Origin of the sequence: Bacillus sp. FJAT-49711 (assembly GCF_018343715.1) — a bacterium.
Classification (GTDB): Bacteria; Bacillota; Bacilli; order Bacillales; family Bacillaceae_C; genus Lederbergia.
The window spans coordinates 634,386-749,728 of the sequence record NZ_JAGYPL010000001.1 but is presented as its reverse complement, the minus strand read 5'-3'; the positions used below and the strand labels follow the sequence as shown (position 1 = coordinate 749,728).

Here is a 115,343-nt window from a genome sequence, read left to right as displayed (position 1 = left end):
GTAGGCTTTACGCCTGAGCGCGAAATAGGGAATGATTTATTAAGGGTTGAAGGGCTTACTAAAACGATTGACGGAGTAAAAGTGCTGGATAATATAAGCTTTATCATGAATAAAAATGATAAAATTGCACTTGTAGGAAGAAATGAAATAGCCAAAACGACATTGTTAAGAATATTATCAGGAGAATTAGAACCAGATGCTGGTAATTTTAAATGGGGAGTCACAACATCCCAGGCTTATTTTCCGAAAGATAACTCCGAATTCTTTGATGGCTGCAATTTAAACCTGGTGGATTGGTTAAGACAGTTCTCACCTCAAGATGATAGTGAAAGTTTCTTGCGTGGATTCTTGGGAAGAATGTTATTTTCTGGTGAAGAAGTTTTGAAAAAAGCTTCTGTTCTTTCAGGTGGAGAAAAAGTAAGATGCATGCTATCAAAAATGATGTTAAGTGGTTCCAATGTACTTCTATTGGATGAGCCAACGAACCACCTTGACTTAGAATCCATTACGGCACTCAATAATGGTCTAATAAATTTTAAAGGATCTGTTATTTTTGCGTCCCATGACCATCAATTTATACAAACGATTGCCAATCGCATTATCGATTTAACTCCGAAAGGAATCATCGATAAGCAAATGACGTATGATGAATATCTCGAGAATGAGCAGCTTCAAAAACAGACAGAAGAAATGTACGCATAATAAGCAACAAATACCCGGATGTTATGTGAATTCCGGGTATTTGTTATCCTTTCATCAATAAATGCTCTGTTTTTAAAATAATTTTTTCTACTTTTTCGGCATTCCTCTTATACATTTGTTTTGCCTCTTCTGAATCGGTTTGCAGAGAAAAAGATTCTAAATCGGCTTGGCATTTTTTTAATGCACTTAAAAGACTTTGCTTTGGCATAGGTTCGGGAATTTGAATTTTGTCATCATAAATATCAACGGTTAGTTGACCATAAGAATCAATTTGCCCTACAAATACATTGTCAATCGCCACATTTAATTTTTCAAGCTCCAATTCTAGCCATGCCCTAGTTAAACCACTTGCGGCCAAACCTGCATCCATTATTTCTCCTTCTAAAATAACGGTTTGAGGTACTTTTTCGGGTGCGACATCGAGTTGTAAATCGGCAGGTGTGATCGGCTGTTTTTCTTTTTTAAGCATTATATTCAAATCACCATTTGCTTCGAGCACTGCAAATTCTACGTCTGCAACTTGAAATGCATTTTTCTTCCTTAATAATTGCATTAGCTCATCTACCGAGTACTGTTCTTTCTTTAAATTCTCTTCTTGTATTTTTCCATCTTTAATTACAACAGTTGAAGTACCTTCAATAAAGCTTCTTGCCTTTTTACTTTTAATTCCAATAAGTCCAGCAATTAAAGGAATAGCCGTCCAAACGAGTAAACTATAAATTCCATTCATAAAATTACTTTCAAGCCCGGTTGAAATTTCTGCCGCAATGCTACCAATTGTTATACCTGCTACATATTCAAAAAATGAGAGGTTTGACAACTGCTTTTTCCCAAGCAATTTCGCCAGTAAAAAAAGCACAATCACTAAGAAGGTTGATCTTAATATTATTTCGAGCCAACTTGGGACATCCATTCTACTCCCCCCTCATGAATTTCTATACTGCAGTTCTTCCGCTTTCATGTATTCAACTCTCTGCCGCAGATCATGAATTACATCATCAATCTCTATCATGCATTCATGAAAAACTGCACTTGCCCTTTGGTCTGCCGTCATTTGAGCTAAGCGACTGAATTCAGATTGTATGGCCTTTGTACTCGCCAAGGTTGCTTTTACATTTGTAAATACAGTCATAAGGAATTCCTCCAAGAGTTTAAAGGAGCAGAGTGATGCATTCATCACTCTGTTCAGTTAGCGATTTTTCACTGATTATATTGCGGTTCTTCTTGCATAATTTCTTGCATACGAGGATTTAAGGTGTCAATAACAGCTTGTGTTTGTTGGGCACACATTTTATACAGTTGTTTCGCTTGTTGGTTATCCGTATCTAGAGCGAATCCTTCTAAACTGGCCTGAGCTGTTTTAAGACCTGTAATTGTTTGTTGTACTTTATTAATGACTGTCAATGAATTACCCTCCCTATAATTGTTCTATAGAACGTTTCTATTTTATGATTTATGTACATGCAATATTAGATGAAAAAAATACCTATCGTTTTTGATAGGTATTTTCACAAATTATTCTAATCGAATATATCGATAAATATGGCTCACGATCACTTTTAATAAAGCATAAGCAGGAACTGCCAGTATTAATCCAAGTAGTCCGCCAAATTGACCGGCAACTAACAAGACAAAAATAATCGTAAGTGGATGCATATTCAACGCTTTTCCCATAACAAACGGCGAAACAAGATTACTTTCAAATTGTTGAACAACAACCGCAACGATTACGACCAACAATGCTTGTAAAGGAGATGTAAATAGTCCGACTATAACAGCTGGTAATGTACCAATCCATGGCCCTACAAATGGAATAACATTCGTTGCCATTGCTAGAACTCCAAGTATAAGAGCATAATCCAGACCTATAATTAAATATCCAATAAAAGCAAGAGTACCAACGCAAACACTTACGATGAGCTGACCTTGAATGTATGAGCTTAATGCCCCATCCATTTCCTCTAATATTTCATCAGCTTCTTTTTGATGCCTTTTCGGCAATATTTTCTCTAAAAACTTCGGTGCATGTTTCCCATCTTTTAACATGAAAAATAAAACAAATGGCACTAAAGCAAATATCATAACCATGTTAGCAATAAAGCCTACAGTACCTGCAATTTTTGAACCAAATCCTTGCAAGATCATACTTGCGTTTTGTTCGAACTGTTTTGTAAATTTCTCTATTGAAAAGTAGTCGCTTTGATGGATTTGCAAAAACCATTCTTTTTCTGTAAGCGATGTAGCCCAAAGCTGTATGTTATGGGCATATGCAGGAATATTTTCAATTAAAAGGTTAAATTGAGTTTGTAATTCTGGCCCAATTAATAGCACTACCCCTGCTCCAAGTCCTGCAATAGCAATAAACATGATAATGATTGATAATGTTCTGGGAATTTTTTTTGAAAGAAAATTAACCGCAGGCCGCAATATGTAATATAATACTCCCGCTAATAAGACGGGCGGAAATAACGTTTTAATAATAATAACAAGCGGGGTGAATATAAAGCTAATTTTTGTTCCAAGTAAAATGATTAAAAAAATCATAATAATGGCAATGCCCAATTTAAACCATTTTTCTTTAAGCATATTTCTCCTCATTTCTCTCTTTTTCCAAGGCTCTGTCCTGATATTATCGCATTTTTCCTATGAAATTCCAATGGTTTCTATTTTTATCATAGCGTATATTAAACAGGTCCGATATAATTAGTGTGTCGAAATAATTTATTAGGAGGATTAACATGGAAGCTACCGAAAAACGATTATCGCGTTTTGAAGTTCCTGAACATCTTACGTGGGATTTGCGGGACCTTTTTCAGACTGAAGCCGAATGGGAAAATGAATTAAAAGCTGTTCAGGAAAGTCTACCTAGCATTACTTCATTTAAAGGACATTTAGGAGAAAGTTCAAACAAATTACTTGAATGTTTAAATGAAATGGAAGCTTTGCAAAAAAGAATTATCCGTGTTTCCACTTACTCAAGTTTGCGCCAATCAGCTGATGGAACTGACCCTGTTAACCAAGGGAACTCATCTAAAGTTGCTAGTATGCTCTCCAAAGTAAATGCGGATTTATCTTTTATTCAATCTGAAATATTGGACTTGCCTGATGGTACAGTTGATACATATTTAAGTGAAAATAAAGATTTAAAAAAGTATTCTAAATACTTATCGGATATACTTGAAAAAAAACCATATAAACTTTCTCCTGATACAGAAAAAGCTTTAGCATCACTGGGAGAAGTATTAGATGCCCCCTATACAATATATCAATTCAGTAAGTCTTCTGATATGCAGTTTGATTCGATTCACGATGAAAATGGAAAAGAGCTGCCAATGTCATTCGCTTTATTTGAGGATCGCTATGAACTCGTTCCGGATACAGATTTGCGAAGAAAAGCTTATGATTCTTTTGTTAATACATTAAAACAATATAAAAACACATTTGGTGCAAACTATGCTACTGAAGTAAAAAAACAAGTTTCAATGTCGCGTCTACGCAATTATGAATCAGTAACACATATGCTGCTTGCGCCACAACAAGTTTCATTAGAGATGTATCATAATCAATTAGATATTATACAAAAAGAACTTGCTCCGCATATGCGCAGATTTGCAAAGCTGAAAAAAGAAGTATTGAATTTGGATTCTATGAAATTTTGTGATTTAAAAGCACCACTTGATCCGGAATTCAATCCTAGTACAACATATGAAGAGGCTTCAGAAACGATATTATCTGCATTATCTATAATGGGTGAGGAATACAGTGAAGCCATGAAGAAAGCACTTACTGAACGATGGGTGGATTTAGCAGATAATATTGGTAAATCTACAGGTGCTTTCTGCTCAAGTCCATACGGAGTCCATCCATATATTTTAATGACATGGACTGATACAATGAGAGGTGCCTTTATTTTAGCTCATGAGCTTGGCCACGCAGGCCATTTTTATATGGCGGGACGCAATCAAGACTTAATCAATACGCGCCCTTCCATGTATTGTATCGAAGCCCCATCTACGATTAATGAGCTAATTCTTGGAGAGCATATATTATCTAAAGCCGATGATCCACGTATGAAACGTTGGGTTATACTGCAATTGCTTGGAACATATTACCATAACTTTGTCACACATCTGTTGGAAGCTGAATTCCAACGTAGAGTCTATTCATTAGCAGAAAGCGGAACTCCTCTTACTGCAAGTGTTTTATGTGAACAAAAAGGAAATGTATTAAAAGAATTCTGGGGAGATACGGTCGAAATCGATGAAGGTGCTAGTCTTACATGGATGAGACAGCCACATTATTATATGGGATTGTATCCTTACACTTATTCAGCAGGATTAACAGTTGCAACCGCTGCAGCCGAAATGATTAAGGAAGAAGGCCAACCAGCCGTTGATCGCTGGCTTGATCTGTTAAAAGCAGGTGGAACATTAAAGCCTCTTGATCTTATTAAAATATCTGGGGTTGATATGTCTAAACCAGATGCAATTAAAAAAGCAGTAGCGTATGTCGGATCATTAATTGATGAACTAGAAAAAAGCTATAAATAAGAACAAAAGTACAAATGCTTCTCATTGCTCTACTAACTTCATGGATTTCGAGTACAAACTGATGTAAATTGATTTTAGAGAGCATGATAGAAAGTTTGTATGAGGATAGTCGTTGGAGAAAACTTTTCAAAAAACGTTTCCCCATTTTACTTTCTCAACCATATATAAAACCCGATATCCAATCCTGGATATCGGGTTTAGTTTTATATTAGTTAATAGCCATTTCTTCCTGTAAAAGGCTAAGTCTTTCTTTCACTTCTTCTTCCGTAAGGCCATGTTCTTTTATATACATATTTCTTGGATGAACACGACATTCTTCTGTGCAGCTGCGCAAATATTTATGCTCATTTTCTTCTGAGCAAAGAAATTGTCGATTACATTCTGGGTTAGCGCAGTTGACATATCGCTCACATGGAGTACCATCAAAATATTCACGACCAACAACAGTATGTTCTTTTTGATTGACAGGAACAGCTATCCTCTCATCAAATACATAGCATTGTCCATCCCATAGTTCACCTTGGACTTCAGGATCTTTTCCGTACGTCACAATCCCGCCATGCAGCTGTGATACATCTTCAAATCCTTCTTTTAATAGCCAACCAGAGAACTTTTCACAACGGATGCCGCCTGTGCAATATGTTAATATTTTCTTGCCTTCAAATTGTTGCTTATTTTCTCTTACCCAATCAGGCAGATCACGGAATGTTTCGATGTCTGGGCGAATAGCTCCTCGGAAATGACCTAAATCAAATTCATAATCATTACGAGCATCTAAAACGACCGTATTTTCATCTTTCATAGCCTCATAAAATTCCTTAGGGCTTAAATATTTCCCTGTGATTTGATGTGGATTAATATCATCTTCTAAGCGGAGTGTCACAAGTTCGGCACGAGGCCTAACATGCATTTTTTTGAAAGCATGATTATCTGCTTCATCAATTTTAAAAACCATTGTTTCAAAGCGTGGATCATTATTCATTTCATTCATATACGTTTCCGTTTGATCCCAAGTACCTGAAACCGTTCCATTAATTCCTTCAGTTGCTACTAAAATACGTCCTTTTAAACCGAGTTCTTTACAAAAAGCTAAATGACTTTTTGCGAATTCCTCTGGATCTTCGATATGGACATACTGATAGTACAGCAATACCCTAAATTTTTCGTTTTCTGACATGACAAAATACCACCTATCAACTTATATTTGCAAGATATAAACGTGTTTAGGAGGATATAGTTTCGGATCTACCGAAGATATACACTTTATTCTTACACCAAGGTATTTTACAGTCTATATATAAAAAAATCAAGACTGAACTTACTTCCAGTAAATTTCCGAGATTAAATATTTTTCTACTGAAAAATATTTGAGTTATAATAATATTATATAAATATTAGTAGTGTTTAGCTCAGTATAATGAATAGCAAATTTCTTCTCTTTTTCCCCACGATATTTTAAAGGACCAGAAGTTTGTAAAGCTAAGAGCTCGCGCTTTTCTAGAAAGGATGAGGATATGAACGATGCTGAACAATTTGTAAGGACAATAAAACATAAAAAACTACCTAGGAAAATACTTTTCTTTCGAGCCCTCTTCGTAACAATCGGCGCTGCATTAATGGCAGTTGCTCTCGAATTATTCCTCGTACCCAACCATATATTGGACGGGGGAATCACAGGAATATCCATCATTATAGCCCATTTTACAGGTTGGCGTTTAGGAATTATTATCTTTGCACTCAATCTTCCATTTATTTATATTGGCTACAAACAAATTGGAAAAACATTCGCTATGACGACTTTATACGGAATTTTCATATTATCTGTTACATCCATACTTCTTCACAATATGATTGTCGTAACGGAAGACCTATTATTAGATACTGTTTTCGGCGGTATTATTCTCGGGATGGGTGTTGGTATCGTCATTCGCTACGGAGGATCATTAGACGGAACTGAAGTGCTGTCAATTTTACTAAATAATAAACTCCCTTTCTCAGTCGGTGAAATCATTATGTTTTTTAATTTCTTTATTTTTACTACCGCAGGTTTTGTTTTTAGTTGGGAAAGAGCAATGTATTCTATTATTACTTATTTTATCGCTTTTAAAGTGATAGACATTGTCGTAGAAGGATTGGATGAATCGAAATCTGCCTGGATCATTACGGACAAAGCAGAGGAAGTTGGCGATGCCATCTTAGCAAGACTTGGGCGTGGTGTTACTTATTTAAAAGGAGAAGGTGCATACACGGGTGATGATAAAAAAGTCATTTTTTGTGTGCTCACGAGACTGGAAGAAGCAAAATTAAAATCAATAATAGAGGAACTCGACAACAGCGCATTTCTCGCGATTGCCAATATTTCAGAGGTGCGTGGGGGAAGATTTAAGAAAAAGCATATACATTAAATACAAGGCTATCCATTTTATAGCTTAGACTGTAGTACTCAAAGTAAACATCACCAGAACTTAATACAACATCAGACTTCGAAAGGTTATGTTGGAAAGACTGATGATTTTCATCATACAAAAGAAATATACTCTCGCTGAAAAGAGTCCATAAAACAGTCTTTGCGGATGCAAAAGAAAAGCATAGTATGCGCTAGACAACTCTAAGGGGCATTAAAGAAGTTCTCTATGCAGTGGATGCTTACTTTTTGTGTCATGAACATAAAAAAATTAGCAAGTTGAACTTGCAACTATCTTGAGTAAGACTCAATCTATTTGATTGGAGCGCCTTTCCCCTACACTTCCATTTAAAAATGAAAAGACACCGAGATGTGGAACTCTCGATGGCTTTTATCGACAATCTGAGCTGTCGATTAGGCAGCTCTTTGATTAAGAATTTAATTCTCTAACCTTTTTATCACTTGGCAATAACCATGTTAATACCCCAATGATTGGCAGGAAACTACATATGATCATAACAAATTTTATACTAAATATATCTGCAAGAGTCCCAAAAAATACTGCACCGACAGCCCCCATTCCGAAAGCGAATCCTACAATCAGACCGGATACCATTCCGATTTTTTTTGGAACAAGTTCCTGAGCGTAGACGACTGTTACGCTAAAGCTGGATGTAATGATAAAACCGATAAGGAAGAATAATGGGATAACCCAACCAAGTGATACGTATGGCAGAATTAATGTAAGTGGAGCAGCTCCCGCCATCGAAATAAAGATGATATTTCTCATCCCGAATCGATCCGCAAGCGGCCCCCCCAAAAAAGTCCCAAGTACACCGGCAAACATGAAAATAAATACGTATAATTGTGCTTCTTTAATCGTAAGTCCATAGTCCTTTATTAAATAAAATTGATAAAAGTTGCCGATGCCAGCAGAATACCATGAACGGGCTATAACTAAGAAGACGAGCAATCCTATAGCCGCTTTTATTTTCGGATGAATAGGTGTTCCATTTGTTCCTTTTTTTTGTTTAGTAGGCATAAATGCCTCAGTTTTAAGCTGTGATTTATACCAGTTAGACACTACTAATAGAAGTAAAATTCCCATTACAGCCACTAAAGTGAATCCAAGTGCTCCTTTTTGACCGAAGCGTACAAAAATAAAAGCGGTAAATATAGGTGCTAGCGATTGTCCAAAATTTCCTCCTACCTGGTAAATAGATTGTGCCAATCCCCTTCTTGTTCCAGCAGCCATGTATGAAACCCTGGAACCTTCTGGATGAAACACAGCCGATCCAAGACCGATAAAAAATACCGATGCTAAAATTACATAGAAATTTGGAGATAGTCCAAATCCAATGAGACCGACCATACTTAAGAACATTCCGAAAGGTAAGAGAAATGGCGAAGGTTTTCTATCTGCAAAATAACCTAAAACTGGCTGCATAACAGAAGAAGTCATATTCAAAACAAATGCAATCCACCCAATTTGTGCATAAGATAAATTCAATGTTTTCTCAAAAATCGGATTCATAGCAGGTACAACAGATTGAATAGCATCATTAAAAAGATGACCACCGCTTATTGCGAATAAAATCCCGTAAACGGTCGCCATTTGCTGCGTTGCTTTTGGTGCTTTTATTGCTTTCGCTGTACTCATATATACATCTCTCTTTCTAGTAAAAAACAAAAATGGTATGTATGTAATTATACAATACCATTCTAGTAATAACACTCACAATTATTTAATTTGTTCGTAAATAAGCTAAGCATATCGTCAATAATAACATCATGAAAATAGCGATTGTATCATTTCGGCGCCAGTTTAGCCTCCGAAATGAGGATCTTTTCTCACCTGATCGGTATCCTCGAACTTCCATCGCATTTGCCATATCCTCTGCTCGATTTAATGAACTGACAAATAGTGGGATAAATATCGGGATAAGTGTTTTCATTTGTTGAATTAAACTCCCTTCCCCGAACTCAGTTCCTCTCGCCCTTTGCGCATCCATCACTTTTTGAGTCTCATCAAGAAGATTTGGGATAAACCGCAATGATATAGATAACATTAATGACAATTCATCGACAGGAATTTTTAAATACCGTAATGGGCTTAGCAAACGATTAATTCCATCAGTTAGATCTATAGGTTTCGTAGTTAATGTTATGACAGTCGAAATGAAAATAATCATAACAAAACGGCAAAATATATAAAAACCATTTATTAATCCAAATTGTGAGATGGTGATAATTCCATATTCTACATAAATTTCTCCGCCGGCAGTAAACAATATTTGTAAAAAGACAGTAAATAAAATGAGCCAAATTAGTGGTTTAAGTCCTCGAAAATAGATTCTTACGTGTACGCCAGATAGATGCATGACTAAAAATGTAAATAACCATAAAAACACATATGTTTGCCAATTATTCGCCAGAAATAATATGGTAATGAAATAAAATCCGGCAATGAGTTTAGCTCTTGGGTCAAGATGATGCAATAAGGAATCACCTGGAAAGTAGCGGCCTAAAATCAATTTATTCATACGACATCAGCCTCGATTAATGCATCAGCTAGTTCATCAACGGATAAACAAATATAAGGGAAATTCACTCCAATTTCATCCTCAATTTTAAGCTGTAGTCTTCTCGCATCAGGAACATCGAGAGAATATCGATTCAATAATTCATTATTAGAGAATACTTTCCGTGTTTCATCATGAACAACTATTTTCCCTTTTTCCATTATAATAATATCATCAGTATAAAGTGCTACATCGTCCATATCATGCGTTACTAAAACGATTGTCAATCCGTGATTTTGATTCCAATTTTTAAGCAGAGTTAAAATTTCTTTTTTTCCATGTGGATCCAAACCGGCTCCAGGTTCATCCAAAATGAGTATGTCTGGCTTCATGGCTAATACTCCAGCTAATGCGACACGTCTCTTTTGTCCACCAGAAATGGAAAATGGCGATTTAGTTAATATATCAACTTCTAGACCTACCATTTTTATAACGTTTCTCGCAATCTCTTTCGCTTGGTTTTTGGAGACTCCAAAATTTGTTGGACCGAAACATATATCTTTTTCGACAGTTTCTGCAAATAACTGTGATTCGGGAAACTGAAAAACCATTCCTACTTTTTTACGTATTCCTTTTAGGTCTTTTTTATTTATATTCCGATCAATGATCATATTTCCAACTAACACTCTTCCTTCATGCGGAATGAGCAAACCGTTCATTGCCTTTAATAAACTTGATTTCCCCGCGCCAGTATGTCCAACGACGGCTGTAAAAGAACCTGATTTTATTTTCATATTAATAGCGTGAAGAACGAGCGGACTTCGAATCGGCCCTATTTGAAAATCTGCTGATACATCGTTAAATACTATTTCCATAAAAATTTCACCATCTCTTCTTCCGTCATATAATGGTCAGGCACTTTTCTCCCTCTATTTATTAACTTTTGTCTTAGTTGCTCCGTTATTGGCATTTCCACTTCAATATGATTGTTGGAAAACACTTCTTTCGGAGAACCATTGCATACGACTCTTCCTTCTTTCATTACAATTATTCGATCAGCTGCAGCTGCTTCATTCATGTCATGTGTAATCGATACGATGGAAATATCTTCATTTGTTTTTAAATGTCGTAAAATGGAAATAAGCTCACGCCTGCTTCTTGGATCTAACATGACAAGTGCTTCATCTAATAGAAGTACATCCGGCCTTAAAGCCAGAATTCCTGCAATTGCAACCCGCTGCTTTTGTCCGCCAGACAAATGTGAAGGATCATGTAAACGAAAACTAGACATGTCAACAGCTTCCAATGCATCTTCTACTCTTTTTTTCATTTCTTCATATGATAGATTCATATTTTCCAAAGCAAAAGCGACATCATCTTGTACGGAAGTTCCAATAAATTGATTTTCTGGATTTTGAAATACGAGCCCAATTCGACGCCTTGCATCCCATTTTGAGAATTCTTTCATTTCTATCCCTGCGATATGGATACGCCCTTTTTCGGGTGTTAATAAACCGACTAGGATTTTTGCTAATGTTGATTTTCCAGAACCATTATGACCAATAATGGCAACCCACTCTCCCCGGTTGACAGAAAATGTTACATTATTTAATATTTCTGTTTCTTGTCTCATATCATATCGGAATGTAATATTTTCCACTTCCAAAATAGGTTCTGACATCTTCCTGCCCTCCTGCGTCTAGTCGAGCTCTCCCATCCGAAACTCACTATTTGTTAATTCAAACTCTTTTTTTATCCCTGATGTCGCATAGATTTTTTTATCCGTACTGATAAAGATGGCTTCTACACCCTTTATTTCTTCGATAAACTTCATCCCATCTTTAATGCCTTTTGAAAAAACAACTGTTGAAAGTGCGTCACCATCTATCGATTGATCAGATATGATGGAAACACCTGCAACATCATTATTAAACGGATAGCCATCTTTCGGGTTAAGTAAATGATGGTACTTAATTCCATCCACTTCTATAAACCGCTCATAAATACCGGATGTCACGATTGATTTATTTGATTCTGATACTTTCCCTACTATTTCCCCTCTTGGAGAAAAAGGATCCTGAATCCCAACAGTCCAATCCTTTCCAGTAGGGTTTTTTCCCATAACATAAATATTTCCTCCTAAATCAACTATCGCAGTTCCGACATCATGTTCTTTAAGAACTTTCACAACTTCATCTGTAATAAAACCTTTTGCAATAGCACCTAAATCCAGCTGCATTCCTTTTTCTTTTAAAAAGATGGTTTGATCTTCCTTATTCAATTCAATTTCTTTATAACTTATTAATGGCAAAGTCGATTCAATTTCTTCCTTGTCTGGTTTCTTAGCATCTGGAAAACCAATATGCCAAAGAGAGGTTAACGGTCCAACCGAAATATCAAATGATCCATTCGCTTTTTCACTATATTTTTTTCCAGCTTCAATCAGCTTAAATATATCCTCTGATACACTCACCGCTTTAATACCAGCATTTTTGTTTATGTCATCAATCTCAGATCCTTGCTCATTAACTGTAATTTGATCAGCTAATCTTTTAATACGTTTGAATACTGGATCTAGAGTTGCTTTTTTTCCATCATCATAAATCCTTACAGTCACTACTGTCCCCATTAAAAACTCTGTTTCTTTATATGGGCTAGTTAATACACTTGATTTTTTCGTTTGCCCACAGCTAGCTAAGATCATAATAACGAGTAGACAAATGACGTATATTTTTTTATTAACCATTATCTATCAACCTTTCAGAAAAGGACATGGGGTTGCCCGATCACTAATTGGGTAGGCCCTGAATTTGCAGATGCCTGGCTCAACATGTCGGACAACCCCTTTTTAAAATTAAGTTAAGCAAGCTTTGGATCTTTATTGATACCCTTCAAAAGAAAGTTTCCGTCCAGCTTCAAAGGCTAGCCGTTTTTGATCATTTACTCACTATAAACATAGTTATCTATTTCAATTTTAGATGTATCGCCTTTTTGGGCGGCATTTATTAACTGAGCGGCATACAATTTGAATGTATGGCTAGAGTGTGTAGCACCTGTCACTACATCCACTTCAGCTGGATTTTGCTTTTCCACTAGCGCGTTATTCAAGGCAGGTATATAATCTTGTGGACCAGTTCCTGACTTTTCTGTCATTTTTTCTTGATAGCCTTCGTCATTCGTTTTTAATTCCCCGTCTTTATTTAAATAGTTATAATCGGATTCGATTATTTTGCCATCTTTAACTGTCATGTTTATAAAGGTTTTCCATCCTGTAGATCCAATATTTTTCTCGGCTAATGAATATTCGCCATCCTTTAATGACGCTTTCGTATCAATTTCAATTGTAGCTGTATCACCTATTTGTGCAGCTTGAATCAATTGCTGTGCATAATTTAAGAAGGTTTCAGAAGAATGAGTTGCTCCTGTCACAACGTCTACCTTTTGTGCATCTTGACTTTTTACTAATGCATCATTCAGTTGTGGAATGAATTCCTTTGGACCCACACCCGTTTTTTCAGACATGCTCTTTTGGTATCCTTCATCTTCTGATTTTAGATTTCCCTTTTCATCTTCATAGTTATAGCTCGATTCACTTATCTTGCCATCCTTCACAACAATTCCCATTGATGCTTTCCAACCATGATCGTCAAAATCCTTTTCTTTTAACGTGTACTCTCCATCTTGCATTTCCGCACCAGCAACCACCTTAACTACCGGTTCTCCATTGGATGAACTCTTGCTTCCCTCATCTTTCTTTACTGTTGCGCTAGAAGTTCCACAAGCTCCCAATAATAATGTTACTGATGCGACCACTGTTATTAGCTTTGGCATCTTTTTCATTTTTTGTCCCACCCTTTTTATTTTTATAATGTGAATTATTTCACATTTATCTGTAAATATTTGTGAAACGTTTCACATTATTTCGCCTTTAGTTTAACATTTCGTTTTCGATCTGTCTATTCTTTTTAAGAGGTTGTGAAAAAAAGAATTTTTATCATTTTTAATAAAAACCATAGACAGTTATAAAGAATCATTGTAAACTAAAGACAAATGTTCAACACTTCACAAACTATTGAGAATGCATTTGCTCATTAGTTCACAATTTTTATAGTAGTGAGTTTCGCCATTATTCCCAGTCTCCACTTGCGCATGCTCACTATTTCACAAGTAGTGTTGACATAATATAAAGGGGGCGCATGTAAATGGCCAAAAAAGATATCGTAATCATTGGTGCTGGGTATGCCGGGGTTCATGCGGCGAAAAAACTTGCAAAAAAATTTAAGAAGGATGAATCAGTTTCGATTACTCTCATTGATCGTCATTCCTACCATACAATGATGACCGAGCTGCATGAGGTTGCGGCACACCGTGTTGAACCGGATGCAATTCAATTTGATTTGCGAAGATTATTCAATCGTACAAAAGTTAAATTAGTGACAGATAATGTGACTCAAGTTAATTATGAAACAAATTGTGTAGCAACCGAGCATGGAACGTATCATTTTGACTACCTTATACTAGGCATGGGCGGTGAACCAAATGATTTTGGCACTCCTGGTGTCGCTGATCACGCCTTCACCCTCTGGTCTTGGGAAGATGCTATTAAACTGCGAGAACATATTGAAAAAACGGTACGTAAAGCAGCTTCCATTCATAATGATGCAATCCGTCGAGCCATGTTAACTTTTACAGTATGCGGATCTGGCTTTACTGGAATTGAAATGATCGGTGAATTGCTAGAATGGAAGACTCGTTTAGCGAAAGATTATAAAGTAGATGAAAATGATATAACCTTATATGTGGTTGAAGCAGCACCAACAATCTTGAACATGCTTGATCGAAAAGGTGCTGATAAAGCTGAAGCATATTTAGTTAAAAATGGAGTAAAGGTTTTGAAAAGCTCCCCTATCGTTGAAGTAAAAGCCGATTCTGTTTTATTAGATTCAGGAGATGTTATAAAAACTCATACATTAATTTGGACAGCGGGTGTTCAAGCTAATTCCGATACAAAGGATTATGGAATGTCTGCTGGTCGTGCAGGAAGATTAAAAGTCAATCAATATATGGAAGCTGAAGGATTAGAAAATGTATATGTTGTTGGAGACTTAGCCTATTTTGAAGAAGAACCTGGCAAGCCAACTCCTCAAATAGTAGAAGCGGCCGAACAAACAGCCGGGACTGCTGCCAACAGTATTATTGCTGAAATTACTGGCGGAGAAAAACGAGCTTATAAAGGAAAATACCATGGTGTAATGGTATCCATCGGCGCAAGATACGGGGTAGCCAATTTAAGTGGCATCCATTTAAGCGGCTGGTTTGCTAATTTCATGAAACATATGGTGAATCTATATTACTTCTTCGGAATAAGAAGCGGATATTATATGTTCCAATATATCATGCATGAATTTTTTCATACGAAAGATAAACGGAATATTTTTAGAAATACTTCCACTCGATACGGAAATGTTTTGTGGAGCTTCCCTCTCCGTTTAATGGTTGGCGGATTTTGGATTGCTGAAGCGGGTGCCAAAATTTGGGGTCATGAAAGATGGAAAGAAGCAACTGCTAGTTTCTCTACATTACCAAAGCTTTTCAAAGGTATTGGTGAAGATTCTTGGTTAACAGGCAATACGGTTACTATGCCATTCGACTGGCTGCAAACAGCAACAACTGGAGCAAGTGAAGCAGCATCTGGCGATTGGGCTACTCCAATTTTAAGCCATATGCCGGGTTGGTTTGAGTGGATTATGAAAATTATGCTTCCAACTCCTGAAGTAGCAATCTTTATGCAAAAGATGATGGTGTTTATCGAATTGGCGATCGGCCTAGCTATTCTTTTTGGATTATTTACTTGGTTAGCAAGTTTTATGAGTACGGGATTCCTTATTATGTTTACGTTTAGTGCAATGCTGGGATGGGATAAAATTTGGGCACTCCCTGCTTCCATCGCATTATTAAATGGATCTGGCCGAACTTTAGGGTTAGATTATTGGGTAATCCCCTATTTACAAAAAAGATTAGGCAGCTGGTGGTACGGAAACGTTAGGGGCTTTTATAAAGACCTCTAAATGTAATTCATATTAGTTTCTGTAAAATGTTGGTGCATGGTTGATTTCCGATACAGTTGTTCGCTTTTCGGAAAGTGTCCGCCTGAAGCCGAAATTAACAGTGCATGTTGAATGTAGATTAAAAAGTTAACGATCTTCCTATTAATAAATAGTAGGGAGAGATAAAAGTGGCACAAGAAAACCTTGTGCCATCTAACTCGGAAATTCCGAGAGTCTGTATAATGGCAAGGAGGAACTAGGCATGAGAGATTTTTTTCGGATGATGAAAAAATGGGATTTAATCATGATTATCCTTCTTATTCTATTTTCCTTTTTACCATTTTCAATTTTTAGCTATCAACAAGCAAATAAAATGGAAGCCAGTTCTCGGTATATTGCTGTTATTACAGTCAATAAAGAAATTGTAAAAGAAATTGAGCTTTCTAGTCATACAGGAACACAAATTTTTGAAATTGCTGATCATGATTCTGATGTTAATGTGATTGAAGTAAAAAATGATCACATTCGAATTAAAAGCGCAAATTGCTCAGATCAAATTTGCGTTAGAACAAGAGCTATTTCAAAACCAGGACAAACAATTGTATGTTTGCCACATAAATTGGTGATTGAAATTAAAGCTATTGATCCTCAACACGAACCTTCAGAAGAAATGATAATTAGTTCGTAACAAAATGGGAGGCAATAACGATGACAAAAAATCAACGAATTGTTTATATAGCGTTATTAGCTTCCCAAGCTGTTATCATCAGTCTGCTTGAAAGGGCCATTCCCTTCCCTTTCGCATTTGCCCCAGGTGCCAAATTAGGGCTGGCCAATATTATTACTTGTATGGCGTTATACACATTGTCGGCGAAAGATGCAGGAAAGGTCGTCTTTACACGTCTCGTTTTATCAACCTTGCTCGGTGGAACCATTTCCACCTTTATGTATTCGGCATCTGGAGCTATTTTAAGTTTTTTCGGAATGTGGTCAGTAAAAAAACTCGGTCCAAAACGAATTAGCATTATCGGGGTTAGTGTAACGGGAGCCATCCTGCATAACGTCGGGCAACTCGTGATTGCGAGTTGGATTGCACAAACTTGGACTGTTCTTCTTTACTTACCTATTTTATCCTTTATCGGGATCTTATCTGGGATTGCCATTGGTGTTTTCGCTAATTACTTACTAACACATATTGAAAAATTACATTATTACCACTATTTACAAGAATCTAATTCAGAAAAAATCTCATTATAAAAGTGGTCAATAAAATCCTTTAATTGTTTATGTAAAAAAACGGTCTTGCTCTCTTCATTCGGAATAGGAATCCAACTAATTACAGCCTTTACATTCGTTAGACTATTTAGTAAGAAAAGATCCTTCTCATCTCGAATTAAAACGGCTTTTGGATAACAAGATTTTTTATATCCTTCAACGAGTATGAGGTCGAGACTAAAATGATGATAAACATTAATAATATCATTAAGCCCCCATTCATTATTCGTTGCTTCTATAAGTAAAGTACCTTCCCCTTCGACACTTGAAATATCCGCTCCCGCAAGACTATGTCGATTCGAATCTTTATCAGAATTAGGACAAAATGGTGTCCCGCCATGTCCATGGTGCTTAATTGTCCCAATTTGCAAGCCCTTGGCTTTGCCTGATTTTATTAATTCTTCCATCAACGTCGTTTTTCCGCTATTTTGGTATCCTACGATTTGGAAAACTTTGCTTCCACCCACGGCATTTCACTTCCTTGTTGATCATCAAGCAATAATAGTTCTACTTGATCTCCTTTCATGTAACCCCTTGTTCCTCCCGGTAATATCATTAAACAATCTGCCCATGCTAAAGATGTAACAACCCCTGATTTATCTAAACCTACTGGCTCAACAAAAATAGCACTGTTCTCATATACTATCTTACCTCGAACAAATCTACTGAACGGGTTAGGTTTAGGAAAATCTTTTTTTAATGTACCAGTGATTGTGCGCAAAAATGGTTTTTCTGAATGAAGCCAATAACGAATATAAGGACGAACAAATAATTCGAATCCGATATAACATGCAGATGGATTTCCTGAGAGACCAAACAATAACTTACCCTCTTTTTCTGCGCAGCTCGTTACACTTCCTGGTCGCATTGCGATCTTATTAAATAATTGATTCGCTTCAAGTCGTCGATAGATTTCTGGTAAATAATCATAGTCCCCTACTGAAACTCCACCGGTCGTAATCAAAATATCACATTCTTCTAAAGCTTGTTTAATTGTTTCGTACAGTTTGTCCAAGTTATCTGAGATTGAACCATACCGTTTATACTGGGCACCTGCACGTAAAATTTGGGATTCTATCATATATCCATTACTGTTGCGAATTTTACCAGGAACTAGCTCCTCTTCCGGATTTAATAGTTCACTCCCAGTTGCAATAATCCCAATTAGAGGGCGACTGGATACCTTCACTTTACTATAACCAAATGTTGCTAGCAAAGCCTTAATACCCGGATTAATAGCTACCCCTTTATCGATAAGCGAATGTCCTTTTTTCGTGTCCTCACCTTGGAAAGAAATATTATCTCCTTTATTTAGGGAGCGTTTGATTGTTATACTTTGTTCTTCTTCCTGCACCAGCTCTAACATCATGACACAATCTGCACCTTTTGGGATTTGAGCACCAGTCATAATTCTTACAGCTTCCATATGCCCGATATGGTGATGGCTTACCTGCCCTGCTCCAATTTCATCCATTACTTGAAAAGTAAGTGGAGTATCTCTAGATGCATCTTTTGTATCATTGGATCTTAGAGCAAAGCCATCGTAAGGAGAGCGATCAAATGGCGGGACATCATGATCGGCAATTAGAGGTTCAGCTAGAAATCTACCATCACAATCATCCAATGAAATAAATTCAACCCCACCGTTTTTTTTGTACTTCATTACATATTCAATTGCATCTTTTACCCATATCGGTTTTCTCCGTTCAACCATTGTTCATTACCTCCGATATACGACATTTTTTTCATTGTACCATCTTCAATTTTATATCACTAATTAAGAGTTTAGCTAGAAGTGACAATCAACGTTCAATATTATAAAATATACGTATTGTTTTTGAAGGGATGGGGATTGATGAAAAAGGCGCATCTCCTTATAATTTTAGTAATATTAATAGCTCTATTTTTGCCAAATAAGCAAGTATTTGCGGATACAGTGCCTAATCCTGTCGGTGATATATATGTTCAAGATTTTGCAAATATATTAACCTCGACTCAAAAGAAAGAATTAATAAAACTCGGTACATATTTGGACAAGGAGTCCGAAGCGCAATTGGCAATATTAACCGTTCACTCTCTTGAAAGCATTCCAGTCGAAGAGTATGCTGCAAATGCTTATGATGAGTATGAATTAGGGAGAAATGATGAGAATAACGGGGTCCTTTTACTATTTGCGTTAAATGACCGTAAAATTTATATTGAAGTCGGATCCGCTCTAAAGAAAAAGCTGACTGATAAAAATCTCGGGAAAATATTGGACACTCATGCACTGCCGTATTTAGAAAAAAGCGAACTAGCGCAAGCAATAACGAATACGTATAAAAAACTTTTTAATGAGGTCGCTGATGAATATGGCATCAATAAGCAAGTAAAAACCGAAAGCTTCGAATATGGGTATAATGATGGAAGTGGGATCTTATCTCTTATTATCTTTATTTTTGTGGTTCTTGGCATCATTTATTTAGATTATCGTTTTTTAGGAAGCGCAGTTACTTTGACCATTTTAAGGTTGGTTGCTGTGATAGTCCGTAAAATTCTGAAACGCAAGCGCAGAAGGCGTTCGCGTGTGTAAGAGTATAAGGCTAAGGCTGTCTTTAGACAGCCTTTGTCATACAACAGGCTCCAGTTCCCACTTATTCAAAAGCAAATTTTCAGCCTCAAAATATTCGTGTGCAACGGCCAACAAAATATGGTTAAGAAGGAATAGCAACACGTCATTGCACCTTAGCTTACCTTCTTATTTTCCGCTTTTCCTTATAGAATTGACTTTAATAGCAACTTTTTTAGCAACGGAAGCAATAAGTCGGGTAATTCTGCCACTGTTGGAGCAACCAGGCTATAAGGACCGTAAATATTTTGAAATACTTTTCTTTGCTCATCCCCTACTCCATTTTGTGAAAGGAAGATATTGAATACCTCAATCCCTCTTTTGCGAGCTTCAACAACGGCAGCATGTGTGTCAACAATACCATTTTGATTATAATTGAATGCAGCGGGCTCCCCATCAGAAAATACAATTAAAAATTTCTGTTTCTCAATTCTTTTTAATAATCGCTCACACATAATTCTGATCGCAAATCCATCACGATTATCTTCCTCCGCTTCTAGTTCCATAATTTCGGGACCCGTTTTAGCGATTAAAGATGTGGTAAAATCAATGACTCTTTTAAAATAATTAGGTTGTCTATTTGAGGAAGCTTCATTTGCGTCCTCCCAAAATCCAGTAACTTCATGAGGAACTCTTACTGATTTCAGGGCTTCATGAAAAAGAATAATGCCTTTTTTTGTTTCCTTCATTTTATCTTCCATCGATGCAGAACAATCGACGAGTAAACTGAATACCGCATCTATTTCCTTAGACTCTTCATTTTTTTTATAAAAAAGACGTGGTTGTTCTTCTGTAAAAAATCTAATTAGTTTTCTATTTAGTTTTCCGAATTGTAAATCAGAACGCGGCATTGTTTTTTTATGTTCCAATGTAAGATCAATCGATTTCTTCAATCTTTTTTGATAAATCTGTGCATTATTTTTTAATTGTACGTATTCAGATATATGTTCGGGCGAAAGTGACACCTTTGTTAAAAAAATTGCTTCAGCATGATTATTTTCTATTCCGTATGGCGTATTTCTTCCACCCTGTATAGTGTCATTATTATCTAAAATTTCTAAATCTGAAAAATCCTTGTTTGTCGTTTTTTTAGCAGACCCTTGAACAATGGCTAATGCTTGGTCTCCCGCCTCCCCTTCTCGTGCATCATTTGTTAACATGTCCGTTTTTGTTCCTTGGTTCAAATCAAATTGGAGGAATGAATCTCCAGGTGTTTTCGTTTCGCGGTGCCATGTTTTAAACTCTTCGTCAAAAACTTCTTCATTACCGCTACTTTTTTCATCTATTTTATCATCATTAATAAGCGGATCTTTTCTTAGCAAATCATTATAATGTATGTCTTGTGTTTCAAGCGGATTAATATAAAGATGGAAATAATCATTTATCATATCACGATTAATTTTCTTTTCTACCATCTTTACTATGGATTGACAAATTTTCGCTATTTCAATTGTAGAAGAAGCATCATATAAACGTTCAACCTTGCTTCTCAATATTGGCATAAAAGGATCTATATTTTCACTAACAGACGGGAGATGGAAAAATGGCGTATCACTATTCATCATTAAATAGATCATGTTAAAAATAGCATCGAGAAAAAGACTTCTTTCTTTGTTTACTTTTAATTGACTTTCAAAATAATGAAAGTAAATATCACGTCTAATACGAAATTCCGCCGTCATTCCTGGACGATTTTTTTTACAAAGCTCTTCTATTCTTAAATCTTCAGTTAGAGAAAAAAGCTGTTTGGCAAAACGTGGAATATTTGTAGTTTCAGACCAATTTCCGTACTGTATAACGATTCGATCATTAGTAAAATACATATTCCCTAATGCTCTTAAAAACACATCGCTTTTCAAGCCAGCTCTCATAATCATTTCGGGACGATGATTCCAGAAATGACTGACATATACTTTCTTTTCAGCCTTACTAATATATGAATGGACTTGGTACTCTGTATTGTATTCTTGATCTTTTAATAGAGTTTTTGTCAAATCAGCCAATTCCATCAATAGTAAAGAATCAATTTTTTCGTCATTAAAATTAATGAATCGATACATGTTCACAAAGGTCACCTTCTATACAAATAGGGTTTTCGCTATATTCATAATAGCCGCCTTTTCCCTCTCCTCTTCAAGCTTATCTGCTATTCCCCTCTGAATGGCTCGTAAAGGCGGCAAATACACTGCTAAATCACATGTATCAATTAACGCTCGAATAGATGCGGCTTCTTCTGGAATTTGTCCATTTCTGACTTGGGTGATTAAATCCTCAGATAAAATGACGAATTTATCAATATTTGCTTCATCTTTTAGAATACTTTCATTAACTAGTACTTCCTTTAAAACCTCTCCTTGAACGTACGGTACCTCGATGACAACAAAACGATTTTTTAACGCTTCGTTAAGTGGAACTGTGCCGATATACCCTTCATTTATAGCCGCAATGACTCCAAAATGTTCTTTTGCCCGGACAACCATTCCAGTAAATGGATTAAATACCATTCGCCGATAATCCAATACACTGTTTAATATTGGCAACGTTTCGGGTTTAGCCATGTTAATTTCATCAATATATAATAATTGACCTGTGTTCATCGCCTTTATAACAGGTCCAGGTATGAAATCTATCGTATTTTTTCCTTCCTTTTGTCCGATTGTTTTAAAGCCAAGTAAGGCCTCGGCATCCATATCAACTGAACAATTAATACTTTGCATTGGCTGTTTTAAAATATTCGAAAGCGTTTCTGCAAGTTTTGTTTTTCCAGATCCAGTTGGTCCCTTTAATAACACATTTTTCCCTAAGGATAATGCTATTAGAGCATCCGTTAACAAATTCTCATCTGCAGCCATAAATCCGCCTTTGAAAATATTTTGTTCATCGGGATTTAAAAAGAATAAACGTCTATTTTCAATTAATTGTTCAATGTCTTTCGGTATGTTTAGTAAATTCATAATGGTGATTCCTTTCTTTTTCTGTTAAATCTACAATATAAAAAAGCCTGCATATCAGCAAGCTTTTCACATTCAAAAAAACACAATCCAATTAGCCTAGGCTTCTAGCTCCAGTATTTCTAATATGTTCACTCTTTTGATAATAGTATAAACCTCTTCCCAATTTCATAATATTATCATCAGTCTTTTTAATTGTGTTCATAAAAGTTGTCATGTTAGCAATTCTAAATCCAGTTCTTTCTTCAATTTGTTTCTGAAGAACCGAGCCCCTAATTGGTGCATCTTGCTCTTTTAAAATCATGATAGCAGATTCTCTCATTTTAGTTGTTTTACTTCTTCTAGAAGGCCTGCCTTTTCTAGTTTTGGGAGCATTTTCAATGGTGTTGGAAGGCGCTTCTATTAATTTGCTATGAGAATCTATGTAATGAATTTTTTCATCGGATGTCGTTTCTGACTCAGACATAGAATCTAACTCTCTAAGTCTATTAAATATCGCTTCTCTTTCTGTTTGCAGTTTGGAAAGTAATTGCTCCTCAGCTTCTTTCATCTGTTCTAATCTCATTTTTAGTGCTATTCTTTCATTAAACATTTTTTCGCCCCCTAACTAATAAATAAACTTTCTAAATAGCAAGTATATTTATAATTATAGTTTACTGTAGTGTAAATAGTAAAGAGTATAAAAAAACAATTTTCATCGTTAATACGTATGAATTTGTCGAGTTTTAAACTAAAACATAAAATAGTGTTTATAATTGTCAGAAAGTATTAGTTGTTTCTGTAATAAAAGAGAAATACAATAGAATTTGAACGTCAGTCAATCTAGAATCTCTCACAAAATTTATTAATTTTAGGAGGTATTCATTGAGGGAATTGACAGTAAAATTTCTTACAAAGAACGGAAAGATCATTAATTAATGTTGATATTGCAAAAAAGGCCACTTGAACTATAAAAAAAGGAATAATAGAGGAGAAAAAATTGTTGACTGGGGTCAAAAAACGAGCGGATCTGTTAAAGCTGCCCTTCCATATGAGGACGATGTGATTTTAAAAAATTATGCCCTTATCAATTCGTGATGTAGCCAACGCACACTACATCGCCAAATGTCATCGTGCAGGGACAATGTGAACTATCATCGATGGACACCCATAAAAATAATTAGGCCTTGGACGGGATTAGGATCGTATGAACTTAATAATTATTTTGAATGAGTGTCTTTTAGCTTTCGTCACTAGCGGTTTAGAAGAAATACAGTTAATAAATTAATTGTATTTCTTCTTTTTTTTAGTTATCGCTTTCTTTTTTTAAAAATAAATAGTACAATAATTTTTATATAGAGAATAATCCAATTTCACGAGGAGGTTTTTTACTGGCATGAAAATCATGAGTAACGAACTGCTAGTTGCTGCCTATCGAGACGCGAAAAAGAATGAGCACGAGAGTGAATGGATAAAATTATTAAAATCGGAATTGAGAAAACGTGGACTAAAACCATAATAGATTTATAGTAATTCTCTATTAAACTTGAAAATTACGTGTAGGCGTGCCTTTAATGGGCACGCTTTTTTACTGCTCTTCAATTCGTGGTGATGCCGGGTTGCAGTATGGTTCCTGTGATTTTGTAGATTCAGCCAATTTTGTTAAGTAATAACACTCCTCCCTAAACATGTGATCTGCCATTAATGCCGGGAACGTTCCAAGTACTTGTTCTGAAATCTCGAGTTCTAAAATTTCATTTAGAAATATTTGAAATGCTTCAATTTCCAATTTTGCCTCATTGTTTAATCGGGAAAGAGCGGGAAATTGATAAATATGAGTCCGTAAGTATCCGGCGAATTCAACCGCTTTTAAATAAAGATGCTCAAAATCTTTATTAAAAACAGCACTTTCGTACTTAAGCTTTTTTTCTGTGCCATCCAACTGATCCTGGATTGCACCTGCATGCCCCGCCGCGTCACTAAGCCATAATAAATGGTGATGCAATTCATGTGAATTAGGCGGCGATTCATTTTTCAAAAAGTAACTGATGATTCTTTCGTATTCTTCTAATTCATTAACCATATGGTTGATGAATGTTGGTGACAAATGAAATTTGATTTTTTTAAACAGTAATTTTTCTATCAAAGAAAACTTGAATTCTTTTAACTCGTGTGTATCGGCCATTGCTTCAGCAGTCAACGTGATACCCTCTTCGACATTTGTTAATTGTCTTGCATTTGCCAATAATCGGTCGAACGTATTTTTGAATTTTTGTGCCAACTTAATATCGGCTGTTTCAGATGGTGCTAAAGAATCTAAAATAAATCTAGAATGATCCCCAAGAATTTGCAGCCAAAACTCATGTTCAAACTTCAACTCAGTTAACGTAAGAGACAATATAACGACCTCCTCAAGTTTACATTCATTTCAGCATATTCTTAGCAAACAAATTATTATGCATAAAATACAAATACAATCTTTTGAGAAGGGTCATTCGATTTATTCCTTTTTCACTTGGACAAACTCGGGTTTATATTCGTAACTTTGTTCAACATGACACTCTTGTTGGACAGTATCATGATTAAATTGATAGCTTTGTCCATCATGATACTCTTGATTGACAAACCTATTAAGAATTTCGACCTTCTGCCCAATAACGATAATTTAATCGCCAAAAAAAGGAACGACCGTAATAAAAACGGCCGTTCCTTACTTTTATCATTAACCTTCCAATAAAAGGTCTTCTGGGTTTTCTAATAATTTTTTAATTGTTACGAGGAATCCAACAGCTTCTTTTCCATCGATCACGCGGTGATCATATGAAAGTGCAACATACATCATTGGGCGATTTTCCATACGTTCTGCATCGATCGCGACTGGTCTAGTTTGAATCGTATGCATACCTAGAATTCCAACTTGAGTACCGTTTAGAATTGGCGTGGATAGCAATGATCCGAAAACTCCGCCGTTTGTAATGGTAAAGGTTCCACCTTGTAGATCACTTAAAGCTAGTTTATTATCTCTTGCTTTTTTAGCTACTGCCAAAATATCTGCTTCAATTTCCGCGAAGTTTTTACGATCGCAATCGCGAATTACCGGAACGACGAGTCCTTCATCCGTAGATACGGCTACACCGATATCATAGAACTTTTTCAAAAGCAATTCATCACCTTGCAGTTCTGAATTGACAGCAGGATATTTCTTTAATGCAGAAACTACTGCTTTAGTAAAAAATGACATAAAACCTAGGCGAACATCATGTTGTTCATAAAATTTATCTTTTTTGCGTTTACGAAGATCCATAACAGCCGTCATATCAATTTCATTGAAAGTAGTTAACATAGCTGCATTTTGTTGAACTTCAACTAGTCTTTTTGCAATCGTTTGGCGGCGTCTTGATAAACGAACGCGCTCAACTGGTTTACCTTCTTCTTGAGCAGGAGCAGCAGCTTTAGGAGTTGGTGCTTGCCCAGCAGGCTGCACTGGCTGATTAGAAAATGATGTAATATCTTGTTTTCTAACACGACCAAGCGGATCAACAGTCGGAACTTCACTTAAGTCGATTCCTTTTTCTCTAGCTAGCTTACGTGCTGCAGGAGATGCAATTGGCCGATCTTTTTTCTCGGCTTCAGTTTGTGCTTGTTCTTTTTGAGGTTCTTCTACCGGAGCTGCTGCCTTCTCAGGCTCTGCAGCAGTAGGCTGTGCCTCTGCGGCTTGCACTCCACCTGCTTCTACAATCGCAATAACTTCACCTACTTGAACAGTATCGCCTTCAGCCGCTTTTAATTCTTTAACAATTCCTGATTCTTCGGAGATTACTTCCACATTGACTTTATCTGTTTCAAGTTCAACGATGTACTCTCCTTTTTCAACATGATCACCCGGTTTTTTTAACCATTGCGCGATTGTACCTTCCGTAATCGATTCTGCTAATTCAGGTACTTTAATTTCAGCCACTTTGAAATCCTCCTCTAATCTAAACCAATCAAATTATCAATTTTAGCTAGCTTTGCTTTCCATTACAACGTTATCTAGTAAATGCTTCTTGAATAATACGATTTTGCTCTTTTTTATGAATAGTTGGATCTCCCTCAGAAGGACTAGAACGTCTCCGTCTTCCCGTATATTTAACATCTGCCCCTTTTGGTGCTACTCCTCTTAAATAAGGATCAACATGCATCCATCCACCCATATTTTTTGGTTCTTCTTGAACCCAAACAAGTTCTTTTACATTTGGATAACTAGCAAGAATATTTTCGATATCTTTTTTCGGGAATGGATATAATTGTTCTACCCTTAAAATATGGAGCCAATCTAAGTCAGATTCATTTTTTAGATGATCTTCAAGATCAATTGCCACTTTTCCACTGCATAGGACAATCCGCTCAACCGCTTCTTTATTTTGACCAAGGCCCGTTTGTTCAAGCACTTGTTTAAAGCCACCTTCTGTAAATTCTTCAACATTTGAAGATGCCAGTGGATGTCTAAGCAGACTCTTTGGAGTCATGATAACTAGCGGTTTTACACCATCTGTCCCAAGCGTCGCAGCCTGCCTTCTTAACAAGTGGAAGTACTGGGCGGAAGTTGATAAATTCGCGACAGTCCAGTTATTTTCTGCAGCACTTTGAAGAAATCTTTCGACCCTTCCGCTAGAATGTTCAGGCCCTTGACCTTCATATCCGTGCGGCAACATCATAACCAAGCCGGATTTCTGTCCCCACTTTGCTCTTCCTGATGAAATAAATTGATCAAAATAAACTTGGGCCATGTTGGCAAAATCACCAAATTGTGCTTCCCAAATGACAAGGGTTTCCGGTGCAAATACGTTGTAGCCATATTCAAAACCAACTACTGCAGCTTCCGTCAATGGGCTGTTGTACACAACAAATGAGGAATTAACATCTGAAAGATGATGCATTGGAATAAATTCTTCCCCTGTTTTTTCATCATGTAAAACAAGATTTCTTTGGGCAAATGTACCGCGCTGTGAATCCTGACCAGTAAAACGGATTGGAGTGCCCTCTTTTAAAATTGAACCAAATGCAAGCGACTCGGCATGTGCCCATTCAATTTTGCCTTCACCATCAAAAATATTCTCTCTTCTTTTCAAAATACGGCTAAGCTTTTGGAAAACATTAAAATTCTCTGGCCATTGCAATAATTCTGCGTTGATTGTTTTAAGTTCATCTTTGTTTACATTTGTCTTATATTGCTGTATACCATTCATAACGTATTCCGGTGGATTCATAGCAATATCCTGGTCTTCTTCTTTACCAGAAACAGCCGTATCATATTCTTTTTGCAAGCGTTCTTGTATATCGCTATCGATTTTAGAAATTTCTTCTTTTGTAATGATTTCTTTAGCTGCCAAACGTTCAGCATATATTTCTTTAACAGTTGGATGGCTTTTAACAATATTGTACATTAATGGGTTTGTCACCATTGGCTCATCCATCTCATTATGACCAAACCTTCTATACCCTATTAAATCAATGACAAAATCTTTATGAAATTTTTGTCTATATTTGTATGCTAAAATGGCTGCGGCAATCACTGCTTCTGGATCATCGGCATTCACATGGACAATCGGGATTTCAAACCCTTTTGCAATATCTGATGCATATTTTGTCGAACGAGAATCTGAACTTTCCGTTGTAAATCCAATCATATTATTCGCAATAATATGGATCGTACCCCCAGTGTTATAGCCTTTTAACTGTCCCATATTGAGCGTTTCCTGACCAATTCCTTCTCCTGGGAAAGCCGCATCACCGTGAACAGAAATAGCTACACAGCTCGCAACATCCTGTTCAGGGTATCCTGGTTTATTACGATTTTCTTGAGCTGCACGAGTATAACCATCAACGATTGGCCCTACAACTTCAAGGTGACTTGGATTATTCGCTAATGTAATTCTTGTATTTGCGGTACTTCCCCGCTTTAACCTGCGGTCAGCGCCTAAGTGATATTTTACATCCCCAGTCCATCCATATGTAATGCCAATCGAACCTTCAGAAGGTATCAAATCTTTATTAGGAGCGTGTTGAAATTCAGAAAAAATCATTTTATATGGTTTTTCCAGAACATGTGCAAGAACATTTAAGCGCCCACGATGCGCCATGCCAATATTAACCGTTCTTGTTCCAGTTTCAACAGTTAAACTAATAATGCGATCCATTAAAGGTACGAGTGTGTCCAGACCCTCTATTGAAAAACGCTTTTGCCCAACAAAAGTTCTGTGTAAAAACTTTTCGAATCCGTCCACTTCAGAAAGGCGATATAATAAATTGATGCGCTCTTCTTTAGAAAGTGAAGGATAAAAGCTTTCTGATTCTATTTGTTGCTGAAGCCAATTTTTTTCTTCTAATTCATGCACTTGATGATATTCAAACGCTAGCTTTTTTGTGTACACCTTTTTCAAATGGTTGATTGCATCCAAACCATTTTGTAAATTTGAAGGAGCATTTGGTGAAATGAAAGAAGCAGGTACGTATTTCAGATCTTCTTCAGTTAAATTATATTCTGAAAGCTCAATCCTTCTATTTTCTTTTGCTTTATCATTCAAAGGGTTAATATCTGCAGCTAAATGTCCATATGTACGAATATTATCTGCGAGCTTGACTGCAGCAACTATTTTACTGAGTAAATTTGGGTTAGTTGGAAGCTGGAAAGAAACATCAGCTTGCCCTTTTGTTGATTCTTCCTCAACAACAGAAGTAGGTGCACCCCATTGATCAAACAATTGTTTCAAATCAGGTTCAATACTATCTGGATCTGTAAGATACTGCTCATATACTTCAATGACATAACCAAGGTTTGGCCCAGAAAAATTATGCCAAGGTGTCCCTTGATATGAAGCCTTTTTACTCATTAGTGATACGCCTCCACCATTTCAACCATAATTTTTATTTTCATACAATATTCATAAAACTTTCGTGAAAAGCTCACAATCTCCATTTTATCATTGACAAACCTTAATATAAAGACTAAATGTTACTTTTCACGCTATTTTAGCTAATATTGTCGAATGAAATAGCCTGATTTACTTTGTTGCCTTTTAACCATATCAATCTTACTATGATTACTTAAAAATTCCAATGGTTTTGCTTATTGTTTTTCAATGTGATTCCCACCTAAGCCTACTTTCGCATATATTGTGAATAAGAAAAGCGAAAGCGCCTTATCCAACGACCGTCAAATTTCAGAGACGAATGATTTTGATAAAGAAAATACGATAGGTCCGATAGGATGTTGACAATACAAGCGAAAAAAGCAGGAAGCTTGGAGTCTTTAGGCACTCAACAAAATTACAAAAATCAAAAATGAAGACTTTAAAAAACATTGAATTTAAAGTCATTCAAGTTGGAGTGAGAACTATGTTTCCATGGGGGATGTTTCCTTTTAACGAAGATATTAAAAAGTTAACTGAACAATTGAATCCTTCAGACGTTCATTCATATGTTAATGACATGATGAAAAAGTTAATGAAAAATTCTCCAATGGAAAATATGACTTCACAACAAAGTAACAATATGAAAGATCCACAAATGACTAATCACGAACCCTCTGCTCAAGTATTCGAAACTTTCGATGATATATATATAAGAGTACATTTATCATCAGAAATTTCATTAAGTCAGCTAAGGATTTTTCATACGTCAAATCAAGCAATCATAGAAAACTTGCAAGGAGAAGGAAGCAGACAAGTATTTACACTACCTAGTCTAGTCAAAAAAAAAGGAGCTTCCGCTCAAGTTAAAAATCAAATATTAGAAATTAAAATCCCAAGAAGTGATGACCTTCAATATACAGAAATAACTGTTTCTGAAAAATTATAAACTCTTTATTGGTATGAGCTTTAGAAATTTCGCTTTCATATCTTGGGCGAGTTCAGGAATGGCAGCAACATAAGCTATTTCTTCAAAATTTTTGCGCTCATGGAAAAATAATTGATGTAGAACAGATATATTTAATCCTGGATTAGGACGTTCTTGAAGTTCAAGTCTTAATCCAGGTTCAATAATCCCCTCTTTTAACACTTTTGCAAAATATCCTGTTTTACCCGTTCGAATAATATTGTTCAGCATCCCTTTCATGTCATTAGAATGATCAATTGTAATACAGGGAATCCTTCCTTGAGTTATTTGTACAATGGCTGCACCAATTTGATAAATATCGCCAACACAAACATCACTTTCCAGCATATTCGTAACAGTCAGGTTCTCCCCAAACGCAGGAATATTAATGTTCTTCCCCGATTGCTGTTCCCACCAAGAATAATGTTCAAATGGATAAAAACAAACGGCTCGATCGTCCCCTCCATGGTTCTTCAAGTCCGCTACTCCATCTTGGGCAAACCCTTGCTTACGAAGATCGGCCGATTGCACTTGTTGTTTTCTTATACCCGAACGAAAAGATTGACCATTTTCATTACTAATTAATTGAGGAATTCCGATACTTACTGCTTCTATCTTCATCTCTCTATCCCTCCCATTAAATGCTCTATGTATAAAAGGATAAAAAACACCTATAAGTAAATATTAATCTTACTATGCTTGAAAGGAAATAGCCATGGAAAGACAAGTACATAATTCGCTTTTTTCACTGTTTGAAGAAAAAAAAGGAAGTAAATGGTCAATAATTGCTATTGCCTCCATTCCCTTAATTATGACGTTAGGAAACTCTATGCTTATTCCAATATTACCGCTGATGGAAAAGCAATTACATATTTCAAAATTGCAATCCAGTTTAATTATTACTGTTTACTCAATTGTTGCCATCTTTTTAATTCCAATAGCTGGTTTTTTATCAGATAAATTTGGAAGGAAAATAGTCATTATCCCTTCGCTAATAATAGCTGGTCTTGGCGGTATTCTTTCTGGCTGGGCTTCGTGGCAGCTAGACTCTGCTTTTACGTGGATCATTATAGGAAGAATCCTTCAAGGGATTGGAGCTGCAGGAGCTTTTCCAATTGTTCTTCCATTAGTTGGTGATATTTACAAAAAAGAAGAAGATGTAAGTTCGTCGCTTGGAATCATCGAAACAGCAAATACATTTGGTAAAGTATTGAGTCCAATTCTCGGTTCTTTAATAGCAGGAATAATTTGGTTTTTGCCTTTTTTCGCTATACCCATTTTCTGCTTTGTTTCATTAGTTTTAATACTGATTTGTGTAAAGAAACCAAAGGATGATGACCATCAGCTTTCTTTCGGAAGGTTTGTCAAAAATACAAAACAAATATTTAAAGAACATTGGAAATGGTTAATTGCTGTATTTATTATCGGGGCAATCATTATGTTTATATTGTTCGGCCTTTTATTTTATTTGTCATCCATCCTTGAAGACAAATATGGCTATGATGGAGTAAAGAAAGGTTTTCTACTCGCCATCCCCCTTGCCGCTTTATGTATAGCTTCTTTTATTGCAGGAAAGATCATTAAAGACAGTTTAAAAAAGATGAAATGGATTACTTTTTTTGGAATGGTTTTGGCAGGCATTAGTGTAGCGGCAACGATGTTTTCAGATCGTTTTATATATTTAATTATCGTAATTTTATTTTGCGGTATTGGGATTGGTGCATCGCTTCCTTGTTTGGACGCAATTTTAACACAAAGTATTGAAAAAGAAATGCGCGGAACCATTACTTCTATTTTCAGTGCTATGCGTTTTGCTGGTGTCGCAGCCGGTCCCCCTGTTATTGCTTTGCTAATGAAAGGAAACATCACCGATATGATTATACTATTGGCTTCCCTTAGTATAGTTGCGGCACTACTGGCCTTGAAGGCAATAAAACCTGAGAAAGAAAATAAATCAGTTGAAATGGAGCCAGTATTCGATTAATTGGAAAAACTTGTATATAATATATGTACTACAATGTAAGGAGTGTTGAGAATGGCTGTCAATGTTTATATGAATTTCAATGGAAATTGTCGTGAAGCTGTGGAATATTACGCTCAAATTTTTAACGTGGGAACTCCGGAAATTATGACTTTTGGAGAACAGCCGCCTCATCCTGATTATCCACTTTCAGATGAAATGAAACAGTTAGTCTTGCATGCTCGGCTTAATATTTTTGACAGTGATGTCATGTTTTCCGACACGATGCCAGGAATGCCTTTTACAGTAGGTAATAATATTACATTGGCGATTGTTAGTAAGAATTTGGATGAAATGAAGTCTGCATTCAACAAACTTGGTAGAGACGGAACGATCAACATGGAGCTTCAAGAAACATTTTTTAGTAAATACTATGGTCAATTAACGGACAAGTTCGGGGTTTACTGGCAATTCAGCTACGACAGCGAAGAGTAGTAAGGGAGTCGGATATGGAATGGTTTTCGTAATCATTCCATATCCTTTTTTCAGTTTTCGGCTAATAAGGACAGCTAACTTTTCCATTTTCATATCAGCTCCAAGAATAAATTAAGGAAAAAGAGCCTATTTGAACCAACCTTTCCTTCTAAACCAAATAAACATACCAATACCAATTAGCAGCATTGCAAACAGTGTTCCATAATACCCGTACTTCCAATGAAGCTCTGGCATATTTATAAAATTCATCCCATATATTCCCGCGATAAACGTCAATGGCATAAAAATAGTCGTAATAACTGTAAGAACTTGCATAATTCGATTCGTTTGATGTGCATTTAATGATAAATAACTGTCTCTTATATCCGTCGTTAATTCCCGATTTTCTTCAATCATTTCGGATAATTTAATTAAATGGTTGTGTATATCAGTGAAATATTCCATTTTCGGCCGAAATTCCTTTAGTCTTTCTGAATTTATTATGCGATATACAAGGTCTCTCATTGGAGAAATTACATGTCGTATGGAAAGAAGATCATGCCTAGTATCATAGAGGTCTTGTAATAGCAGACGCATTGGCCTACTGCTGGAATTTTCATCTATTTCATTTAATAAGTCTTCTATTTTTTCGACTATCGGAAAATAATTATCAACAATTTCATCAAGCACATGATATAAAACTTGGATTACATCCCAATTTTTAATATTTGTTGATTGTACAATACGGTTCCATACTTTTTCGATTTCTATTGAATTTTCTTGATGAAAAGATACAATAAAATGTTCTCCCAGAAAAACATTAACCTCTTCTCTTAATAGACTTTCCTCATTTATCGCCTGGGCAACAAAAAAGAAATGATCATCATAATAATCTAATTTTGGCCTTTGAATATTATTGATGCAGTCTTCGATCGCTAAAGGATGAAAGTTCAAGGGATTTTTTAATAATTTTATCTCATCTTCCGTCGGACGATCAAAATCCATCCAATACCAAAGGAAATCCCCTTCAATTAATTCGTTAATAGGTATATTCATTTGACATTCATGTTTTTTATTAATGGCAATAGTTTTAATCATTGCTACTCCTTTGTATAAGCTGTTACTAGTATTTTATCCTTTTTGCTTATAGGACACACTTTTTACGAATTATTACAACTAATCAGTGACTAAGTTGCAAAAACTCTGCACGAAAGAATTCCATAATAAATTCAAGGTCAAAATACTACTTTATAAAATACCCTGGTAGTTTAAGGCCAAATCAGAATAATGTATTTGTTTTTTGTAGAGTAAGAATGTGATAATATAGAATCTTATTATTAGACAAGATATGACAATTTTTATTTTAAAGATATTAATGGTTGAAATTCTAAAACTCACATGCTATTATCAATACCAATACTACATTTAGTGTTTTATTGAAAATACAATACTATATATTGAATTCTAACGAGTGAAGGCGCCCATTCAGGGCTTAAAAGGGAATCCGGTGAGAAACCGGAACTGTCCCCGCAACTGTAAATGCGTACGAACGGGAAATACCACTGTATTGATTTGCTTTACGGCTTCGATACGGGAAGGAACCCTACTAGGATGATGCATAAGTCAGGAGACCTGCCTTACTTGTCTGAGTTTCGATTCTTCGGGGACTGAGAAGATGAAACGATAGTGAAAGCCGTTACTTCATTTCCCTATCGTTTGATCCGCTCCCTTCCCGAGCGGATTTTTTATTTTGAAAAAAGGGTGATTAAAATGACGACTATATCGAAAGAACAAGGAAACCGTACACTAGCATTTGATAAAAATAGGTTAGAAGACTTTATTGCAAGGGTTACATCAATCAATTCAAAGGAATTTAAAGAAAAGATTTTTAGAAGCATTGAATCAAAAGACCAGTATAAAGCAGAACATATTACCTCCCTCCTTATCAAAACCGCATTGGAAAATGTCGATGAAGTTAACACCCAATGGACTTATGATGCTGCTAAGATCTATCTTCAAAGTTTATACAAAAAGGCAAGTGTCAACCGATCTTATGATAAAGAACTTAAATATGGTGATTTTTATGGACTTTTAAAATCACTTGCGGGCAAAGGAATTTACTCTCCAAATATATTAGAAAAATATAATAGAGAAGAAGTTAAAGAGTTATCAAAATTAATAGATCCGGATCGCGACTTATTATTTGATTATGTTGGCTTGCATACATTAGCCACAAGATATCTTGCAACAGATCACGAAAAAAATACATACGAACTCCCGCAAGAACGTTGGCTAGTTATTGCAATGCACTTGATGCAAGACGAACCATCTGAAAAACGTTCTCATCTAGTAAGTGAAGCTTATTGGGCTTTATCTAATCTATATATGACTGTAGCAACCCCTACCCTTGCAAATGCAGGACTTGCTCATGGACAATTGTCAAGCTGTTTCATTGATACGGTTGAAGACTCATTAATGGGAATTTACAACAGTAATACTGATGTTGCAAGGCTCTCCAAGGATGGCGGAGGAATCGGCGTTTATATGGGTAAAGTCAGAAGTCGCGGGAGTTCAATTAAGGGCTTTAAAGGAGCGTCTTCAGGCTGTATTCCTTGGATAAAGCAATTAAACAATACAGCAGTAAGCGTTGACCAGCTTGGTCGCAGAAAAGGAGCTATCGCTGTTTATTTAGACGTATGGCATGCAGACATTCTTTCCTTTCTAGATTTGAAATTAAACAATGGTGATGAAAGACAAAGAGCACATGATATTTTTACAGGTGTAAGTTTGCCAGACCTATTTATGGAACAAGTAGAGAGACGAGGAGATTGGTACTTATTTGACCCTCACGAAGTAAAGATTGTGATGGGGTTTGCCCTTGAAGACTTTTACGATGAGGAAAAAGGTGAAGGATCTTTTAGAGAAAAATATGAAGAGTGTATCCAAAACAATACATTAAATAAAATCAAAATACCTGCAATCAAAATTATGGCGAGAATCATGAAATCACAGCTAGAAACAGGAACACCATTCATGTTTTATCGTGATGAAGTAAATAGAAAAAATCCTAATCATCATGCTGGGATGATTTACTCAAGTAACTTATGTACTGAAATCATGCAAAATATGTCCCCTACTGTTCAATATGATGAAACAGTCGATGGCGACACAATCGTCACTTATAAAAAAGCAGGAGATTTTGTTGTTTGCAACCTCTCTTCTGTTAATCTTGGTAAAGCTGTACCTTCGGACGTATTAGAAAGGCTGATTCCTATTCAAGTAAGAATGCTCGATAATGTCATCGATTTAAATACGATTGATGTAAAGCAAGCAACAATAACAAATAAAAAATATAGAGCAATTGGATTAGGCACATTTGGGTGGCATCATCTGTTAGCACTCAAAAAAATTAAATGGGAATCACAAGATGCAGTTAAATTTGCGGATGAATTATATGAGCGCATCTCCTTCTTAACAATTAAAGCAAGTGTTGAATTAGCAAAAGAAAAAAGCTCATATTCAAAATTTGCAGGAAGTGATTGGCAAACAGGTAATTATTTTAAACAGCGTGGATATCTTGATGGTGAAAATGCAAACAATTGGAATGAATTAATGAAAGAGGTCGCGGAAAATGGTATTAGAAACGGCTATTTAATGGCTGTTGCTCCTAATTCCAGTACATCTGTCATTGCCGGATCGACTGCAAGTATAGATCCAATTTTCAAACCTTTCTATCATGAGGAAAAGAAAGATTATAAACTGCCTGTTGTTGCACCTGATTTAGACCACAATACGTATGATATTTATCGCCGTTCTGCTTATATCGTAGATCAGCGTTGGTCTATTCTGCAAAATGCAGCAAGACAACGACATATTGATCAATCGATCTCATTTAATTTCTATGTACCAAATCATATTAAAGCCCAAGTAATGCTTGATTTACATTTACAAGCATGGGATGCAGGTTTGAAAACAACCTACTACGTCCGTTCCACAGCATCGGACATTGAGGAATGTGTATGGTGCGAATCTTAATATGCTATGCCAGCTTTAGTGGAAATACAAAAGAAACTGCAGAATTAATCGCTGACATGTTAAAAGAAGATCATTGCGAAATAGAACTTTATAGAATTGGGACTGGAATAATACCAGATCCCTCCCTTTATGATGTCATGATGATAGGTTCCTTTACTTGGGCGAAAGGTTCAACCCCAAATGATGTGAAAGATTTCGTTTATGAAATAGGCTACAAACCTCCAAACGTCTTTGTTTTTGGAACTGGTGATACACAATTTGGCGGAGATGATTTATTTTGTAAAGCAGCAGAAAAACTTGCGAAATTTTATCATTCAACGTACGAACCATTAAAAATAGAACAAAGTCCAAGAGGCTCTCAGGAACTAAAAGTGACTGCTTGGGCGAAAGGAGTTATGAAACATTGTCAACTGTACTTGAAAAAGTAGTAATTCTAGAACCTATGAATCCGAACAAATCAACCGCGCTTTTTGGTGGAAAGGCAAGTGGAATTCTTAATTGGAATGATCTTGCTTACCCTCATTTTTACACTCACCGGGAACAAATTCGCGCACTTTTTTGGCGTGCGAGTGAAGTCGATATGTCAGCAGATATTAAACAGTTTCCAACTCTATCTGATGAGGAAAGAAATGCCTTTTTAAAAATTATTGGTCTGCTAGCAACGCTAGATGGACCACAAACAGATATAGCAGCTAGATTATCACATTATTCTACTGATCCATCTGTGAAATCGATTATGGCTACTATTGCCGACCAGGAAAGTGAACATAATCATAGCTATGCATATGTACTTTCTTCTGTAACTAATTTAATTGAACAGAACAATGCTTTTGAGACAGGCCGTAAAGATGAGATTTTGTTAAAACGGAACGAAAGAATTATGGATGTTTATAATGAGTTTGCTGAAAATCCTTCGATTTTAAATGTATTAAAAGCAATTGTATATACTTCTCTTCTTGAAGGATTATTCTTTTATTCTGGATTTGCATTCTTTTATAATCTCGCTCGCAACCAAAAAATGGTTGGGACTTCAACGATGATCTCTTATATTAACCGTGACGAGCTGCAGCATGGCCGTTTTATAAGTGAGTTATTTCGAGCTACACTTGCTGAAAATCCAGAGTACAATACAAAAGAATTTACCGAATGGGTATATGATCAGTTTAGACATTCTGTAGAACAAGAAACGATTTGGAGTAAGTATGTTCTTGGTGGGATTGACGGAATTGATTTGGTAGAAATGGAAGGATATATCAAATATCGAGCGAATAAAATGCTTAGACTCTTAGGGTTAAGCGATATATTTGAGGACTATACCGAAAATCCAATGAAATGGATTCGTGCGTATGTTGACAATTTTGATGACACAAAAACAGATTTCTTCGAGCAAAAATCGCGTCAATATACAAAAACTAGCGATTTGAATGGATTTGATGAGTTATAATTCAGTACTAGTTTAAAATGATATTCATTTCAAACTAAATTCAAGTAGATATGGAGTTTCAGTTGGACCCCTGCTGATCCGGACTTAATTCATGAAAATCATGATTTTCAACTCGAATTCATTCCATTTCGAACTAAACAAGTTTTTTTAATACAATATTCCAAAAGAAAAAACTGCCCCGAAAGGCAGTTTTTTTGTTTGTGAACTTAATTATAGTTTAACAACGTTTTCTGCTTGTGGTCCACGTTGTCCTTCAACGATTTCAAATTCAACTTGTTGACCTTCGTCAAGAGTTTTGTAACCTTCTCCTTGAATAGCGCTGAAATGAACGAATACGTCGTTTCCGCCTTCAACTTCGATGAAGCCGAATCCTTTTTCACTGTTAAACCATTTTACTGTACCTGTTGCCATGCGTAAAAACCTCCAAAAATTTTTTAATATGTTACTCATATTTACGGTGTAAATAAAAATTCACATATTATAAGCAATACCCACAATTAGGAGTAGATATTCATTATAACATGCGAATTTAACTCCATACATATTCATTGATATTAAATATTGCCAGGTAATACAGGATAAAACAAAACAATCTTTGATAATTCAAAACAACGAAAGCCCTTCCTCTCCCTCGTCCTTACGGTTCCTAGACCGTGCCAGTGGGAATTGTCTTAGCAAACAATGGTCAAATCCATTTAACCATTGGAGAAAAAGGATTCTATATTTAATACTATAAACTACTATTAAGTTCAAACTAATCATACATGAGATAAATATAAAAAGCAAGAAAATGGGCAAAATCTTTTTTCGCCTTTTTTCGCCAAAAAGTCCGATGGCTCTAAGGTTTACTCCACCTTTCTGACAAGAACTTTAACTATTTTACCCATTTACATTAGCTTTAAACATTAATACTAATATAATTTTTATTTAATTTATGTTATTTAGATTGTGCCTCTTTTTTTGTTGCTCTTTTTCGTTTTGCTGGTTGCTTTGCGGCGGGCTTAGTTCTATCGATTGAAGCTTGTAAAGCTGCCATTAAATCTGTCATTTGTGCTGCAGGTTCTTTTTCTTTTGCAGTTACAAGTTCTTTTCCGTTGCTCTTTGCTTCTATTAATTGCAATACTTTATTTCTATACTCATCCTCATAATGATCAGGCTTAAAAGTAGTCGTTAATTGATCAATCAACATTATAGCTGTATCGATTTCTTTTTTCGAAACTTGATCCTCTACGGGCACATTAGGTACATCTGATGCTTTACGCACTTCATCTGGATAATGAATTGTTTCCATAACTAGCGTATCATTATATACTCGTATAACTGCTAATTGTTCTTTTGAACGAATCATAATTTTCGCAATTCCTGCTTTTTCTGATAGAGTTAGGGCTTTTCGAAGAAGTCCATACGCTTTAATACCTCCCCCATCTGGTGACATATAATAACTGCGGTTGAAATAAATGGGATCGATTTCATTTAATTTTATAAAATCAATCATTTCAACGGCTCTTTCCCCGCTCGCATTGCTTAGCTCCTGTAACTCGTCATCCTCCAATATAACAAATTTACCTTTTGATACTTCATAGCCTTTTACAATTTCCTTTGTATCTAATTCTTGTTCACAGGCTGGGCAAATTTTTTCATATTTTATTGGTGTGTGGCATTTTTGATGGAGTGATCGAAACTTTACATCTTTATCCTCTATTGCTGCATGAAGCTTTATCGGAATATTAACAAGGCCGAAACTAATACTTCCTTTCCACATCGTATGCATAATCTCACCTCTATCATCATTTACTATAGTTTTTACTAATGAAAAAAATACATTCGCGTAGAATACTGAATGTGGTTATTAACTCGTGAGAGGTGTTCATTATGAAACCGATGCTTCCTACTTTAAGTTTTCATCCTCCGGAGGAAGGGAATTGGCTATATGAAATCAAATATGATGGTTTTCGCGGCATTCTAGAATGGACAGAGCATGATAGCTTTTTATGGAGTAGGAATGGGAAAAATTTAATGCCTCAATTTCCTGAGCTAAAGCATTTTTTAGATAAAAAACAGAAAGAAGCCTCTGCTTTTCTGCCTCTTATTTTAGATGGCGAAATTACGATACTCGAAAATGAACATAAAGCTAATTTTGGACAGCTTCAAATTAGAGGAAGAATGAAAATGAAGCAAAAAATAGAAGAAGCTAGCGAGATAAGGCCATGCAAATATTTAGTTTTTGACTTACTGTCAAAGAATGGCCAATCAACTGAACAAACAGCTTATAAAAAAAGAAAAGAATTGTTGTTATCCGTTTGCACGCAACTCGGCCTGCCATTGAATCCAGCTGTCGGCGATAAGGCGATTATGCAATATATACCTTCAACTACTGACTTTCAAGCAATTTTTAAAACGATGAAAAATTCTATGAGCGAAGGAATTGTCGCTAAGAAGTCCAATAGTAAGTGGTTAGAAGGCAAAAGGACGAATTCATGGATAAAAATTAAAAATTGGAAAACGGTCAGTTGTTTTCTTACAGCATATGATCAAAATAATGGTTTTTTTTACGTAGGAGTATATAAGGATGAAGAAATTTTTTCATTAGGCAATTTTATTAATGGGATGGATCCAGAAACAAAGTCCGCTCTGCGCGAGGCAATTACTAAAAACTCACATCATAAAAATGAAGGGTTTCTTTATATCCATCCGAGCATCTGTATCGAGCTTTATTATATTGAATGGAATGGTGAACAGCAGCTTCGGGAACCATTTTTCAAAGAAATACGCTTCGACTTGCATCCTGAAGATTGTACGTATGAAGGATTTTTAATCGCTGAAGCGGATTTCCCAAAAGAATTTGCAATCACGCATCCCGAAAAAATATTATGGCAAACACATTCAGTCACGAAATTGGATTTCTTACGTTATTTGCGAAAATGTTCTTCAATGATGCTGCCTTATTTGAAAAACCGGCCATTAACGTTAATTCGGGCACCTCATGGTGAATTTGGTGAGACCTTTTATCAAAAAAATCGGCCAGAATCGGCTCCCATTTTTGTAGAATCCATTATATATGAATCGAATGAAATGATTGTTTGCAATGATTTGAAGACATTGATGTGGTTAGGAAATCAACTTGCCGTTGAATTTCATATTCCTTTCCAAACCATCGATAGTGCATTCGTAAGTGAAATTGTGTTTGATTTAGATCCGCCTTCTCGCGATGACTTTCATTTGGCGATTAAAGCGTCCTTTATATTGAAAAAAATTCTTGACTCATTTTCCTTAAAGGCATTTGTAAAACTATCAGGAAATAAAGGGATGCAAGTTTATATACCTCTCCCGAACAACCGATTCACATGGGAAGAGACTCGTGTTTTCACAGAATTTGTAGCACAGTTTATGATCACATATGATCCTGACTCATTTACAATTGAAAGGCTTAAAAAGAATAGAAATGGCAAATTGTATTTCGATTATATTCAGCATGCAGAAGGAAAAACAATTGTTGCGCCTTATTCTGTCAGAAACCATTCAAAAGGGCTCGTTGCTGCACCTATTTTTTGGCATGAAATAAATGAAAATCTCAATCCTGCTGATTTCACGATTTCACATGTTATAGAAAGGATTCGTAAATGGGGTGATCCATTCTCGGCTTTTTTTACTTGCAAAGAAAACCAACCATTTGCAAAAAGCTTACAAATGATAAAGCAAGGAAAGCTTTTATGACTAATGTAAAAATACTACAAAACATAAAGATCGTTCATATTCTTTAATATTTGAATCTAAGATGACCATTGGGGTGCTTGAGGAAAAAAGCTTTTGCAGCCTTAACGGCATAATACCTTGGGAAACTTCCATGATTTTTCTTCCATTTTTTTTAATTACAAAATGATAAGCCATTTTATGAATTTGATAGCGATCTCTACCATTGTTAGCCCAATATTCTCGTTTATCTATTTTTGCTGCATTGAAGACTAAGCTTTCGTCATTTGAAAGTACTTTTATTCCTTGCTTATCTATATAAACATGCCACAATAAACTTTTTTTATGGTCCATAATCCTATATAATCTGCCGGAATGATTCTTTAACTTCCTTTCTTTTCCTTTTACTTCCATAATGGAAAAGCTGCAAAGTCCATTTCCGGAATATAATTTCCAATTATACGTAGAAGCAGGTGTTGGCATTATCATAAACAGTGTGGTGCTTTGTTGATTTAACATCTTTGGACTAGGCAAAGAATTACTCTTAAAGGAAAAATACACATATTTTAAAAATGAATAAATCATAAGAACCAACACAAAAATCCCCGCACTAATAGCAGGGAAAAATTGTGTAATTTTAATACTTGGTAATACAACCATAATGAACACGATCGTGCACAAAATTGTTTGATGACTATATAGTCGGGACATACCTGTATAATAATCCTTAATATTCATATGGCTCCCCCTGCTCTGCCGTGTGGAATCATTATATGATACGGAGGACAAGGATATGCTAGTTTTAAACTGTCTTTAAAAATTGAATCGTAAATGGAATTTTATAAGCTTGCCCATCGAAGGCTTTAATGGCTCCAATGATTGTAAAAATAGTCATAAGCAGTCCAATGATAGGCAAAAGAAGAAATCCAATAAGCACAATGCAAAGTATTCCCGCCAAAATTAAATAAATCGTATAAGATATTAAAAAGTTCAAATATTCCCTTCCATGGAAATCAACAAGGGATGATTCATCTTTTTTCAAAAGCCAAATAATTAATGGACCAACAAATGTTGAAAAAAAGCTCGTTATATAGATCGCTGTAGCAAATATTCTTTCATTTTGATCTCCCATATTTTTCTCTCCCTTTTCGGATTGTCTCTATAAAATATACGCTTCTAAAAGAAAAAAGTTTCATAGTTTTGCTGTTATTTATATTTGTCGAAATGATGTCAAAAAAAGTTAAAAAACGTCACTAAATTTTTGAATTTTACTATTTTCAAATAGTGATTTTTTTTGTATGATGTCATTAGAAAATAAAAAATTAAATAAAGCTCATAATTGAGGGAAGGCAAATGGTGCGCCACCTATCCGGAGTTCGGGAGGTTCTAGTGGGTTCGATTCCCACCCCGAAATTTTTTATGCACTTTTAAAAAATTTCGAGGGTAGGAACGATACTACGGGACTGCCCTAATGGAGGGGTTCAAATGCTCAAAAAGCGAGAATTGAATGGGCATGAATGTCATGTATTATTTGAACTGATGACGCACCCGGATGTCTTCCCTTTCGTACGCCAAAAAGCCCATTCTTTTGAAGAGTTTATGTTTATGACTAAGCAGACGATTGAAGCTGAAGAACGTGGGGAATTGATTTCGAGAACCATTCTTGATGAATGGGAAAATCCAATCGGGACCATTAGTTTATTCGATTTAAGGGATCAAGCAGGATTTCTAGGAACTTGGATTGGAAAACCATATCACGGTAAAGGCTTTAATAGTATAGCTAAGGAAGCTTTCTTTCAAGAAGTATTTTTTGAAAAGGACATTTCTACGATATTTATGAGGATACGCCAAAAAAATGTCCGTTCTAGAAAAGCTGCCGAAAAGCTGCCATATACTGTAAAAGTAAATGATTCACGACCATCGATTTTTCAACAATTAAACAAAGAAGAGTATATTTACGATTTATATGAAATTCCAAAAGACTTATTTACGATGAATTATATGAGACAGTCTTCAGAGCAGGTAGAATTTCAACCACTTGAAGCATAACAGTCGGTTTATTATAACCGGCTGTTTTTATATGCTATAATTGAGTTTATTATTTTTTATTATTGAGGTTACATATGAGACAAACATTTACAATTAGTGAAAAACTACACCAACTATGGATTATTTTTACCCCTATTTTAATCACTCAACTCGCCATGTTTTCAATGAGTTTCTTTGATATTATGATGACTGGCAAATATTCTGCAGAACATTTAGCAGGTGTTGCGGTTGGATCTTCCTTTTGGATTCCTATTAATACCGGACTGAGTGGAATTCTTTTATCCGTTACGCCTATTGTCGCACATTTAGTAGGCGCCAATAAAAAGAACGAAGTTCCCTTTTCCGTCATGCAAGGTATTTACGCAGGGATTGCCATGGCTATCCTTATTATCATTATTGGCTTTTTTGTTCTGAATCCATTGCTAAATGGGATGAACCTAGAGAATAATGTTAGCCATGTTGCTAAATATTATTTAATATCATTAAGCTTTGGTATTGTTCCACTATTTGTGTATAATGTTTTACGATCTTTTATGGATGCATTGGGCAAAACGAGAGTTACAATGATTGTTACGTTATTATCGCTTCCAATTAATGTAACTTTAAACTATATTTTAATATTCGGTAAGCTTGGGATGCCTGAAATGGGCGGGATTGGAGCAGGTATTGCGTCAGCTATTACCTATTGGTTGATTACTTTTATTGCGATATGGATTATTCATAGAAAAAAGCCATTTTCAGATTATGCGATCTTTCGTTCGATTCCGAAAATATCTTTTAGTAAATGGAAAGAAATCTTTTCCCTCGGAGTGCCAATTGGTTTGTCCATTTTTATAGAAACAAGTATCTTTTCCGCAGTCACATTGTTTATGAGCGAGTTTGGAACAAAAATTATTGCTGCACATCAAGCTGCTTTAAATTTTTCTTCATTCATTTATATGATTCCTTTAAGCATATCGATGGCATTGACGATCTTGGTTGGTTTTGAATCAGGAGCGAAAAGATTCAAAGATGCAAGACTTTATAGCTATCTTGGAATTGGCGGAGGAATTACGATTGCCTTAATAACTGGAACACTATTATTTCTTTTCAGAAGTAATATTGCGTACTTGTATAGCAATGATCCCGATGTAGTTGTACTAATCTCACAATTTATGCTCTTTGGAGTTTTTTTCCAATTGTCAGATGCTGTTCTTGCACCCATTCAAGGTGCACTGCGAGGCTATAAAGATGTGAATGTAACTTTTATTATGGCACTTGTTTCTTTTTGGGTCATTGGTCTGCCGTTTGGCTACCTATTAGCAAAAAGCACACAATTAGGCCCTTTTGGATATTGGCTCGGGTTAATAACTGGATTGGCGGTTGGCGCCATTACACTTTCTTATCGCTTGATCTATGTACAAAAAAAGCATATAAGCATACAAAAAAGCGAACATGCGTAACCTAGCGATAAACTGGTTACGTGCTCGCTTTTTCTTTTTTCTTTAACTCCAAAGCTATCGACTAGCAAACTTCTTGACCTTGTCCTGTTATAAGTAAACATCTCGCGTGTTTCCTTATCGCAAGTTTTGGTTCCTGAAGTTTGCACGCCGATAAGCAAGGCGCTTGCACTTATCTCTTATTTCCCAATAAATTGTTGTGTCCAGTAATTGCCGTTAGCAACATGTCCAACACCAATATGAGTGTAGCCGCTGTTTAAAATATTTGCTCGGTGACCTTCACTGTTCATCCAAGCTTTTACTACTTCTTCCGGAGATTGTTGTCCCATTGCAATGTTTTCACCTGCTGAACGATAAGTGATGCCAAATTTCTTCATCATATCGAATGGTGATCCATATGTTGGGCTTGTGTGGCTAAAATAATTATTTACAGACATATCCCTTGATTTTTCTCTAGCTACTTTACTTAATTCAATATCAACTTTAAGTGGCGCAAGACCGTTTTTAGCTCTTTCTTGGTTAGTCAAATCAACAACTTGCTGTTCAAAAGCACTCAATTGTGAGTTAGTTTCTGTTGCAGGTTTTTCTTGTTGTTGCACCGGCTTTTGAGTTGGCTGTTCAACAGGTTTTTGTACTGGCTGCTGAACTGGTTTTTTAGCTGGCTGTTCAACAGGCTTTTGTACCGGCTCCTGGACTGGCTTTTTAGCGTCCCGCTTTTGTTCTTGTTGAACTGGAGTTGATTTCTTCACAGCTTGCTTTTGTTCATTACTTGTTGGTATTTGTTTTAAAAATTGATTCAAATCTATATTGTATTGTTCCATAATTTGTTTATATAAATCTTGGTAGTTTGAAGTATTAACTTGATAGTATACTACTTTTGTTTTTACAGGTTGCAATTCTGCTGCGTCCGCTTTTCCTGCAGTAAAAGGTGCTGATAAAAGTGCGGCGGCTGCTACAGTTGACATGACTATTTTTTTCATTTGTTTTTTCCTCCCTTAATCTCTCATTTCGTTTGCATGATTATATTAACATACGTTTTTATGTAATATTTAAGGGAGGAATTGCCAGATTACTATTTTTAAAGCTATTTTTACTCATTTTCATTTTGCCATTTCGTCTAATCTATGATTTAAGCACCTTTTTCTAATAATCTTGCTCATGGTTCTCATTAGAAGTTTTTCCAGTTGCTTATACTCTTTACCATATATTTCATGAAATAACGTATTGACAACTTTTTAAAACACTTCGTTTATTACTAATGTTACACTTTTGTATCAAAAGTTAAGCTTATAATATAGCTGATTTTGGAGAAAACTATTGATAAAAATAATGTAGGAGGACTATATGAGTACTCGATATTGCTGTCCAAATTGTAAAACAAACCGTTCACGTTTTAATATCATTGAACAAATCGCCCATTCAGTAAAATTGGATCCACAAACAGGAGAAACGATAGAAGAATATGAAAATGCTGCTGATGCCGGACCTTTTCACGCAATTTACAATGGTCCAGAAAGAAGAATACAATGTGGTTCTTGCGGATTAATTGAAGATGAAAGAACGTTTATTAAGTTTGCTGAAAGATAGTAATGAAAAAAAGATTCCAATGAAAAAGTCTTTTAAATTTAGTAATATGTTAAAATGTAGCTGTTGATTTCCGTTTCAGCCGGCTTCGCTTTCCGCAGACGTACCGGGGCGCCTGTGGGCTCTCCCCTCCTCCGTACTCTTGCAGGAGTCTTTGCCGCCTTCCAATACAATCAGGCTCAAGCCATGCCCGCGGGAAGCGAGTGCCGGAACAGAGAGCAACGGACCTCTTACATGATTTATTGCAATTGATCTATTTTTTTACATTAAATATACAAAGAAGGCTGTCCAGAAAGTCAGTTTTATTGACTTTCTGGGCAGCCTTTCCTTTATTATTTATTGGATTTAGTTAAAACTTCAATTGCCTTTTTAACTTGTGGGTCATTCTTTTGGATATGTTCACTCAGATTATTCATTAACTTTACTGTTGTATCTCCAGTTAAAATACCATTTTCCTTAAGCTTTTCGGCTTTCTGAAATTTTTTAACAGCATTTTCAGTATCAGTATCGTAGAAGCCATCTATTTTCCCTGGCTTATATCCTAATACCTTCAGCATCTCTTCAGCAGCTTTTACATCATTAGAAGCGGATGATACTTTTAGCTTTTTATCAGGATCTATATACGATAAATTCGCATATTCAGGCAAAGAGACTTTATAATCAGGCTCAATTCCTTTTTTATGGATCCAGTTGCCGTTCGGTGTTAACCATTTTGCCATTGTATATTTTACGTTAGAACCATCCTTAAAATCATTTACTGTTTGAACGGTGCCTTTTCCAAATGATTTATCGCCAATTAACGGAATATTAGCTGTTTCACTGACAGCACCTGCTAAAATTTCTGATGCACTGGCGCTACCCTCGTCTATTAAGACTACAGTAGGGATATTGATTTTCTCCCCACCTTGAGCAACCGTTTTTTCAATAGTACCATCCCGATATTCAACTTGAACAATATTACTGCCTTCAGGTACAAAGAGATTTGCCATCTCAATAGCCTGATCTAAAAGACCACCAGGATTTCTTCTTAAATCAATTATAAGCGATTCCATCCCTTTATCTTTCATTTCATTTATGGCTTTTGTTAAATCATCGTAAGTATGTTTGGAAAAAGAAGTAATTTGTATTTTTGCCACATTATTTTCCAACATATCTGTGTAGACCGTATTAATAGGGATATCATCTCTTGTGATTGTTACTTTTATTAAGTCTGTGCTTTCCCCACGCTGAATACTAAGAGTAACTTTTGTACCCTTTTCACCTCTGATTAGAAGAACTGCTTCATTTGCTGTCATTCCTTGAATGTTTTTATCATCGACAGCAATAATCTTATCATTTGGTTTTATACCTGCTTTTTCCGCTGGAGATCCTTTTATCGGAGATACAACAACGATATTTCCATTTAACTCTTGTATTTCTGCTCCTATCCCTTGAAAAGATGCAGAAATGCTTTCTTGGAATTTTTCGTTCTCTTCTTTTGTCATATAATCGGAATACGGATCATCCAGAGCATTTACCATTCCAGCAATAGCCCCATCAATTAATTTTTTTTGATCTATATTTTCATAATACTTCTCATCTAGCATATCGAAAGCATTATATAATTTATTGAATTCTTTTCTTTCTTGTATCGCTACACTAACAGCTTTTTCATCTCCGAATGAAAGTGCTGCCAATGTAATGCCAGCAGTTGCGAAAACTAAAAGAAAAATGAGCATAATAAACTTGAATTTTTTTATCCGAATATAACTATTTTCTTCTAAATGATTATCTACCTTATTTTCTTCATCCATCAAAAATCACCACTTTCGTTTCAGCAGCATAGGCTTGTAACAACTTCTCTTATGTAAATTACATTGTACTGCAACTTCATCATTTTATCAGCTTTTTTAACAATATTAAAGAGAAAAGGCCAAGCTTTCTCAAAGCCATCATACATACTTCGAGAAGCTTGGCCTTCTTTATATTTATATTTTCCGGACTTCTTGAAAGAACTCTTCAAGAGTCCAATTGTTTTTATACATGATTTGGGCATTTTTTTCTCCAACATAACGATAATGCCATGGTTCAAATTGATAGCCCGTAATTTTTTCCTTATCTTTTGGATAGCGAAGGATATATCCAAAACGGTGAGCATTTTCTTTCAACCATTTTCCTTCTTCTGCATCTTCAAATTCTTCGACTAATAAATACTGTACACTTTCACTGGATATGTCCATAGCAAGTCCAGTTTGGTGTTCACTTTTCCCTGGAAAAGCCACTGCTTGCAGCGCTTTGTCTTCTCCAACTCTGCCAATTTCATTGTTAAAAATGGATTCTTGTCTATCGTACGATCTATATCCGGATACAGCAAAAAGATGAATGTTTAATTTTTCTGCCGCAGAAAACATTTTCTCAAGTGCTTTAGCAGCTTCTTTTCGCAAATAACTTTTTTCTATGTCTTGATCGCCAAAAGAGAATGGAACTTTAGGGCGAACTAAATCATCAGGTATATAAGTGCCTGGTAAAGCAAATTCTTTATTAACCAGCGCTAATACATTCGCAGCATTGACAATCTCGTTTATTCCATTAACTTCTTTAATTGTATTAAAGTAGACCGCTTCAAGCGCAAGTAAAGAATCGTCTTCTCCTGGTGCGTTGCTTGCGTAATTTTCCTTCGTTTGTTCATTCCGTTCAGCCAATTGTGGATTTTTTTCAGCTTTTTCTAATGGCTTTTCATTAATAAATGGAATTTCCACTGAACATGCTGAGAGAACAACAGCTGCAGCAATTGTAATGATTAATTTTTTCATAATTACCCACATTTCTTTTTCTTCAATATAAATTAGGAATCTTTAATTGTTGCTTCCAAGGCTACTTCTATCATGTCATTAAATGTCAGCTGTCTTTCTTCAGATGAAGTAACCTCACCTGTAATAATATGATCACTTACAGTTAACACTGATAGAGCCTTTCGCCCATATTTTGCAGCAAGAGTATAAAGAGCGGATGTTTCCATTTCAAGGGCAAGTATACCATATTGCGCCCACTTTTCATGTTCTGCATTATCATTGTAGAACATATCAGCTGTAAAAACATTGCCCACTTTAACATGCAATCCCTTTTCTACAGCCCCATCATATGCATTTTTAAGTAAATCAAACGATGCTGTTGGCGCATAATCAATACCGTTAAAGGTTAAGCGATTCATTTGTGAGTCAGTGGATGCCGTCATAGCAAGAATGACATCCCGAACTTTTACATCTTTTTGAATGGCCCCGCAAGTTCCAACTCTAATTAAATTTTGCACATCATAACTTTGCATTAACTCATTAATATAAATAGATATCGAAGGAACTCCCATACCAGTACCTTGCACTGATATTCTTTTACCCTTATACACACCAGTGAAACCAAACATATTTCGCACTTCATTATAGCAAACCGCATTTTCTAGAAAGGTTTCAGCTATGTATTTAGCACGTAGTGGATCACCTGGTAATAGAACTGTTTCAGCAATATCGCCTTGTTTCGCTGCAATATGAATACTCAAGAAAATCCCTCCAACATATTTATTGTCAAATTTTAGCACCTATCGACTAGCAAGCGCTTGGCCATTTCGCATCCGCAGCCACCATCTATTCTTACCTTATTTTGCTGACCTTGTTCCTCATGAACAGGCTTGTCAGCTGAAATTTAATCGTTGATGATTTTGGCGCGTATACTTATCTTTCTCTTTCTTATTCTAATTCTTTCAATCCTTCCTTGCAAATTTTGTAGAAAAAATAATGTTGAAACATGACAGTTTAGGAAAAAAAGCCAAAATAAAAACGCCAAAATTGATTTGGCGCAAAACAGGTAATCACTATGATTACTCATCCCACTCTTCAATAATACATTTTGAAATTAAATAGTCGAAGGTGATATCAGCTAATTCTTCGGATTCAAGTTCCGTAGGGGTGTAGCCTCTTTTAATAAGCTCACGATAGAAAAATTCAGCGATTTCCTCTGTATCAATAAACAATTCAGTATCACGCATACCCTTCTCTCCCTTTCTGAATTCTCTATCAAACATTATTTTTTTTCTGCTTCTAAATATAATTCCCAAACACGATCAAAAAGCGCTAGTGTTGGTAAATATCCCCCATTTAGTTCTAAGTAGCTACTGATTTCGTTATAATCATCCGAGTATTTTGGAAAGCTGTGGTCATTATAAGCATCGTTCGCAAATTTGCTAATATCATCTTTTAAATGCGGCTGTCTGTATTTCATAAGAAAATGATAAAAGGATTTATTCATTAAGATTAATCCGCCTTTCAGTAACATTCTTCTAACAAATAATAGCGGATTAGAGATTATTCGTAAATGTATTTAATTATATTGAAGCTATTCTTTTTATCAATGTATGCATATAGTACATTTTCATTCGTAATAAATTTAGCCCCCTTAAAGTACGGGGGCTATTTATTAATTTGGAAATACCCAGCAGGCGCCAATGATGATTAATAAAATAAACAATACAACGATTAGCGCAAACCCATTACCACCTACAAAACCGCCTCCGTAACCACCATACATTGGATAAGATGGGCAACAGCCGTCATAACCGTAGCCTCCGAAGCCTCCATACATATCATTCACTCCTCAATTCTTTAATATCTTCGTTCCTATATTATGTATGTATGTAATGGGCTGTTTGTGCGTTTGCCTATTTAGTAAAAAAAGCACCCAATGAATGGATGCTAAATCATTTTATTAAAGTTTGGTTTTATAAAAGCCAAGTACCGGCTTTTAGACCTATAAGGTAGTTTAAGAATTCTTATTAAGATCTAATTCTTTTCCCTTCGTTCAGATGAAAAATATTTAATATTATTTTGATTCACATTAAATAACAACTGTGTTTGGAAAAAAAGACTTCTATAAAAATAATCTTTCGTACTCCTCATATCCTTCTTTTTTTAAATCTTGCTTAGGAATGAAGCGAAGCGAAGCTGAATTTATACAATATCGGAGCTTAGAAGGCCCAGGACCATCTGGAAAAACATGTCCTAAATGAGAATCTGCTCCTTTACTTCTTACTTCGGTTCTAATCATTCCATGACTTAAATCTTCTTTCTCCAATAATTCTTTATTATCAATTGGTTTCGTAAAGCTGGGCCATCCACATCCTGCGTCATACTGATCTCTCGAACTAAAAAGCGGTTTTCCGGAAATGATATCTACATAAATTCCATCTGTTTCATTATTCCAATACTCATTATCAAAAGGAGGTTCTGTTCCATTATTCTGTGTTACATGAAATTGCATCGGTGAAAGCTTATTCCTTAATTCATCTTTATTCATTTCAATCCCCCCAATGCTTATTAATAAAATGTTTTCTTCCTGATCCAAGCTGATAGGATTCATAACGTTCAGGGTTTTTTCGATAAAAATGCTGATGATATTCTTCTGCTGGATAAAAGATGCTGGCCGGCTCTATTGGAACAACTATTGGTCGAGAAAATTTACCGCTTTTTTCTAATGCTGTTTTTGACTGTGCTGCAAGTTGTTTTTGCTCTTCAGAATGGTAAAATATCGCTGTTCTATAGGAATCACCACGATCATAAAATTGGCCGCCTGGATCTGTCGGGTCAATTTGCATCCAGAATATGTCCAGCAAGCGCTCATAAGGGAAAAAATTTGGATTAAATGTGATTTGCACAGCCTCCGTGTGTCCAGTGAGGCCTGAACATACTTCTTCATACGTAGGATACTCTTTTTTTCCTCCAGTATAGCCTGAAACAACTTTTTCAATTCCAAGTAGTTCATCAAAAGGCTTCACCATACACCAAAAACAACCGCCTGCGAAAGTCGCTAATTCACTGCCCAAAGAATTCTTCATTTTAAAAACGCCTCCTTCCTACCTTATAGACTTCCGACATTCACCGAGTCAGATGACGCAAGATTTTCAAGCACTACTTTTTTATTTCTCCTCATACTTTTTATAAGGAGTTTTCAATAGTAGATTACCCATTCAATTGGATAAGATAATAAACTCCATACAACGCATGAGCAAACAACCGTTGATTTTCATTCAGGGCGGACGCTTTCCGGAAAAGCAAGGTGAGACTCCTCTGTCGCTTCGCACTCTTAGAGGTTTATGATCCGCCGTCGGACAGCACGTCCTAAAACCGGCTTTGGTGGTTGGCCACAAGGACGTGTTTTTCTTTAGGCGACTAGGCGTCGCAGCCTTACACTTCAATTAACCAAGATATTCTATTGCTCTTGGAAAGCCATTCTACAAATCCTAGTAAGCTTTTGTATATTAGCAAATTTACGACTTCAAATTCGGAGAGTATATTAGACCTACTCAATCAACGGGTACAAACATTTTCATAGCAATTCGATCATCCACTAAACTGAATTCCTCAGCTCTTACTTGAATGCCACTTTTCAATTTCATTTGTTGAAGGGAAACATATATTTGCTTATCATTTGGCTGGATAATGACCCATTCTGGCAACTTGTATGAATCTCGGATAAATTTAAGAATATATGTGACAGGAAGCTTGACATCCCCTAGTGACAATGATTTTTGCCTTAATATAAGATCTCCATTTTCCAACGCTTCCGGTTCAAATGTCATTTTCAAATACATGCTTTGGGAAAAAACCTGAACTTCACCGTATAATTCTACTTCATCTGTCAATAAAACACGGTAATGAATCGGACCGTCTAGACCTTCCTTTTCAATATAATGATTTATAAGTGCATTAAGATCTTGTTTCTCTGTACGTATTAAAAATTCGGACATGTTTGCGGTCGAGACATTAGTTTTAGGAATAGGCTCTTGATCAACTGCTAGAAAAAGCATTGTCCCTAAAATAAATAAAAAAAGTATATTAATCGATAATAATGTAATAAATAAAAACTTCCAAATGTTTTTTTTCTTCATCTCTCTCTTCCCCTGTATCCCTTTGTTATTTCAATATTTTATATAGTTTCCCCTTTTTACCAAGATAATCGTAAATTCGATTAGCAATTAATTCATATCCTTCATTATTAGGATGAAAATAATCAGTATAAAGTAATGTTTCCTCTTTGTTTTGAAATATATCATCAACTGGGACAAAGGTTGTTTGACTATAATTATTGATCACTGTAGAGCTGGCATCGTTCCAACTATTAACAATTTCATCCATTTCTTTTAGATCGGAAAACCATCTTATGAAAGGATTATAAATACCTACTAAATATATATCTGTTTCATTGTTATATGAAATAATAGTATCAATGATTTCTGTTAATCTTTCACTATACCCTTTTTCTGCATTCAAAAACATATTTACATGAAGACCCATTAGATTTTCTTTGAATACTTGCATAACATCATTACCACCAATAGTTATAATGACAATATCAGCATCTTTTATTGAAGCTTTAATTTTATTCTGTTTAAGACGATCTAATAATTGATCAGTTCGATTGCCCTTCACTCCGAAGTTATTAAAATCAACCTCTTTGATACTGTGATTTTCTTCGAGCTTATCTTTTAAATATGAGATATAACCACCCTTGCCATCTATATCACCAATGCCTTGAGTTAAAGAATCACCGATAGAAACAATGTTGACAGTCACTGGCATAAAATTAGCCGGCGGCATTTGTTTTTCTTCACGGTTTATTATATGAACACCTTGTTTTGAATAAGGTATAGAACAGCCTGTTAATAATAATATACATCCCATCACGATAATGATGTACTTTCTAATCAAATATGCTCACCCTCAATATCTGTAAAGTCACATTATTATAACATGCTTAGGAAGTATGGAGATAAAGAAAACATAAAAAGCGATCTATATGTAGATCACTTTTTTACATTACCATTCATTATTCTGTGTAATACATAAATCCAATCGCCCCAGCACCTGTGTGGGTGCTAATAACAGGAGTTGTATCACAAATCTCAATATTCATAAAACCCGTTAGTTCTTCCACTTTTTCTTTACATAAATAAGCGAGTTCAAGTCCATCAGCATGGGCGATGCATAAGCTTTTTAATGTCTTTCCATTAATATCATCCATAAACTGCTTAATTACGTACTTTACAGCCTGAGCCTTACTTCTTACTTTCGCAACTGGCGAATATTCTCCTTCGTCTAAGAGCGCTATAGGCTTGATATTTAGCAGTGAACCAATCATAGCCTTGCCTTTTCCGATTCTTCCACCCTTCACTAAATTTTCAAGAGTGTCAACTACAACATATAGTTTTGTCCCTAGTCGTACTTTCTCTATAGAGGTAAGGATCTCTTCCATTGTTTTACCTTCATCTGACATTTTGGCAGCTTCCCTAACTTGAAAGGCAAGTGCTTTGGAAATGAATAAAGAATCAATAATAGTAACTTTAGAGTCTGACATTTTGGCAGCGGCTCTGGCGGAGTCTACTGTTCCACTCATTTTACCAGTTAAATGGATTGATAGAATTTCACTTCCATCTTCCCCGAGTTCATCATATAATTTCAGAAATTCGCCTACTGCCGGTTGAGAGCTTTTTGGCAGTTCCTCTGAAGCCTTCATTTTTTCCATAAATTCTTTTGGGGTTATATCTACTCTATCTAAATAAGTTTCACCTTGAATTGTAATGGATAAAGGTATTACATGTATATTTAATTGTTTCACTTCTTCTTTTGATAAGTCACATGTTGAATCAGTTACAATTTTTATTTTTCTCAATTCGCCACATCCTTTAAGATATCAATCTCCATTATACAGGTTCCTCATATGATTGAATAGTGATGTTTATGTATAGTATTGTTAAGAATCGTTTGCTATTATTGTTTTATCGTTCTATGCTTAAAAGAACTTCGTAAATAAAAAGGATGGTGAATAAAATTGGAGACGACCTATTATACAGACGGTGAAACTTATAATTGGAAAGAAGAACTGGCTAATGCCATTACACATGGGATTGGATTTTTATTAAGCATCCCAGCTCTCGTCATTCTGATTGTATCTGCAGCGAAAAATGGTGGAGCACTTCAAGTTGTAAGCTTTACAATATTTGGAGTTACTATGCTGCTGCTTTATTTATTTTCAACAATGCTCCATAGCTTCAAGCCATCTAAAGTAAAGAATATATTTGCTATATTAGACCACTCGGCGATTTACCTTTTGATCGCAGGAACGTATACACCACTTGTTCTTGTAGCTTTAAACGGTGCACTAGGATGGACATTATTCGGTATTGTGTGGGGACTTGCGGTAGCTGGAATTACCTTTAAATGTTTTCTTATTAATAAATTCCGTGTCATATCCACTATCTTCTATTTAGCAATGGGTTGGCTTGTCATCATAGCCATAAAGCCTCTTTATGCTAACTTAAGCGGTCCAGGGTTTGCACTATTACTAACTGGAGGACTTCTATATTCAGTTGGTGCAGTTTTTTACATTTGGCGCAACCTTCCATATTCTCACGCCATTTGGCATTTGTTCGTCATCGCGGGAAGTGCGTTTATGTATTTTTGTATATTGTTTTATGTGTAGCATAAAAAGTAAGAATGTAAGCGATTGGCCCATCGACGTACAAACTTTAGTGTTTACAACTGAAATAAAGAAAATAAAAAGCGAATCCCCGTGGATTCGCTTTTTATTTTCTTTTGTATACTCTAAATTCATAATTATATGGATTTTTTTCGTTTTTTTGGCCTTTTTGGCTAGAAATAATCAACCATTTATCCCAATCTAATTTTGGGAAATATGTATTGCCCTCGAAAGTGTGGAATATTTTAGTAACATATAAACGATCTACTTCATCCAAAAACAACTGAAATATTTCCGACCCGCCTGTAACAAAAACATTAGAATTACTCTTTATTATCCATTGAAGAAGCTCATCTTTGGAATGAAATACGAGGCAACCCTCTACCTGATAATTTTTATCACGAGTAAGTATAATATTCGTACGACCAGGCAGGGGTTTACCAATAGATTCGTACGTTTTTCTACCCATTATGATTGCATAGCCCATCGTTGTTTCTTTAAAATATTTTAAATCAGCAGGTAAACGCCAAGGCAGATCGTTATTTTTTCCAATTAATCCATTTTCATCCTCAGCCCATAAAAAAGAAATCATACGCTCACTACTCCTTTTATAGGAGGGTGCGGATCGTAGCCTTCAAGTGTAAAGTCTTCAAACTTATAATCAAATAAATCTGAAACATTCGGATTAATCTTCAAAGTTGGCAATGGACGAGGATCCCTTTTAAGTTGAAGCTCAATTTGTTCAATGTGATTTGAATAAATATGTGCATCGCCAAAAGTATGGACAAATTCACCTGGTTCAAGATTTGTAACTTGCGCCATCATCATTGTTAACAACGCATATGAAGCAATGTTAAAAGGTACACCTAAAAAAATATCCGCTGAACGCTGATACAGCTGGCACGACAGCTTTCCATTGGCTACGTAAAATTGAAAAAGACAATGACATGGCGGAAGAGCCATCTTATCAATCTCGCCTACATTCCAAGCATTGACAATCATTCTGCGTGAATCTGGAGTATGCTTAATTTGATGAAGAACATCCTTAATTTGATCAATTGTTCGTCCATCAGCGGTCGTCCAGGATCTCCACTGTTTTCCATACACGGGACCTAGATCACCGTCTTCATCTGCCCACTCATTCCAAATCCTTACACCATTGTCTTGTAAATATTTAATATTTGTATCCCCTGCTAAAAACCATAAAAGTTCATGAATGATCGATTTTGTATGCAGTTTTTTAGTCGTAAGTAATGGAAAGCCCTTCTGTAAATCAAACCTCATTTGATATCCGAATGTACTAATGGTTCCCGTACCAGTTCGATCTTCCTTTGTTGTTCCATTTTCCAAAACGCTTTTACATAAGTTTAAATATTGTTCCATGTAAACACATCCTTAATTTCATTGTAAACTTGTAAAAAATTGAAAAGTTTCAGGTGCTAGTTTTTTTAATATATTTCTCGTATCATCTGAATAATAATAAAAGGCAAAGCTTTCAGCAAAGTATTCCTCTTCATAATGGAGGAAATAAGAATTATTTGGGAATAATTGATTTGCTTCTTCCAACCAAATACTTTTAAATGCATCTATTTTATCATTATAAACCAAATGATAAAGTGTATGTGCAAGTTCATGGTATTCAAGAAGTACTGAACCATGTCCCATCCCTTTATGGCTGCTGCCTATTTTAACAAGAACAATATTTGATCCGCCAATTCCTGGAACTTGATCCCACGTAATATGAGTAGGATAACCACGAGGGGTTTTTCCTTTCAAATGAGCGGCACTAGCATTATCTGTTAATGTCCCATTAAAAAGAATAACCTTCACCTTTTTCTTCTTAAGTTGACCTAAAATAGAGGAAGGCAGATAATCTAGTCTATTAATAATTTCAGCAGCCTCTTTTTGATTATATGAATCTTCCGGCAACACGACAATATCTTTTAAATAATGACGAGATTGTAATGTCAAACTATCGTAAAAACTGCTCTCACTTAAAGGAATACCTTCATATGTTGCATTTGATGTGGTAGAAAGTGCAAGAATTATTATTAGTAAAAAAGGTGGAACAATCAACCATTTGCGCATAAGAAGCCCCTACTCCCTAGAAGTCTATGAATATATAGATAATTATATCATTTTTCATAGATTAGAAGTATGACTTCATAATTCCAATAATTGCATTTAGCCAATAGGGTATTTTAATAAAAACCCAAGCCGGCTTTTACTCCTAACAAGGAGGTTTAGCTTTTCTTATTAAACTGCAGCCTTTTCTCATTAAACTATCAGTCCGAGAATAAAATTTATTAATTTACATTCAAATAACAGCCTTTTTTAGGAAGAGAGCCGACCATAAAGAAAGCAAGAACGCGGAAGCGAACTTGCTTTCATACCGTTTGCCAATTAGGTGGCGTATTTTTGTTCCATTGTATTGTACCGATTGTATAATGAGTTTGAAATTGATCATGATAAGTATGGTAATGAAAATTAAACCTATATCCTTCTAAAGGCGGTTTTTCCCTTCTTACATGAAACCGAATTACATCTTGCTTTGTTTCAGCATGGTATATATTGAATATTTTCTCACTAACTCCTCCACCCGGCATCTCTGTTATCGCCAGGTTTACAAGCTCGTCATCAGGAAATTGGGCAGCTGTCATTTCAATTGCCTCTTCTATATTAGGTAAAATGATTTCTTGAAACTCATCTTTAATTACATTTGAAATCTTCGGACCAAATTTAATTAATGATTGTCGTTCAGCTTCATCTGTCATCACTTCAATAAATTTTTCCTTATGAGACTTTTCTTCAACCTGGATTTGGCTTTCAAAGATAGGCTTTTGCGCAGTTTCATTTGATGAATCTCCTCGATGCTGAGCTCTAGGGGCGTCATCATTTTCTGACCATAAAGCATGTGAAGGAGTAACAGTTCCGAATGTTAGAATCGAAACTAATACGATCAATGATTTTCTTAAGAATGATTTCATCGCAGCTACTCCTTTCCTAAAATATATATGTATTAATAATATACTATTTTAAACGGAACATCGATAGAAAAGTTTCATTTTCACTAAAAAAATGGCAATTATATGAATATGAGCTATAATAAAATTACTGCCATGACAAGGAGGTTTTTTTCCACATGACTATTCTTATTAATATAGGGGTTTTTGTAATGATAGGTTATTTCGTCTATTGTGCAATAGCAGATTAAAAGCTGCGGTGTAACTACCCGCAGCTTTTGTTCTTGTTTATAAAATTATAGGATAACTTATAGAAAGTAGTTGCCGTCTAGTTCTAGCACCTAGCAAATTTTCCATTTATTCCTACAATATGCTTTTTTTGTTCAGCTATATACTCTTGCGCCTATGTTCATCAGCTAAAGTACTTTTTGAATGCTTCATTCAAATTTTGAACGATCGTATCAATATCATGATCTTCAATATCTTCTCTTGGTATAAAATGAACTAATTCATTTTCCTTAAATAATGCCATTGATGGTGAAGAAGGCTCATATCCTTTAATATAGCTCCTCATTTTTCCAGTTGCCTCTTTATCTTGTCCGGCAAATACTGTAACAAGATTAGTTGGTTTAATTTCACTTGATGCTACAGCATGTATAGCGGCAGGTCTAGCAAGCCCCGCAGCACATCCACATACCGAATTGATTACAACGAGCGTTTTTCCATTCACATTTTCCATAAAATCAACTACTGCTTCTTCTGAGGTTAATTCTTGAAAATGTGCATTCGTCAATTCTTCTCTCATCGGCTTTACTATTTGTTTCATGTATTCTTCATACGCCATTGACATCTTCATCTCTCCTTTTTGTTTCGAGCTTCAGTCATTTGTTTCCACACAGATCCTTTCGCTTCTAACCCGCCTTCAATACGCTCTATGGCCATCTTTATTTGCAACTGCACTTCAAATTCAGGATCGTTTTCAGCTTCTTTTAAAGCGGATAACACTCTCTTATCTCCTACTTCATATAAAAACATAGCTGCTCTCCAGCGTACAATTCTACTTTTATCTTTTAAAGCTTCACACATTTCATCCATTGCTTCTGGGAAACCAAGATCTGATAAACAATCACCGGCAGTCCTTCTGACAGTAACAGTTTTATCTTTTAAGCCTTTATAAAGATATGGCAAAACCTGTTTATCCTCAATCATTCCCAAATAAACGACGGCCAATCTCCGAATAGACAGCTTTTCATCTGTTAAAGCTTTTTCTAAAATCGGTAAATCATCGATCGTAGGATCCTGCATTTGCTCTAGCAATTGGTAACGCTTTTTCCAATCAGGATCGTCCAACATATAAGATTCCAGCTTTATTAACTTTCTGGCATGTTTTATTCCCTCTGATGGATTAATAGCTCTTTGAACGATCGATTGTAGCCTTTCTTCTGGATACGCCGCACCTAGTTCATCAACCACTTCTTTTCCAATTTGATCAAAATCGCCATAGCGTGCCCCTAAATCCTTCCATTTGCGAAGTAAAATGAAATTATCATCTGGGAGCTGTGCTTTACTCATCGCCCCTTGAAAACGTGCCGGAAGACCGAATCTTTTTTCTTCATTTCCATCTGAAAGTTTAACTTGAAGAGGAATTTCTTTAAACATTTGAATTTGAACATTTACTTCACCAAAATGCTCATCAGGCTGTTGATTACCGGTATTCGAAAATGCACTGTCTTCGCCAAATGCTTCCCTTACTAATGGTAGAATTTCCTCCCAGCTGTATTTCCCATGTCGTTCAACCGCTAAAAAATCAGCAACATGATAGACTCCATTAACGCCTTCTATATGAAGGATTTTTTTAATGACTGGCGGTGCACCAGCATCTTGGTCCTTTTTATAATTATTGCTTTTACCGGCAGCCAATGCTTCGTCTAAAATTATTTTCATCGTATTAGGACTTGGAGTAGGTTCAATCGTTATAATCTTCAATTTTAAATGTTCCCCCTCTAAGTTATCTATTTTTTCTTATTGTAGCATAATAAAGATTTTTTCCTTCTATACAAGCTCAGATAAATAGGACCATCTTGAAATAAAATGCTCTAATTGATTGTTCAATTGATCGATTTCATTCATTAATTGTTGGGCTTTTTCAAAATCACTTCCTATTCTCTCGAGATCTTCTGCCAATTCTGTAAGCTTCGTTTCTGTTTCTAAAATTTCTTCCTCAATCGTTTCCCATTCTTTTTTCTCAAGAAATGTCATTCGTTTCTTTTTAGGCTGATCATTTTTTGGTTTTGTTGCTTCCAGCGACTTTTGTTCTAATTCTCTACTTCTCCTATCTTCCTCTACTGCTGCTTCCAAATATTCACTATACGTTCCATAATATTGATCTATTTGTCCATTCCCTTGAAAGACAAGTAATTGATTTGCGGTTTTATCAAGAAAATAGCGGTCATGCGAGACGGAAATGACGACACCTGGAAATTCATCAATATATTGCTCAAAAATGGTTAGTGTCGCTGTATCCAAGTCATTCGTTGGCTCATCGAGCAATAAAACATTTGGTTTACTCATTAATAAGCGCAATAAGTATAATCTTCGCTTTTCTCCTCCAGAAAGTTTTTTAATAACCGTCCCATGAGTGTTCATTGGAAATAAAAACCGTTCTAACATTTGCGCGGCCGAAATCGATTCACCATTATTCGTTTCGACAACTTCTCCTGCCTCACGAATATAAGCAATCATACGCTTATTTTCATCCATTTCCGTGTTTTCCTGAGTGTAATAAGCTATTTTGACTGTTTGACCTGTTACTAATTCACCTCCATCCAATTTCAACTTGCCCGCCAATATATTTAAAAATGTTGATTTACCACTGCCGTTTTTACCTACAATTCCAAAACGGTCGCCTGGTTTGATCAGTAAGTTATAATCTTTTAATATTACTTGATCCTTAAATGATTTTGATGCACTTACAAATTCAAATACTTGTTTACCTAACCGGCTGCCTTGAAGAGAAATATCAACATCAGCTTTAGCAGGGACCTTTCCTAACTCACCTTCAAGCTTGTCAAATCTCTGGATTCTAGCTTTTTGCTTAGTTGATCTTGCCTTAGCTCCACGCTTAATCCAAGCCAATTCATTACGGTACAAGTTTTTTCTTTTATCTTCAGCTTGCAATTCTTGTTCTTCCCTTAATGCTTTAGCTTCTATAAAAGATTCGTAATTTCCATCATATGAGAATAACCGACCGTGATCCAGTTCCATAATACGTGTAGTCGTTTGATCAAGGAAATATCTATCATGTGAAACGATCATGACTGCTTTAGGATATTTATTTAAAAATCCTTCCAACCATTTTATCGTTTCATAATCAAGATGATTGGTTGGCTCATCTAATAAAAGCAAGTCGGGGGTTTCTATTAAAGCTTGAGCTAACGCCACACGCTTTTTTTGCCCTCCTGATAATTGTCCTATCTTCTTGTTAACATCATTTATACCTAGCTTGGATAAAATAACCTTTGCATTCGTGCTTGCTTCCCAGCCATTTTTAGCATCCATTTCCTTTTGCAGTTCAAATAATGCGTTTTGATAAGTCGTATTTTCTGGATTTTGTTCTAACTGTGAAGTGGCCATTTCATATGACTTTACCAATTGAATGATGGGAACATCACTATTGAACACTTGGTCAAGGATCGTTAGTGCTTCATTAAGCTTAGGTGCCTGCGCTAAATAATAGATCGAATAATCTTTTGGATGGCTGAATATTCCTGTATCGGGCTCTTCGATTTTTGCAACTAGCTTTAAAAGACTTGATTTCCCAGTACCGTTAACTCCGATGATGCCAATTTTGTCTCCTTCATTTACGTGAAAAGTAATATCATTAAATAAACGTTTATCTCCATAAGTTTTCGCAATATTTTCCGCTGAAAAAATCTTCAATCAAACCATTCCAATCAATTTATATTATTAGAAGAGCGCAAGCGCCTCGATTATCGACGTACAAATATGTGGTCCTTTTGCTTATCGTAGAGAAAAGGACAAGATGTGTGCCAGTCTATTGGCGCTGGAGCTAAAAAAAGCTGGCTGGATTCATATTCCTCCTACCAGCTTCATTCTTTTTGTTAAAAGGCTATTTTCTTCATTTTTTGATTATGTAAAAGATCAAAAGCCGGCTTTTACAATTAATAAAAAAGTTAAGAGATGTTTATGAGGCTTACAGCACTTTTCTAGTTTTGGGAACAAAATCTATTATTATAAGATTTACGTCAAGAGGAATCATGTTTGACTAATATGTTATTAAAACAAACCAATTGCCATTCCGTTTTCATCTACATTCATCTGATAGGCTGCAGGTTGTTTTGGCAGACCAGGCATGGTCATCATATCTCCAGTTAATGCAACGATAAAACCAGCACCAAGTTTAGGCTTTAATTCTCTGACATGTATCGTAAAATTACTTGGTCTTCCTAATTTTTGTGGATCATCCGAAAGGGAATATTGAGTTTTTGCCATACAGACAGGTAATGCCCCCCATCCAAACTCTTCAAACTCCTGAATTTGCTTCAATGCTTTTACGGAAAACTCTACATCTTTTCCTCCGTATACTTTTTGTACAATAATCTTCATTTTTTCGTCTAGAGAAGTATGTAAATCGTATAAATACGAGAATGTATTTTGGTTATTATCAATTTCGCGGAGAACTCTTTCAGCTAAATCGATTGCTCCAGCTCCTCCTTTTGCCCAAACTTCTGTTAAAGATACGGGAATATTATTTTGCTCACACCACTTTTCAAAGACTGAAATTTCTGCATCGGTATCAGAAGAAAATCGATTAATCGCAACAACATAAGGAAGTCCAAATTGGGTAACTGTATCAATATGTTTCACTAAATTTCCCAGCCCTTTTTCGAGAGCGAAAATATTTTCATGGTTTAATTCATCTTTTGAAAGTCCCCCATGCATTTTTATAGCTCTGATTGTTGCAACAATAACAACTGCTTCAGGTTGAAATCCCGCACTTCTTGATTTGATATGTAGAAACTTTTCCGCTCCGAGATCGGCACCAAATCCTGCTTCCGTTACGACATAATCCGCCAATTTGGCAGCTGTTCTCGTTGCCATTACGCTGTTGCAGCCATGCGCAATATTAGCAAATGGTCCGCCATGAACAATTGCAGGAGTGTGTTCAATTGTCTGAACGAGATTAGGCTTTAATGCATCTTTTAAGAGCAGTGTAATTGCCCCTTCTACTCCTAAATCCTTAACCGTAACCGGTTGTTTATTAATCGTATAAGCGATAACCATTCTCGATATTCGATGCTTTAAGTCTGACAGATCAGTAGAGAGACAAAGCACTGCCATAATTTCTGAAGCGACGGTAATATCAAATCCATCTTGTCTTGGAACACCTTGTGCATGCCCGCCTAACCCAACAATTATTTCGCGGAGTGCACGGTCATTAAGATCAACTGCACGTTTCCACACGATTCTTCTTTGGTCAATATTTAACTGATTCCCTTGATGTAAATGATTATCAATAAGTGCGGATAGAGCATTGTTTGCGGTTGTGATAGCATGCAGATCACCGGTAAAGTGTAAATTAATATCCTCCATTGGCAGCACTTGGGCATACCCACCACCCGTGGCCCCGCCTTTCATGCCCATTGTCGGGCCAAGTGAGGGTTCACGAAGAGCGATAATTGTTTTTTTGTCAAGTCTCGATAAGGCATCGCCTAGACCAACGGTTACCGTTGATTTTCCTTCACCGGCAGCTGTAGGATTAATAGATGTGACGAGAATAATCTTCCCATCTTTATTTTTTTGTATGTCACGAATCTTCTCATACGTAATTTTTGCTTTGTATTTACCAAAATAATCAATGTCATTAATAGAAAGCCCAATACGATCGGCGATACTTTGAATTGGCAGTAATTCAGATTCCTGTGCAATTTCAATATCCGATTTAAATTCGCTCATCATTAACAACTCCTAAGGCTATATTTACTTACCTTTAATTGTATCACGGCATATACGAATTTCCACTTGCTGAATTGAAAAAAGAACCTCAAATTGGTTCTTTATCAATAACCTCTTCATTTTTATTTTGTAAAAGTTTCAACTCAGCTAAACGATCTTCATTTTCTTCAAAAAATTGAACAAGATCGCCAATTCTATCTATCGAATTCCAGCTTAAATGATGTTCGATTCCTTCTACATCTTCATAAATATTTTCTTCTTTAACGCCAATTAACCTTAGAAAGTTTTCTAGTAAATCATGGCGTTCGACTAATCTTTTTCCGATTTTTTCCCCTTTTTTCGTTAAAATTAGTCCTCGATATTTTTCATAAACAAGATAACTATCCCGATCCAATTTTTGAACCATTTTTGTAACAGATGAAGGGTGGACAGCTAGTGCTTCTGCAATATCAGAAACCCTTGCATATCCTTTATTTTCTATTAATAAATATATTTGTTCTATGTAATCTTCCATACTTGGAGTTGGCATTCATATCCCCCTTAGTACATCATTAGCACTTAAAAGTTTACTATACTACAACTTTTTAAACAAGTATTGGAAAAGTTACACTTACAGAAAATACCGAATAAAGTGAATTAAGTAATTTCGTTAAATTATTTCCTCTGTTTTCTTGACGGTGATGTGACAGTGGTGTATAGTTTACTTATCATTGAACAAATAATTTGCAATTGTCAATTGTTTAATGAGAATATTTTTTCAGGAGCACTTTGTGCTTAGTCTAGGAGGAAAAAGAAACATGCAAAACGGTAAAGTAAAATGGTTCAACAATGAAAAAGGCTTTGGTTTCATTGAAGTAGAAGGCGAAGAAGATATTTTCGTACACTTCACAGCTATTCAAGGCGAAGGATTTAAATCTTTAGAAGAAGGCCAAGAAGTTTCTTTTGAAGTTGTTGAAGGAAACCGCGGACCTCAAGCAGCTAATGTAACTAAACTATAATATATAATGATTAAGGCTGGCCAACGATGGCTAGCCTTTTATTTTGGTTATTTTCTTAAAACTTATTGTTTGTGAAAACCCAAAAGCCAGGTTTACTCTTTTATAGAAAGTTTAAAGGCTCTTATGTAGTTTCCAGCACTTTTCTCAATTGGATTTATTTTTTAAAAAAAGCCGAATCTATTGTTCGTCCTAAAAGCATATAGTAATTAGCATGATGTATGAGAAAGTGCCTTTTATTTTTGAGCGTTTATTAAGCTTTTCCCTTTTTCCTGTAGTTTTTGACCAACGGTGCACTGGTTGATACAAAAGCTATGTGCATATGTTTTACTGAATTCTTTTTTGAAGTAAAGATGTAAAAAGCACCCCTCACAAGACGATGAAATAAGTTCATCAATTTCCTTAAATATTTTCGTCCGTTTCATCTGATCAACCTTTCTTTGAACCCTCAATCTATTTTCATATGACCTTCAATTAGATTATTTTCAAGTGCTTGTGTTGCAAGCTTATCCGCTTCTTTATTGTCACGACGCGAAATAACTTCATAATTAGGCTTTAATCCTAGCCCCTTAATTTTTGCTTCTATTCGGTCAAGCCAAGTATTTAGTACCTTTTCATAGCATGGCCATTCTCCTTCGAGTTGCTTTATAACGCCTTGAGAGTCGCCTTTAATGACAATGGGAAGGTTTTTCATACCAAGGTCCTCTACATACAAGAGTGCGTTGTACAATGCTGCATACTCGGCTTCATTATTATTTTCCAATTGATCTAGCCGTACATTGGCGCGAAATCTAAATGTATCTGTTCCCTTTTTATAATAAATGACCAGTCCGATCCCACCAGTTCCTGTTTGAACGTCATACCCTCCATCAAAATAAAGTTCCGGATCAGTTGGCTCAAGGTCCAATTTTATCTTTAGTTTTGCATATTCCTTTCGACTCCATTCCCTTTCCATTTCATCCATTATCACTATCTTCTTGAATCGGCCAGTACGCTCTAAATCCTCTATAATATTATCTACATATTTTTCTTCCATCCATTCTGTCTCCATTAAAACTGGCACTGTTTTCGCACCTTTATATTCAAGATTTAATTTATATTTCATTTTTTCATCCCTTTTAAAAGTAATTTAAGTTCACATTACTTCTCACTATATGTAGAATAATTCCCATAGATACAAATTCTTACACTGTTAGAGGAGAAAAACTGAATGATTGAAGTCTATATTGATGGAGCCAGTGCTGGCGATCCAGGTCTTAGTGGTGCGGGCATATATATAAAGAATAACGGAAAAACAGAATCCTTTTCTATCCCACTTGGAAGAATGAATAATCACGAAGCGGAATTTCATGCGTTAATTAAGAGCTTAGAAATATGCATAGATCGAGGGTACTCCATTGTCTCTGTCAGATCTGATTCAACTGCCGTTGTAGATGCCTTTGAAAAGGAATTTGCACGGAATCAAAAGTACCGGCTTCTTTTGAATAACGCCTTATCACTATCATCTCAAATAGAGCTATTTTTTATTAAATGGATCCCGTCAAAAGAAAATAAACATGCCGATCAGCTGGCGAGGCAAGCCATTCAACTAAACACATAACGTAAGATGGGTTGCTGGAGTTCATTAAAGAATTTAAGGTGCATTACATGATTATTAGGCTACCGCTTTCAGTTATTCTATGCCTTTCTGTACAAGTTTGGCGTTTACTGGCCGTTGTTGCGGTTTTACTAGCTACCATCTCCGTTATTCAAGCCGATGTTCAAATCTTTGAGCGATTCAACTAAAAAAGCACATAGTCAGTTATGTGCTTTTAATCCTATATTTTCCATCAAGCGGTATGCCTCTGTTTTCGTTCTTATATGATTTTCCTTAAATGTCTCCAATAAAGATAAATAAAAACTGCCATCGAATCGTTTCTGAGTTTTCAATGTTAATTCGATTGCAAGCGAGACAACATGGTCATCTGTTCCCGTTGATTGTTTTCCAAAATAAATAAAAGAAATTGCATCGTCTTTAAACTTGAAGCCTTTTGCTTCTAGATTCATGAGGTAATTTTCCAAATCAATAAGCTCCGTGATCAATGACATTTTCTCCTTTATAGCCTACTTGCAAATATATTGTCTTCTTCAAGCCATTTTGTTTTCAATAAATGATTACGAACCGTTTTTAATTCAAACTTGTCACAGATGTCCATTGAGGCGAATGGTGAAACACTCCATTCCGTCTTATTAAAATCAATAGTCAATGGAACATTGCATTCAATTTCTGCAAGCTGGCGAGATAAATGCAACATCTCTAGATCGTTATTAATCTTTTTTTGCACTGAAGGGGACAACGAATCAATATTTGCTAATAATCCTTCGATATTATTATGATCGTGAATAAGTTTAAATGCTGTTTTTTCTCCAATCCCTTTTACACCAGGATATCCATCACTTGAATCTCCCATTAACGCCTTAACATCAATTAATTGCCTTGGATGCAACTCAAAATCTTCCATAAAACTAGATTTAGTGTGATGCTGATAATTCCCAATTCCCTTCTGCATAATTAAGACGGAAATACGATCATCGATAATTTGCAATAAGTCTCGATCACCTGTTAAAACAGTGATATGTGCATGCTCTTTGTATTGATTACTGATTGTACCAATACAATCATCTGCTTCATATCCAGCTAGTCCAATATTCGTGATTCCAAATGACTCTGTTAAATTTTTTGCAAGATCAAATTGCGGAATCATTTCGACAGGAGGTGCTTGTCTGTTTGCCTTATATCCATCAAACATTTCATTTCGAAACGTCTGACTACCCATATCCCAGCATACAGCTACATGGGTTGGATCAAACTTTTCTACAGCAGTCAGCAAATGTTTTAAATAACCTTGAACAGCATTTGTAGGTACACCTTGACTATTAAACATGAAATTATTTCGTACAGCTGTCGCATAAAATGAGCGGAACAATAGCGCCATGCCATCTATCAATAATAAGTGTGGATTTGAAATAGTAAACACCTCTAAATAAGATTATTAAGATATAAACATTATACCATAATTAAAACAGGGCATTAGCCCTGCCAATAAGAATCTTTGCTTATTTCAATTTTGATAAAGGATTATTTATTGCAATTGAATCAGTAATCCAGATTTATCATCCGACTGTTTCAAACGCGGCACTTTCCTGCACTCACTATCCAGTCTTTCGAATTCACATAGTTTTTCAGTGTAGGAAACCAAAGTATCATCCAGCAAAGCACGTACAAAAGACATTTCATTTTCATAATCACCAAATCCATATATACCATCTGTTATTAATAACAAACATGCGACCCCACTACGTGAGAGTATACCAGATTCTAAGTGATTTGCTAATGCAGGATCTCCATTTATGACACTATAGCCACCATCTTTATTAGCAAGTCTTCGATTATTACGAATCATAGACCGTACATCGTAAGGTAAATTACCATCAATTCTTACAAAGTTCATTTTCTTCCAAACATCAATTACCTTTTGATCATGTTCAGCAACTGAGTCATATGTAACAGCACGAATGGCACCATTAGTATAGATAGCATATAACATGCAATCCCCTGACTGCACCCACTCTATAAAGTGTTCACCTATTCTTATTAAGGCATGTGCCGCTCCCCAAAGTTCCTCAACTTGGTTTATATCAATTCCCAGCTTTAACATTTTGTCTCGAAGAGCATCATTTGCTCCTAAAGTAGCATTATATAAATCGGCATTATTATCTGATCCAGCCAAATACTCTAATATAGTTTCTGCTGCTACAGCTCCTGAAGTAAGCCCTTTTTTATCTACGTAAGAATTAACCCCGGAAACTCCATCTATTACCCCAAATATTCCTTTCTCAGAAAACTCTATAATCCGATCTTCGTTACAATCTCTTTCTCCTTTAACAGTAATTCTTTGGATTTTCATTTTATATTATTCACTTCCCGTTTCTACCGGATTATCATCATAGGAAACCCAGTCCGAATAACTTCCTGCGTATAATTTAACATTTTTAAAACCACATGCTTTTAATGCCAAAAAATTAGGAGTAGCTGTAACACCGGAACCGCAATAGACGATGATTTCTTTTGTTTCGTCAAGATTCGAAAAACGATCTTTTTGAGCAGCCAGGTCTTTCCAAAAGCCGTTCTCAAACCCTTCTGTCCATTCAAAATTGATTGCTCCAGGAATATGGCCTGCTCTTGCATCAAGCGGTTCTACAAGACCTAAATATCTTTCTTTAGCTCTTGAGTCAATTAATATTCCTTTTCGATTTTTAACTTGTTCATATGAAGCAAGCATCTTTTCTTTAATAGATGGGACAAATTTAGCGTATTTATAATTAGGTATCTCATCGGTTACTTCATATCCGAATTCTTTCCATGCCTTAAAGCCTCCATCTAAAATATAAACATCCTCATGCCCTAAATAGGAAAGCAGCCACCAAAATCGGCCTGCAAAGGAGCCATCCCCATCATCATATGCCACTACTGTTTTGTTATGAGTAATGCCTGCCTCACTCAATTTATTAGTAAAAGTATCTATAGACGGCAAAGGATGCCGCCCTCCGTGTTTCAAAACCTGAGATGATAAATCCTTATTAAGGTCAAAATAAACAGCACCAGGAATATGGTCTTGTTTATATGCCGTTCTTCCATAATCCGGATCAGAAAGAGCAAATCTACAATCAACTACTCTAATATTTTCATCCATTAATTGGTTTTGCAATGAAGAAACTGATTTAATAAACTTCATCTTCACCCCTCCAATTCAAATCGAATTTTTTGCCATTCCGCCAATTTTTCATGATTTGATAGAGCTTCCAACCATCCTACAAACTGTTCATCTACATCTGATTCAATATGCGCAAGCAGATTTCTGAACTCGATATCAATCAAGTAATGATAAAAACTTTCCATTTTCTTAAATTCATTCTGCAAATATTCATCTGCAAGAGGTGAAAGTAGACTTTCTAATGCTTCTTCCATTTTTTTCTTATCATTTTGCTCAAAAAATGCTTTTGGATTTCTAAAAAACTTAAAACTTACTTCTAATGGGCTTTTGTTAATATGCTTAAATGCAGATTCAAATTCTGGTGTATCTATCTTTCCAGCTTCCCATACAGAAATAGTCAATTCATGTTTAATATCTTGCATTTCTTTTTCAAGATTTCCTAATCGATTTAACAGCAGTTTTCGAACAAATCGTTCCAGCCTTAAGGATGTCGCCCTCAATTCTTGTGCAAAATCATACCCTGTCGACTCTAATAATTCATCCAACGAAGTTGAGAGCAATTTACGGCTATTGCTTTGCAGCACAGCCGGATTAAAGGCTTCTTTGAAAAAGTCCGGGAAACGGTAAAAAACTCTTTGTTTTACATAAAAGATTAATTCTTTTGCTTCTTGAGATAATTGTTTCTTCACTAAGCTTGGTTCAGCTTCTTGAAGTTTAACTGCAATTATTCCTCTTGCTTCGTGCAATTCTTCTATTCTCTTCATTTTTACCGCTTCATCTTCACTTGCAGTATAAATTAATTGATCAAGCATATTAATGATGCGATTATAATCAGATTTCGCAGATTGAATAGCTAATTGTGATAAATCATTATTTAAAAAGTGATTAAAATCATGAGTAAACGCATCAATATTTGATTCTATTCTTTTACTTAAAGCTAATTTACTAGAAATCCCGAATAACTTTGGAAAACGAATCCCGTTGGAAACAAGTTCTTGACGAACATAATCAAGCACTTCATTCATTTCTTCCTTAGAGCTTGCCAAGTCAATGGCATTTACAATAAAGAACATTTTATCGAGTTCAAAAGCATCTTTTACCCTTCCTAATTGAATGAGGAACTCACGATCCGCTTTAGAAAAGGCATGATTGTAATACGTGACAAAAAGAATCGCATCAGCATTTTTAATATAATCGAATGCAACTCCTGTATGCCTAGCATTAATGGAATCAGCCCCTGGTGTATCAACAAGAGTAATCCCTTGTTTCGTAAGCTCACAATCATAATAAAGATCAATTGACTCTACAAAGCAAGACTGAGTTTCATTTCCTACAAAACGATGGAAACCTTCAATATCTGTAGTCATAGTAGTTCCTAATTGATTTTGATGCTCTAGGAAGCCTCGATGGAACGCAATTAAAAAAGATAGATGAATTTTTTCTTTCCCGCTATAATCCGACTCTTTTATGATGTTTGGAATTTTCGAATATGCATCAAAAAGCGTTGTACACTCATATCCAAATAATGATAATGAATGTGCAATATCCGCAAGCATTTGATTTTCAGCTTTAAAATGAACATCCGCCGTACCGTGTAAATGATTGCTAGTCACTGGGCAGATCCGATTAATGGCAGCCGTTGTTGGATTAGGGGATACAGGTAAAACACTATTTCCCAGAAGTGCATTAGCAAATGACGATTTTCCCGCACTGAATGCACCGAAAAGCGCAATAGTATATTCACGATTTTTTAATCGTGTCACCTTATCTTCTAATTGAGAAGTAATTCGTTTAAAACTGCCTTCATTTTTTAAACTAAAAATCGCCTTTTCAATTTTTGATATTATTTTATGAATATCTGTCTTACTATTACTATCTAAAGGTTTGTTTATTAAATCAACCTTAGCGTTTGTTGTCTCGTTTTGAAGAATATTTTCAATTGTAAAAATTCGAATATCTTCCCGTTCTGTTTTCCAATTGACTAGCAGCGTTTGTAATAATGAATGTTCCTTTCCAGTTGGGAGTGAACATTGTCGGATCTTTTCTAAATACTCTAGTTCTAGTTGTCGTAATAATTGTATGGTTGACGTAGTAGCACCCATTTTATTTAATTGTGTTTCGATAACGGATAATTCTTTCTTTATTATCTGCTTAAATGCAGAAAAAGCTGATTTTTGGAAATCGCTTATTGCTTCCCTCGCTTTTTTCTTTATTAAACTTGCAACATCCTCACAATATTGCAAAAGATATTCACCTGATAATCCTGCACCTTTTTTTATCGCGTCTATTAATAATGAATCTTCAAAGTAAACAGACATTAGTTGGACATCTACTTGAAGATTCTCTTGCATAATGCCAGCATCAGAAAGCTTCTTAGCTGCCCATTGTCTTAAGTGCCAATCAATTTGGGACTCAACTTGTTTTCGTAAGCTTTCAGAAAAGAGATCTAAAGACGTTTTTCTTTCTATTTCTGTCTTTTTCTTACTAAAAAAGAGTCCAGTTTTAAAATTCGGCTGGTGGGTTTTTAAAAACTGCCCTGCAAGCTCACGTGTCTCATAAGGCATTAAATACGCATTTTGAAGCAAACTTTCCAATTCAGAAAAAAAATCCTTCTCCCAGTTTTCAACTTTAGCTAAAAGCTTTTCTTTTTTAGTTTCCAACGCTTTTTCTTCTTCAAAAATATGAGAAAGCTCTTCCTCACTATAATCCTTTAATAATTCCTGCAACGGTTCTGCTTTAACTTTTTTTTCATCAGACAACCAGCTTATATGCTCTGCCTTCAATTGATCTGTAGCCTTTGTAATCGTTGTTTCCAACCATTCTTCGTGATGGGTGAAGGCATCATCAATAATCATTTTTACAGATTCAAATTCATTTTCGGGATGAGTTTCTTTTTTTAGTGATGTAAAAAAAATACCGGAAGGCTTTACATTCCATGCGGCAAAAGAGTCAATGACTGTTTGCTTATATTCTTGGAATGAGAGTTCCATTTCGTTATGCTTATCAATTTGATTAATAATTAAAAATAGCTTTACTCCGTGATCAAGTAAATTTCGTGTGTATGTGAAATTCAGCTCAGATTGAACATGGTTATAATCCATTACGTAAAAGACTACATCTGCAAGATGCAAAGAAGATTCAGTTGAAAGACGATGGGCATCATCAGTTGAGTCGACCCCAGGTGTATCCATAACAGTAACACCGTCTGGAAGATTCGAATCCTTTCTTCCGATTTCAATTTCTGTCACATCGCCGTTTTTACAAAATTCCTTTACAGTTGCAAAATCGTAAGGTGCGTTAAACATTAACGGCTTATCTGTACGATAAAATACTTTTGCATAATCTTGGTCTGCATAATGAATCTTCACAAGGTTAGCGCTTGTCGGTATTGGACTAGAAGGAAGAATGTTTTCTCCAACTAATGAATTAATCATCGTTGATTTACCCGCCGAAAAGTGACCGCTAAACGCAACAATAAATTCGCGATCGACCATTTTTTTAACTAGCTTTCCAGCTTTTTCAAAACGTTCATGATCATCATGCATTTTAAATCGTTCCATTAAAACAAGAATTCTATTTAACTGTGCTTCTTCCACAGATGATTGTAATACTTTAGACATGAGCAACAACAAACCCCTCGTTTATAATCATTACATTCTATTTTACATGACCAATTAGGATTTTCATATAGTATTCGTGAATAGTAAAAGTCCAGTTCCACTTATATAATGACGGAACTGGACCTTTTTAATTAAACTGCTTCGTGTAATCTGTATTTTCTCGCAGCGCTTTTTCTTCAATTGGAATTCTAACTCGAAGTATTATTTGATTCATTATTAGAAACAAAATCGCCGTTATGTAACAATTGAACATCAACGGAATTACAAATAATTCTATTGTAACAATGATATAGTTTGGGTGTTTTACATATTTGAATGGACCCTTTTTCACTACTTTAATGCCTGGAAGCACAATTATTTTTGTGTTCCAATATTTCCCTAATGTCAAAATAACCCATATACGGGCAATTTGAACGATGATAAAGATAAATAGGAAAGTTGGCCAAAAAGTACTCAATGCAGGCTTTCGCATTACATACTCCAAAATTAAAGATAGGAAAAATCCAATATGCATGAGAACCATAAACCGATAATGATCTTGACCATATTCTTTCGCGCCGTGTTCTAGCATCCACTTTTCATTTTTCTTTGCAATTTTTAATTCTATAAGCCTTTGACCAATCACCATTAATATTACTAAAAAAAACATTACTCCCACCTGACAAGCAGCAACTCTGAACTAAACCCGGGACCTAATGCAGCAATAATTCCGTAGTCGCCATGATTGATCTCTTGCTGTAAAAATCGCTCAAGAACAAATAAAACCGTAGCAGAAGACATATTTCCATATTTACGTAATATATCGAGCGAAAGTGCGGTTTTTTCTGGAGCAAATCCTAATGCTTTTTCATATGCTTTTAATACTTTTTTTCCACCGGGATGCGCAATAAAATGCGATATGTCAGAAATCGTTAATTGATTATGTATTAGTAATTGCTCGACCTCAGGTTTTAGCCACTCTTTTACAATGGACGGAATATCTTTCGAAAAGACGACATATAAACCATTATCTCTTATATTCCAACCCATTATGTCTAATGAATCCTTCATTAATGTTGATTGTGTATCGATAATAGCAGGAATCCTATTCGCCAAGATCTCATGCCTATTGACCTCATCTCCGACTACAAGGGCAGCGGCTGCACCATCTGCAAAAAGTGAAGTCCCGATAATGTTACTTTTACTTAAATCATGCTTTTGGAAGGTAAGGCTGCATAACTCTACAGCCACTACGATTACTTTTGCATCTGGAAATGCACGGCAATATTCATATGCTCTTGTAAGTCCTGCTGCCCCTCCCGCACAGCCAAGTCCCCAAACCGGAATTCTTTTCGTGTTTTGGGAAAATGGCAGTTTATTCATAATCCTAGCGTCTAAGCTAGGTGTAGCCATTCCAGTCGTATTGATCATTATGATTGCGTCAATTTCTTCATAACTTATTTGTCTCAGAAGATTTGAAGATTCCAAACAATTTTTTATTGATTCGATGCTTAAGCTTATTGCTAAATGTATAAATTCATCATTTTTATTAGAGAAGGAATGGTTCTGTCGGTACCATTCTAACGGTTTTACAAAATGGCGTTTTTCTATTTCTCCATTATGAAAGACGTTCAAAATCCGTTCTATATCTTTTACAGATCCCGAGAAAAGCTGCTTAGCGAATTCCATTGTCTCAACTTGAGAAATAGCATGTTCTGGGACTCCTGTTCCTACAGATACAATTCGCGGCAATTGCGACTCTCCCTTCTCCTCTAATTATTTTTTAAGTTCTTTCAATTGCTCAAAAAATCCAGGATATGAAATTGTAATAGCTTCACTATTTTGGATATGTGTTTCGCCAGATGCTAAACAGCTGGCGATTGCAAGCATCATACCGATTCGATGGTCTCCGTGGCTGCTTACAAGTGCTCCATGCAAATTAGATTTCCCGTAAATCTTCATGCCATCTTCTGTTGCTTCAATATTGGCTCCAAGCTTCTTCAATTCATCTACTACAGTATCAATTCGATTCGTTTCTTTTACTTTTAATTCCTCAGCATCCTTAATAACGGTTATTCCTTCGGCTTGAGTAGCTGCTAGAGCAAGGATTGGAATCTCATCAATCAGTCTTGGAATAATATCACCGCTGATTTCAACGCCTTTTAAATGGGAATAACGAACCGTAATATCTGCATAGGGCTCCGCCACATCATTATTTACATTATGAATTGTGATATCAGCTCCCATATTTGTTAGTATATCCAAAATTCCAGTTCTAGTAGGATTCATTCCAATATTTTTAATTGTTAATTCACTGTTAGGAATGATGGATCCTGCCACAAGGAAAAAAGCTGCAGATGAGATATCACCGGGTACATTAATGGATGCACCATTAAGTGCCTGTTTTCCTCGAATTGTTTTTTTCAAACCATCCGTTTGTACGGAACCGCCAAATTCTTTTAGCATTCGTTCTGTATGATCGCGAGAAGCTTCAGGCTCCAAAACTGATGTAGTTCCTTCAGCAAATAAACCTGCCAATAGAATGGCGGATTTTACTTGAGCGCTGGCAACAGGCGACGTATAATCAATCCCTTTAAGTCCACCCCCGCGTACTGATAATGGCGTAAATTTCCCTTCTTCCCGTCCATCGATTTTAGCACCCATTTCCTTTAATGGAACTGTCACGCGTCCCATAGGTCTTTTGGCAATCGATTCATCACCTATTACTGTAGTATGGAATGGAAGGCTCGATAAAATTCCAAGCATAAGACGAATGGTCGTTCCGGAGTTCCCTACATTTAGAACTTGATTAGGTTCTTGTAATCCTTCCAAGCCTTTCCCTTCGATCTCAACATGATCCCCTTCAACAATTATTTCAACACCGAGCTTTCTAAAACAATCAATTGTGCTCAGGCAATCATCACCTGTTAAAAGCCCGTTAATCACAGTCTTTCCGTGTGCGATAGAACCTAGCATTACAGCTCGATGAGAGATCGATTTATCTCCAGGCACCTTCATTGTCCCTTTTAAACGTCCGTTCAATTTTGCCACTCCTCACATACTAATATACGTGTCATACCCTCTGTTTTCTAAGCTTCCTTTTGCTCTTTCAAGATCTTTTTCCGTTTGAAAACTAATTCTAAGAACTCCATAAACATCTTCCCTAGCTTCGATAATTCTAATATTTGTAATGCTAATATTTTCATGGGCTAATAAAGTCGTAATATCAGAAATCACACCTGGTTTATCCAATACATCTACATATAAATCATAAAAAGCTGTAATTGCACCCTTTGCCCGTACGGGTAGTGAATCACGGTATTTTTTAGCTCCATAAAAATAATTGTAGATTTCTTCATTATCCCCTTTTTCAACCAATTGTTTAACTTCATCCATTTCCGACACCCATTGATCGATAAGTCCTAGTAGAATTGGTTTGTTATGCCTAACGATATCCCGCCACATTTCAGGACTCGAAGAAGCAATTCGGGTTATATCACGAAATCCACCAGCAGCAAGATACTTTACATGGTCATTTTTGGAAGCATGATTTTCAACTTGTCGCACTAAACTTGCAGCTACGATATGAGGAAAATGACTGACGACGCCTGTCACTAAGTCATGTTCTTTCGGGTTCATAATAATAAAATTAGCATTTGTTCCCTTTAACCATGTTTTCAACATGTCGATTTTTCCGTTTGTTGCATTTTGGGACGGAGTTAATACATAGAACGCATTTTCAAATAAATGTGCCCTAGCGCTTCCAGGTCCAACTTTATGAGAACCGGCCATTGGATGCCCCCCAATAAACGGTATACCATTATTAAAATGCTTTTCTGCTTTTTCCATAATGCGACTTTTCGTACTGCCTACGTCTGTTACAATGACATCTTCTTTTAATGGAAGACTAGCGAGCCTTTCAAGAAACCATTCTGCTTTTTCAACTGGGCAGGCTAAAATAATTAAATCTGCCTTTATTGCTTCCTCCTCGAAATGATCCGTACAGTCATCTATAATATTTAACTTTTTAGCTAAATGGCAATTATCCAGTCTTACATCATAGCCAACAATATGGACAGGATGTTCTTTTTTTATTGCGAGGGCGACTGATCCACCAATCAGTCCGACCCCAACTAATAAAACACGTTTCAAGTCTTCCATACTTTACACAGCCTATTCTTTACGAAAGTTTAACTGTTGCGATTTCCGCAAGCAGTTTCATTAATTCTTCGTTTTCATCCTCTTTTCCGACCGTAATACGGATCCCATTCGGAAAGGCGCGGACGATCCAGCCCTTTTCCAATAATGTTTGAAATATTTCACCACTGGATACTCCCTGGATGTTAATGAAAACAAAATTCCCTTGGGAACGGTAGTAAGAAATTTGATGTTTATCGAAAAATTCATAATACTTCTCTAATTCCTTAGCATTTATAGCAATCGTATTTTCGACGAATTCTTTGTCCTCAAGTGCAGCGATAGCAGCTGTTTGGGCGAGTGACGAAGTATTGAATGGAAGTCTGGCTACCTCCAATTGTTCAATAAGTACTGGTGCTCCAATGCCGTATCCAACCCGGAACCCAGCGAGACCGAATGCTTTTGAAAAAGTTCGCATGATTAAAAGATTTTCAAATTGTTTTAGAAGCGGGATCGTATTAGGATAGTCGCTATTTGTTGCATATTCGAAATATGCTTCATCCAAAACGACAAGTACTTCACTTGGAACTTTGCTTAAAAATTCCTCTAACTCTGATTGGTTAACATACGTACCTGTAGGATTATTTGGGTTGCATATCCATACAATTCGAGTTTGATCATCTATTTGGTTAGCCATTTCTTCTAAGTCGTGTCTTCCATCCTTTAAAGGGACTTCTCGCAACTCAGCATTTTCAATAATCGCATGATGGCGATATTGAGGGAATGTCTCTTTAGCCATAACAGTATTTGTATCAGGCGATAAAATGGATCGAATTAACATTTGGATTAACTCATCAAGACCGCTGGAAAAGATTAGCTGGTCTCCTTCAACACCAAGGTATGAGGAAACTTTTTCCCTCAAATCCGTCGTTGCTCCATCAGGGTAAATCGCAAAACTTGGAATTTTTGTCGTAATTGCTTCCAGTACTTTTGGTGAACTTCCATATGGATTTTCGTTAGAAGCAAGCTTTACAATTTTGTCCAGTTTGTATTCTCTTTTAACTTCTTCAGTCGATTTACCTGGAATGTATGGCTTTAATGTTAATAACTGTTTCTTTACCTTCATGGCGCACCCACCCTTTTAAAAGTTTTTCGAATACTCTATATGCTTTTCAATATTATCTTTAATGGCAGACATGCGATCGTGCCCAAACTCCTCTAATAATGCTACTGCGAGTTCCCAGGCTACGACAGACTCAGCCACAACACTAGCTGCAGGAACGGCGCAACTATCAGAGCGCTCAATGCTTGCTTTAAAAGGCTCTTTCGTATCAATGTCTACACTTTCTAAAGGCTTATACAAAGTTGGGATCGGCTTCATTACACCTCTTATAACAATCGGCATTCCTGTCGTCATTCCGCCTTCAAATCCACCGGCATTATTTGTTCTTCTTGTATATCCCTTTTCCTCATCCCACTGAATTTCATCGTGCACTTGGCTGCCAGGTCGATGTGCAGCTTCAAAACCAATTCCGATTTCTACACCTTTAAAGGCATTGATGCTCATCATAGCTGCGGCTAATTTTGCTTCGAGCTTACGGTCATATTGGACATAACTTCCCACTCCAATTGGCATCCCTTCAACGATCACTTCCACAATTCCGCCGATTGAATCCCCGTTTTTCTTTGCATCATCGATAGCTTGCATCATTTTTTCGCCCGCTTCTGGATCAAGGCATCGAACTGGTGACTCTTCAGTTATTTTCTGTAATTCCTCGATGGAGTTATATTGAATTTTTTCAGCTTTTACGCCTCCGATTTCCATGACATGTCCGCCGACTTTTACACCAAGCTCAGAAAGAATTGTTTTCGCTACTGCACCAGCTGCAACACGGACAGTCGTTTCTCTTGCGGATGAACGTTCGAGCACATTGCGCATATCACGGTGACCGTATTTGATTGCTCCGTTTAAATCTGCGTGTCCTGGTCTAGGTCTCGTAATTTTTCTTTTTACTTCTTCCTGTTCTTCTTCACTTATTGGGGCCGCCCCCATGATTTTTTGCCAATGCTTAAAATCATTATTTTGTACGACTAATGCGATTGGTGCCCCGATCGTTTCTCCATGGCGAACCCCGCTTGTTATTTGTGCTTGGTCTTTTTCAATTTGCATTCTTCGGCCTCTGCCATGGCCTTTTTGTCTTCTTTCTAACTCATAATTGATCATTTCTGCAGTCAATTTCAGTCCCGCTGGAACTCCCTCCAAAATAGTAGTTAGTTGCGGACCATGTGACTCCCCTGCTGTTAAGTATCTCATTTTTTTCTTCCTCCCATTTATTTAATAAAAACACAAAACGCCCCTGCAAAATGCAGGGACGTTAATAATCGCGGTACCACCCTAATTGCGGAAATATATCCGCCTCTCTTGTTTGATAACGGTCAAAACCGTCTTTTTTTACTAATTTGGCTACCCAAATATTCAAAAAAGAAGCTCAAGGGAGTAATTCATCTTCATGATCGTACTGATTCGCACCAACCATCAGTTCTCTGATTCTACAAATTCATGAACACTACTGTGCCCTGTCATAGCATTTCGTTTCGTATTATATAAATTCAATTTTTATCACATGAATGGGTTCTTGTAAAGTAATATTTCATTATTTTCTAAATAAAAAAGACACCTAGCTCTTTTTTGCTGTGTAATATATCATTAATATACAGATAGTGCTTTAAATGTGTCGGTTAAATGAAAAGTTTTGCAAAATAAATAAAAAGTGCAAAAACTTTCTCTGACCCTATTGACAATTATTATATAAGCGTCTATCGTATTGAGTTATCAACTAAAATATTTTCATACACGCTTTACAGCGTTGAAGTCCTAAAGTGAACTAACACTGTATGGACAGAAAAAACATAAGGAGGGCTTATCGTTGTCAGAACTAGAAATGTTACGTTCAAAAATCGAAAAAACAACCTTGCAGCTACTAGAATTATTAAATGAGCGTGGCAAGATTGCACAAGAAATTGGGAAATTAAAAGAAATGCAGGGCGTTAAGCGTTATGACCCTGTACAGGAGCGCAAATTGTTTGATCTCATTGCTGAGCATAACGAAGGCCCATTTGAAACTTCAACCGTTCAGCATATTTTCAAACAGATTTTTAAAGCAAGTCTTGAGCTACAAGAAGACGATAATCGAAAAGCACTGCTTGTTTCCAGAAAGAAAAAGCCTGAAAATACTGTTGTATCGGTGCTAGGTGAGGAGATTGGGAATGGAATCCAGCATTTCATTATGGGACCATGTGCAGTAGAAAGTTACGACCAAGTCAAACTTGTTGCCCAAGCGATGAAACAGCAAGGCTTGAAATTAATGCGCGGTGGTGCATTTAAACCAAGAACTTCTCCATATGATTTCCAAGGTCTTGGCGTGGAAGGTTTGAAAATCTTGAGACAGGTTGCCGATGAAGAAGGAATGGCTGTCATCAGTGAAATTTTAAATCCAAATGATATGGAAACAGCTCTGGATTACGTAGATGTAATTCAAATCGGTGCCCGCAACATGCAAAACTTTGAGCTTCTAAAAGTTGCTGGCTCAGTTAGAAAACCAGTCTTACTAAAACGTGGTTTATCCGCTACTATTGAAGAATTTATGTATGCGGCTGAGTACATTCTTGCTCAAGGAAATGATCAAATTATCCTTTGTGAGCGCGGAATTAGAACGTATGAAAAGGCTACAAGAAACACGCTTGATATCTCTGCGGTTCCAATTTTGAAGAAAGAAACTCATTTGCCGGTTGTAGTTGACGTAACACACTCGACTGGACGTAAAGACTTGCTTCTCCCAACTGCTAAAGCTGCATTGGCGATTGGAGCAGATGCTGTTATGGCTGAGGTTCATCCAGATCCGGCTGTTGCTCTTTCTGATTCAGCTCAGCAAATGGATATTCCGGAATTCAATCAATTCATGGAAGAAGCAAAAGCATTCGCTAATCTTGTACAAAAAACACCTGTTAACTAATAAAAAAAACAGTTCATTTTTCATAATTGAAAAATGAACTGTTTTTTTATTCCCATTCTATTCTTGAATATAAAATAATCAAAATCGATGATAGAATAAACACTGAACCGATCATCTGAGCTATAAGTAATTTTTCATGATCGATTGTAATACAGATAACTGCCACGGTTATAGCCTCGAGGGTTGTAAGATTAGAAGTTATGCTCCCTTCAATTGCTTTAAGACTATTTGTATACAATAAATACGCAACCACTGCTGGAAATTACAACCAATCTTGTGAAGATGCTGGTGCTTTTTCAAGAAAGGAGAGTATGACAATGGCTCCCAATAATAATGCAACCATTACAACTATAAGTCTGGACATGCAGATTGCTATTTTAAAAGAGATGGCAGTGAGCCATCTCTCATGATAATTGATACACTTGTGAGAACTTCTCTTCTAAATACTTCGCTAAATATTTTGCGTTTAATCCTTCCCCAGTAGCAAGTTTAATAATTTCTAACGGTTCCTTCGTTTTACCATATTGATGTACATGTTCGGTTAGCCAGTTTTTAATAGGAAGAAGTTCTCCAGTTCGCAGCAGTTCTTCGTAATTCGGCAAATCCTTTAACATCGCATTTTTTAGCTGGGCTGCATACATATAGCCTAATGCGTAAGATGGGAAATAGCCGAAGCTGCCCCCTGACCAATGGACGTCCTGTAATACACCTTCAGCATCATTTGATGGTCTAATACCTAAGTATTCTTCGTATTTTTCATTCCAAACTTTCGGAAGATCTTCAACCTGGATTTCATCGTTGAATAAACCTTTCTCGATTTCATAACGAATAATGATATGGAGAGCATACGTTAAGTCATCAGATTCTATTCGAATTAAAGACGGCTTTGCCTCGTTAATGGCACGGTAAAAGTCATCAAGTGATATTTGATTAAATTGCCCATCTGCATATTCTTTTAGTAATTCATAATTACATTCCCAAAAAGCGCGATCCCGAGCTAATATGTTTTCATAGAAAAGAGATTGTGATTCATGAATCCCCATCGAAGTACCTGAACAAAGAGGAGTACCGATTAAATCTTTGGAAATATTTTGTTCATACAAAGCGTGGCCGCCTTCATGTATTAATCCAAAGACTGCCATTCGAAAGTCTTCTTCATCATAACGAGTGGTGACACGTACGTCCCCAGGATTTAATCCAGTTGCAAATGGATGAACCGTTTCATCTATTCTTCCAGAATTAAAATCATAGCCCATTTGTTCCAAAATTTTAATACTAAATTCCTTTTGTTTATTCTTTGGGAAATGTTGAAAAAGGAATTCAGTTTTCGGTTTATTTTGTGAAGCAGTGATTTTCCGTACTAGTGGAATAATAACATCTCGCAAATCACCAAACACTTGATCAATGATGTCTACGGTAACACCCGGCTCGTACATATCTAGTAAAGTATTGTACTTATTGCCGCTGTAACCCCAATATTCAATAAACTTTTTATTAAAAGCGACGAGCTTTTCAAGATACGGTTTAAACATTTCAAAATCAGATGCTGCTCTTGCTTGCTCCCAAACATGCTCAGCATTTGACTGAAGCACGACATATTCCTCGTATTCATCAGCGGGAATTTTCTTGTTTTTTTCGTATTGTTTTTTACATTCTTTTAAGGTTAATTTACCAATTTCCGTTAGCTCATCTTGCTTACTTGATAAACTCGCTATGTACGCTGCCATTTCTTCCGAAGTAGACATTTGAAAATGTTCCGTTGCAAGCACTCCAATGACCTGTGAGCGTTGTTCGACTCCGTTTTTTGGAGCACCAGTCCTTAAATCCCAATATATGAGCTCTAGCGCTTCTTCATATGCTTGCATTTTTTTTACGTATTGCAGGAATTCTTTTTCAATTGTTACCATTTCAATCGGCATAGATTTTGCCTCCTTATCGCTTATCCCTTTTATTCTAACATAAAGAAAAAAAATAAAAACACAAGCGCTGAAAAGGCACTTGCATCTTTATGAGAATCCTTTATTTCTCCTATTTGTTAAAACATATTCTAGTGCTTTATGTAAGCTGTTCTCTGCATCTTTTAGACTCTCTAAAGCTGCTTCAGATAATTGATCTTCTTTTTCCAGAGCTTCATATGATGTATGAATAGCTCTTGTAATAATCTCCATTTCATTCATGGATTGAGCCATTATGAAAACTTCCTTGCAAAAAATGTTATACATGAAGTATATTCAGCAAGGAGATCTTTTATTCGTAATTATACCCGTGGTGGTCTCGGTCCCCAAAATTGATAAAAATCCGTACGAATAAACCCGTTAAACAGTTTTCTTTTTTTTGTTGCTTGTTTTCCATACAGTTTTTCAAAATCAGAATGTGAAGTAAGAATATAAACAGACCAAGTATCAAGTTTTTGAAAAACTTTTCCTATATCTCGATACATATGCTCTACTTCTTTCTTATCTCCTATTCTTTCTCCATATGGTGGATTCCCTATAACGACTCCAAAATCTTTCTTAGATGTAAAATCACTTGCCTGCATTTGTTTAAAGGTGACTAAATCCCCTAACCCAGCTTCAAATGCATTGTTGTTTGAAATTTCAACCATCCTGTGATCAATGTCGGCACCTGATATCTCCAATGGTTGATCGTAATTTGCCAAATCCTCAGCCTCTTCTCTAACTTTATTCCAAACATCTTCACTCATCCACGGCCAGGTCTCACTTAAAAATTCACGATTAAAACCAGGTGCAATATTTTGGCCAATTAAGGCAGCTTCTATTGGAATTGTTCCGGAACCACAAAAAGGATCGTGGAGGATTCGGTTAGGATGCCAATTCGTTAGTTGAATAAGTGCAGCAGCTAATGTTTCCTTTAACGGAGCATCCCCTTGATCAATTCGATATCCTCTTTTATGAAGTCCTGCCCCACTCGTATCGATTGTGAGAGTGGCTTTATCCTTCAGTAAAGATACTTCAATTTTAAATAATGGGCCTGTTTCAGCAAGCCAATTCGTTTGATTATATGCCTTCTTCAATCTTTCAACTATTGCTTTTTTTACTATTGCCTGGCAATCTGGCACACTAAATAATGTTGATTTAACAGATTTACCTTGAACAGGGAATTCCGCATCCACAGGGAGAAAGTCTTCCCAGCGTATCGATTTTGTTTTTTCGAAAAGCTCATCAAAAGTCGAAGCATTAAATTCTGCTACTACAATTTTTACTCTGTCAGCAGTCCTTAGCCATAAATTTGTTCGCGCAATTGCCAATTCATCGCCTTTAAACATCACTTTCCCGTTCTCAACTGTACAGTCGTAGCCTAGCTCTTTCACTTCATTTGCAGCAATAGCTTCAATTCCCATTGCAGTTGTTGCAACTAAATTATACGTTCCCATATCTTTCACCCTCATAAAATTAGACTAGGATCCCATTCCTTCAATAACTCCAACAGCTCTTCCAAATGAAGTGGAGGGGATATATATTGTCCTTGTATAGCATCGCAGCCTAGTTTTTTTAAATATTTGAAATGCCTGTCATTCAATACTCCTTCGGCAGCAACTAGTAAATGAAGATGCTTTCCCAAATGGATAATGGCTTCAACAATCGAGGCATCATCTTCATATTTCCCTATGTTTTGTATAAAACTTTGATCAATTTTTAATTTATCGATTGGAAAACGATGTAAATAACTTAATGATGAATAGCCCGCTCCAAAACGATCAATCGTCAGTTTGACACCTACTTTTTTTAGTTCTATTAATTTACTTTTCACTAAAGATGCATGAGGCATAATTACACTTTCAGATAATTCAAGTTCAATCCTTCGAGCGGGAATATTTGAATCTTCAATCGCATATTTTATATCTTTTACGAAATGCTCTTGCTGGAAATGAAGCGGTGAAATATTCACCGTTGCCTTAATTCCGGGGTAGCCAACAAGATTAATATACTTTATATCTTCGCATACTTGATCAAGAATCCAATTGGATATAGGTATAATTAATCCTGTTTCTTCAGCAAGCGAGATTAATCCTTCATGTAAAATCTCGCCAAATTCATTACTTTTCCAGTGGCACTTAGCTTCTATACCTTCTATTTTTCCGCTTTTGACATTAATAATTGGTTGATAGAGCAGATACAGTTCATTATTTTTCCATGCTTTTCTTAATTGGGCTGCCATTTTTATTTGGCTTTTATCTGAATGAACCATTCCTTCATGATAGATTTCATATTGGTTTCTCCCATTCAGTTTAGACATATACATCGCTTTGTCAGCTTTTTTTAATAAGATTTCCGAACTGCTTCCATCATTAGGAAAAAAACTAATTCCTATACTTGTTGTAATATAAACTTCTTGCCCATCAATATTAAACGGCTTTTTTAAAATTTCAATTATCTTTTCTGAAATATGAACCGATTCCCTTTGATGTTTTATATTTGATAATATAATAACAAATTCATCCCCACCTAATCTGGCGATAACATCCTTATTTTTTATCAATTCTTGAAGTCTGCTGGCGACTTCCATTAATAGCTTGTCCCCTGCTTCATGTCCTAGGGAATCATTTATTTGTTTAAATCGATCCAAATCTAAAAATAATAAAGCTAATTTTTGTTGTGATTGATTTGAAATATCAAGGAGGTCCGAAAATCTTTTAGTAAAAGAATGACGATTGGGAACCCCTGTTAATGCATCATAATGAGCAAGCATTTTCAGTTCATCTTCAGCTTTTTTTCGATCTGTTATATCAGAGAATACCCCTATATATCCCTGAACTAATCCATCTGGGTTTTTAACTTCGCTAATGGTAAGCCACTCTAAGAAAAATTCACCATTCTTTCGCTTATTCCAAATTTCCCCGCTCCAGCTGCCTTCTAAGGAAATCATTTGCCATAACTTATGATAAAAATGCTTATCGTGCAATCCGGATTGTAAAATTTTTGGATTTTGCATATAAACTTCATTCCGATTATAACCGGTAACGATTTCAAAAGCTGAATTAATATAAATAATTTGACGCTTATCATTTACTACCATGACGCCTTCACTTATTTGTTCCAGTATTTTCCCTAAAATGTCTAATTGATGCAGATCATCTTCTGATTGAATGAATTGTTCAATATTTATGAATCCCATTTTCCCTGATCAACTTCCTGTAACATATGATAAAAGTGTTTTTATGTACGCTGATAAATAAAAAGACTTTCCCCAGTCTCTTAGACCACTTGGAATTTTCCAAATACTAGGGTCTAAGTACTTTTCGGAAAGCCTCATTTCGTTGGATTCAAACCTATAATAACATTCTTATAAGCCATGTTCTGTACCATCGTACTGCAAACGGCTATAGGGAAGCCTCGTACTCAGGCGGTAATCATCTATCTGCAGGAAAATTATTTCCTGCCTCTTTCCTTGTTCAGTTCCTCAGAAAGAGTGCCTCTACCAAAATTTGAGTTTCTCGCTCGTGGGGTTTACCGCGTTCCACCTTTGTTGTTTCCAACAAAGCTACGTCACTGTGGCACTTTAAGGGTATTTGCACCATATCATACAAAAATGACTTAGGCACTTTCCCCGCCGTCAATCTAGACTAAATCCAGACTGCCCTGGCTTATTGTTTCACCAGGCACGATCACTACGGGCATCTCAGCACCGTGCGAGCATGGACTTTCCTCTGCTGAATCAGCAGCGATTACCTGAATGTTATTGATTTTACATTTTCTTACCGACTATTAATTTTATTATTTATCCTACTAATATGCAAGCGGTATTTAATGGTAGAATTAATTACTCATCAAGCTTACTGCCAAATACATGCCTTTCCAAGTTAGAGAGACGTTTTAATATATCAAAATTAGTCGTCCCTGCAGGCTGCACAGGTTGCCTACGAGATTGATCTTCCATTTGTTTTTTCAAACGTAGATTTTCCTGCTGAAGTTCATCCATTAATTGATGCATAGTTTCATAATCTTTAATAATTAAGTCTAAAAATTTATCAACGTCCTCTTGTTTATACCCTCGTACACCTGTTTTAAATTCTTTTTCTAAAATTTCCTTTGCAGTCAGTTTTAATCTTTCCGCTAACATCCGAAACACCACCTTAAAATTCACACTACATTATCATCATTCTTTCAAAATAAAATGTTTTTGTCAATTTTGCAAGTAATTTTTGAGAAGTTTCAAAGAAGTTTCAAAAACTAGTGGCTATATTATATTTTGATGTTAGTTTTATTGTGATTTGGACTCTATTGAGATGCTAATTCAAAAGTAGCCATAAATCCGTTATGATTCAGACTAAATTGTGATGAAAGTCCAATAGCGGCAATGGTTCCAGCGCCTTTCTGACTTAATCGTGACGCAAGTTTGATCCAAAAAACATGTCCATCTAGATCATTTTTGACCATTGCTATTTATTATGTATTCATCATTTTTTCTTTCATACTATGTTGTTATCACGTTTTCCTCTAGATTCACCATGCAGAAATATTCTTAATTAGGTTTTAATCTCAAAAAAAAACGAGGATACTCTATCTTATCCTCGTTTAAATGAACTTTTTAATAAAATCCTGGTCCCATTCCCGGGCCAAATCCTGGTCCTGGTCCTCCACCAAATCCTGGTCCTGCTCCGAATCCTGGTCCCATTCCCGGACCCATTCCTGGTCCCATTCCTGGCCCAAAGCCCGGTCCTGGTCCTGGCATTACGACGTTCTCATTATTAACTTGGTTGACAAATGATGTTGTGTGCGGGAAATAATGCTCGTGAATAATGTTCTCATGATTAACTGTTGTCGTATGGGATGGATGGATTTCTGGTACAATAACATTCGATACAGTATGGTTGACGCAACATTTAGTTGGATGAACAATAGGTGGGCAGACCTTTGTGTTACATGGATTAAACATGCTGAATGCTCCTTTCTTTTTATATATCACTTTACACTTACAGCCTATGAGAAAGGACTGACACATGTACTAATCATAATACCTATATTTCGTAAAACTCTTTCAGTAAAATTCGGAAAATCAGATCCAAGTTCCGACTAATTTTATGCGAAATGTGTAAAAATCTATGAAATACGATGTTTTCAGTCGAATACTGCGCTTGCCCGGGAAATGATGGCTAAATTATTTCTCAGTTTATTTCCTGCCTAAAAGCCTTGCCAATCTTTTATTAGCATTTTTGGCAAAACGATCATCTTTAATAAAATGCAATTCCATTGCTGCCCTCGTAAATTCAAGGGCTTGAATATAGTCTTTATATTGATGCTCCATTAGCTTTGCCAACTCAATATATGCGTCCTTTTTAATCGAATCCTCCCCGTGAGTAATGACTTCTAACCAAATTTCCCTAGCATCATCATATTTCCCAGCTCTTTTTAAATAAAATGCAAGCTCGTGCTTAGCGAAATAGTCACCTTCATCTGCTGCAACTTCGAATGTGTCAGCAGCAAGGTCTCGTTCTCCAATATATTGATACCATTTGGCAATAAGCATTTTTTCAGTAGGAGTTTGTTTAGGGTCAACCCCTTGAATTTGGTATGTTAAATGAGTGTATAAAGTGATCAATGAAAGGATATCAATTTCATTATGCTTCAGGACCTCTAGTATACCTTCTGGATTTTTCCTCTCCACATAATCAAAATAAATCATCGGAGCAAGATAGCCGGGTATATCATTAATACGCTTTACGCCTAATATTTCTTCTTCAACTCTAGCAAGTTTTACGGATTCCAGTTTATTTTTCCATAGTCTTCTAGAAGCATGATATAAATCAAAATGTCCAAAAGCGGGAAGGTTAGGAACATGTTGACGCACAAGTGTATGCTGAGTTTTAACTTGCGGCCAATCAAAAGCTTTTCCGTTATACGTTACAAGTGTTGTATAGTCAACATTCTCAAGAAAACTTTTATAAAGAGCTACTTCAAAGCCCGGTTCCGGTAAAAAATGCTGTCTTAAAACAAATTCATCACCTACAAAACGAGCATAACCGAGTAAAAAGATTGAATTTCCCACTCCACCGTATAATCCCGTCGTTTCAGTATCGAAGAAAAATAAATCAGAAGGTGACATTCCTTTAACCGATAATGGGTGCCGACCAGAAAAATCCTCCCACAAAGAAAACGCAGCTAGAAAATCCTTTAAACGGTAATTTCCATGTTGATAATCAAGAGGATAGCGAATCTCCTTAATATAACAAAATTGGTTGTCATGAAAATAAGGAGAGGCTCCCGCTTTTAACCATTCTTCCGAATCCGGCAATATAGATATTTGTTCTATTGGAGAGCTATCTTCTTTCTCATGTTCACTAATATTCATATGTGCCTTAAAACGATTCAGTTTATTTTTCAGAGACATTCATTATCATCTCCTTATTTTATCGTGATGCACAAAGCATAACCTCGAGCAGTTTCACGGTAATCTTTTTCGTTCGGATAGTGGAAATATCCGTACCAATACAAGAAGGACATCCGTCCAGACATGGGCAACCGTTAACTAGATTCTTAGCCTCTTCAATAATACTTGGCATCATTTCATAAACTTTATCACTAATTCCAATACCTCCGGGATATTGGTCATAAATAAAGATTGTCGGTTTATTATTATGAGTTGCCTTAACTTGTGGCACAGTATGAATATCCGCTGGATCACACATAGCAAATAAAGGAATAATAGCTTTTAAAGCGTGAGCACAGCCAACCAATCCATATTCAAGATCCTCCATACCGATCTCATTCAATTCATTATGCAAAGAAATCCAAGCCGCATTTGTATGTAATTCCATTTCTGGCAGATGGATTGGACCAGAGCCGATATTTTCATGTGTTTCAAACTTAATCTTTTTAAAAATAGTTGCCATCGCATTAACTGAAACGTCCCCAAAGGCAATCTCAGCATCTACCGTCTCTTTTCTTTTATCTTCTTCCAATACTTTTAGCTGGACCGCTAAATTGGCATCGGTATAATAATCGATTTCTACTTCCGCTACATATGCTTTTTTTTCATCCCAATCGAGAAATTCGACTTGGTATTGAATTCCTTGATGCAAATAAATAGCCTCATCATGCAAAAGTGTCATCGCACTAAATGTATCCATTTCTCCAATTACTTTTACATTTGAACGATCTGTTTGATCAATGATGACAACATTTTCTTGCGATGCCGAACGTAAGCTGATATTATGTGCTGGAAAAGAGTCATTCATCCAGTACCATTTAACCCCATTTTTATGCAAAACTCTTTCTTCCGTTAAAAAATCCAATATTTCTTCAACTTCTAGGTCGCCAAAATGCTCTCCTTCTTCAAAAGGCAATTCGTAAGCTGCACATTTTAAATGATCTACTAGAATAATGAGATTATCAGGATTAATACGTGCGGTTTCTGGTGTTTGATGAAAGAAATAATTCGGGTTTTCAATGATATATTGGTCAAGCGGTGCAGAACTTGCAACCATAATCACTAACGATTCCGCTCTTCTTCTCCCTGCTCTGCCTGCTTGTTGCCAAGCACTTGCAATCGTTCCAGGATACCCAGTCATAATACAAACTTGAAGTTGGCCAATATCGACTCCGAGTTCAAGAGCATTGGTGCTTACAACACCATATATATCTCCATTCCTTAATCCTTTTTCGATTTCTCTTCTCTGAGTTGGCAAATAACCCCCTCGATAACCTCTAATAGACTTAGGACCAAGCTGATTATTTACCAAACCTTGCAAATATGTAAGAATAATTTCTACTCTCACACGACTTCTTGCAAATATGATTGTTTGAATTTTATTTTTTAAAAACTCTCTAGCTAATTTACGCACTTCCAAAGTAGCACTTTTGCGAATATTCAACTGTTGATTAACGATCGGAGGATTATAAAAAATAAAATGCTTTTTCCCCCGAGGCGCTCCATTATTGTCTATTAAGAGCATTTGTTCACCAGTTAACTTTTCACCTAGTTCTTTCGGGTTGGCAATGGTCGCAGATGTACAAATAAAAACTGGATTAGATCCATAAAATCGACAAATCCTCTTTAACCTGCGAATGACATTCCCTACATGGCTTCCAAACACTCCTCGATAAATATGGAGCTCATCTAAAATAACAAACTTTAAATTCTCAAATAATGAGACCCACTTTGTATGATGAGGCAAGATGGCTGAATGAAGCATATCTGGGTTTGTAATTACGATATTCCCTGCTTTTCTCACCTTTTGGCGAATATTTGCAGGGGTATCCCCATCGTACGTATAGCTATTTATCGGCAGCCCCGCAGCATCAATTACTTCATTTATTTCACTTTTTTGATCTTGTGCAAGTGCTTTTGTCGGGAAAATATACAATGCTCGAGCGGAGGGATCTTGTAATATCGTTTGAAGAACCGGCAAATTATAACAGAGCGTTTTTCCGGATGCGGTTGGTGTAACAGCTGTAATGCTCCTTCGAGCCATTGCCATCAGAAATGCCTCTTGTTGATGGGTATATAATTCCTTAATGCCTTTACTATGTAAAGACTGTACTAGTTCAGGATGTAATTCAGAAGGGAATGGAATCGTTTTTGCCGCTTCTTCTTCTAATGTGTGCCAGCTAACTATATTATTTTTAAACGCAGGATTCGTTTTTAACTCTGTCAAGATATCATGAAAATTCATCTTCCAGTTCAAACCTATCACCTCTTCCCTATTATCTTACCGAATAAGCGTTCGTTTTCCTAGTAGTTTAGCAGATTAATATTAATGAAAAGAACTCTTTGTTTTTCCTTTTCATACAATAAGATAAATTAAAAAGGAGGTGCTTACAATGCCGGAAAATCGACCGCCCAAAAAGGATGAACACCCTTTATTCGAGCCATTCGCCCAATTGATGAATAATATGAACAGGCTTTTTTCGGAACGTCCTGATAAAAATTTCCTACAAAATATGGATGAATTTTTTTTACATTCGAAACCGTTTGGTGGTGGGTTTGTCACTGAACTAAAAGAAAATGAAAAAGAATATATTGTCCAAGCACAGCTCCCTGGGACAAAAAAAGACCAAATCAATATTGAAATACTTCCACAATATATTACCATTACAGTCAGTCACCGAGAAACGTTAACAAAGGAAGATAAAACGAACACCGTTTTTCAGCAAAGAGAGTCTTGGAAACAATCATCACGCACGATCCCATTTTCGAAACCAATTGATCAAAGTAAAGTATTAGCAAATTATGAAGACGGCGTTCTGACAGTCACAATTCCAAAGAAAAAAGGAAAGAAAGTAAATATTGACTAAGAAAAGCGCAATGCGCCTGATCAGCCCCGACAAGCAAATGTTCTAAGTCAAAAAAGATCGGTCTTTGACTTTTATTGACTCAGGTTATTTGACCTCGAGGGGCTAGAGCCTGGAGCTAGACAAAACGAGCTAGTGAAATTGGCACTTCAAATTTCACCTGTTGTTGACTTATCGTAGGAAGAAGCTGAAAGTTTGCTAGTCGCTGAGCGCCTGAAGCTAGATAATGAAAGACTTGTTTTAAACACGGATCGTATAAAGCTTTATACTTTCTTTACATTTTAAAAAATGAAAAGGAATCGCTATTATACGATTCCTTTCTTTCATTTACTTTACACTTTGAAAATTCCTCCGAGACCTTTTGCCATATTAGATACTTGATTAATTGCGTTTACTACTTGGCCGGCAGTGTTAACCATTTTATTAATATCTAGAGAACCCGTTTGTGTTTTGAAGGAATTTAAAACTGAGTTTCCACTTTGAACTTTAGGTAATTGAGGTGGTTTAGGATAGGGATTAGGATAATTTTGCTGATTTGAATATTTTTCATAAAAATATCCATCTTCGGGCTGCAAAGGGTTCTGAAATAAATGGTTCGCTTGATTTTCGCTTCCTTGTTGGTACCCCACTTGATCCATATGTGTATATGGATATGGATACTGCATCCCGTTCATATAAGGCATTTGTGGAATCCCCTGCATATTTGGATACTGAGTGGGATACATACCATAAGGATAAGGAATTTGAGAATTAGGATGTTGAAAAGGCGGTCTCATTGGCATACCTGGTGGCATATGAACATTGCGATATTGATGCAGCATAAAGCAAGCCCCCTGAATTATTTAAGGTACTATACAATATGCCCAGCGAAAGTAAAATGTGTCATTAAGAGGCTCCAAGACTTTCTAACATTCGCCTTAAAATAAAATCATTTGATTGTATATGACTATTAAATCTTTTCAAACTTGTATCTGGAAAAAATGCTCTTACCGAAACCATTTGTAAATTTTCTGCTGTATTTTTCAATTGCATCGGGTGAAGATTTTTTGGTTTATTATTTCTTACCCATTCCATTGCAGCAGATTCCCATTGCTCACAATGATCTCTCATCTTATCAGCAAATGGTTTAACTTCTTTATAAAAATCTCCTTTTTCACCCGTTTCTCTGCAATGGAGAAAACTTTTATGTGCATCCTCGTTGAACTGGAGGAGTTTTTCTGTTAGAATTCGTAATTCATTGATTTGCATAATATAAAGGCACCCCTTACATACAAAAAAGCAGCATGAAAGCTGCTTCCAGAATTTCCTTAATTTTAATGCCTTTTCATTATATTTTCAAGCTTAGACACAAAACTTAAATGGCTTCACTAAGAGTCGTTGCTGGAACACAACTTTTTTCTTCGAAGGATATTTCTAATTTCCTAATCGAATGTTCTAGCTGTTGTTCACGTAATTTCATAGTTTGAACCATTAAATGCCTGTTTTGTGCAGACTTTTGTTCAACCATTTTTTCTAGATGATCTATATGAGAGCTAATGGACTCAAGTCTTTCAATCAATTCTTCTTTAGTCATTTTGTCAGCCTCCATTCACTTCCCTTTTCTATTATTTTCGATATTCGTTTTTAACTTCCTTCATGACTGACAAAACTAGAAGAGATTCGCTAAACAAAGTGGGGATACCGGAATATTCTTCATTCAGTTCGACAGTTTTTTAAGTAGAAGGCCTATTTGGCCCGGATAATTTTGGATTACCTTCACCAGCTTTTTTTGGATTATATTTCTTATTTTCTTTTCTTTGCCCTTTTTTGTTTTCCATATTAATAATCTCCTACTCATAAATTTTTCTTAAAAAGTGAAACAAAGATGCACCTTATTTCGTCAAATAATGTTATAGCGATAATCATAGTCGGGCATCAGTGTGTTTCCGCTATTTATAAGAATGGCTTTTATCCCAACTTTTATTCATATTACAGGCATTTTTCGCTACTATGTTATAATTTAGCAAGTGAGGTGTAGGTCGATGGAGTTTCATTACCCTAATGGAAGAAAATACAAGAGTGAGCCCACTCCCCAAATAAGAAATAAACCGGAGAAAATGATCACTTATGGTAAAAGAGGGATGACGCTCGAAGATGAGTTAAACGAAACTAATTTATACTATTTATCTAAAGGAATAGCTGTCATTCATAAAAAACCAACTCCGATACAAATTGTTCAAGTAGACTATAAGTCTCGAAGTACAGCTGTTATAAAAGAAGCATATTTCCGGCAGGCTTCAACTACTGATTATAATGGCGTATATAAAGGTAAATATATTGACTTTGAAGCAAAGGAAACACAAAGCAATACGTCGTTTCCACTTAGTAATTTTCACGAACATCAGATTAACCATATGAAAAATGTGGTAAATCATAAAGGAATTTCTTTCGTAATTTTGCGTTTCGTTAAAACTGATGAATTATTTTTATTAGAAAGCAAGGACTTATTCTCATTTTGGAGGCGTATGGAGAGCGGCGGCAGAAAATCAATCAAGAAAGAGGAAATTTTAAGTTATGGACACCCCATTGAATATGGCTTACATCCAAGAATCGATTATTTAAAAGTAATTCAGCATTTATTACTTATATAATCATGTCTATCTAGAAAGTGAGGAATACTGCTTATGGCAGATAATTATAATACACGTGTAGAGCGCAGAAGACAGCAGTCTCCTGCCAAAAAACAAAAAACTAAAAAGAAATCAACAAAGATAATAAAATCTATATTTTTGACATGTTTTCTCATTGGAGTCGCTGTACTAATTGCAGGTGGCACCACCTTTGCCATTTATGCTAAGGATGCTCCACCGCTTGATAAGGTACTATTAATCGACCCAATTGCATCAGAAGTTTTAGACAAAAACGGTGATGTATTCGCCGTCCTAGGAACTGAAAAAAGGGATTATGTAGAATATGGAAATATCCCCAAAAAAGTAGAAGACGCCGTATTAGCAACTGAAGATGTGCGATTCTATAAACACGGCGGAATTGACTTACGCAGACTTGCAGGAGCTGTTCTTGCAAACGTCACTCGTGGATTTGGGGCTGAAGGCGCCTCAACCATCACTCAGCAAATCGTCAAATTAACATATTTATCAGATGAGAAAAAGTTGAAAAGAAAGGCGCAGGAGGCTTGGCTCTCCATTAAACTTGAACAAAATTATTCAAAAGAACAGATATTTGAAATGTATGTAAATAAGATCTATTACGGAAATGGAATTCATGGAATTGAAACAGCTTCGAAATTTTACTTCAATAAGGAACTTAATGAATTAGAGCTTCAAGAGAGGGCTTTTTTAGCGGGAGTTCCGCAAAGGCCAAATGCTTATGACCCATACAAACATCCTGAAATAGCCGAAAAAAGAAAAAACCTTGTGCTCTCTCTCATGTATCAACACGGAAAAATAAGTAAAGAAGAAATGGAAAAAGCGAAAAAAATTCCTGTTGTTAAAACATTGATTCCAGAAGAAAAAAATAAGGCCAACCCTTATAAATATGATTCCTTCGTTGATCAGGTCATTCGAGAAGTAGAGGAAATGGGAGATTATAACGTATATGCAGATGGCTTGAAAATTTATACAACGCTCGATCCTGATGCTCAGGAATATACGGAAAAAATGCTTTACACAGACGATATTGTCCAATTCCCAGATGAGAAAATGCAAGCTGGGCTCGTCCTTTTGGACACTGAAACAGGTGAAATTCGAGCCATTGGTGGGAATAGATATAAGGATATAAAGCGTGGTCGTAATTTTGCCACACAGTTAACAGACCGACAACCAGGTTCAACGATAAAACCAATCGTAGATTATGGCCCAGCCATTGAATACTTAAACTGGTCTACGTATGAGCAAGTTGTAGATGAACCTTATAAATATTCAACTGGAGAATCAATTAATAACTATGACCAAGGTTTTCTCGGTCGAATGTCCATCCGTGAAGCATTATATCGCTCTAGAAATATTCCAGCACTAAAAGCCTTACAAGAAGTTGGATTAGAGCATTCAAGAGAATTTGCAGCTAATGTTGGTTTGGATTTTGATGAAAAAACATTTTTTGAATCAGCTGCAATCGGCGGTGTTGAAAATGTTTCTCCTCTCAAATTAGCGGGTGCCTATGCCACATTTGGCAATAATGGCATGTATAATAAGCCGTACACGGTTAAAAAAATCATTTTACGTGATGAAGAAACAGAAATTACGAATAAAATTAAACCTCAGCTTGCAATGAAAGATTCAACCGCATATATGGTGACAGATATGCTGAAAGATGTTGTTTCTTATAAGCAAGGATCTACAGGAAAAAGTGCAATTATCCCTGGGCTCCCTGCTGCAGCGAAAACAGGTACAACAAACTATACTTCTGATGATATACAAAAATATGGACTAAACAAAGGTGATGTCCCAGATGCTTGGTTCGCCGGTTATACGACGAATTATACAATCGCTGTCTGGACTGGTTATGAGAAACGAAGCATCCCTTTGCGTGCAGGAACAAATGATCAGCAAATCGCAAAAGAGCTTTACAGAAATTTAATGACTCATATTTCGGCGGAAATAGATACACCAGATTTCGCGATGCCAAAAAGCGTTGTGAAAGCAGCCGTTGAAAAAGGTTCAAATCCAGCTAAGAAGCCAAGTAAATATACACCAAATGGTAATATTATATATGAATTATTCGTGGCAGGTAAGGAGCCTAAAGAAGTTTCTAATGTTTTTGATAAACTTGATGCTCCTTCTGTCAAAGGAGAATATAGTGAATCTGAAAATGCAGTTAGCTTCACATGGGAACATCCCGAAACAAAAGATAAAAAGCTAAAATTTGATGTAACGGTTAAATCATCTAATGGTAAAAAGCAGTCACTCGGAATTGTGAGTGAACAAAGTTTTACAATTCAAAATGCTGAGCCTGGCGTCACGTATTCAATTGAAGTTAAGGCTATAGCGGATAACCAAAATAGTAACGCTGGCACAGCAAGTGTGACTGTACCAAAAGAAGAAGAAGTTGTTCCACCTGATATGAATCAAGATGATGAAAGCGATGAGAAAGACAAGGACAAAGACAAAGATAAAGACAAGGATAAAGACAAGGATAAAGATAAAGACAAAGATAATAATGGCAACAACGGCAATAATCCAGGGCAAGGGGAAGACGAATCTGACTCTGAAGGGAAAAAGAAGCCTGAAAAGCCAGGTAATGAAGAAGCCCCCCCTGGAGATGAGAAACCAGTTGAACCTGCCGAACCTGCAGACGGGGATAATGCTGATTAAAAATATTAAAAAAGAACTAGGCGCCTTCATGAGGCGCCTAGTTCTTTAAATTATTTTACTTTTACCCTCTTCTTCCCTTCCCTGCACACTTCTAACAGTGGGCAAATGGGGCATTGCGGGTTTTGAGCTTTACAATGATATCGTCCAAAAAATATCATTCGATGATGAGTAACCGACCATTCCTCTTTTGGAATTTTCTTCATTAGTGTTTTTTCTACTTCTAAAACACTATCTTTCCAGCGACAAAAGGCTAATCGTTTACTCACTCTTTCAACATGGGTATCAACGGCAATAGCAGGTACACCAAATGCGACAGACACTACGACGTTGGCCGTTTTCCTGCCAACTCCCGGCAGCTTGATTAATTCATTATAATCTTCCGGTACTTTTCCATCATAATCATCAATAAGCATTTTACACAGCTTTTGAATATTTTTAGCTTTGTTTCGAAATAAACCAATTGACCTTATATCAGTTTCAAGTTCATTTAAGGAAACAGCTAGATAGTCTTCCGGTGTTTTATATTTTTTAAACAAGCCTTCTGTCACTCTATTTACTAAAGCGTCAGTGCATTGCGCCGATAGAGCGACCGCTATGACAAGTTCAAAAGGGTTTGAATGAACTAACTCACAATGAGCCTCTGGAAACATTTTCCCCATTTCATCCAAACAAAATCGTATTTGTTGTTTATTTAGCATTATTCTCACCTACTTGGCTTATTGCTCAAGCCAGTTATAAAAAGGTACAGTGTTCGAGCTTTTACTTTGTTTATTTGGTTGTCTAGACTTTTGCCTGTACTTTAAGCTATGAACCTTCGCTTGTTCGATTGTTGTAATTCCATTCTTTTTCCATTCAAATAAAATTCTATCTATGTACCTGAAATTCACTGTGCCAGACATGACGGCTTCTCGTAATGCGGCTTTTATTATAATAGGGTCTTGTCCATCCTGATCTATCCACATCGCAAGTGATTCACATTCCAAAGGAGAAAGTGGCCTACCAAATTCCTGCTCGAAAGTAGAATAGATATCCTTTTCTTCTTGAAAAACAGTTTCTAGAGCTAATTGTTTTTTTTCTGTAATTAAGAGGTCTGCTAATTTAATCCAGAGTAAGGATAATGAATATCTTTCAAACCTAACTTCATCATCAGAAAAGTCTTTTTCTATTTTGATTATTTCCATCTGTACAAGTCTTCTTAAAATGGAAGTACATTCACTGCCTGTAATTGTCATTCTTTCAGCGATTTGTTCTGGTGTTGGGAATTCATTCCCCTTTTCCATAAATGATATAATATGCAGTAAAACGACCAATTCTTTCTCATCAAGGCCAATCTCACGATATTTACTCATTAATAAATATGGAACTTGAATCATACCAGCCTCAATCCAAGAAACCATCAAATCTTTATCCATGTTAACGCACCTCACTTACCTCGATTATATCATGTTCTGCAGTATAAATTTTAAAAATAAAAGCTGTCCCATAATTACCCAGATGCATTGGACAATTATATGGGACAGTCTTCATAAATTTATGGATATAAACGATTCAACAAGCGCGGGAATGGGATGGTCTCCCTCACGTGTTCAACACCTGAAATCCATGCTACTGTTCGTTCTAAGCCAAGTCCAAACCCTGAATGGGGTACAGAACCGTATCTTGAAAGATCTAAGTACCATTCGTATGCTTCAATTGGCAATTGATGTTCTTCTATTCTCTGTTTCATGAGTTCGAAATCGTGAATACGTTCAGAACCTCCAATGATTTCGCCATAACCTTCTGGAGCAATCATATCCGCACATAAAACAACATCATCCCTGTCTGGAGCTGGTTGCATATAAAAAGGTTTTATTATGGTAGGATAATGTGTGATAAACACTGGCTTATCAAAATGATCAGCAATAGCTGTTTCATGAGGGGCGCCGAAATCGTCTCCCCACTTAATATCATTAAAACCTTTTTCATGCAAGAACGTAATAGCATCATCATACGTAATCCTTGGGAATGGCGCACGTATAGTTTCTAATTTCGTTTTGTCTCTTCCCAATCTTTCCAATTCTAACGGGCAATTTTTTAAAACAGATTGGACAATATAGGCTACATATTCTTCCTGAACCTTCAAACTATCCTCAAATTCATAAAAGGCCATTTCCGGCTCAATCATCCAAAATTCTATTAAATGTCTACGTGTTTTAGATTTTTCCGCTCTGAACGTAGGCCCGAAAGAAAATACTTTTCCCAAGGCCATTGCTGCAGCTTCCATATACAGCTGTCCGCTTTGGGATAGAAAGGCATCTTCATCAAAATATTTCGTTTTAAATAGTTCTGTTGTTCCTTCAGGTGCACTTCCAGTTAAAATTGGCGGATCCACTTTAACGAAGCCATTTTGATTAAAAAATTCATAAGTAGCACGAATCACTTCATTTCTAATTTTCATTACTGCATGCTGCTTACGTGATCTAAGCCATAAATGACGATGATCCATTAAAAATTCAGTACCATGTTCTTTCGGTGTAATTGGATAATCAACCGCTTCTTGAATCACTTCAATATTTGAAACTAACAGTTCATACCCGAAAGGTGAACGAGTATCTTCTTGAATTGTACCTGTAATATAAAGTGAAGACTCTTGAGAGATTGTTTTTGCTTTTTGAAATGTCTCTTCACTCACATCACTTTTTACAACTACTCCTTGAATAAAGCCAGAACCATCCCTTAATTGAAGAAAGGCAATTTTTCCACTGGATCGTTTATTGGCTAGCCAAGCTCCGATTGTCACTTCTTGGCCTACAAATTTATGAACTTCTGATATTGTTGTTTTCACATTAACATTCCTTTCGAAACGATTCATATCCTGATGCTTCTTATAAATTTAAATTATACTATATGACTTGCCGCCTTCCCTTTTTTCTCGATAAAAGAATGTATGCGGCTAACTGCTTCTTCCAAAGCCTCTAGTGATGTTGCATAAGAAATACGAATATTATCAGGTGAACCAAAACTTGACCCTGGAATAACGGCAACAAGGGCTTCTTCAAGCAGCATTTCCACTAACTGATCTACATCTTTATATCCTGCAATATGCGCCGCTTCTTTTACATTTGGATATAAATAGAAAGCTCCTTGCGGCTTTTTGCATTCAACGCCTGGGATAGAAATTAATTTATCATATATAATATTTAATCTTTCTTCAAAAGCCTGTCTCATTTGTTCTACAGCCGTTTGCGGGCCGTTATATGCCTCGAGAGCACCATATTGTGATGTAGTTGTCGGATTAGATGTTGAGTGACTTGCCAGGTCCGCCATCGCAGCAACAATTTTTTCATTTCCAGCTGCATATCCGATTCTCCATCCAGTCATGGAGTGGGATTTTGAAACACCATTAATAATCAATGTAATATCTTTTAATTGCGGAGAAATTTGAGCAATAGATACATGGTTGTTTTCCCCATAAACTAATTTCTCATAAATTTCATCAGAAACTATTAGTACATTATGTTCGATACATAACTCACCAAGAGCAGCAAGTTCTTCTTGTGAATAAATCATTCCAGTTGGATTGCTCGGTGAATTGATGATAATCGCTTTTGTTTTATTTGTAATCGCAGTTTTTAATTGATCAGGAGAAATTTTAAAATCATTTTCTTCCTTTCCTTCAACATATACGGGAACGCCTCCAGCCAGCTTTACATGTTCCGGATAGCTTACCCAATAAGGTGTTGGAATAATGACTTCATCTCCATCATTTAAAATAACTTGGAAAAGGGTATATAAAACATGCTTCGCTCCATTTCCAATAATGATTTCTGAAGGCTTATATAAAAGATCTTGGTCCCGTTTAAGTTTATTAATGACCGCTTTTTTTAACTCAGGCAATCCGGCTGCTGGTGTATATTTTGTTGCCCCTTCCTTCATGGATTGATAAGCTGCTTCAATAATATTCTCAGGCGTGTTAAAATCCGGCTCACCGGCACCTAGTCCAATAATATCAAGTCCTTGTGATTTCAACTCTTTAGCTTTGGCTGTAATGGCCAAGGTTGAAGATGGGGTGAGAGCATCAACGCGATGTGCTAAATTAATGTTCATGTTTATTCCTCTTTCTTTTATAAGTTTTCAATTTTCCGCCACCATTTACCTGTGTCGAAATGAATATAATAATAATTTAATTTAGAATTTTGGTCTAAATAGGAAAGTTCCCAAACAGGTAAATTCTTTTCCATTCCTAATCTTGTTCCAAGAATTTTTTTGGGCTTTTCTTCATTAACCAATTTCGATACAGCTTCGTTTTCCGAAATGCCTTCGGAAGCTTTTTTTATGATGATATCTTCGTCTTTTTTTTCAGGAATCCAAACGATTGTTTCAATTCCTTCTTGATTATCGCCCATAATTACATAATAAGTCTTTGTTCCATGATATACAAAAAATTTATCATTACTTACTAATTCAGCTTCAGCCTTTGCCCTATTTTCAGCATATTGTTCTGCACTCAAAAGGGGCTCTCTAGCTTTTTTATATACATATAAAGACCCAAAAATAATTAATATGATGAATGGCAATAAAATCAAAGTCCACTTTTTCATTGGAACCACCTTATGTTTTATGGATATAAAGAACATCCGTATCTTGTCATTACGATGCAAGCAATAATTGACATCATAGCATCACATATATAGGTAATACTACTGATACACGCATATATTCATCATTGTATCAGAAAATATTAGGCTAAAAGATGAAATAGTGCGTACGTTTCTAAAAAATAATTAATATTAGCCCACAAACTTGAGGTTGTGTTAATTAATTAACGCAGCCTCAAATTTATAACCACTTTTCAATGACTGGTAAAAGATTATTTAAGGGCCCACGTTCGATTGAAATGTGTGGAATGGACTGTAAAAATGTTTTTCCATAGCTTGTTGTTTCAATTCGCCTATCTAATACAATAACTACTCCACGATCGGTTTCCGTTCTTATTAAACGGCCGAAACCTTGCTTAAACCGAATGACCGCTTCAGGTAATGCAAATTCCGAAAATGGATTCTTACCATTATTCTTGAGCAATTCATATTTAGCAGCCGATATCGGTTCGTCAGGAGGTGAAAATGGCAGTCTTACGATTACTAAGCATGATAAATCCTTTCCTGGAATATCTACACCTTCCCAAAAACTACTTGTACCAAACAGAATCGATTTATTAAATTGTTGAAAATTCCTTGTGAGCCTTGTTCTGCTTCCACCAGAAATACCTTGCGCGAGGAGCACAAAATCTTCTAGTGCAAATGAATCTTTAATGAGTTGGTATGTTTTTCTAAGCATATCGTACGATGTGAAAAGTACGAGCATTCTACCATCCGTTACATCAGCAATTGCAATGATATGACTAGCTATTGCTTCGATATAATTGTCATTAACGGTACCGCGAACTTCAGGCAAATCTGATGGAATCATTAGTTTTACCATATCTTTATAATCAAAAGGAGAACTAATCACTCTTTCAAGCAAACCTTCTTGTCGCAAATTCAATTCATTTAAGAAAAAGTTAAATGAATGCTTGACTGTAAGCGTTGCAGAAGTCATCACAACACTTTTTTTATGTTTAAAAAAATTCTTTGCTAAATCGTTACCTGGGTTCAAAGGTTGAACGTATATCCCTATACTGTTAGGAAGTGCACGTATATCCCCCTCAATCCACGTAACATGATGATCCGTAGGTTTTAACAAAATTTGTTGAATTTTCTCCCCTATTTGAATCCAGTCCCGCAAAAAGCTATTGATTTCTTCAAAAAATGCTTGTTCACCTTCTGTTAACTTTTTATCCTCTCGTTTAACTAACGCAAGACGATCTTCAAGCTCTCTACTAATCGTACGATGAAAATCATAAACCCTTTCGGCACATATTACTAAAGGCAACCATTTACGATCTGACATCATCTCATTTGTAATTCGCAATTGTTGTTTTGTGTTTTTATTCGCTCGTCGTCCATATAGATGAGAAATTTTTTTGCCCAACATAACGAATAGATCATCTATTTCCAAATCGAGCTGTGAGATGACCTGATCCAACTCAAAAGCATGAAAAGATGGTGTTAGTCCTTTTTTCTGTAAAAGGTTTTCTATTTTACTAAATAACTGATTCTTTTCTAGTGTTCCGAGACGGCCAATCCTAAATTTCAAAGTATTATATTCAAGTTTTTTTCCGAAGCAATTTCTAGCTGCTTTTTCTAAATTATGCGCTTCATCGATCACAACATAATGATAATCAGGAAGAATATTTTGATCATTTTCTATGTCTGCAAGCAGCATGGAATGATTTGTAATGACAAGATCTGCATTGGCAGCAAGATTTCTAGCATGCATGTAAAAATCATGAGAAATCCATGGGTCCTTTTCTTTTTGAAAAAACCAGCCATCATGTTTAATTCTTTGTTTAAATAATCTCCCACCACTTGATACATTTAGTTCATCCATATCACCAGTTTCCGTATGCACTAACCAAACAAGGAACTGCATTTTTGTCATAACCGTATCGTATTGAGGGTCTTTTTCATATAAAGATTGCTCGAATTTCAACATATTTATATAGTTGCTGCGCCCTTTTAATATTGAGGTTTGGAATGAGAATGGAATTAATTGTGTTAATCGGACTATTTCATTATTCAAAATTTGATTCTGCATTTGAATCGTATATGTACTTATTATGACGGGTTGACCTTTAGAAACGGCAAAATATAAGGATGGCAACAAATATCCCAATGTTTTACCTGTCCCAGTCCCTGCTTCAATAACAGCATGCTGATTCATCTCAAAAGATCCATATACCGTGTCCATCATTTCCATTTGTCCATGACGAAGATTAATTCGCTTTGAAAATAATTGATTCTTTTCTTCCTTGCTCTTTGGAAAAGATGGAATGATCTTGTCTTTATTAGATTCTGGGATCACTTTTTTCTTTAGTGCAATCCCCCGAAAAACCTCTAGATCTTCTTGTAAATTATCGATATTTTTTCGTTTTTCTTTCAATATACTTTCAAACAAAATATATAAATCGCTTTTTAATGAATAGGCCATATCGGTCAGCTTTTCCAATGTAATAAGCGGTAAGGTTTTTGTACGTTCTAATAAGATTAAAAACAATTCAGCCGTAACTAGCGCATCACTATCTGCTTGATGCGGATTTTCATGCTTCAACTGAAGATATTCCGCTAATTCGGAAAGCTTATAACTTTGTGCAGTAGGCAAAAGAATTTTTGCAAATTCTACTGTATCGACTGAATCGAATCCGATTTGATTGTATCCTGCCTTTTTAAGCTCATTCCTTAAAAAACCAAGATCAAATATCACATTATGCGCGACGAAAATTGAATCTTGAAGTAAATCATTTATTTTTGGTGCAATATCATTAAATTCTGGTGCATCTTGAACCATCTCATCTTGGATACCTGTCAATTCTTGAATAAATGCTGGAATTGGAATACCAGGATTAATAAATGTTGTATATTGATCGACGATTTGCCGATTTTGTATTACAACAGCAGACAGTTGAATGATGCGATCTCCACGATCGTGGGCATTTCCCGTCGTCTCCAAATCAACAACTACGTATTTACGTGTCATACACATACCACACCTTACTAGAAAAGCGCTAGGCTTGACTTTCATTCTTTAAATACTCCCGACAATTGTATCATATATAAGCTGCTCGGGTAAAAAAAGTACGATAACTATAACTAGACCAAAAACCAGCCCAATAATTTATAAATAATTAGACTGGTTTTTAGTTAATTGCTGTTTTCTTAAAATTTGTTGTTTGCAAAGCCTGTTTTACACCTAGAATTTAAATGTTCTTATTGTAGTTCCCAGCTTTTTTCACAGAGGATTATTCATTTTAATAACATGGATCCAATTGTCGTTGTTAAAATTCATAGTTATTTGCAATAATGTAAGAAAAAAGAGCTAGTTAATCAGTAAATTGTTGTTTCTGGTTCGTAATGAATCATATCTTGAATTTTATTATCTTTTGTCATAAGTGCAATTTTAGGTTGATGCGAATGAATTTTTTCTTCCGGAACTAAAGCATATGAAATGATGATAACAATATCTCCTGGCTGTACGAGCCTTGCAGCTGCACCATTCACACAAATGACACCAGAACCTTTTTCACCTTCAATAATATATGTTTCAAATCTAGCTCCGTTATTATTATTTACAATTTGAACCTTTTCATTTGCTACCATCCCAACTTTTTCTAAAATATCTCTGTCGATTGTAATACTTCCGACATAATTCAAATTTGCTTCTGTAACTGTTGCTCTATGGATTTTTCCATTCATCATCGTACGAAACATGATGTTGGACCTCCTTATGATTGAATAGACTTTCGATATTCACCGAGTTAAAATTGCTATCGCTATTTTTTTTCAAAAACACTTAAGTTTTGAAAACACCACAATAACTTGGAGTTGAAACCTACTGACGTTCCACTTGAAGATTAATCTAAACATAAAAAGATGCACTATCATTCCTTATAGTCCCTTTTCTAAGGGATTTTTGCCTTTAAAACAAAACCTTTTGCAGGTTGATTGGAGCGAAAGTGCGAGACTCCTCCGGGGATCAGTGGAACAGTGAGACCCCACAGGCGTTTACGCCGAGGAGCCTCACCGCCCCTGCCCCGCGGAAAGCGAGCAACTGTAGCGGAAATCAACCAACCACTATCTAGGTAAAGTAACAATGTTTGCAAAAATAGCCTTTATAGAAACAGATTTACAACTCGAAATCCCGAGAGCTCAGTTGTGTCTATAGAATGATATTGTCAATTAATCTTGCCCTCGAAAACTTCACTGCAAGTGCAATGATTAATTTTCCGTGTAATCGTTCTAATTGTTCAAGGTGAGGAAAACTTAAAATTTCAATATAATCAATTTCACCATTTGTATTAGTTTTAATATAGTCTTCCACGATCTGAATGGCAGTTGCTGGTTTTATTTCACCATTTTGAATGATATCAACCGCTTTTTTCAGGCCTTTATAAAGGTGAGGCGCTTGCTCTCTTTCTTCTTTCGTTAAATAAACATTCCGTGAGCTTCGTGCAAGTCCATCCTCTTCTCTTTCCGTTTCAACAGGAATAAGCTGGATCGGGAAATTAAAATCTTTGATTAACGAATCTACTACAGCCACTTGCTGTGCGTCTTTCATTCCAAAATAAACATTGTTCGGCAATATAATGTTAAACAGTTTTATTAAGATTGTCGCTACTCCGTTAAAATGTCCAGGCCGACTTCTGCCGCAAAGCACATTTGTTCGTCTCAAAACATTTATTTCAAAAGATGGCTCATTTGGATATACATCAGAGCGTTCAGGTAAAAATAATATATCCACGCCAACTTCTTCAGCAAGTTCTTTATCTCTCTCAACATCACGAGGATAAGCATCAAAGTCCTCATTTGGTCCAAACTGAAGTGGATTTACAAATATACTCATGACAGTTACATCATTATTTTGTAAGGAATGTTTGATTAATTTTAAATGACCTTCGTGTAAATATCCCATTGTTGGGGCAAATCCGATTGTACTTCCTTGTTTTTTCAACTGTAACGATCGTTCTTGCATAGCTTTTGTTGAAGTAATTATTTCCATTTTATTTCCCTCCATAAAGCAACTCTAGCTCGGAATCATTCATCGTAAACGAATGTTGTTCTTCTGGAAAGGAAGATTTTTTTACTTCAGCAACATATTGTTGAATGCTTTCCTTTGTTAAAGTGTTAATATCACCATATTGTTTCACGAATTTCGGTACGCGCTCCACTCCAAATGTCAACAAATCATGATAAACTAACACTTGGCCATCTGTACCATTTCCAGCACCAATTCCGATAGTCGGAATATCCAATTTTGCAGAAACTAGATGAGCCAGTTGTTTTGGAATGCATTCCAACACGATAGAAAAAGCCCCGGCTTTCTGGCATTTTATTGCTTCATCAACAAGATGGCTTGCTGCTTCTGCACTCTTGCCTTGCACTTTATAACCACCTAACACACCAACAGCCTGTGGCGTTAAACCGAGATGGGCCATAACTGGAACACCTGCTGCAGTTAGTGTCCTGATCGTGTTTATAACCTCTCCACCACCCTCTACTTTAACAGCGTGTGCTCCACCTTTTTGCATAAGGGCAGCAGCTGACCTTAAAGCCTCTTCCTTACTTACATGGTAAGTCATAAACGGCAGATCGGAGACGATAAAGGTATTGGCAGCTCCTCTTTTGACTGCTTTCGTATGGTGAATCATATCTTGCAAGGTGACTGGTATAGTCGATTCATACCCTAACACAACCATACCTAAAGAATCTCCAACTAAAAGCATGTCTACTCCCGCTTGTTCCGCAAGCTTAGCTTGTGGATAGTCGTAAGCTGTTACCATTGCAATTTTTTCGCCAGACTTTTTCATTTTTGAAAAATCCGTTGTTTGTTTCATTTTTTATTCTCCTCCTTTGCTTTCAGAGGAAACGAATGTATTCGAGTGTATTGATCCAACATTAAAAAGGAGTCCTCTCCAAATAGGCAGAAGGACTCCTAAAATCTTCACTCGTTTCGGTCCTCTGTCCCCGTCCCTTTGGATCAAGGCAGAATTTATTAAAAAATTTTTACTATGGTTGGTGCAGTTCACATAATGGATACCGCCCGTTTTACATTAACTATTCTTCAATTGCATTATAACAAACAATTTTTGTATTGACTATGAAGGAAACTCAATATCCGCAGAATAAATATAGTGGATTTTTCCTTTTTCGTCCTCCACTTTTAATATGCCCTCTTCTGTTATACCGAGTGCTATACCAGAAATTTCTCCCGTAATGGTCCTAGCAATGATTGTCTTGCCTATCCCCGCTGCATAGCTCTCCCACAATATTTTTAGAGGGGCAAATCCTTGCTCCATATATAGTTCATAATATTTTTCAAAGTATAACAAGATTTTTTGGATCACTTTTGTTTTTGATACTGTGTGACCAGATTCAAATTCCAATGACGTAGCGATTTTTTTTACTTCATCAGGAAAATCTTCTTCCCTCTGATTAACGTTCATACCGATTCCAATCACAAGAAAATTAACTTTGTCGGCTTCTCCTTGGAGCTCTGTCAAAATACCAGTCAGCTTTTTCCCTTTATAAAGTATATCATTGGGCCATTTTATATTAGGTTCCAATCCTGTGACTTCTTCAATTGCTCTAACACACGCTATTGCGGATATAAGGGTAAACTGTGGTGCTTTTTGTGGAGGGAGTTTCGGTCTGATGATCATACTCATCCATATCCCTTTTTGTTTTGTAGAGTGCCAAGGACGAGTCATTCTGCCTTTTCCGGCGGTTTGTTCTCCTGCAATAACAATCGTACCCTCAGGCGCACCCTCTCTTGCAGCCTTATGAGAAATCATTTGTGTTGATTCAACAGAATCATAATAAAGAACATTTCGCCCCATCGTTTTTGTTTCTAATCCGAATAATATTTCATGACCTGAAAGATGATCAGGCTTACTTATTAATCGGTATCCTTTCTTACGGACAGCTTCCAATTCAAACCCTGATTTACGCAATTCTTCAATATGTTTCCAAATGGCTGTCCTTGAGCAACCAATGATGTCAGCCAATGCTTGTCCTGATAAATATTTTCCATCAGCATTTGCTAAAGCTTCGTATAGTTGTTTTTTTACGGAAGATGACAAGATTTCACCCACCTTTTTATTTCAGCTGTTTCATTATTAATTTCTTTATTGATTATTGCTTTTTCAATGCCTTCCATTACTTCCCTCACCCATGGACCAGCTGGTTTATTACACCATGCCAAAATATCATTACCCGAAATAGGTAAATCTTCACGTGACGAGATTGGTAAGTGACTAAATAATTGCTGAATATTACTTTCTATCTCTGAGATATCGTTGCCTAGACTTGTTTGATAAATTCGCTCCACAATCGTAGATATTTCTTTTCCAGCACGATAGTATTCAAAATTTGTCCATTCTTGTTCCTTCCTCCATCGTAATAGCGATAGGGAACGCAAGATGAATTGTATCTTTTTGCTAGGAAGCTTCCATTTTTTTAATAGCTCATTTGAGTTCGGGTGATTTGTTAAAAATACACATAAAATCCATAATTCTATTTCCTTTAATGTCTTAATCGGTAAAGATAAAATAGAATCGATGATTCGTTTATCATTAAATAAAGAAGGCCAATAAGAATATAATTTGGTCTCTACTGCTATTTTTAATGCTTTTTCACGGTATGTACCATTGAGCAGCTTCGTCATTTCTGCAGTTATTCTTTCTACTGAAATATACTTCAGCAAATAAGATAAATTGGCCATTTCTCTTTCAGTCTTATATTCGAGGCTGAATCCTAACTGGCTGACGAAACGAATCGCCCTCATGACTCGTAAGGCATCTTCTTTGAACCGTTCTGCAGCTTCTCCTACAGTCTCTATTATTTGATTATAAATAGCCATCTTTCCGTTGTATGGATCGATAAAATTCCCTGCTCTATCCATCGCAATGGCATTCATTGTAAAATCCCTTCGTCGTAAATCTTCATGAAGAGATCGAATAAAAGTAACTGATTGAGGTCTGCGAAAATCTTCATAGGTCGATTCTGATCTAAATGTCGTCACTTCAAAGCCTTGTCCATTATAAAGGACAAGAATAGTCCCATGTTCTATTCCAACATCTACTGTTGATGAAAATATCTTCTTAATTTCTTGAGGTGTAGCAGATGTTGCGATATCAACATCATGAATATCCCGTTTAAGAAGATGATCTCTTACTGCACCTCCAACAAAATAAGCTTCGAAGCCAGCTTTTTCGATTTTTTCAAGTACAGGAGTTGCGGAAAAAAACATATTATTCATACTTACCATCCTTGTCCAACACTTTGCATTAAAGATTCGTATAGCTTTTCATATTTTTCTACGATCAAATTTGATTGAAAACGTTCCATAGGAGTCAAAGATGCATGATGAGAAAACTCCTCAAGCGATGACTCATTTTGTAGAAGACTAAGTGATTTATTGCTGATTGTTTCTAAGTCACCTAGTTCACAAATAAAACCATTATAACCGTCAATGATGACTTCCGGAATACCCCCGATATTCGTTCCAATACATGGAACGCCACACGCCATTGCCTCTAAAGCAACGAGACCAAAGCTTTCTTTCTCTGAGAGCAATAACATCAAATCACTAATTGAATACAATTCCTCTAAATGATCTTGTCTACCGAGGAAAAGTACCTTATCTTCAATATCTAATTCTTTTACAAGTTTACATATTCTCGTGTTTTCTGGGCCATCACCTACAAGAAGAAGTTTCGCAGGGATTTCCTTCGCAATTTTCGCAAAGGAAGCAACAACATCACGCACTCTCTTCACTTTCCGAAAGTTAGAAACATGAATGATTACTTTTTCCTCTTCTTTTATTCCATAAGCAAGTCTTAAATGATCAGCATTTACTTTCCTATAAACTCTTTCATCAATAAAGTTATGAATAACACTTATATCTTTTTCTGCGCCAACGACTTCATTTGTCTGCATCTTTAAAGCATTTGATACAGCTGTAACAGAATCAGATTTTTCAATACCAAATTTGATCGCTTCAGCAAGCGTAGCATCGTAACCTAATACCGTAATATCCGTTCCGTGTAAAGTAGTGACGATTTTCACATCCGTCCCCGCCATTTGTTTTGCTAATATTGCACAAACTGCATGTGGAATAGCATAGTGAACATGTAAAATATCAAGTTGCTCGCGTTTTATGACTTCAGCCATTTTACTGGCTAAGGCGATATCGTATGGTGGGTATTGAAAAACAGAATATTGATTTACACTTACTTGATGAAAATAAATATTATGATGCAAAACATCCAGTCGAAATGGGATATTTGACGTTATAAAATGAATTTGATGACCCTTTTCTGCTAACATTTTCCCAAGCTCGGTTGCTATAACACCTGAACCGCCGACAGTAGGATAACATGTAATCCCTATTTTTAATTTCATAAGCCTTCTCCAAACAGATTATTATTTAGTAATAATGGTTTACTAGAAAGAAATCCTTCGGCAAACCCGACACCCACTTCTTTTCCGAATAGTTTGTCTCTTGCTGTTACACTTTCTATATATCCCTCAGTTAAAGGAGTTTGAACTCCACCTTTATTAATAAAAAATTGAGATTGATAAGCTTGAAGTGCTTCCACCTTTTTGTTGATATAGTCGGTTATGTCAACTACAAAGTCAGGAGAATCAAAACCATTTATCATGTATTGGTATAAATATATAGCTTTATGAGGTGGAAGATTGCCCTCTACTTCATATTTTCGAATTCCTGCAGAAAAAAAAGCCTCTTCGACTAAACGATAACAATTCCCGTGATCAGGGTGGCGATCGTTATGATAAGGTGCAAAAATAACTCTCGGTTTATATTTTCGTATCACATTTGATATTTTTCTAATATGTGCTTCCGTTAAAAATAATCCTCGATCAGATAAATATAGATTCACACGTTCTACTGCTCCAAGTAAGTCAGCAGCTTTACTCGCTTCTTTTCTTCTAGAATCCACATTACCATTTGATGATAATTCAGCCTCCGTTAAATCACATATAATAATTTTCTTTCCGCTTGCCGCCCACTTTGCCAAGGAGCCAGCCATTCCAATTTCAACATCATCTGCATGAGCCCCAAAAGCTAGAATATCTACTGCTTGTCGATCCATAAAAGCCGCCCCTTAACTAATGTAAAATATACATTTTTAAGACTGTTCTCATAAAAGTTATCCGTTGATAACGACAACACCATTTAATATGAAAACAGTCTTAAAACGCTTTATTCTAAAATAAAATGTGCTCTAATCCATAGACTAATGTGTTTAAGCCCATTACGGTTTCTACAGACATTTTAACACCTGTCATGAAGGAAGCACGGTTATATGAATCATGTCGAATTGTTAAAGTTTCTCCAGGAGCTCCAAATAAAACTTGTTGATGGGCAACAAGCCCCGGTAATCTTACACTATGAATATGCATCCCATCATAGTCTGCACCCCTAGCACCTTGAATCGTTTCTTTTTCATTAGGATGCCCTTGTTTCTGTTTATCTCGATTTTCTGTAATCATTTGAGCTGTTTTTAACGCTGTTCCTGAAGGAGCATCCAGCTTTTGATCATGGTGGAGTTCGATAATCTCCACATTGTTAAAATATTTCGCTGCCATTTGTGAAAATTTCATCATTAAAATGGCGC

The 115,343-nt window shown here is 36.0% G+C and carries 110 protein-coding genes, 1 other RNA gene, 1 riboswitch and 1 other annotated feature (2 of these 113 cut by a window edge); of the genes, 26 read left to right on the top strand and 85 right to left on the bottom strand.

Features of this window, described 5'->3' with window-relative positions; all coding sequences use genetic code 11:
* A protein-coding gene (locus KHA96_RS03780) for an ABC-F family ATP-binding cassette domain-containing protein (protein WP_213127945.1) crosses the window boundary here: on the top strand, positions 1-702 show its 3' portion. It extends 918 nt beyond the left edge of the window; 702 of the gene's 1,620 nt are visible here — the last part of the coding sequence; its start codon lies off the left edge, out of view; the stop codon is at positions 700-702.
* 43 nt (positions 703-745) lie between these two features.
* Here the strand turns inward: KHA96_RS03780 and KHA96_RS03775 are convergent, their stop codons facing one another.
* The 4 genes from KHA96_RS03775 to KHA96_RS03760 form a co-directional block, all read right to left on the bottom strand.
* Positions 746-1,615, bottom strand: coding sequence for a DUF421 domain-containing protein (locus tag KHA96_RS03775; RefSeq protein ID WP_213127944.1), 870 nt, complete (start codon positions 1,613-1,615; stop codon positions 746-748).
* Positions 1,616-1,627: 12 nt separating this feature from the next.
* Positions 1,628-1,834: a DUF1657 domain-containing protein gene (locus tag KHA96_RS03770; RefSeq protein ID WP_213127943.1), complete on the bottom strand. Its 207-nt coding sequence runs from the start codon at positions 1,832-1,834 to the stop codon at positions 1,628-1,630.
* Between the two features lie 68 nt (positions 1,835-1,902).
* Entirely contained in the window at positions 1,903-2,106 is a 204-nt protein-coding gene (locus KHA96_RS03765; protein ID WP_213127942.1) for a DUF1657 domain-containing protein, read from the bottom strand.
* Between the two features lie 111 nt (positions 2,107-2,217).
* Entirely contained in the window at positions 2,218-3,288 is a 1,071-nt protein-coding gene (locus KHA96_RS03760; protein ID WP_213127941.1) for an AI-2E family transporter, read from the bottom strand.
* Between the two features lie 152 nt (positions 3,289-3,440).
* On the opposite strand from KHA96_RS03760, the gene pepF reads away from it, so the two are divergent.
* On the top strand, positions 3,441-5,252 hold the full coding sequence (gene pepF, locus KHA96_RS03755; RefSeq protein ID WP_213127940.1) for an oligoendopeptidase F: 1,812 nt from the start codon (positions 3,441-3,443) through the stop codon (positions 5,250-5,252).
* A gap of 208 nt (positions 5,253-5,460) precedes the next feature.
* On the opposite strand, the gene trhO is transcribed toward pepF, so the two are convergent.
* A complete protein-coding gene (gene trhO, locus KHA96_RS03750; RefSeq protein WP_213127939.1) occupies positions 5,461-6,429 on the bottom strand; it encodes an oxygen-dependent tRNA uridine(34) hydroxylase TrhO in 969 nt (322 codons plus the stop codon).
* Positions 6,430-6,766: 337 nt separating this feature from the next.
* Between trhO and KHA96_RS03745 the strand changes: the two genes are divergently transcribed.
* Positions 6,767-7,657: a YitT family protein gene (locus KHA96_RS03745; protein ID WP_213127938.1), complete on the top strand. Its 891-nt coding sequence runs from the start codon at positions 6,767-6,769 to the stop codon at positions 7,655-7,657.
* A gap of 429 nt (positions 7,658-8,086) precedes the next feature.
* On the opposite strand, the gene KHA96_RS03740 is transcribed toward KHA96_RS03745, so the two are convergent.
* The 6 genes from KHA96_RS03740 to pplA form a co-directional block, all read right to left on the bottom strand.
* Complete coding sequence (locus KHA96_RS03740) at positions 8,087-9,316, bottom strand: MFS transporter (RefSeq protein WP_213127937.1); 1,230 nt, start codon at positions 9,314-9,316, stop codon at positions 8,087-8,089.
* A gap of 85 nt (positions 9,317-9,401) precedes the next feature.
* Positions 9,402-10,199 carry an energy-coupling factor transporter transmembrane component T family protein gene (locus KHA96_RS03735; protein ID WP_213127936.1) on the bottom strand — a complete coding sequence of 266 codons (798 nt, stop codon included), beginning with the start codon at positions 10,197-10,199 and terminating at the stop codon, positions 9,402-9,404.
* Positions 10,196-11,053 carry an energy-coupling factor transporter ATPase gene (locus KHA96_RS03730; RefSeq protein ID WP_213127935.1) on the bottom strand — a complete coding sequence of 286 codons (858 nt, stop codon included), beginning with the start codon at positions 11,051-11,053 and terminating at the stop codon, positions 10,196-10,198. The genes KHA96_RS03735 and KHA96_RS03730 overlap by 4 nt, the downstream gene beginning before the upstream one ends.
* Positions 11,044-11,859 (bottom strand): energy-coupling factor transporter ATPase, encoded by an 816-nt coding sequence (locus KHA96_RS03725; protein WP_213127934.1) that lies wholly within the window; start codon positions 11,857-11,859, stop codon positions 11,044-11,046. Before KHA96_RS03725 ends, KHA96_RS03730 begins: the two co-directional genes overlap by 10 nt.
* Before the next feature lie 18 nt (positions 11,860-11,877).
* Positions 11,878-12,924: an FAD:protein FMN transferase gene (locus tag KHA96_RS03720; protein WP_213127933.1), complete on the bottom strand. Its 1,047-nt coding sequence runs from the start codon at positions 12,922-12,924 to the stop codon at positions 11,878-11,880.
* 194 nt (positions 12,925-13,118) lie between these two features.
* A complete protein-coding gene (pplA, locus tag KHA96_RS03715; protein ID WP_213127932.1) occupies positions 13,119-14,018 on the bottom strand; it encodes an extracellular electron transfer flavoprotein PplA in 900 nt (299 codons plus the stop codon).
* A gap of 362 nt (positions 14,019-14,380) precedes the next feature.
* Here pplA and KHA96_RS03710 point away from each other — a divergent pair, with 362 nt between their 5' ends.
* The 3 genes from KHA96_RS03710 to KHA96_RS03700 all read left to right on the top strand — a co-directional run bounded on the left by KHA96_RS03710 (position 14,381) and on the right by KHA96_RS03700 (position 17,482).
* Positions 14,381-16,246 (top strand): FAD-dependent oxidoreductase, encoded by a 1,866-nt coding sequence (locus tag KHA96_RS03710; protein ID WP_213127931.1) that lies wholly within the window; start codon positions 14,381-14,383, stop codon positions 16,244-16,246.
* A gap of 241 nt (positions 16,247-16,487) precedes the next feature.
* Positions 16,488-16,913: a NusG domain II-containing protein gene (locus KHA96_RS03705; RefSeq protein WP_213127930.1), complete on the top strand. Its 426-nt coding sequence runs from the start codon at positions 16,488-16,490 to the stop codon at positions 16,911-16,913.
* Between the two features lie 20 nt (positions 16,914-16,933).
* Positions 16,934-17,482: a Gx transporter family protein gene (locus tag KHA96_RS03700; protein ID WP_213127929.1), complete on the top strand. Its 549-nt coding sequence runs from the start codon at positions 16,934-16,936 to the stop codon at positions 17,480-17,482.
* Here KHA96_RS03700 and mobB read toward each other — a convergent pair.
* Positions 17,443-17,967 carry a molybdopterin-guanine dinucleotide biosynthesis protein B gene (mobB, locus tag KHA96_RS03695; RefSeq protein WP_213127928.1) on the bottom strand — a complete coding sequence of 175 codons (525 nt, stop codon included), beginning with the start codon at positions 17,965-17,967 and terminating at the stop codon, positions 17,443-17,445. The two genes, KHA96_RS03700 and mobB, sit on opposite strands and share 40 nt — an antisense overlap.
* A complete protein-coding gene (locus KHA96_RS03690) occupies positions 17,937-19,214 on the bottom strand; it encodes a molybdopterin molybdotransferase MoeA (RefSeq protein ID WP_213127927.1) in 1,278 nt (425 codons plus the stop codon). Before KHA96_RS03690 ends, mobB begins: the two co-directional genes overlap by 31 nt.
* A gap of 141 nt (positions 19,215-19,355) precedes the next feature.
* Here KHA96_RS03690 and KHA96_RS03685 point away from each other — a divergent pair, with 141 nt between their 5' ends.
* Positions 19,356-20,072: a TPM domain-containing protein gene (locus tag KHA96_RS03685; RefSeq protein ID WP_213127926.1), complete on the top strand. Its 717-nt coding sequence runs from the start codon at positions 19,356-19,358 to the stop codon at positions 20,070-20,072.
* A 182-nt stretch (positions 20,073-20,254) separates the two neighbouring features.
* Here KHA96_RS03685 and KHA96_RS03680 read toward each other — a convergent pair whose 3' ends face one another.
* The 3 genes from KHA96_RS03680 to KHA96_RS03670 all read right to left on the bottom strand — a co-directional run bounded on the left by KHA96_RS03680 (position 20,255) and on the right by KHA96_RS03670 (position 23,651).
* Positions 20,255-22,168 carry a cobaltochelatase CobT-related protein gene (locus KHA96_RS03680; RefSeq protein ID WP_213128669.1) on the bottom strand — a complete coding sequence of 638 codons (1,914 nt, stop codon included), beginning with the start codon at positions 22,166-22,168 and terminating at the stop codon, positions 20,255-20,257.
* Positions 22,169-22,186: 18 nt separating this feature from the next.
* A complete protein-coding gene (locus tag KHA96_RS03675; RefSeq protein ID WP_213127925.1) occupies positions 22,187-23,062 on the bottom strand; it encodes an ATP-binding protein in 876 nt (291 codons plus the stop codon).
* Between the two features lie 91 nt (positions 23,063-23,153).
* Positions 23,154-23,651, bottom strand: coding sequence for a Rok-like winged helix domain-containing protein (locus tag KHA96_RS03670; RefSeq protein ID WP_213127924.1), 498 nt, complete (start codon positions 23,649-23,651; stop codon positions 23,154-23,156).
* A gap of 783 nt (positions 23,652-24,434) precedes the next feature.
* Between KHA96_RS03670 and sda the strand changes: the two genes are divergently transcribed.
* Complete coding sequence (sda, locus tag KHA96_RS03665) at positions 24,435-24,557, top strand: sporulation histidine kinase inhibitor Sda (RefSeq protein WP_213127923.1); 123 nt, start codon at positions 24,435-24,437, stop codon at positions 24,555-24,557.
* 69 nt (positions 24,558-24,626) lie between these two features.
* On the opposite strand, the gene KHA96_RS03660 is transcribed toward sda, so the two are convergent.
* The 3 genes from KHA96_RS03660 to KHA96_RS03650 all read right to left on the bottom strand — a co-directional run bounded on the left by KHA96_RS03660 (position 24,627) and on the right by KHA96_RS03650 (position 29,910).
* Positions 24,627-25,436, bottom strand: a complete 810-nt coding sequence (locus tag KHA96_RS03660) for a DUF2935 domain-containing protein (protein WP_213127922.1) — start codon at positions 25,434-25,436, stop codon at positions 24,627-24,629.
* 324 nt (positions 25,437-25,760) lie between these two features.
* On the bottom strand, positions 25,761-26,996 hold the full coding sequence (odhB, locus tag KHA96_RS03655; RefSeq protein WP_213127921.1) for a 2-oxoglutarate dehydrogenase complex dihydrolipoyllysine-residue succinyltransferase: 1,236 nt from the start codon (positions 26,994-26,996) through the stop codon (positions 25,761-25,763).
* A gap of 70 nt (positions 26,997-27,066) precedes the next feature.
* Positions 27,067-29,910: a 2-oxoglutarate dehydrogenase E1 component gene (locus tag KHA96_RS03650; protein WP_213127920.1), complete on the bottom strand. Its 2,844-nt coding sequence runs from the start codon at positions 29,908-29,910 to the stop codon at positions 27,067-27,069.
* A gap of 451 nt (positions 29,911-30,361) precedes the next feature.
* Here KHA96_RS03650 and KHA96_RS03645 point away from each other — a divergent pair, with 451 nt between their 5' ends.
* Entirely contained in the window at positions 30,362-30,877 is a 516-nt protein-coding gene (locus KHA96_RS03645) for an Hsp20/alpha crystallin family protein (protein WP_213127919.1), read from the top strand.
* On the opposite strand, the gene KHA96_RS03640 is transcribed toward KHA96_RS03645, so the two are convergent.
* On the bottom strand, positions 30,872-31,516 hold the full coding sequence (locus KHA96_RS03640) for an MOSC domain-containing protein (protein WP_213127918.1): 645 nt from the start codon (positions 31,514-31,516) through the stop codon (positions 30,872-30,874). The genes KHA96_RS03645 and KHA96_RS03640 overlap by 6 nt on opposite strands.
* 94 nt (positions 31,517-31,610) lie before the next feature.
* Here KHA96_RS03640 and KHA96_RS03635 point away from each other — a divergent pair, with 94 nt between their 5' ends.
* The gene (locus KHA96_RS03635; protein WP_213127917.1) at positions 31,611-32,879 is read left to right on the top strand and encodes an MFS transporter; all 1,269 of its coding nucleotides are present in this window, start codon (positions 31,611-31,613) and stop codon (positions 32,877-32,879) included.
* A 51-nt stretch (positions 32,880-32,930) separates the two neighbouring features.
* On the top strand, positions 32,931-33,350 hold the full coding sequence (locus KHA96_RS03630; RefSeq protein WP_213127916.1) for a VOC family protein: 420 nt from the start codon (positions 32,931-32,933) through the stop codon (positions 33,348-33,350).
* Between the two features lie 126 nt (positions 33,351-33,476).
* On the opposite strand, the gene corA is transcribed toward KHA96_RS03630, so the two are convergent.
* Positions 33,477-34,427 (bottom strand): magnesium/cobalt transporter CorA, encoded by a 951-nt coding sequence (corA, locus tag KHA96_RS03625; protein ID WP_213127915.1) that lies wholly within the window; start codon positions 34,425-34,427, stop codon positions 33,477-33,479.
* 359 nt (positions 34,428-34,786) lie between these two features.
* Positions 34,787-34,983: riboswitch (cobalamin riboswitch) on the top strand.
* Positions 34,984-35,099: 116 nt separating this feature from the next.
* Here corA and KHA96_RS03620 point away from each other — a divergent pair.
* From KHA96_RS03620 to KHA96_RS03610, 3 genes are read left to right on the top strand one after another with little or no spacing between them, the layout of a single operon-like run.
* On the top strand, positions 35,100-37,364 hold the full coding sequence (locus tag KHA96_RS03620; protein WP_213127914.1) for a ribonucleoside-diphosphate reductase subunit alpha: 2,265 nt from the start codon (positions 35,100-35,102) through the stop codon (positions 37,362-37,364).
* Positions 37,349-37,792, top strand: coding sequence for a flavodoxin (locus KHA96_RS03615; RefSeq protein WP_213127913.1), 444 nt, complete (start codon positions 37,349-37,351; stop codon positions 37,790-37,792). The genes KHA96_RS03620 and KHA96_RS03615 overlap by 16 nt, the downstream gene beginning before the upstream one ends.
* 14 nt (positions 37,793-37,806) lie before the next feature.
* The gene (locus KHA96_RS03610) at positions 37,807-38,808 is read left to right on the top strand and encodes a ribonucleotide-diphosphate reductase subunit beta (RefSeq protein WP_249315354.1); all 1,002 of its coding nucleotides are present in this window, start codon (positions 37,807-37,809) and stop codon (positions 38,806-38,808) included.
* 210 nt (positions 38,809-39,018) lie between these two features.
* Here the strand turns inward: KHA96_RS03610 and KHA96_RS03605 are convergent, their stop codons facing one another.
* Together KHA96_RS03605 and ku are read right to left on the bottom strand one after the other, a co-directional pair.
* Positions 39,019-39,219 (bottom strand): cold-shock protein, encoded by a 201-nt coding sequence (locus KHA96_RS03605; protein ID WP_144919921.1) that lies wholly within the window; start codon positions 39,217-39,219, stop codon positions 39,019-39,021.
* Positions 39,220-39,745: 526 nt separating this feature from the next.
* Positions 39,746-40,579: a non-homologous end joining protein Ku gene (gene ku / locus KHA96_RS03600; protein ID WP_213127911.1), complete on the bottom strand. Its 834-nt coding sequence runs from the start codon at positions 40,577-40,579 to the stop codon at positions 39,746-39,748.
* Between the two features lie 101 nt (positions 40,580-40,680).
* Between ku and KHA96_RS03595 the strand changes: the two genes are divergently transcribed.
* A complete protein-coding gene (locus KHA96_RS03595; protein WP_213127910.1) occupies positions 40,681-42,522 on the top strand; it encodes a DNA ligase D in 1,842 nt (613 codons plus the stop codon).
* On the opposite strand, the gene KHA96_RS03590 is transcribed toward KHA96_RS03595, so the two are convergent.
* Positions 42,523-43,236 (bottom strand): hypothetical protein, encoded by a 714-nt coding sequence (locus KHA96_RS03590; protein WP_213127909.1) that lies wholly within the window; start codon positions 43,234-43,236, stop codon positions 42,523-42,525. It lies immediately after the preceding gene.
* Between the two features lie 64 nt (positions 43,237-43,300).
* Entirely contained in the window at positions 43,301-43,630 is a 330-nt protein-coding gene (locus KHA96_RS03585; RefSeq protein WP_213127908.1) for a DUF4870 domain-containing protein, read from the bottom strand.
* A 353-nt stretch (positions 43,631-43,983) separates the two neighbouring features.
* Between KHA96_RS03585 and KHA96_RS03580 the strand changes: the two genes are divergently transcribed.
* Both KHA96_RS03580 and KHA96_RS03575 read left to right on the top strand, forming a co-directional pair.
* Positions 43,984-44,547, top strand: a complete 564-nt coding sequence (locus KHA96_RS03580) for a GNAT family N-acetyltransferase (RefSeq protein ID WP_213127907.1) — start codon at positions 43,984-43,986, stop codon at positions 44,545-44,547.
* A 74-nt stretch (positions 44,548-44,621) separates the two neighbouring features.
* Positions 44,622-45,989: an MATE family efflux transporter gene (locus tag KHA96_RS03575; protein WP_213127906.1), complete on the top strand. Its 1,368-nt coding sequence runs from the start codon at positions 44,622-44,624 to the stop codon at positions 45,987-45,989.
* 176 nt (positions 45,990-46,165) lie between these two features.
* Here the strand turns inward: KHA96_RS03575 and KHA96_RS03570 are convergent, their stop codons facing one another.
* Positions 46,166-46,966, bottom strand: coding sequence for a CAP domain-containing protein (locus KHA96_RS03570; protein ID WP_213127905.1), 801 nt, complete (start codon positions 46,964-46,966; stop codon positions 46,166-46,168).
* A gap of 364 nt (positions 46,967-47,330) precedes the next feature.
* On the opposite strand from KHA96_RS03570, the gene KHA96_RS03565 reads away from it, so the two are divergent.
* Positions 47,331-47,573, top strand: coding sequence for a DNA alkylation repair protein (locus tag KHA96_RS03565; protein WP_213127904.1), 243 nt, complete (start codon positions 47,331-47,333; stop codon positions 47,571-47,573).
* A 329-nt stretch (positions 47,574-47,902) separates the two neighbouring features.
* Here the strand turns inward: KHA96_RS03565 and KHA96_RS03560 are convergent, their stop codons facing one another.
* From KHA96_RS03560 to KHA96_RS03510, 11 genes are all read right to left on the bottom strand, one after another.
* On the bottom strand, positions 47,903-49,363 hold the full coding sequence (locus tag KHA96_RS03560) for a lmo1851 family serine protease (RefSeq protein WP_213127903.1): 1,461 nt from the start codon (positions 49,361-49,363) through the stop codon (positions 47,903-47,905).
* Between the two features lie 174 nt (positions 49,364-49,537).
* Positions 49,538-50,362, bottom strand: a complete 825-nt coding sequence (locus tag KHA96_RS03555) for a M15 family metallopeptidase (protein ID WP_213127902.1) — start codon at positions 50,360-50,362, stop codon at positions 49,538-49,540.
* A gap of 32 nt (positions 50,363-50,394) precedes the next feature.
* Positions 50,395-51,102: a purine-nucleoside phosphorylase gene (gene deoD, locus KHA96_RS03550; RefSeq protein WP_213127901.1), complete on the bottom strand. Its 708-nt coding sequence runs from the start codon at positions 51,100-51,102 to the stop codon at positions 50,395-50,397.
* 318 nt (positions 51,103-51,420) lie between these two features.
* The gene (locus tag KHA96_RS03545) at positions 51,421-51,588 is read right to left on the bottom strand and encodes a YozD family protein (RefSeq protein ID WP_213127900.1); all 168 of its coding nucleotides are present in this window, start codon (positions 51,586-51,588) and stop codon (positions 51,421-51,423) included.
* A 35-nt stretch (positions 51,589-51,623) separates the two neighbouring features.
* Positions 51,624-51,848, bottom strand: a complete 225-nt coding sequence (locus KHA96_RS03540) for a YozE family protein (RefSeq protein WP_213127899.1) — start codon at positions 51,846-51,848, stop codon at positions 51,624-51,626.
* 168 nt (positions 51,849-52,016) lie between these two features.
* The gene (locus KHA96_RS03535) at positions 52,017-52,181 is read right to left on the bottom strand and encodes a YjcZ family sporulation protein (protein ID WP_283248433.1); all 165 of its coding nucleotides are present in this window, start codon (positions 52,179-52,181) and stop codon (positions 52,017-52,019) included.
* Between the two features lie 285 nt (positions 52,182-52,466).
* Positions 52,467-52,892 carry a peptide-methionine (R)-S-oxide reductase MsrB gene (gene msrB / locus KHA96_RS03530; protein WP_213127898.1) on the bottom strand — a complete coding sequence of 142 codons (426 nt, stop codon included), beginning with the start codon at positions 52,890-52,892 and terminating at the stop codon, positions 52,467-52,469.
* A 1-nt stretch (position 52,893) separates the two neighbouring features.
* A complete protein-coding gene (gene msrA / locus KHA96_RS03525) occupies positions 52,894-53,430 on the bottom strand; it encodes a peptide-methionine (S)-S-oxide reductase MsrA (protein ID WP_213127897.1) in 537 nt (178 codons plus the stop codon).
* A 468-nt stretch (positions 53,431-53,898) separates the two neighbouring features.
* Entirely contained in the window at positions 53,899-54,483 is a 585-nt protein-coding gene (locus tag KHA96_RS03520) for a YpmS family protein (RefSeq protein ID WP_213127896.1), read from the bottom strand.
* Positions 54,484-54,508: 25 nt separating this feature from the next.
* Entirely contained in the window at positions 54,509-55,303 is a 795-nt protein-coding gene (locus KHA96_RS03515; protein WP_249315251.1) for a GDSL-type esterase/lipase family protein, read from the bottom strand.
* Positions 55,304-55,421: 118 nt separating this feature from the next.
* Positions 55,422-56,264 (bottom strand): DegV family protein, encoded by an 843-nt coding sequence (locus KHA96_RS03510; protein WP_213127895.1) that lies wholly within the window; start codon positions 56,262-56,264, stop codon positions 55,422-55,424.
* Between the two features lie 159 nt (positions 56,265-56,423).
* On the opposite strand from KHA96_RS03510, the gene trhA reads away from it, so the two are divergent.
* The gene (trhA, locus tag KHA96_RS03505) at positions 56,424-57,074 is read left to right on the top strand and encodes a PAQR family membrane homeostasis protein TrhA (protein WP_213127894.1); all 651 of its coding nucleotides are present in this window, start codon (positions 56,424-56,426) and stop codon (positions 57,072-57,074) included.
* A 103-nt stretch (positions 57,075-57,177) separates the two neighbouring features.
* Here the strand turns inward: trhA and KHA96_RS03500 are convergent, their stop codons facing one another.
* From KHA96_RS03500 to mntR, 9 genes are all read right to left on the bottom strand, one after another.
* Complete coding sequence (locus KHA96_RS03500) at positions 57,178-57,663, bottom strand: dihydrofolate reductase (RefSeq protein ID WP_213127893.1); 486 nt, start codon at positions 57,661-57,663, stop codon at positions 57,178-57,180.
* On the bottom strand, positions 57,660-58,454 hold the full coding sequence (locus KHA96_RS03495) for a thymidylate synthase (protein WP_213127892.1): 795 nt from the start codon (positions 58,452-58,454) through the stop codon (positions 57,660-57,662). Before KHA96_RS03495 ends, KHA96_RS03500 begins: the two co-directional genes overlap by 4 nt.
* 18 nt (positions 58,455-58,472) lie before the next feature.
* Entirely contained in the window at positions 58,473-59,159 is a 687-nt protein-coding gene (locus tag KHA96_RS03490; RefSeq protein WP_213127891.1) for an anthrax toxin lethal factor-related metalloendopeptidase, read from the bottom strand.
* A gap of 299 nt (positions 59,160-59,458) precedes the next feature.
* Positions 59,459-60,058 carry a YpjP family protein gene (locus KHA96_RS03485; protein ID WP_213127890.1) on the bottom strand — a complete coding sequence of 200 codons (600 nt, stop codon included), beginning with the start codon at positions 60,056-60,058 and terminating at the stop codon, positions 59,459-59,461.
* Between the two features lie 388 nt (positions 60,059-60,446).
* Entirely contained in the window at positions 60,447-60,884 is a 438-nt protein-coding gene (locus KHA96_RS03480) for a BrxA/BrxB family bacilliredoxin (RefSeq protein WP_213127889.1), read from the bottom strand.
* A 2-nt stretch (positions 60,885-60,886) separates the two neighbouring features.
* On the bottom strand, positions 60,887-62,020 hold the full coding sequence (locus tag KHA96_RS03475) for a conserved virulence factor C family protein (RefSeq protein ID WP_213127888.1): 1,134 nt from the start codon (positions 62,018-62,020) through the stop codon (positions 60,887-60,889).
* A 66-nt stretch (positions 62,021-62,086) separates the two neighbouring features.
* Positions 62,087-63,973: an ABC-F family ATP-binding cassette domain-containing protein gene (locus tag KHA96_RS03470; protein ID WP_213127887.1), complete on the bottom strand. Its 1,887-nt coding sequence runs from the start codon at positions 63,971-63,973 to the stop codon at positions 62,087-62,089.
* Between the two features lie 357 nt (positions 63,974-64,330).
* Entirely contained in the window at positions 64,331-66,010 is a 1,680-nt protein-coding gene (locus KHA96_RS03465) for a formate--tetrahydrofolate ligase (protein ID WP_249315249.1), read from the bottom strand.
* An 88-nt stretch (positions 66,011-66,098) separates the two neighbouring features.
* Positions 66,099-66,539 carry a transcriptional regulator MntR gene (gene mntR / locus KHA96_RS03460; RefSeq protein ID WP_213127885.1) on the bottom strand — a complete coding sequence of 147 codons (441 nt, stop codon included), beginning with the start codon at positions 66,537-66,539 and terminating at the stop codon, positions 66,099-66,101.
* Positions 66,540-66,807: 268 nt separating this feature from the next.
* Between mntR and cspD the strand changes: the two genes are divergently transcribed.
* A complete protein-coding gene (cspD, locus tag KHA96_RS03455) occupies positions 66,808-67,008 on the top strand; it encodes a cold-shock protein CspD (RefSeq protein WP_213127884.1) in 201 nt (66 codons plus the stop codon).
* Positions 67,009-67,241: 233 nt separating this feature from the next.
* On the opposite strand, the gene KHA96_RS03450 is transcribed toward cspD, so the two are convergent.
* Both KHA96_RS03450 and KHA96_RS03445 read right to left on the bottom strand, forming a co-directional pair.
* On the bottom strand, positions 67,242-67,430 hold the full coding sequence (locus KHA96_RS03450; protein ID WP_213127883.1) for a zinc-finger domain-containing protein: 189 nt from the start codon (positions 67,428-67,430) through the stop codon (positions 67,242-67,244).
* 23 nt (positions 67,431-67,453) lie between these two features.
* A complete protein-coding gene (locus KHA96_RS03445) occupies positions 67,454-68,110 on the bottom strand; it encodes a reverse transcriptase-like protein (protein ID WP_213127882.1) in 657 nt (218 codons plus the stop codon).
* A 105-nt stretch (positions 68,111-68,215) separates the two neighbouring features.
* Between KHA96_RS03445 and KHA96_RS03440 the strand changes: the two genes are divergently transcribed.
* Together KHA96_RS03440 and KHA96_RS03435 are read left to right on the top strand one after the other, a co-directional pair.
* A complete protein-coding gene (locus KHA96_RS03440; protein WP_213127881.1) occupies positions 68,216-68,605 on the top strand; it encodes a reverse transcriptase-like protein in 390 nt (129 codons plus the stop codon).
* A gap of 47 nt (positions 68,606-68,652) precedes the next feature.
* Positions 68,653-68,790: a hypothetical protein gene (locus KHA96_RS03435; RefSeq protein WP_213127880.1), complete on the top strand. Its 138-nt coding sequence runs from the start codon at positions 68,653-68,655 to the stop codon at positions 68,788-68,790.
* Between the two features lie 12 nt (positions 68,791-68,802).
* Here KHA96_RS03435 and KHA96_RS03430 read toward each other — a convergent pair whose 3' ends face one another.
* The 11 genes from KHA96_RS03430 to aroC all read right to left on the bottom strand — a co-directional run bounded on the left by KHA96_RS03430 (position 68,803) and on the right by aroC (position 81,809).
* The gene (locus tag KHA96_RS03430) at positions 68,803-69,087 is read right to left on the bottom strand and encodes a DUF6123 family protein (RefSeq protein ID WP_249315247.1); all 285 of its coding nucleotides are present in this window, start codon (positions 69,085-69,087) and stop codon (positions 68,803-68,805) included.
* Between the two features lie 14 nt (positions 69,088-69,101).
* The gene (locus KHA96_RS03425) at positions 69,102-69,980 is read right to left on the bottom strand and encodes a 5'-3' exonuclease (RefSeq protein ID WP_249315353.1); all 879 of its coding nucleotides are present in this window, start codon (positions 69,978-69,980) and stop codon (positions 69,102-69,104) included.
* Positions 69,981-70,127: 147 nt separating this feature from the next.
* Positions 70,128-70,952, bottom strand: coding sequence for a hypothetical protein (locus KHA96_RS03420; RefSeq protein ID WP_213127878.1), 825 nt, complete (start codon positions 70,950-70,952; stop codon positions 70,128-70,130).
* A 6-nt stretch (positions 70,953-70,958) separates the two neighbouring features.
* Positions 70,959-71,780, bottom strand: coding sequence for a sulfurtransferase (locus KHA96_RS03415; RefSeq protein WP_213127877.1), 822 nt, complete (start codon positions 71,778-71,780; stop codon positions 70,959-70,961).
* A 2-nt stretch (positions 71,781-71,782) separates the two neighbouring features.
* Entirely contained in the window at positions 71,783-75,379 is a 3,597-nt protein-coding gene (locus KHA96_RS03410; RefSeq protein WP_213127876.1) for a dynamin family protein, read from the bottom strand.
* Positions 75,380-75,506: 127 nt separating this feature from the next.
* Positions 75,507-76,028 (bottom strand): isoprenylcysteine carboxyl methyltransferase family protein, encoded by a 522-nt coding sequence (locus KHA96_RS03405; protein ID WP_213127875.1) that lies wholly within the window; start codon positions 76,026-76,028, stop codon positions 75,507-75,509.
* Positions 76,028-77,110 (bottom strand): type III polyketide synthase, encoded by a 1,083-nt coding sequence (locus KHA96_RS03400; RefSeq protein WP_213127874.1) that lies wholly within the window; start codon positions 77,108-77,110, stop codon positions 76,028-76,030. Before KHA96_RS03400 ends, KHA96_RS03405 begins: the two co-directional genes overlap by 1 nt.
* 24 nt (positions 77,111-77,134) lie before the next feature.
* Positions 77,135-78,409 (bottom strand): 3-phosphoshikimate 1-carboxyvinyltransferase, encoded by a 1,275-nt coding sequence (aroA, locus tag KHA96_RS03395; RefSeq protein WP_349305650.1) that lies wholly within the window; start codon positions 78,407-78,409, stop codon positions 77,135-77,137.
* A 3-nt stretch (positions 78,410-78,412) separates the two neighbouring features.
* Positions 78,413-79,519: a prephenate dehydrogenase gene (locus tag KHA96_RS03390; RefSeq protein ID WP_213127873.1), complete on the bottom strand. Its 1,107-nt coding sequence runs from the start codon at positions 79,517-79,519 to the stop codon at positions 78,413-78,415.
* Positions 79,520-79,538: 19 nt separating this feature from the next.
* A complete protein-coding gene (hisC, locus tag KHA96_RS03385) occupies positions 79,539-80,621 on the bottom strand; it encodes a histidinol-phosphate transaminase (protein ID WP_213127872.1) in 1,083 nt (360 codons plus the stop codon).
* 15 nt (positions 80,622-80,636) lie between these two features.
* Entirely contained in the window at positions 80,637-81,809 is a 1,173-nt protein-coding gene (gene aroC / locus KHA96_RS03380; protein ID WP_213127871.1) for a chorismate synthase, read from the bottom strand.
* Between the two features lie 51 nt (positions 81,810-81,860).
* Positions 81,861-82,088: a binding site (T-box leader), on the bottom strand.
* A gap of 349 nt (positions 82,089-82,437) precedes the next feature.
* On the opposite strand from aroC, the gene KHA96_RS03375 reads away from it, so the two are divergent.
* Positions 82,438-83,508 carry a bifunctional 3-deoxy-7-phosphoheptulonate synthase/chorismate mutase gene (locus KHA96_RS03375; protein WP_213128664.1) on the top strand — a complete coding sequence of 357 codons (1,071 nt, stop codon included), beginning with the start codon at positions 82,438-82,440 and terminating at the stop codon, positions 83,506-83,508.
* A 404-nt stretch (positions 83,509-83,912) separates the two neighbouring features.
* On the opposite strand, the gene KHA96_RS03370 is transcribed toward KHA96_RS03375, so the two are convergent.
* The 9 genes from KHA96_RS03370 to KHA96_RS03330 form a co-directional block, all read right to left on the bottom strand.
* A complete protein-coding gene (locus tag KHA96_RS03370) occupies positions 83,913-85,427 on the bottom strand; it encodes a carboxypeptidase M32 (RefSeq protein ID WP_213127870.1) in 1,515 nt (504 codons plus the stop codon).
* 87 nt (positions 85,428-85,514) lie between these two features.
* Positions 85,515-85,697: a hypothetical protein gene (locus KHA96_RS03365; protein ID WP_213127869.1), complete on the bottom strand. Its 183-nt coding sequence runs from the start codon at positions 85,695-85,697 to the stop codon at positions 85,515-85,517.
* Positions 85,698-85,765: 68 nt separating this feature from the next.
* The gene (locus KHA96_RS03360; protein WP_213127868.1) at positions 85,766-86,902 is read right to left on the bottom strand and encodes a THUMP domain-containing class I SAM-dependent RNA methyltransferase; all 1,137 of its coding nucleotides are present in this window, start codon (positions 86,900-86,902) and stop codon (positions 85,766-85,768) included.
* Between the two features lie 11 nt (positions 86,903-86,913).
* Entirely contained in the window at positions 86,914-88,644 is a 1,731-nt protein-coding gene (locus tag KHA96_RS03355) for a putative bifunctional diguanylate cyclase/phosphodiesterase (RefSeq protein ID WP_213127867.1), read from the bottom strand.
* Positions 88,645-88,810: 166 nt separating this feature from the next.
* Positions 88,811-89,206: RNase P RNA component class B (gene rnpB / locus KHA96_RS03350), an RNA gene on the bottom strand.
* A gap of 83 nt (positions 89,207-89,289) precedes the next feature.
* Positions 89,290-89,589 carry a cell division regulator GpsB gene (gene gpsB / locus KHA96_RS03345; RefSeq protein ID WP_213127866.1) on the bottom strand — a complete coding sequence of 100 codons (300 nt, stop codon included), beginning with the start codon at positions 89,587-89,589 and terminating at the stop codon, positions 89,290-89,292.
* A 468-nt stretch (positions 89,590-90,057) separates the two neighbouring features.
* Positions 90,058-90,405, bottom strand: a complete 348-nt coding sequence (locus KHA96_RS23220; RefSeq protein WP_213127865.1) for a CotD family spore coat protein — start codon at positions 90,403-90,405, stop codon at positions 90,058-90,060.
* Between the two features lie 234 nt (positions 90,406-90,639).
* Entirely contained in the window at positions 90,640-91,857 is a 1,218-nt protein-coding gene (locus KHA96_RS03335) for a ribonuclease H-like domain-containing protein (RefSeq protein ID WP_213127864.1), read from the bottom strand.
* A gap of 19 nt (positions 91,858-91,876) precedes the next feature.
* Positions 91,877-94,141, bottom strand: a complete 2,265-nt coding sequence (locus KHA96_RS03330) for a DEAD/DEAH box helicase (RefSeq protein WP_213128663.1) — start codon at positions 94,139-94,141, stop codon at positions 91,877-91,879.
* A gap of 148 nt (positions 94,142-94,289) precedes the next feature.
* Between KHA96_RS03330 and KHA96_RS03325 the strand changes: the two genes are divergently transcribed.
* Complete coding sequence (locus KHA96_RS03325; protein ID WP_213127863.1) at positions 94,290-94,763, top strand: Hsp20/alpha crystallin family protein; 474 nt, start codon at positions 94,290-94,292, stop codon at positions 94,761-94,763.
* Positions 94,764-95,092: 329 nt separating this feature from the next.
* On the opposite strand, the gene KHA96_RS03320 is transcribed toward KHA96_RS03325, so the two are convergent.
* The 3 genes from KHA96_RS03320 to KHA96_RS03310 form a co-directional block, all read right to left on the bottom strand.
* Positions 95,093-95,581, bottom strand: a complete 489-nt coding sequence (locus KHA96_RS03320) for a YppG family protein (RefSeq protein WP_213127862.1) — start codon at positions 95,579-95,581, stop codon at positions 95,093-95,095.
* A gap of 64 nt (positions 95,582-95,645) precedes the next feature.
* On the bottom strand, positions 95,646-96,008 hold the full coding sequence (locus KHA96_RS03315) for a YppE family protein (protein ID WP_249315245.1): 363 nt from the start codon (positions 96,006-96,008) through the stop codon (positions 95,646-95,648).
* Between the two features lie 106 nt (positions 96,009-96,114).
* On the bottom strand, positions 96,115-96,333 hold the full coding sequence (locus KHA96_RS03310) for a hypothetical protein (RefSeq protein ID WP_213127861.1): 219 nt from the start codon (positions 96,331-96,333) through the stop codon (positions 96,115-96,117).
* 448 nt (positions 96,334-96,781) lie between these two features.
* On the opposite strand from KHA96_RS03310, the gene recU reads away from it, so the two are divergent.
* On the top strand, positions 96,782-97,390 hold the full coding sequence (gene recU / locus KHA96_RS03305; RefSeq protein WP_213127860.1) for a Holliday junction resolvase RecU: 609 nt from the start codon (positions 96,782-96,784) through the stop codon (positions 97,388-97,390).
* 33 nt (positions 97,391-97,423) lie between these two features.
* Complete coding sequence (locus tag KHA96_RS03300) at positions 97,424-100,069, top strand: PBP1A family penicillin-binding protein (protein WP_213127859.1); 2,646 nt, start codon at positions 97,424-97,426, stop codon at positions 100,067-100,069.
* Between the two features lie 50 nt (positions 100,070-100,119).
* Here the strand turns inward: KHA96_RS03300 and nth are convergent, their stop codons facing one another.
* The 14 genes from nth to dapB all read right to left on the bottom strand — a co-directional run.
* The gene (nth, locus tag KHA96_RS03295) at positions 100,120-100,767 is read right to left on the bottom strand and encodes an endonuclease III (RefSeq protein WP_213127858.1); all 648 of its coding nucleotides are present in this window, start codon (positions 100,765-100,767) and stop codon (positions 100,120-100,122) included.
* Between the two features lie 18 nt (positions 100,768-100,785).
* Entirely contained in the window at positions 100,786-101,481 is a 696-nt protein-coding gene (locus tag KHA96_RS03290) for a DnaD domain-containing protein (RefSeq protein WP_213127857.1), read from the bottom strand.
* 119 nt (positions 101,482-101,600) lie between these two features.
* The gene (asnS, locus tag KHA96_RS03285) at positions 101,601-102,893 is read right to left on the bottom strand and encodes an asparagine--tRNA ligase (RefSeq protein WP_213127856.1); all 1,293 of its coding nucleotides are present in this window, start codon (positions 102,891-102,893) and stop codon (positions 101,601-101,603) included.
* Between the two features lie 53 nt (positions 102,894-102,946).
* Positions 102,947-104,155, bottom strand: a complete 1,209-nt coding sequence (locus tag KHA96_RS03280; protein ID WP_249315242.1) for a pyridoxal phosphate-dependent aminotransferase — start codon at positions 104,153-104,155, stop codon at positions 102,947-102,949.
* A gap of 17 nt (positions 104,156-104,172) precedes the next feature.
* Complete coding sequence (locus KHA96_RS03275) at positions 104,173-104,649, bottom strand: cell wall elongation regulator TseB-like domain-containing protein (RefSeq protein ID WP_213127855.1); 477 nt, start codon at positions 104,647-104,649, stop codon at positions 104,173-104,175.
* Positions 104,650-104,887: 238 nt separating this feature from the next.
* Positions 104,888-107,683 carry an ATP-dependent DNA helicase DinG gene (dinG, locus tag KHA96_RS03270; RefSeq protein WP_213127854.1) on the bottom strand — a complete coding sequence of 932 codons (2,796 nt, stop codon included), beginning with the start codon at positions 107,681-107,683 and terminating at the stop codon, positions 104,888-104,890.
* Between the two features lie 347 nt (positions 107,684-108,030).
* Complete coding sequence (gene panD / locus KHA96_RS03265; protein ID WP_213127853.1) at positions 108,031-108,414, bottom strand: aspartate 1-decarboxylase; 384 nt, start codon at positions 108,412-108,414, stop codon at positions 108,031-108,033.
* A gap of 448 nt (positions 108,415-108,862) precedes the next feature.
* Positions 108,863-109,702, bottom strand: a complete 840-nt coding sequence (gene panC, locus KHA96_RS03260) for a pantoate--beta-alanine ligase (RefSeq protein ID WP_213127852.1) — start codon at positions 109,700-109,702, stop codon at positions 108,863-108,865.
* Between the two features lies 1 nt (position 109,703).
* Positions 109,704-110,537: a 3-methyl-2-oxobutanoate hydroxymethyltransferase gene (gene panB, locus KHA96_RS03255; RefSeq protein ID WP_213127851.1), complete on the bottom strand. Its 834-nt coding sequence runs from the start codon at positions 110,535-110,537 to the stop codon at positions 109,704-109,706.
* A 261-nt stretch (positions 110,538-110,798) separates the two neighbouring features.
* On the bottom strand, positions 110,799-111,782 hold the full coding sequence (locus tag KHA96_RS03250; RefSeq protein ID WP_213127850.1) for a biotin--[acetyl-CoA-carboxylase] ligase: 984 nt from the start codon (positions 111,780-111,782) through the stop codon (positions 110,799-110,801).
* Positions 111,767-112,960 carry a CCA tRNA nucleotidyltransferase gene (locus KHA96_RS03245; RefSeq protein WP_213127849.1) on the bottom strand — a complete coding sequence of 398 codons (1,194 nt, stop codon included), beginning with the start codon at positions 112,958-112,960 and terminating at the stop codon, positions 111,767-111,769. Before KHA96_RS03245 ends, KHA96_RS03250 begins: the two co-directional genes overlap by 16 nt.
* Positions 112,961-112,962: 2 nt before the next feature.
* A complete protein-coding gene (gene bshA / locus KHA96_RS03240; protein ID WP_213127848.1) occupies positions 112,963-114,105 on the bottom strand; it encodes an N-acetyl-alpha-D-glucosaminyl L-malate synthase BshA in 1,143 nt (380 codons plus the stop codon).
* Complete coding sequence (gene bshB1 / locus KHA96_RS03235) at positions 114,102-114,818, bottom strand: bacillithiol biosynthesis deacetylase BshB1 (RefSeq protein WP_213127847.1); 717 nt, start codon at positions 114,816-114,818, stop codon at positions 114,102-114,104. The genes bshA and bshB1 overlap by 4 nt, the downstream gene beginning before the upstream one ends.
* Before the next feature lie 115 nt (positions 114,819-114,933).
* A protein-coding gene (dapB, locus tag KHA96_RS03230; RefSeq protein WP_213127846.1) for a 4-hydroxy-tetrahydrodipicolinate reductase crosses the window boundary here: on the bottom strand, positions 114,934-115,343 show its 3' portion. 394 nt of this gene lie beyond the right edge of the window; 410 of the gene's 804 nt are visible here — the last part of the coding sequence; its start codon lies beyond the right edge, outside the window; it ends in the stop codon at positions 114,934-114,936.

Coding starts and splice junctions, on each gene's coding strand:
- KHA96_RS03485 (WP_213127890.1), bottom strand. CDS start 60,058: ATGAAATCATTCTTAAGAAAATCATTGATCGTATTAGTTTCGATTCTA.
- msrB (WP_213127898.1), bottom strand. CDS start 52,892: ATGAATAAAGATGAATTAAGGAATAAGCTTTCACCGATGCAATTTCAT.
- KHA96_RS03620 (WP_213127914.1), top strand. CDS start 35,100: ATGACGACTATATCGAAAGAACAAGGAAACCGTACACTAGCATTTGAT.
- KHA96_RS03495 (WP_213127892.1), bottom strand. CDS start 58,454: ATGGAACAATATTTAAACTTATGTAAAAGCGTTTTGGAAAATGGAACA.
- KHA96_RS03440 (WP_213127881.1), top strand. CDS start 68,216: ATGATTGAAGTCTATATTGATGGAGCCAGTGCTGGCGATCCAGGTCTT.
- KHA96_RS03280 (WP_249315242.1), bottom strand. CDS start 104,155: ATGAACATTAATTTAGCACATCGCGTTGATGCTCTCACCCCATCTTCA.
- KHA96_RS03740 (WP_213127937.1), bottom strand. CDS start 9,316: ATGAGTACAGCGAAAGCAATAAAAGCACCAAAAGCAACGCAGCAAATG.
- KHA96_RS03575 (WP_213127906.1), top strand. CDS start 44,622: ATGAGACAAACATTTACAATTAGTGAAAAACTACACCAACTATGGATT.
- KHA96_RS03650 (WP_213127920.1), bottom strand. CDS start 29,910: ATGAGTAAAAAGGCTTCATATCAAGGGACACCTTGGCATAATTTTTCT.
- KHA96_RS03370 (WP_213127870.1), bottom strand. CDS start 85,427: ATGCCGATTGAAATGGTAACAATTGAAAAAGAATTCCTGCAATACGTA.
- KHA96_RS03590 (WP_213127909.1), bottom strand. CDS start 43,236: ATGAATATTAAGGATTATTATACAGGTATGTCCCGACTATATAGTCAT.
- KHA96_RS03245 (WP_213127849.1), bottom strand. CDS start 112,960: ATGAATAATATGTTTTTTTCCGCAACTCCTGTACTTGAAAAAATCGAA.
- sda (WP_213127923.1), top strand. CDS start 24,435: ATGAAAATCATGAGTAACGAACTGCTAGTTGCTGCCTATCGAGACGCG.
- KHA96_RS03685 (WP_213127926.1), top strand. CDS start 19,356: ATGAAAAAGGCGCATCTCCTTATAATTTTAGTAATATTAATAGCTCTA.
- recU (WP_213127860.1), top strand. CDS start 96,782: ATGGAGTTTCATTACCCTAATGGAAGAAAATACAAGAGTGAGCCCACT.
- trhO (WP_213127939.1), bottom strand. CDS start 6,429: ATGTCAGAAAACGAAAAATTTAGGGTATTGCTGTACTATCAGTATGTC.
- KHA96_RS03580 (WP_213127907.1), top strand. CDS start 43,984: ATGCTCAAAAAGCGAGAATTGAATGGGCATGAATGTCATGTATTATTT.
- KHA96_RS03310 (WP_213127861.1), bottom strand. CDS start 96,333: ATGACTAAAGAAGAATTGATTGAAAGACTTGAGTCCATTAGCTCTCAT.
- mntR (WP_213127885.1), bottom strand. CDS start 66,539: ATGCCAACTCCAAGTATGGAAGATTACATAGAACAAATATATTTATTA.
- KHA96_RS03355 (WP_213127867.1), bottom strand. CDS start 88,644: ATGGGATTCATAAATATTGAACAATTCATTCAATCAGAAGATGATCTG.
- KHA96_RS03700 (WP_213127929.1), top strand. CDS start 16,934: ATGACAAAAAATCAACGAATTGTTTATATAGCGTTATTAGCTTCCCAA.
- KHA96_RS03300 (WP_213127859.1), top strand. CDS start 97,424: ATGGCAGATAATTATAATACACGTGTAGAGCGCAGAAGACAGCAGTCT.
- KHA96_RS03480 (WP_213127889.1), bottom strand. CDS start 60,884: ATGTCAATGGCGTATGAAGAATACATGAAACAAATAGTAAAGCCGATG.
- KHA96_RS03560 (WP_213127903.1), bottom strand. CDS start 49,363: ATGGATGAAGAAAATAAGGTAGATAATCATTTAGAAGAAAATAGTTAT.
- KHA96_RS03595 (WP_213127910.1), top strand. CDS start 40,681: ATGAAACCGATGCTTCCTACTTTAAGTTTTCATCCTCCGGAGGAAGGG.
- KHA96_RS03545 (WP_213127900.1), bottom strand. CDS start 51,588: ATGCGTGATACTGAATTGTTTATTGATACAGAGGAAATCGCTGAATTT.
- hisC (WP_213127872.1), bottom strand. CDS start 80,621: ATGAAGGTAAAGAAACAGTTATTAACATTAAAGCCATACATTCCAGGT.
- KHA96_RS03615 (WP_213127913.1), top strand. CDS start 37,349: ATGGTGCGAATCTTAATATGCTATGCCAGCTTTAGTGGAAATACAAAA.
- KHA96_RS03445 (WP_213127882.1), bottom strand. CDS start 68,110: ATGAAATATAAATTAAATCTTGAATATAAAGGTGCGAAAACAGTGCCA.
- KHA96_RS03330 (WP_213128663.1), bottom strand. CDS start 94,141: ATGAATTTTCATGATATCTTGACAGAGTTAAAAACGAATCCTGCGTTT.
- KHA96_RS03540 (WP_213127899.1), bottom strand. CDS start 51,848: ATGAATAAATCCTTTTATCATTTTCTTATGAAATACAGACAGCCGCAT.
- KHA96_RS03585 (WP_213127908.1), bottom strand. CDS start 43,630: ATGGGAGATCAAAATGAAAGAATATTTGCTACAGCGATCTATATAACG.
- ku (WP_213127911.1), bottom strand. CDS start 40,579: ATGCATACGATGTGGAAAGGAAGTATTAGTTTCGGCCTTGTTAATATT.
- KHA96_RS03565 (WP_213127904.1), top strand. CDS start 47,331: ATGAGTACTCGATATTGCTGTCCAAATTGTAAAACAAACCGTTCACGT.
- KHA96_RS03360 (WP_213127868.1), bottom strand. CDS start 86,902: ATGGGAACGTATAATTTAGTTGCAACAACTGCAATGGGAATTGAAGCT.
- KHA96_RS03490 (WP_213127891.1), bottom strand. CDS start 59,159: ATGCGCAAATGGTTGATTGTTCCACCTTTTTTACTAATAATAATTCTT.
- msrA (WP_213127897.1), bottom strand. CDS start 53,430: ATGAAGAATTCTTTGGGCAGTGAATTAGCGACTTTCGCAGGCGGTTGT.
- KHA96_RS03375 (WP_213128664.1), top strand. CDS start 82,438: ATGTTACGTTCAAAAATCGAAAAAACAACCTTGCAGCTACTAGAATTA.
- panD (WP_213127853.1), bottom strand. CDS start 108,414: ATGTTTCGTACGATGATGAATGGAAAAATCCATAGAGCAACAGTTACA.
- KHA96_RS03315 (WP_249315245.1), bottom strand. CDS start 96,008: ATGCAAATCAATGAATTACGAATTCTAACAGAAAAACTCCTCCAGTTC.
- pplA (WP_213127932.1), bottom strand. CDS start 14,018: ATGAAAAAGATGCCAAAGCTAATAACAGTGGTCGCATCAGTAACATTA.
- KHA96_RS03680 (WP_213128669.1), bottom strand. CDS start 22,168: ATGTATCGATTCATTAATTTTAATGACGAAAAAATTGATTCTTTACTA.
- KHA96_RS03410 (WP_213127876.1), bottom strand. CDS start 75,379: ATGTCTAAAGTATTACAATCATCTGTGGAAGAAGCACAGTTAAATAGA.
- KHA96_RS03320 (WP_213127862.1), bottom strand. CDS start 95,581: ATGCTGCATCAATATCGCAATGTTCATATGCCACCAGGTATGCCAATG.
- KHA96_RS03450 (WP_213127883.1), bottom strand. CDS start 67,430: ATGAAACGGACGAAAATATTTAAGGAAATTGATGAACTTATTTCATCG.
- KHA96_RS03735 (WP_213127936.1), bottom strand. CDS start 10,199: ATGAATAAATTGATTTTAGGCCGCTACTTTCCAGGTGATTCCTTATTG.
- KHA96_RS03405 (WP_213127875.1), bottom strand. CDS start 76,028: ATGTTTTTTTTAGTAATATTAATGGTGATTGGTCAAAGGCTTATAGAA.
- KHA96_RS03520 (WP_213127896.1), bottom strand. CDS start 54,483: ATGAAGAAAAAAAACATTTGGAAGTTTTTATTTATTACATTATTATCG.
- gpsB (WP_213127866.1), bottom strand. CDS start 89,589: ATGTTAGCGGAAAGATTAAAACTGACTGCAAAGGAAATTTTAGAAAAA.
- KHA96_RS03275 (WP_213127855.1), bottom strand. CDS start 104,649: ATGAAAAAGTGGACTTTGATTTTATTGCCATTCATCATATTAATTATT.
- panB (WP_213127851.1), bottom strand. CDS start 110,537: ATGAAACAAACAACGGATTTTTCAAAAATGAAAAAGTCTGGCGAAAAA.
- KHA96_RS03630 (WP_213127916.1), top strand. CDS start 32,931: ATGGCTGTCAATGTTTATATGAATTTCAATGGAAATTGTCGTGAAGCT.
- KHA96_RS03675 (WP_213127925.1), bottom strand. CDS start 23,062: ATGAATTTACTAAACATACCGAAAGACATTGAACAATTAATTGAAAAT.
- corA (WP_213127915.1), bottom strand. CDS start 34,427: ATGATTAAAACTATTGCCATTAATAAAAAACATGAATGTCAAATGAAT.
- KHA96_RS03415 (WP_213127877.1), bottom strand. CDS start 71,780: ATGAAGTTTATTAAATCAGTTTCTTCATTGCAAAACCAATTAATGGAT.
- KHA96_RS03645 (WP_213127919.1), top strand. CDS start 30,362: ATGAAGACTTTAAAAAACATTGAATTTAAAGTCATTCAAGTTGGAGTG.
- KHA96_RS03670 (WP_213127924.1), bottom strand. CDS start 23,651: ATGTTTAATGAAAGAATAGCACTAAAAATGAGATTAGAACAGATGAAA.
- pepF (WP_213127940.1), top strand. CDS start 3,441: ATGGAAGCTACCGAAAAACGATTATCGCGTTTTGAAGTTCCTGAACAT.
- KHA96_RS03465 (WP_249315249.1), bottom strand. CDS start 66,010: ATGAGCGAATTTAAATCGGATATTGAAATTGCACAGGAATCTGAATTA.
- bshA (WP_213127848.1), bottom strand. CDS start 114,105: ATGAAATTAAAAATAGGGATTACATGTTATCCTACTGTCGGCGGTTCA.
- KHA96_RS23220 (WP_213127865.1), bottom strand. CDS start 90,405: ATGTTTAATCCATGTAACACAAAGGTCTGCCCACCTATTGTTCATCCA.
- KHA96_RS03425 (WP_249315353.1), bottom strand. CDS start 69,980: ATGGCGCTATTGTTCCGCTCATTTTATGCGACAGCTGTACGAAATAAT.
- KHA96_RS03605 (WP_144919921.1), bottom strand. CDS start 39,219: ATGGCAACAGGTACAGTAAAATGGTTTAACAGTGAAAAAGGATTCGGC.
- panC (WP_213127852.1), bottom strand. CDS start 109,702: ATGGAAATAATTACTTCAACAAAAGCTATGCAAGAACGATCGTTACAG.
- KHA96_RS03365 (WP_213127869.1), bottom strand. CDS start 85,697: ATGGCTCAATCCATGAATGAAATGGAGATTATTACAAGAGCTATTCAT.
- KHA96_RS03770 (WP_213127943.1), bottom strand. CDS start 1,834: ATGACTGTATTTACAAATGTAAAAGCAACCTTGGCGAGTACAAAGGCC.
- KHA96_RS03760 (WP_213127941.1), bottom strand. CDS start 3,288: ATGCTTAAAGAAAAATGGTTTAAATTGGGCATTGCCATTATTATGATT.
- KHA96_RS03390 (WP_213127873.1), bottom strand. CDS start 79,519: ATGGAAGACTTGAAACGTGTTTTATTAGTTGGGGTCGGACTGATTGGT.
- KHA96_RS03635 (WP_213127917.1), top strand. CDS start 31,611: ATGGAAAGACAAGTACATAATTCGCTTTTTTCACTGTTTGAAGAAAAA.
- cspD (WP_213127884.1), top strand. CDS start 66,808: ATGCAAAACGGTAAAGTAAAATGGTTCAACAATGAAAAAGGCTTTGGT.
- KHA96_RS03290 (WP_213127857.1), bottom strand. CDS start 101,481: ATGGATAAAGATTTGATGGTTTCTTGGATTGAGGCTGGTATGATTCAA.
- KHA96_RS03690 (WP_213127927.1), bottom strand. CDS start 19,214: ATGGTTGAACGGAGAAAACCGATATGGGTAAAAGATGCAATTGAATAT.
- KHA96_RS03730 (WP_213127935.1), bottom strand. CDS start 11,053: ATGGAAATAGTATTTAACGATGTATCAGCAGATTTTCAAATAGGGCCG.
- KHA96_RS03745 (WP_213127938.1), top strand. CDS start 6,767: ATGAACGATGCTGAACAATTTGTAAGGACAATAAAACATAAAAAACTA.
- KHA96_RS03335 (WP_213127864.1), bottom strand. CDS start 91,857: ATGTCTCTGAAAAATAAACTGAATCGTTTTAAGGCACATATGAATATT.
- KHA96_RS03640 (WP_213127918.1), bottom strand. CDS start 31,516: ATGAAGATAGAAGCAGTAAGTATCGGAATTCCTCAATTAATTAGTAAT.
- KHA96_RS03610 (WP_249315354.1), top strand. CDS start 37,807: ATGAATCCGAACAAATCAACCGCGCTTTTTGGTGGAAAGGCAAGTGGA.
- KHA96_RS03705 (WP_213127930.1), top strand. CDS start 16,488: ATGAGAGATTTTTTTCGGATGATGAAAAAATGGGATTTAATCATGATT.
- KHA96_RS03555 (WP_213127902.1), bottom strand. CDS start 50,362: ATGAAAAAATTAATCATTACAATTGCTGCAGCTGTTGTTCTCTCAGCA.
- bshB1 (WP_213127847.1), bottom strand. CDS start 114,818: ATGGATCGACAAGCAGTAGATATTCTAGCTTTTGGGGCTCATGCAGAT.
- KHA96_RS03435 (WP_213127880.1), top strand. CDS start 68,653: ATGATTATTAGGCTACCGCTTTCAGTTATTCTATGCCTTTCTGTACAA.
- KHA96_RS03720 (WP_213127933.1), bottom strand. CDS start 12,924: ATGGTTAATAAAAAAATATACGTCATTTGTCTACTCGTTATTATGATC.
- aroC (WP_213127871.1), bottom strand. CDS start 81,809: ATGAGATACTTAACAGCAGGGGAGTCACATGGTCCGCAACTAACTACT.
- KHA96_RS03535 (WP_283248433.1), bottom strand. CDS start 52,181: ATGTATGGAGGCTTCGGAGGCTACGGTTATGACGGCTGTTGCCCATCT.
- KHA96_RS03420 (WP_213127878.1), bottom strand. CDS start 70,952: ATGAAAATCCAAAGAATTACTGTTAAAGGAGAAAGAGATTGTAACGAA.
- KHA96_RS03725 (WP_213127934.1), bottom strand. CDS start 11,859: ATGTCAGAACCTATTTTGGAAGTGGAAAATATTACATTCCGATATGAT.
- nth (WP_213127858.1), bottom strand. CDS start 100,767: ATGCTAAATAAACAACAAATACGATTTTGTTTGGATGAAATGGGGAAA.
- KHA96_RS03775 (WP_213127944.1), bottom strand. CDS start 1,615: ATGGATGTCCCAAGTTGGCTCGAAATAATATTAAGATCAACCTTCTTA.
- dinG (WP_213127854.1), bottom strand. CDS start 107,683: ATGACACGTAAATACGTAGTTGTTGATTTGGAGACGACGGGAAATGCC.
- KHA96_RS03710 (WP_213127931.1), top strand. CDS start 14,381: ATGGCCAAAAAAGATATCGTAATCATTGGTGCTGGGTATGCCGGGGTT.
- KHA96_RS03570 (WP_213127905.1), bottom strand. CDS start 46,966: ATGAAAAAAATAGTCATGTCAACTGTAGCAGCCGCCGCACTTTTATCA.
- KHA96_RS03500 (WP_213127893.1), bottom strand. CDS start 57,663: ATGATTTCTTTTTTATGGGCTGAGGATGAAAATGGATTAATTGGAAAA.
- KHA96_RS03325 (WP_213127863.1), top strand. CDS start 94,290: ATGCCGGAAAATCGACCGCCCAAAAAGGATGAACACCCTTTATTCGAG.